This is a genomic window from Salmonella sp. SAL04162, assembly GCF_046551535.1.
Lineage (GTDB): Bacteria > Pseudomonadota > Gammaproteobacteria > Enterobacterales > Enterobacteriaceae > Salmonella > Salmonella enterica.
The window spans coordinates 1-112,464 of sequence record NZ_JBGDVX010000003.1; the positions used below are offsets into that span (position 1 = coordinate 1).

A 112,464-nucleotide genomic window follows, 5' to 3' on the forward strand; every position below is an offset into this window, starting at 1 on the left:
ATTTTTCTCTTCAACCGACCGGCTGTTTGTGTGAAGTGATTCACATCCGCCGTGTCGATGGAGGCGCATTATAGGGATCCCATTTTTTTGCACAAGCGTTTTTTGGATCTTTTTTTCTGTTTGTTGATTTTTCATCCCTTTCGCTCCATTCCTGCGCAAAGTGGCGATTTTTTGATGCTATCTCCCCTTGCACAACGCCGTTAAAGCAACCAAAGTCTTCATGACTATTCATTTATGATGAGGTAGACATGTCTGACACATTACGTCCTTATAAGGATCTTTTTCCTGAAATCGGTCAGCGCGTAATGATCGATACCAGCAGCGTGGTTATTGGCGATGTCCGTCTGGCAGATGATGTCGGGATCTGGCCGCTTGTGGTGATTCGCGGCGATGTGAATTACGTTGCGATAGGGGCTCGTACGAACATTCAGGATGGCAGCGTTCTTCACGTAACCCACAAGTCTCCATCCAATCCACACGGCAACCCATTAATCATTGGCGAAGATGTTACCGTTGGCCATAAAGTTATGCTGCACGGCTGTACCATCGGTAACCGCGTACTGGTCGGTATGGGCTCCATTGTGCTGGATGGCGCGATAATAGAAGATGACGTAATGATTGGCGCGGGAAGCCTGGTGCCGCAGCACAAACGGCTGGAAAGCGGCTATTTATATCTTGGCAGTCCGGTAAAACAGATCCGCCCCCTAAGCGATGCTGAGAGATCGGGCCTGCAGTACTCCGCCAATAACTATGTAAAATGGAAAGACGACTATCTTTCTCAGGATAACCATATCCAACCGTGATCGTCTTCCTGCTGGGCCAGGATTAATGCTTCCGCCTCTTCTTCCAGGTCCCAGCGATACTCACGAAAAATGGCCAGCCATTGCTCCGCTGTTTCTCCACCAAAGCGATACGCCAGTACATCTTTTTTTATTGCACACGTGAGTTGCATCCCATTGACCATGGCGGGAAAGATGACAGCGCTGGCGGCAGTATCCCATTCTTCGCGGTCAGGAAATTGTATGGCCTGGTTCACGCTAATAATTCCTGCTGTAGCAGCTCAATCACTGGCTCGACCTGCGGTAATACACCGTGCCAAAGCAAAACGGCATGTGCAGCCTGCCCCACCAGCATTCCCAGCCCATCTGCGTAGCGTTTTGCGCCCTGTTGTACACACCAGGAGAGAAATGGCGTATTCCCTTTTTGATAGAACATGTCATAGCAACAGAGGGAAGGGTGAATAAGTGACGCCGGAATCGCCGGGATTTCGCCCCGTATGCCGCTGGAGGTCGCATTAATAATCAGGTCAAACTCACAACCATCCAGCTTGTCCATATCCGTGGCATGAACGCTGCCGGTATGAGCAAAGATTTTCGCCAACGCTTCGGCACGTGAAGCTGTACGGTTAGTGATAGTGACCGCGCAATCCAAAGAAAGCAGAGGTAACAGCACGCCCCGGGATGCGCCGCCCGCGCCAATCAGCAAAATACGCCATCCTGGGCGGATAAAATTTAACCGTTTGAGATCGCTTAATAAACCGATACCGTCAGTATTGTCGCCAAGCAAACGACCATCTTCCAGCCGCTTTAATGTATTGACTGCTCCCGCCAGCGATGCTCGTTCCGTTAACTCATCCGATCGCGCAAACGCCTCCTCTTTAAAAGGTACTGTGATGTTTGCGCCTTTTCCCCCTGCCGCGAAAAAGGCATCAAGCGTATTAATGAAATTATTAATAGGGGCCAGCACGCGACCATAGGGGTGAACAATATCTAGCTGCTGAGCAAATTGCTGATGAATAAATGGCGATTTGCTGTGAGCAATCGGATTTCCAAAAACAGCATAGGTTTCCATCATATTACCCCTGTCGAAACAGTTCGCCCGTCAGAGCATCGCGAATTTCTGAAGGATTTAAACGCCCACCCGTTGCGCCTTCAACCACCGGAAAATCATCGCCAAATTGCGCACGTACCTCTTCAACGGTACGACATGGCGGTAATCCGCTCAGATTGGCGCTGGTGGAAACCAGCGGTTTGCCATACGCATTGCATAGCGCGACCACCAGCGGGTGGTTGGTAACACGAACGGCCAGGGAATCAAAACGTCCCGTGAGCCAACGCGGCGTTGTCGCGGGCGCAGGAAAAACAAACGTTACCGGCCCGGGCCAGCAATCAAATACCGCTTTACGCTGTGCGGCGGTAAGTATGCTGTCATCAATATAAGGTTTTAACTGCTCAAAGCTGGCGGCAATCAAAATGAGTCCCTTATCGACGGGCCGTTGTTTTAACGCCAGCAGGCGCGTAACGGCTGTTTCACTATCGGGATCGCAGCCGACGCCGAAAACGGCTTCTGTTGGATAAGCGATGACATTTTCTTTATTCAGGAGATCTACCGCTGCGACGATAGATCCTGTTGGCAGGTTATTATTCACTTGTTTATTCCACCGGAACCGGCTTTCCACATTGTTTACTGGCGCAAAAGCGCTTCACGCCCTGCGCGGTTTTCTTTTCGATGAGTAGCGGATAATGGCACTCGGGGCATTCCCCCGCAACCGGTGTGAAGTTAATGACGAACTGACATTCCGGGTAGCGATCGCAGGAATGAAAGATTTTACCGTAACGAGAACGGCGCTGGACCAAATGTCCTTGCTGGCAGGCTGGACAGGCAATCGCCGTTTCATCCGGTTTATCAATAACCACTGTATGTTCACATTGCGGATACTGACTGCATCCGATGAACATGCCAAAGCGCCCCTGACGCAGCACCAGTACGGCGCCACACTCAGGACACAGTTGCCCCTCCAGAATTTTAACGATATGTCCGTCCGCCTGACTTTTCAGCGGACGAACATAATCGCATTCCGGATAGCGAGAACAGCCGAGAAACGGACCATGTTTCCCGGAACGAATTACCAGTTCGGCCCCGCACTGCGGGCAGGGCTCATTTTTACGCACCGAAAACAGTGCTGATTTAGCCATATTCACTCATGCAGCATTAACACCTATCAATGCAGCATACCTTCATTTACCTCAAAGAGTAATTCTTCCATTTGCTGATAGGCGTTTTCACAGCCCGGAATGTTGAATAACACCATCAAAATAACCCATTTCAAGTCTTCCAGGTCAAACTCTGCGGTATCCAGCGCCAGCACACGCTCAATCACCATTTCTCGTGTTTCGAGGTTTAGCACCTGAATCTGCTCAAGGAATAACAGGAACCCCCGGCAACTGGCATCAAGCCTTTCACACTCTTCAACCGTATAAATGCGCATTGAAAGAGGGTCGGAAGCAAGTTGCATGGGTTCCGCGAGGCCATCTTGATAGTCAGCGAGTTTTTCCAGCCACAGCAGCGCATTGTAGATGTCTTCGCGATCAAACCCGGCGTCGGTGAGATCACGCTCCAGTCTGTCCTGATCCACGCGCAGCTCGGCTTCGTTATGGATGTATGTTTCAAACAAATACATTAGTACGTCGAACATGGCTTGCCCTCCTTAATCGGACATAGCCGCCGGGTACAGCTGCGATCCATCCTGCTAACTCCAGTTCGAGTAGCTGAGCCACTACCGCTGGCACAGGTTGGCCGGCACGTTCAGCGACGACGTCAACAGGTGTTACCTCATCTCCTACGTTAGCCAGGAGCTCAGGAAATGGCAATGCCGCCTCATCCTGATTTAGTGAATAAAGTGAATTTTCCGCCGTAGTTGGCAACCAGTGTAAGCCGTATTGCAAATTTTCCAGAATATCCTCCGGCGTCGTCACAAGCGTGGCCCCTTGTTTAATTAACCAGTGCGTGCCTTCGCTTCCCGGACTACCGATAGGGCCTGGTAATGCAAAAACGTCCCGCCCCTGTTCAAGCGCGCAGCGCGCCGTCACCAACGAACCGCTGCGCAACGCCGCCTCAATCACCAGCACGCCTTTGCTCAGTCCGCTGATGATACGGTTTCTACGAGGAAAATTTTGCGGTAGCGGAGGCGTTGAAAGCGGAAATTCTGAGACCACTGCGCCGCCGGTGGCAATCAAGTTTTCAGCCAGCACGGCATGTCGGCGAGGATAAATCTTTGCCAAACCATTCCCTAACACCGCTACACTTTTTCCCCCCATACTCACCGCGGCGTTGTGTGCTACGCCATCAATTCCCCGGGCAAGGCCGCTGGTGATCGTCAAACCGCTTTTCGCAAGGCTTTCGCAAAGCAGACGTCCCCAGCGTTCTCCATACCAGGAGTGGCTCCGGCTTCCTACGACGGCAAGCTGGCAGGTATGCAGACAGGCAGGATCGCCGTCAATAAAAATAGCGCCGGGATAATCGTCAATAGCACGCAGTTGGGGAGGATAAATCTCACTATCCGCACACAGAAAATGGTGCTGCGGTAGTTCAAGCCAGCGTAATGTCTCATCAAGCACACCTGCTGGAAGCTGTAAAAAACGTTCAGCTTGCCGCGCGGTAAGACCAGCCTCCTGAAGGTGCGTGCGATTTATCTGAGGCTGGCGAATAAGCGAATTCGCCATGTTCAACATCGCCTCGCCATAAAGGTCGCCGACGTACATTAAACGTAACCAAATTTCGGTACGGGCCATCCTTTCCCTCCCCTGCCACAAGCAGTCTGAACAATCTTTGCGATTGGTCACTGATGCTGTCAATCAGGTGGGGATTTGTCTAGAATAGAGGTAATAATCTTTTCAACTCCTGAACACAACTCTGGATAATTATGTCAGTTTTGCAAGTGTTACATATTCCGGACGAGCGCCTTCGCAAAGTCGCAAAGCCGGTTGAAGAAGTGAATGCAGAAATTCAGCGTATCGTCGATGATATGTTCGAAACGATGTACGCCGAAGAAGGTATCGGTCTGGCTGCAACGCAGGTCGATATCCACCAGCGAATCATCGTGATTGACGTTTCGGAAAACCGCGACGAGCGCCTGGTACTCATTAACCCGGAATTGCTGGAGAAAAGTGGCGAAACGGGTATAGAAGAAGGCTGTCTGTCGATTCCGGAACAGCGCGCTTTAGTGCCGCGCGCCGAGAAAGTGAAAATCCGCGCGCTGGATCGCGACGGCAACCCGTTTGAGCTTGAAGCGGATGGTTTACTGGCAATCTGCATTCAGCATGAGATGGATCACCTGGTCGGTAAACTGTTTATCGATTATTTGTCGCCGCTGAAGCAACAACGTATTCGTCAGAAAGTAGAAAAACTCGACCGCCTGAACGCCCGGGCTTAAAGGACAAGAACCAACGTGTCAGATTCACTACGTATTATTTTTGCGGGTACACCTGACTTTGCAGCGCGTCATCTCGACGCGCTGTTAACTTCTGGACATAACGTTGTCGGCGTATTTACCCAACCCGATCGTCCAGCAGGTCGCGGCAAAAAGTTGATGCCCAGCCAGGTAAAAGTGCTGGCGGAAGAAAAAGGCCTGCCCGTTTTCCAGCCCGTGTCGCTTCGTCCTCAGGAAAACCAGCATCTGGTTGCTGACTTACATGCCGACGTCATGGTTGTCGTAGCATATGGTCTGATTCTCCCAAAGGCAGTGCTGGATATGCCCCGTCTCGGATGTATCAACGTTCACGGTTCGCTGCTTCCACGCTGGCGCGGCGCGGCGCCTATTCAGCGCTCACTCTGGGCAGGCGATGCGGAAACCGGCGTCACAATTATGCAGATGGATGTAGGGCTGGATACCGGCGACATGCTGTATAAACTTGCGTGCCCGATTACCGCAGAAGATACCAGTGGCTCACTGTATAATAAGTTGGCTGAACTTGGCCCGCAGGGGTTAATTACCACACTAAAACAACTGGCGGACGGCACAGCGACGCCTGAAGCGCAGAATGAAGCGCTGGTCACTCATGCGGAAAAGCTCAGTAAAGAAGAAGCGCGTATTGACTGGTCTCTCTCCGCAGCACAGCTGGAGCGTTGCATTCGCGCCTTTAATCCGTGGCCAATGAGCTGGCTGGAAATCGACGGTCAGCCGGTAAAAGTCTGGCAGGCGTCCGTCATTGAGGACGCCACGCAGTCGCTGCCGGGAACTATTCTGGCCGCGACGAAACAGGGCATTCAGGTTGCAACAGGCAAGGGGATATTAAATTTGCTTTCGCTTCAGCCTGCCGGCAAAAAAGCGATGAGCGCCCAGGATCTGTTAAATTCACGCCGGGAATGGTTTATTCCTGGTAACCGTCTTGCCTGACGGTCACGCCTTTATAAGCCCGGTGTTACCGGGCATTTTTATTTTATACATATGAAAAAACAAAACAATTTACGTAGTCTGGCAGCACAGGCCGTTGAACAGGTCGTCGAGCAGGGACAATCATTAAGTAATGTGCTCCCGCCGCTGCAACAAAAAGTCGCCGATAAAGACAAAGCGCTACTTCAGGAGCTGTGCTTTGGCGTCCTGCGCACCCTTTCACAGCTGGAATGGCTGATCAATAAGCTGATGTCTCGTCCAATGACCGGCAAGCAGCGTACTGTGCATTACTTAATTATGGTCGGCTTTTATCAGTTGCTGTACACCCGCGTCCCTCCCCATGCGGCGCTGGCTGAAACCGTTGAAGGCGCGGTCGCCATCAAACGTCCGCAGTTGAAAGGGTTAATTAACGGCGTCCTGCGCCAGTTCCAGCGCCAGCAGGAAACGTTGCTTAATGAGTTTGCGACCAGCGATGCGCGCTTTTTACATCCAGGTTGGCTGGTAAAGCGTTTGCAAAATGCCTACCCCACACAGTGGCAACGCATTATTGAAGCGAATAACCAGCGTCCACCGATGTGGCTACGTGTAAATCGTACACACCACACCCGCGACGGTTGGCTTGGCTTACTTGAAGACGCAGGCATGAAGGGATATCCGCATCCCGATTATCCCGACGCTGTACGTCTGGAAACGCCAGCTCCGGTACATGCTTTACCCGGTTTTGCTGAGGGTTGGGTAACTGTCCAGGATGCCTCTGCGCAGGGATGTGCGGTTTTTCTCGCTCCTCAGAACGGTGAGCACATTTTAGACTTGTGCGCCGCGCCCGGCGGTAAAACCACGCATATTCTCGAAGTGGCCCCCGAAGCAGACGTGTTGGCGGTTGATATTGATGAACAACGGCTCTCCCGCGTTTACGACAACCTAAAGCGTCTTGGGATGAAAGCGACAGTTAAACAAGGGGATGGACGTTATCCCGCCCAATGGTGCGGCGAGCAGCAGTTTGACCGTATTCTGCTGGATGCGCCCTGCTCCGCAACCGGCGTCATTCGCCGTCATCCAGATATCAAATGGCTGCGTCGCGATCGCGATATCGCGGAACTGGCGCAATTACAGGCGGAAATTCTTAATGCCGTCTGGCCGCGCCTGAAGCCCGGCGGGACGCTGGTTTACGCCACCTGCTCCGTACTGCCGGAAGAAAACCGCGAGCAGATCAAAGCCTTTTTGCAACGCACTCCCGATGCCGCACTCAGCAAAACGGGAACACCTGATCAGCCAGGACAGCAAAATCTGCCGGGCGGTGAAGAAGGTGATGGGTTCTTTTACGCTAAGCTAATCAAGAAGTGATGAGATAACGGGCCACGACTGATGAAAATTATCATACTGGGCGCAGGGCAAGTTGGCGGAACACTGGCGGAAAACCTGGTCGGCGAAAACAACGACATCACGGTGGTTGATACCAACGGCGAACGGTTACGCAGTTTGCAAGATAAGTTCGATCTACGCGTAGTTCAGGGGCATGGTTCGCATCCCCGCGTGTTGCGCGAAGCGGGCGCTGACGATGCGGATATGCTGGTCGCTGTCACCAGTTCAGATGAAACTAATATGGTTGCCTGTCAGGTAGCCTATTCACTCTTCAACACTCCAAACCGTATCGCCCGCATTCGCTCCCCGGACTATGTTCGCGATGCGGATAAACTCTTTCATTCTGAAGCGGTTCCGATTGATCATCTGATAGCGCCGGAGCAGTTGGTTATCGATAATATTTATCGTCTGATCGAGTATCCAGGAGCATTACAGGTTGTAAACTTTGCCGAAGGGAAAGTCAGTCTGGCAGTAGTAAAAGCCTACTATGGCGGTCCACTAATAGGTAACGCGCTCTCGACAATGCGAGAGCATATGCCGCATATCGATACCCGCGTTGCCGCAATTTTCCGCCATGACAGACCAATCCGTCCTCAGGGCTCGACTATCGTGGAAGCAGGGGATGAAGTCTTCTTTATTGCGGCTTCACAGCATATCCGTGCAGTAATGAGCGAATTACAGCGTCTGGAAAAACCCTACAAGCGCATCATGCTGGTGGGCGGCGGCAATATCGGCGCCGGGCTGGCAAGGCGTCTGGAAAAAGACTATAGCGTTAAATTGATCGAACGCGATCAACAACGCGCCGCAGAACTGGCTGAGAAACTGCAAAACACGATCGTCTTTTTTGGCGACGCTTCCGATCAGGAATTGCTGGCGGAGGAGCATATTGATCAGGTCGATCTCTTTATCGCGGTCACTAACGATGATGAAGCCAATATCATGTCCGCGATGTTGGCTAAGCGGATGGGTGCCAAAAAAGTGATGGTGCTGATTCAGCGTCGAGCTTATGTCGATCTTGTGCAGGGTAGCGTTATAGATATTGCGATTTCTCCGCAGCAGGCCACCATCTCTGCATTACTGAGCCATGTGCGTAAAGCAGATATCGTCGGCGTTTCCTCACTACGTCGCGGGGTTGCCGAAGCCATCGAAGCCGTCGCGCACGGCGATGAAAGCACTTCCCGCGTGGTTGGCCGCGTCATTGACGAAATTAAACTGCCGCCAGGCACCATTATTGGCGCGGTCGTTCGCGGTAATGATGTCATGATTGCTAATGACAATTTGCGCATTGAACAAGGCGATCACGTCATTATGTTTTTGACCGATAAAAAGTTTATTACCGACGTCGAACGTCTGTTCCAGCCAAGTCCTTTCTTCCTCTAATTTAAGGGGCGCTCATTCAGCGCCCTTTTTAATTCCCTTTATTTATCAAGGTTTAATTTATTTCGCTAAACAGAAGCCGTAAATGGAAAATGCCTTAGCATTTGTTAAACTTATAACGTCAGCTGCATAGGGAGAATAAAAATGAGTTTTATTAAAGAATTTCGCGAATTCGCGATGCGCGGGAATGTTGTGGATTTGGCAGTGGGTGTCATTATTGGCGCGGCATTCGGTAAGATTGTTTCTTCACTGGTTGCCGATATCATTATGCCGCCGTTGGGATTGTTAATCGGCGGGATCGACTTTAAACAATTTGCTTTTACGTTACGCGAAGCGCAGGGAGATATTCCGGCGGTCGTCATGCATTACGGCGTGTTTATCCAGAACGTATTTGATTTTGTGATTGTGGCCTTTGCTATCTTTGTTGCCATTAAGCTTATCAACAGACTCAACCGTAAAAAAGCAGAAGAGCCGGCAGCTCCGCCAGCGCCTTCTAAAGAGGAAGTGTTATTGGGCGAAATCCGCGATCTGCTGAAAGAACAAAATAACCGTTCTTAATAAGCAGAAGGCCAGTGGTAAAAAAGTCACTTACTTTCTTGCCACTGGCCTCCCAGTTCCCTCGATTACCGTGTTTACCTTTACGCAGATAACTTCCTTTGCCTTTCTTATTTTTTTCAACGCGTTGCCTGAACAGTGGATCATGCAGTAATGCCTCAATGGCATTGTCCTTTATCTGCCCTTTCTTATGTTGATAACGACTCATAATGTCTCCCGATTGTATAAATTAACGGCGCGAGTGTAGCCCCGCCGGTTCAATAAATCAACATCCTGATTTCGCTCCACTGGCCCCCTGCTCCAGGGCTTCCAGAATGGAACAATAGACGCTACTGTGGGCCGTTCCGCAACAAGCATCATTAAGCCTTTGTAACGAACGCTGCATCGTTTGCAGTTCCGCAATCCTGGCTTCAACCTCCTGCAATCGCTCTTGCACAATACTTTTTGACTCCTGACAGGTATGGTGCTCAGGATCAATTCGGATCGATAAAAGTTCGCGGATCGAGTCGAGCGTGAAACCCAACTGTCGCGCATAACGAATAAATTTGAGACGCTGCAGATCGTTTTCGGTATACAGACGAAACCCGCCTTCAGTACGTACCTCATGATCCATCATCTGCTGTTTTTCATAGTAGCGAATGGTATCAGGCGTTACGTCTGCCAGCTTTGCCAGCTCACCAATGCGATACATACAAGCTCCGTTAATTATCGTTGATTTTATGCAGCAGTTTTTCTGCATACTCACCGTGTAAAAAGTCGGTACTCAACCCAGCCTGCCGAAGTTTTAGTTCAAGCAGCGAGAGCTGGCGACTAACCTGATGGTATCGAGGGTCATCTTCCCGGATACTGTTGAGGATATCAAGTAACTGAATAGCGTCTCTGCGCTGCTCCAGTTCAGGGGGAAGACAGCCCGCATTCTTGAGTAAGCGATAACCCGCACGAAGTTCCGCCGGCACATGAGAATCATCATCCAGAATAAGCGGCTCGCCGCGGCCAGGCAGATTATCAAACTCGCCTTTACGCTGTGCCTCGATAATATGACGCTCTGCCCACTGGTCAAGTAACCACATACGTCGCTCCAGGGATTGAACGAAAAGAATACAATTATTGTAGATACATGGGGTTCAGGAGGGTATAAAAAAACCCGCCGAAGCGGGTTTTTTTACGTTACTACAGATTACTCTGCAGCAGCTTCTGTTTTCTCTGAACGATCAACCAGCTCGATGTATGCCATCGGCGCGTTGTCGCCTGCACGGAAGCCACACTTCAGAATGCGAGTGTAACCACCGGCGCGGCTCGCGAAACGCGGGCCCAGCTCGTTAAACAGTTTTGCCACGATCTCGTTATCACGAGTACGGGCGAATGCCAGACGACGATTAGCAACGCTATCAGTCTTGGCAAGAGTAATCAGCGGCTCAACTACGCGACGCAGCTCTTTCGCTTTAGGCAGGGTCGTCTTGATGATTTCATGACGAACCAGTGAACCTGCCATGTTGCGGAACATAGCCTGGCGATGGCTGCTGTTGCGGTTCAGTTGACGACCACTCTTACGATGGCGCATGACCTTATCCTTCTCAGTAAAACCTTAACCTGTGATCCGGTTACTCGTCAGCGATGCTTGCCGGTGGCCAGTTTTCCAGGCGCATACCCAGAGACAGTCCACGGGAAGCCAGCACGTCTTTAATCTCGGTAAGAGATTTTTTACCCAGGTTAGGCGTCTTAAGAAGCTCAACCTCGGTACGCTGTACCAGATCACCGATATAGTGGATAGCTTCTGCCTTGAGGCAGTTAGCAGAGCGGACAGTCAATTCCAGATCGTCAACAGGGCGCAGCAGGATCGGATCGAATTCTGGTTTCTCTTCTTTCACTTCCGGTTGACGTACATCACGTAAATCAACGAAAGCTTCCAGTTGTTCAGCCAGGATGGTTGCCGCACGACGAATCGCCTCTTCAGGATCGATTGTGCCGTTGGTTTCCATTTCGATGACCAGCTTGTCCAGGTCGGTACGCTGTTCTACACGCGCTGCTTCAACATTGTAGGCAATACGCTCTACAGGGCTGTAGCAGGCGTCGACCAGCAGACGGCCGATTGGGCGCTCATCTTCTTCCGAATGAATTCGGGTAGAAGCCGGCACATAACCACGACCGCGCTGAACTTTGATACGCATACTAATAGACGCGTTTTCATCGGTCAGGTGGCAGATCACGTGCTGCGGCTTGACGATTTCGACATCCCCATCATGGGTGATATCGGCTGCAGTCACAGGGCCAATGCCAGATTTATTCAAGGTAAGAATAACTTCATCTTTACCCTGAACTCTCACCGCCAGCCCTTTCAGGTTGAGCAGGATTTCCAGGATGTCTTCCTGAACGCCTTCTTTGGTGCTGTACTCATGTAGTACACCATCAATCTCAACCTCGGTCACCGCGCAACCCGGCATCGATGAGAGCAGAATACGGCGCAGTGCGTTACCCAGAGTATGGCCGAAGCCACGCTCTAAAGGCTCAAGGGTCACCTTGGCGTGCGTCGAACTCACTTGCTCGATATCTACCAGGCGCGGTTTTAGAAACTCTGTCACAGAACCCTGCATTGTGTCCTCTCTTTGGTACTAAGCTTTACTTGGAGTAAAGCTCGACGATCAGGTGTTCGTTAATGTCCGCAGACAGATCAGAACGCTCAGGCTTACGCTTGTACGTACCTTCCATCTTGCCAGCATCAACTTCCAGCCAGGTTGGCTTTTCACGCTGCTCAGCCAGCTCCAGAGCGGCTTTCACGCGAGACTGCTTCTTCGCTTTCTCACGAATGCTAACAACGTCATTCGGACTAACCTGATAAGAAGCGATGTTAACAACACGACCGTTTACCATAATTGCTTTATGGCTAACCAGCTGACGTGCTTCTGCACGAGTGGCGCCGAAGCCCATACGGTATACAACGTTGTCCAGACGACCTTCCAGCAGAGCCAACAGGTTTTCACCGGTGTTGCCTTTCAGACGTGCTGCTTCTTTGTAGTAGTTACGGAACTGACGCTCCAGCACACCGTAAATGCGGCGAACTTTTTGCTTTTCACGCAACTGCACACCATAGTCAGACAGACGCGGCTTACGCGCACCGTGCTGGCCAGGAGCTTGTTCAATTTTACACTTGGTATCGATCGCGCGAACGCCAGACTTAAGGAATAAGTCGGTGCCCTCACGACGGCTCAGCTTGAGCTTAGGACCCAAATATCTTGCCATTTTCTTTCTCCAACTAACCTGGAAAACGAAGCGTTATACGCGACGTTTTTTCGGCGGACGACAACCGTTATGAGGGATCGGAGTCACATCAGTAATATTAGTGATGCGGAAACCAGCGGCGTTCAGAGCACGAATAGTAGATTCGCGGCCTGGACCCGGACCTTTAACCATAACTTCCAGATTCTTGATACCGTATTCTTTCACGGCGTCAGCGCAACGCTCTGCTGCAACCTGAGCTGCAAACGGAGTGGATTTGCGAGAACCACGGAAACCGGAACCACCGGCTGTTGCCCAACCCAGCGCATTACCCTGACGATCGGTAATAGTCACGATGGTGTTGTTGAAAGAAGCATGGATATGAGCCACGCCGTCAGAGACTTGTTTTCTTACACGTTTACGTGCGCGAACTGGTGCCTTTGCCATTATTCAATCACCCCGATTATTTCTTGATCGGTTTGCGCGGACCCTTACGGGTACGAGCGTTGGTCTTGGTACGCTGACCGCGAACCGGGAGACCACGACGATGACGCAAACCGCGATAGCAACCAAGATCCATCAGGCGCTTGATGCTCATGCTGATTTCACGGCGCAGATCACCTTCAACGACAAATTTGGCAACTTCGTCACGCAGCGTGTCGATTTGTTCTTCAGACAGCTCACTGATCTTAACATTTTCAGCGATACCCGCTGCAGCCAGGATGGCTTTAGAACGGGTCTTGCCGACACCGTAGATCGAAGTTAACGCGATCACGGCGTGTTTCTGATCAGGAATGTTAATGCCTGCTATACGGGCCACTATGCACTCCTACTATTTAATATGTACGTACCATGCTGAAAAGCCCGTTTTCAGGATACTCAAATGGAAACGTACAGACATACAAAAGATTGGCTGGCTAATCTAGCCAGCTCAACCCAACTTTGCAAGAAAAATATGCGAAAAAATCAGCCTTGGCGCTGTTTATGCTTCGGCTCGGCACTGCAAATCACACGGATGACACCATCACGCTTAACGATTTTGCAGTTACGGCATAATTTCTTGACGGAAGCACGAACTTTCATTTTTACTCTCCGTAACTTCTCAGGCGACCAATTAACGGCCGTAGCCTTTCAGGTTCGCCTTCTTCAATGCAGACTCATACTGACTGGACATCATCAGAGTTTGCACTTGAGCCATAAAGTCCATAATCACGACAACAACGATAAGCAGTGAGGTCCCACCGAAGTAGAACGGCACTTTCATTGCATCACGCATGAACTCCGGGATCAGGCAGATAAAGGTAATATACAGCGCACCAACCAGGGTCAGGCGGGTCATTACTTTATCGATATACTTCGCCGTTTGCTCTCCCGGACGAATTCCTGGTACAAATGCACCGGACTTCTTCAGGTTATCTGCTGTTTCACGCGGGTTGAAAACCAACGCCGTGTAGAAGAAACAGAAGAAGATGATTGCAGACGCATAGAGTAACACATAAAGCGGTTGCCCAGGCTGCAAATACAGCGAAATTGTTGTCAGCCAGTTCCAACCAGTACCGCCCCCGAACCATGACGCGATGGTCGCCGGGAACAGAATAATACTGGAAGCGAAGATTGCCGGGATTACCCCCGCCATATTCACTTTCAGCGGTAAATGTGTGCTCTGTGCAGCATAGACACGACGACCTTGCTGACGTTTGGCGTAGTTTACCACAATACGGCGTTGACCACGTTCAACGAATACTACAAAGAACGTCACTGCAAATACTAATACTGCAACCAACAGCAACACGAGGAAGTGCAGGTCGCCTTGACGCGCTTGCTCGATAGTATGGGCAATGGCTGGCGGGAGTCCCGCAACGATACCAGCGAAGATGATGATTGAGATACCGTTACCGATACCGCGCTCAGTAATCTGTTCGCCGAGCCACATCAGGAACATGGTTCCTGTAACCAGACTTACAACAGCGGTGAAATAGAATGCAAAGCCTGGATTCATCACCAGGCCCTGCATACCAGGCATATTCGGCAAACCGGTAGCAATACCGATCGACTGGAATATCGCCAGCACCAGAGTACCGTAACGGGTGTACTGGCTGATCTTACGACGACCAGACTCCCCTTCTTTCTTAATTTCTGCCAGCGTTGGATGAACCACCGTCAACAGCTGGATAATGATCGACGCCGAAATATACGGCATGATCCCCAGGGCAAAGATAGAAGCACGGCTGAGAGCACCACCAGAGAACATGTTGAACATTTCAATGATGGTGCCTCGCTGTTGCTCAAGCAGTTTGGCAAGTACAGCGGCATCAATACCAGGGATCGGAATAAAAGAGCCAATACGGAACACAATCAGCGCGCCGATAACAAACAGCAGTCTGCGTTTCAGCTCACCTAAGCCACCTTTGGCACTTTGAAAATCTAATCCCGGTTGTTTAGCCATCTGCTACTTATTCCTCGATTTTACCGCCAGCAGCTTCGATAGCAGCACGAGCGCCTTTAGTAACACGCAGGCCACGAACAGTTACCGGAGTAGTGACTTCGCCAGCCAGGATCACTTTCGCGAACTCGATCTGGATACCGATAATGTTTGCCGCTTTCAGCGTGTTCAGGTCTACAACGCCGCCTTCTACTTTCGCCAGGTCAGACAGACGAACTTCGGCTGTAATCGCTGCTTTGCGAGAAGTGAAGCCGAATTTCGGCAGACGACGGTACAGAGGCATCTGACCACCCTCAAAACCGCGACGTACGCCACCGCCAGAACGAGACTTCTGACCTTTGTGACCACGACCACCGGTTTTACCGAGGCCAGAACCGATACCACGACCCAGGCGTTTACCCGCCTTTTTGGAGCCTTCGGCCGGAGACAGAGTATTTAAACGCATCTCTTACTCCTCAACTTTAACCATGAAGGAAACCGCGTTGACCATACCACGAACAGCAGGAGTATCCTCGCGCTCTACGGTGTGGCCAATACGACGCAGACCCAGGCCAAGCAGCGTTGCCTTGTGTTTCGGCAGACGACCGATTGCACTGCGGGTTTGAGTAATTTTAATAGTCTTTGCCATGGTTTATTTCCCCAGAATTTCTTCAACGGATTTACCACGCTTGGCAGCGACCATTTCTGGAGAATTCATATTTTCCAGGCCATCAATAGTTGCACGAACCACGTTGATCGGGTTGGTGGAACCGTATGCTTTAGCCAGAACGTTATGAACCCCAGCAACTTCCAGAACGGCGCGCATTGCACCACCGGCGATGATACCGGTACCTTCGGAAGCTGGCTGCATGAATACACGAGACCCCGTGTGAACACCTTTAACCGGGTGCTGCAGGGTGCCGTTGTTCAGCGCGACGTTAATCATATTGCGACGGGCTTTTTCCATCGCTTTCTGGATCGCTGCTGGAACTTCACGCGCTTTACCGTAACCAAAACCTACGCGACCGTTACCATCGCCTACTACAGTCAGAGCTGTGAAGGAGAAAATACGACCACCTTTAACGGTTTTAGATACGCGGTTTACCGCGATCAGCTTTTCCTGCAGTTCGCCAGCTTGTTTTTCGATGTGAGCCATCTTACACCTCTACCTTAGAACTGAAGGCCAGCTTCACGGGCAGCATCTGCCAGTGCCTGGACACGACCATGATATTGGAACCCGGAACGGTCAAAGGACACATCTTTGATGCCTTTTTCCAGAGCGCGTTCAGCGACAGCTTTACCCACAGCTGCAGCCGCGTCTTTGTTACCGGTGTACTTCAGTTGTTCAGCGATAGCTTTTTCTACAGTAGAAGCAGCTACCAGAACTTCAGAACCGTTCGGTGCAATTACCTGTGCGTAAATATGACGCGGGGTACGATGTACCACCAGGCGAGTTGCGCCCAGCTCTTTGAGCTTGCGGCGTGCGCGGGTCGCACGACGGATACGAGCAGATTTCTTATCCATAGTGTTACCTTACTTCTTCTTAGCCTCTTTGGTACGCACGACTTCGTCGGCGTAACGAACACCCTTGCCTTTGTAAGGCTCAGGACGACGGTAGGCGCGCAGATCTGCTGCAACCTGGCCGATCACCTGCTTATCAGCGCCTTTCAGCACGATTTCAGTTTGAGTCGGACATTCAGCAGTGATACCTGCCGGCAGCTGATGGTCAACCGGGTGAGAGAAACCTAAAGACAGGTTTACTACATTCCCTTTAACCGCTGCACGATAACCTACACCAACCAGCTGCAGCTTCTTAGTGAAGCCTTCGGTAACACCGATAACCATTGAGTTCAGCAGGGCACGCGCGGTACCAGCCTGTGCCCAACCGTCTGCGTAACCATCACGCGGACCGAAGGTCAGTGCATTATCTGCATGTTTAACTTCAACAGCATCGTTGAGAGTACGAGTCAGCTCGCCGTTTTTACCTTTGATCGTAATAACCTGACCGTTGATTTTGACATCAACGCCGGCAGGAACAACGACCGGTGCTTTAGCAACACGAGACATTTTTTCCTCCGATTAGGCTACGTAGCAGATAATTTCGCCACCAAGACCAGCCTGGCGCGCTGCACGATCAGTCATAACACCTTTAGAGGTAGAAACAACTGCGATACCCAGACCGGCCATAACTTTCGGCAGCTCATCTTTACGTTTGTAGATGCGCAGACCTGGGCGGCTGACACGCTGAATGCTTTCTACAACAGCTTTACCCTGGAAATACTTAAGAGTCAGTTCCAGTTCCGGCTTGGTGTCGCCTTCAACTTTAAAATCTTCAATAAAACCTTCTTCCTTCAGCACGTTGGCAATTGCCACTTTCAGCTTGGAGGAAGGCATGGTGACCGCAGCTTTGTTCGCGGCCTGACCGTTACGGATACGGGTCAGCATATCCGCGATCGGATCTTGCATGCTCATCTGTCTTTACTCCCGTGATTCAATTGGTGACAATTACCAGCTAGCCTTTTTCAGACCCGGAATTTCACCGCGCATAGCGGCTTCACGGACCTTAATACGGCTCAACCCGAACTTCCGCAGGAAAGCGTGCGGACGACCAGTTTGACGGCAGCGGTTACGCTGACGTGACGGGCTGGAATCACGCGGCAGAGTCTGCAGCTTAAGAACCGCATTCCAACGATCTTCGTCGGTTGCGTTCACATCAGAGATGATCGCTTTCAGTTCAGCGCGTTTCGCGAAGTATTTATCAGCTAAAGCTACGCGTTTTACTTCGCGTGCTTTCATTGATTGCTTAGCCATTTAGTAACCCTACCTTACTTGCGGAACGGGAAGTCAAAGGCAGCCAGCAGAGCACGGCCTTCTTCGTCAGATTTCGCAGTAGTGGTAATGGTAATATCCAAACCACGAACGCGGTCGACTTTATCGTAGTCGATTTCTGGGAAGATGATCTGCTCACGGACACCCATGCTGTAGTTACCACGACCGTCGAATGACTTAGCGGACAAGCCACGGAAGTCACGGATACGAGGAACAGCAATAGTGATCAGGCGCTCAAAGAACTCCCACATGCGTTCGCCACGCAGAGTTACTTTACAGCCGATCGGATAGCCCTGACGGATTTTGAAGCCTGCAACAGATTTGCGTGCTTTGGTGATCAACGGTTTTTGACCGGAGATTGCTGTCAGGTCTGCTGCTGCGTTATCCAGCAGTTTCTTGTCAGCGATCGCTTCACCAACACCCATGTTCAGGGTGATCTTCTCGACCCGAGGGACTTGCATGACAGAATTGTAGTTAAACTCAGTCATGAGTTTGTTAACTACTTCGTCTTTGTAGTAATCATGCAGTTTCGCCATCGTACTACTCCAAATTACTTGATAGTTTCGCTGTTAGACTTGAAGAAACGGACTTTTTTGCCGTCTTCGAATCTAAAGCCTACACGGTCAGCCTTGCCGGTTGCCGCATTGAAGATTGCAACGTTAGAAACCTGAATTGCAGCTTCTTTTTCAACGATGCCGCCCGGTTGGTTCAGAGCCGGAACCGGCTTCTGGTGTTTCTTAACCAGGTTGATACCTTCAACAATGACCTTGCCGGAAGACAGGACATTCTTAACTTTACCGCGTTTACCTTTATCTTTACCGGTTAACACGATAACTTCGTCATCACGACGGATTTTCGCTGCCATGATTCGCTCCTTAGAGTACTTCTGGTGCCAGAGAGATAATTTTCATGAACTTCTCGTTACGAAGTTCACGAGTTACCGGCCCAAAAATACGCGTACCGATAGGCTGCTCGCTGTTATTGTTTAAAATAACGCATGCATTACCATCGAAGCGAATGACAGAACCGTCCGGGCGACGAACACCCTTCTTGGTGCGCACCACTACCGCCTTCAGCACATCACCTTTTTTGACCTTACCACGCGGAATCGCTTCTTTGATGGTGATCTTAATGATGTCGCCTACGCCTGCGTAGCGACGGTGCGAGCCACCCAGAACCTTGATACACATTACGCGACGTGCACCGGAGTTGTCGGCGACGTTCAGCATAGTCTGTTCTTGGATCATTTTAGTGCTCCGCTAATGTCAACTACTACTGAGACCCGAAAATCAGGTCGTTAAAAAAACCCCATATCGAGGGCGCGGCATTATAACACCGCAAATCAGATATGGGTAGAAAAAATAAACGGCCCATCGCTGAGCCGTTTATTCGTTGAGAATGCGTACTGTATTACAGAACCGCTTTCTCTACAACGCGAACCAGAGTCCAGGATTTGGTCTTGGACAGCGGACGGCATTCGCGGATTTCAACCACGTCGCCGATACCGCATTCGTTGTTCTCGTCATGTACGTGCATTTTGGTCGTACGCTTGATGAATTTACCGTAGATCGGGTGTTTCACAAAACGTTCGATAGCAACAACAATGGATTTCTCCATTTTGTCGCTAACCACGCGACCTTGCAGAGTACGGATTTTATCGGTCATTACGCACCCGCCTTCTCAGTCAGTAAAGTCTTAACGCGTGCGACATCACGACGCACTTGCTTCAACAGGTGAGACTGTTGCAGCTGGCCACTTGCAGCCTGCATACGCAGGTTGAACTGCTCACGCAGCAGGTTCAGTAGCTCGGTGTTCAGCTCTTCAACGCTCTTCTCACGCAGCTCTTTTGCTTTCATTACATCACCGTCTTAGTTACAAAGGTGGTTTTAATCGGCAGTTTCGCTGCTGCCAGCTTGAATGCTTCACGGGCCAGCTCTTCCGGTACGCCGTCCATTTCATACAGGACTTTACCCGGCTGAATCAAGGCAACCCAATACTCCACGTTACCTTTACCTTTACCCATACGCACTGCCAGCGGCTTTTCAGTGATCGGTTTGTCCGGGAATACACGGATCCAGATCTTACCTTGACGCTTAACTGCACGGGTCATAGCACGACGTGCTGCTTCGATCTGACGGGCAGTCAGACGACCACGGCCAACAGCTTTCAGGCCGAAGCTGCCGAAGCTAACATCCGCGCCTGCAGCCAGACCACGGTTGCGGCCTTTGTGCATTTTACGGAATTTTGTACGCTTTGGTTGTAACATCAGCGACGCTCCTTATTTACGGCCTTTACGCTGCTGCTTTTTCGGTTGAGCAGCCGGTTTTTCCGGTTGTTCAACAGCAGCCATACCACCCAGGATCTCGCCTTTGAAGATCCACACTTTAACGCCGATTACACCATAAGTGGTGTGCGCTTCAGAGGTGTTGTAGTCGATGTCAGCACGCAGAGTGTGCAGCGGTACGCGACCTTCGCGGTACCATTCGGTACGTGCGATTTCCGCGCCGCCCAGACGGCCGCTAACTTCAACTTTGATACCTTTAGCGCCCAGACGCATGGCGTTCTGTACAGCACGCTTCATCGCACGACGGAACATAACGCGACGTTCCAGCTGAGAAGTGATGCTGTCAGCAACCAGTTTAGCGTCCAGTTCAGGTTTACGAACTTCGGCGATGTTGATCTGTGCAGGAACGCCAGCGATATCCGCTACGACCTTACGCAGTTTTTCTACGTCTTCACCTTTTTTACCGATAACGATACCCGGGCGAGCGGTGTGAATAGTCACACGGATGCTCTTAGCCGGACGCTCGATAACGATACGAGATACAGACGCTTTAGCCAGTTCCTTCGTCAGGTACTGACGTACTTTAAAATCGCTGTCCAGGTTGTCAGCGAATTCTTTGGTGTTCGCAAACCAGGTAGAGTTCCATGGTTTTACAATACCCAGGCGAATACCATTAGGATGTACTTTCTGACCCATTGCTAGTCTCCAGAGTCTCAGCGATCGGACACAACCACAGTGATGTGGCTGGTGCGCTTCAGGATGCGATCTGCACGACCTTTTGCACGCGGCATAATGCGCTTCATGCTCGGGCCTTCGTCTACGAAAATTTTCGTAACTTTCAGATCGTCAATGTCAGCGCCATCGTTGTGTTCAGCGTTAGCAATGGCAGATTCCAGAACTTTCTTGACCAGTACAGCCGCTTTCTTGTTGGTGTAGGTCAGAATATCCAGAGCCTGCGACACTTTCTTACCGCGAATCAGGTCAGCAACAAGGCGAACCTTCTGAGCAGAAGAACGAGCATGGCGATGTTTAGCGATAGTTTCCATCTCTTCCTCCTACCTTATTTCTTCTTCGCTTTTTTATCAGCAGCGTGGCCGCGATAAGTACGAGTCGGTGCGAATTCACCCAGTTTGTGACCGACCATTTCGTCGGAAACAAATACCGGAACGTGCTGACGACCATTATGGACAGCGATGGTCAAACCGATCATGTTAGGAAAGATCGTTGAACGACGGGACCAAGTGCGCAGGGGCTTCTTGTCTCCGCTTTCCACCGCTTTCTCTACCTTCTTCAGCAAGTGCAGGTCAATAAAAGGACCTTTCTTGAGAGAACGTGGCATGGCTTATCCTCTAAAATTATTTGCTACGGCGACGTACGATGAATTTATCAGTACGCTTGTTGCTGCGGGTCTTCTTACCTTTGGTCTGAACGCCCCACGGAGTTACCGGGTGCTTACCAAAGTTACGACCTTCACCACCACCATGTGGGTGGTCTACTGGGTTCATCGCAGTACCGCGAACGGTAGGACGAACGCCACGCCAGCGTGCAGCACCTGCTTTACCCAGAACGCGCAGCATATGCTCAGCATTGCCAACTTCGCCCAGGGTTGCACGGCAGTCTGCTTCGACTTTACGCATTTCACCAGGACGCAGACGCAGGGTGACATAAGCGCCATCGCGAGCAACGATCTGAACGTAAGTACCAGCGGAACGCGCCAGCTGACCGCCTTTACCTGGTTTCATTTCTACGTTATGAACGGTAGAACCAACCGGGATATTGCGCATCGGCAGGGTGTTGCCTGCTTTGATTGCAGCATCAACGCCAGACTGAATCTGGTCGCCAGCTTTCAGGCCTTTCGGGGCCAGGATGTAACGGCGTTCGCCGTCTTTGTACAGAACCAGCGCGATGTTCGCGGAACGGTTCGGATCGTACTCAAGACGTTCAACAACTGCCGGGATACCGTCTTTGTTGCGTTTGAAGTCAACAATACGATAAGCCTGTTTGTGACCACCACCGATATGACGAGTGGTGATACGGCCATTGTTGTTACGACCACCGGATTTGCTGTTTTTTTCAACCAGCGGAGCAAAAGGTTTGCCCTTGTGCAGCTCTGGGTTGACCACTTTAACGACGTGGCGACGACCCGGAGATGTCGGTTTACATTTAACAACTGCCATTGTATTACTCCTCCGACTTACTCAGCGCCGCCGACGAAGTCCAGATTCTGGCCTTCTTTCAGGGTGACGTAAGCTTTTTTCCAGTCGCTACGACGACCGATACGCTGTCCGTGACGTTTAACTTTCCCTTTAACAACCAGGGTGTTAACGACTTCGACTTCGACTTCAAACAGTTTCTGCACAGCAGCTTTGATTTCTGCTTTGGTCGCGTCTTTAGCAACTTTGAGAACGATGGTGTTAGTTTTTTCCATCGCAGTAGACGCTTTTTCAGAAACGTGCGGTGCGCGCAGCACCTTCAGCAGACGTTCTTCACGAATCATGCCAGCATCTCCTCAACTTGCTTAACAGCATCAGCAGTCATTACGACTTTGTCGAAGGCGATCAGGCTAACCGGGTCGATACCAGTCGCATCGCGTACGTCAACCTTGTGCAGGTTACGTGCGGCCAGGAACAGGTTTTCGTCCAGCTCACCGGTGATGATCAGCACATCTTCCAGAGCCATGTCTTTCAGTTTCTGTGCCAGCAGCTTAGTTTTCGGCGCTTCTACAGAGAACTTCTCGACAACGATCAGACGATCCTGACGTACCAGTTCGGACAGGATGCTTTTCAGCGCGCCGCGGTACATCTTCTTGTTAACTTTTTGACTGTGGTCCTGCGGACGAGCAGCGAAGGTCACGCCACCGGAACGCCAGATCGGGCTCTTGATAGAACCTGAACGCGCACGGCCAGTGCCTTTCTGGCGCCACGGTTTTTTACCGGAACCAGTTACTTCAGCACGAGTCTTCTGAGCACGAGTACCCTGACGAGCACCAGCTGCATAAGCAACAACAACCTGGTGAACCAGCGCTTCGTTGAAATCACGACCGAAGGTAGTTTCGGAAACAGTCAGCGCGCTCTGCGCGTCTTTCAATACTAATTCCATTGCTATCCCCTTACGCCTTCACAGCTGGTTTAACGATCAGGTCGCAACCGGTTGCACCCGGAACACCACCCTTAACCAGCAGCAGGTTGCGCTCAGCGTCAACGCGTACTACGTCAAGGCTCTGAACGGTTACGCGCTCATTACCCATCTGACCTGCCATTTTCTTGCCTTTGAACACTTTGCCCGGAGTCTGGTTCTGACCGATAGAACCCGGAACGCGGTGAGACAAGGAGTTACCGTGAGTAGCGTCCTGGGTACGGAAGTTCCAGCGCTTAACGGTACCAGCGAAACCTTTACCTTTAGAGGTACCGGTTACGTCAACTTTTTTAACGTCAGCAAACAGTTCAACGCTGATGCTCTGACCTACGGTGTATTCTTCGCCTTCAGCCAGACGGAATTCCCACAGACCACGGCCAGCTTCTACGCCAGCTTTAGCAAAGTGACCCGCTTCCGGCTTGGTGACACGGTTAGCTTTTTTAGCACCCGTAGTAACCTGAACAGCGCGGTAGCCATCGTTAGCCAGGTCTTTAACCTGAGTAACACGGTTTGCTTCAACTTCGATTACGGTTACTGGGATAGAGACGCCATCTTCAGTGAAGATGCGGGTCATACCCACTTTTTTACCGACTAAACCAATCATTGTATCAACCTCTCAATCGCTCGATGACCTGATTAACCCAGGCTGATCTGCACGTCTACACCGGCAGCCAGGTCCAGACGCATCAGAGCATCAACGGTTTTCTCGGTTGGCTCAACGATGTCAACCAGACGCTTGTGAGTGCGAATTTCGTACTGATCGCGCGCATCTTTGTTAACGTGCGGAGAGATCAGAACGGTAAAGCGCTCTTTGCGGGTCGGCAGCGGGATCGGACCGCGAACCTGCGCACCAGTGCGCTTGGCAGTCTCGACGATTTCCGCGGTTGATTGATCGATCAGACGATGATCAAACGCTTTCAGGCGGATACGGATTCTTTGGTTCTGCATGAGACCAGAGCTCCAATTATTTTATAAACGAAAATGATTACTCCTCACACCCATTACGATTGATGGGAGAGTGTAACCGTTCTTACGTAGCTCCCCGATTGGGAGCATTGTTAAATAGCCAAATCGGCTATTCGAGGTTCAAATCGAACCTGCCGTCAATTACGACAAGCCCGCGCATTATACGTAAATCTCAGCCTGACGCAAGTGTCGGATAGAAATTAAGCGCTTTATTCTTATGCGAGCATGATTCCAGATGGTACGCATGGGATGGCAACGCGCATCTTTTCTTTGGAAGGCATCAGGCAAACCTGGCAATACGTCGTTGTCGCTGTCGCATAAATCTATAAAGGTGAGCACAAGCCTTGACGAGGATTTGCTTATGTTTGTTGCCCTCCCCTTTCTCATTTTTTATGCGTCGTTCTCTTTATTACTTGGCATATACGACGCGCGTACCGGTCTGTTGCCTGACCGGTTTACCTGTCCATTACTGTGGGGTGGTCTGCTTTATCACCAGATTTGCCTGCCGGAGCGTTTACCGGATGCGCTTTGGGGTGCTATCGCCGGCTATGGCGGATTCGCGTTAATTTACTGGGGCTATCGCCTGCGTTATCAGAAAGAGGGGCTTGGATATGGCGACGTCAAGTACCTTGCAGCCTTAGGAGCGTGGCATTGTTGGGAAACACTGCCGTTACTGGTTTTCCTTGCCGCCATGTTGGCCTGTGGCGGGTTTGGCGTCGTGCTACTGGTGAGAGGTAAATCGGCATTAATAAACCCGCTACCTTTTGGGCCATGGCTGGCGGTGGCGGGTTTCATAACAGGTTGGAAAGCTTTCTTTCCAGACGGTTAATCGGTAACCTTAATTTGTGATTGCAGATAATTTTGCATACCAAGTTTGGCAATCAAATCCAGCTCAGTTTCCAGCCAGTCGATGTGGCCTTCCTCGTCGGCAAGAATTTCAATCATCATATCCCGGCTGACATAATCATGAACGCTATCGGCATAGGCTATTGCCTCACGTAGATCTTTTGCGCCTTCCAGTTCGAGCCGGAGATCCGATCGTAGCATCTCTTCAACATCTTCACCGATGCCCAGCTTGCCCAGATCCTGTAGGTTCGGTATGCCTTCCAGAAATAAAATACGCTCAATATACTTATCGGCGTGTTTCATCTCATCAATGGATTCATGGTACTCAACATCATTAAGCCGGGTCAGCCCCCAGTTTTTGAACATACGGGCATGAAGAAAATACTGATTAATTGCGACAAGCTCATTTCCCAATAGTTTATTGAGATAATTTATGATTTTAACATCACCTTTCATTTTATAGTCCCTCCGCTTCCACTCTCTAGAGCGTAGATGGGGCTACAGGGATGTCAAAAAAAAGAGTGTGACTCAGGCGATCTCTTTAAATTCCGGCATTTGCGTTAACTCATCCTGCATCACTTCTCGCGCGGCGCGAATACACTTACCACATTGATTTCCCACAGGAATAAATTTACGCAACTGTTGAAATGACTGTGGATGAAATTGTCGTACAGCCTGGCGGATTTTTTTATCGCTTATACCATTACACAAACAAACGTACATGATCGCTCCCGTTCAATTTCCGCACAAAGTGTAAATGAGAATGGTTATGATTACAATAGCACAAAGCGATTTACGCCATGGGAGAAGCGTTAAAAAGGGTGAATAAATATAACAGCGGCTAAATAGCAGGCAACAAAAAGGGCGCCGAAGCGCCCTCTTCAATTCAAAACTAATTAACGAGTAATTAGCCCAGAACTTTAGCAACAACGCCCGCGCCAACGGTACGACCGCCTTCACGGATTGCGAAACGCAGACCGTCGTCCATTGCGATCGGGTGGATCAGGGTAACAACCATTTTGATGTTGTCGCCCGGCATTACCATCTCTACGCCTTCCGGCAGTTCAATGGTACCAGTCACGTCAGTAGTACGGAAGTAGAACTGCGGACGGTAGCCTTTGAAGAACGGAGTATGACGGCCGCCTTCATCTTTGGACAGAATGTACACTTCAGATTCGAACTTGGTGTGCGGCTTGATGGTGCCCGGCTTAGCCAGTACCTGACCACGTTCGATTTCTTCACGTTTGATACCACGCAGCAGAACACCTACGTTCTCACCGGCACGGCCTTCGTCCAGCAGTTTGCGGAACATTTCAACGCCAGTACAGGTAGACTTCTGAGTCTCTTTGATACCAACGATTTCAACTTCTTCGCCCACTTTGATGATACCGCGTTCTACACGACCAGTAACAACGGTACCACGACCGGAGATGGAGAATACGTCTTCGATCGGCAGCAGGAACGGCTTGTCAATCGCACGCTCTGGTTCCGGAATGTAAGAATCCAGGAAGCCAGCCAGTTCGATAATTTTCGCTTCCCACTCTGCGTCGCCTTCCAGCGCTTTCAGAGCAGAACCACGAACGATCGGAGTGTCGTCGCCCGGGAAGTCGTACTGAGACAGAAGTTCACGAACTTCCATTTCAACCAGTTCCAGCAGCTCTTCGTCATCAACCATGTCGCATTTGTTCAGGAACACGATGATGTACGGAACGCCTACCTGACGACCCAGCAGGATGTGCTCACGGGTCTGCGGCATCGGGCCGTCAGTCGCAGCAACAACCAGGATCGCGCCGTCCATCTGAGCAGCACCGGTGATCATGTTTTTAACATAGTCGGCGTGCCCCGGGCAGTCTACGTGTGCGTAGTGGCGGGTCGGGGTATCGTATTCAACGTGAGAAGTGTTGATGGTGATACCACGCGCTTTTTCTTCCGGAGCGTTATCGATCTGGTCGAATGCACGAGCAGCACCGCCGTAGGTTTTAGCCAGTACGGTGGTGATTGCAGCGGTCAGGGTAGTTTTACCGTGGTCAACGTGGCCGATGGTGCCGACGTTAACGTGCGGTTTTGTACGTTCAAATTTTTCTTTAGACACGGCTATATTCCTTACTATAGCGCTCTCCCCTTCAGGAGAGAGCACGGGATTTTGGTTTTTAACCCTGCGGCTTATTTACCACGGGCTTCGATTACGGCCTGAGCAACGTTGTTCGGCGCATCATCATACTTCAGGAATTCCATAGTGTACGATGCGCGACCTTTGGTCAGAGAACGCAGCTGAGTTGCATATCCGAACATTTCAGACAGCGGTACTTCAGCGTGGATCTTAACGCCTGTAACTTCAGATTCCTGACCTTTGAGCATACCACGACGGCGGCTAAGGTCGCCGATAACGTCACCGGTATTCTCTTCAGGTGTTTCTACTTCAACCTTCATGATCGGCTCAAGCAGAACTGGTTTTGCTTTCTTAAAGCCTTCTTTAAAGGCGATAGACGCAGCCAGTTTAAACGCCAGCTCAGAGGAGTCAACGTCATGGTAAGAACCGAAGTGCAGACGCACGCCGAGATCAACTACCGGATAACCCGCCAGCGGGCCAGACTTCAGCTGCTCCTGGATGCCTTTATCAACGGCCGGGATGTATTCGCCAGGAATTACACCACCTTTGATGTCGTTGATGAACTCGTAACCTTTCGGGTTAGAGCCCGGCTCCAGCGGGTACATGTCGATAACAACATGACCATACTGACCGCGACCACCAGACTGTTTCGCGTGTTTACCTTCGATGTCGGTAACTTTCGCGCGAATCGCTTCGCGGTAAGCAACCTGAGGTTTACCCACGTTAGCTTCAACGTTGAATTCACGCTTCATACGGTCAACGATGATATCCAGGTGAAGTTCACCCATACCAGCGATGATGGTCTGGTTAGATTCTTCATCAGTCCATACGCGGAATGACGGGTCTTCTTTCGCCAGACGGCCCAGAGCCAGACCCATTTTTTCCTGGTCAGCTTTGGTTTTCGGTTCTACCGCGATGGAGATTACCGGCTCAGGGAATTCCATACGTTCCAGAATGATCGGGTTTTCCGGATCACACAGGGTGTCACCGGTAGTCACGTCTTTCAGGCCGATAGCAGCCGCGATGTCGCCCGCGCGAACTTCTTTGATCTCTTCACGTTTGTTGGCGTGCATCTGAACGATACGACCGAAACGCTCACGTGCAGTTTTCACGGAGTTCAGTACGGTATCACCAGAGTTAACCACACCGGAGTACACACGGAAGAAGGTCAGGTTACCCACAAACGGGTCGGTAGCGATTTTGAACGCCAGCGCAGAGAACGGCTCGTCGTCGCTTGCATGACGCTCAGCCGGAGTATCTTTACCGTCGTCCAGAATACCGTTGATCGCAGGTACGTCTACCGGGGATGGCAGGTAATCAATTACCGCATCCAGCATCGCCTGAACACCTTTGTTCTTAAATGCAGAACCACAGGTTACCAGGATGATTTCGTTGTTCAGAACGCGCTGACGCAGAGCTTGTTTGATCTCTTCTTCAGTCAGTTCTTCACCACCCAGGTATTTTTCCATCAGCTCTTCAGAAGCTTCTGCGGCGGACTCGATCAGGTTCTGGTGCCATTCGTTAGCCAGGTCCTGCATGTCAGCCGGGATATCTTCGTATTCGAAGGTAACGCCCTGGTCGGCATCGTTCCAGTTGATGGCTTTCATTTTCACCAGGTCAACAACGCCGGTGAAACCTTCTTCAGCACCAATTGCCAGCTGCAGCGGAACCGGGTTCGCGCCCAGACGGGTTTTGATCTGACCAACAACTTTCAGGAAGTTCGCGCCCATGCGGTCCATTTTGTTAACGAACGCAATACGCGGAACTTTGTATTTGTTTGCCTGACGCCATACGGTTTCAGACTGCGGCTGAACACCACCAACTGCGCAGTAAACCATTACCGCACCATCGAGAACACGCATGGAACGTTCTACTTCGATAGTGAAGTCAACGTGCCCCGGGGTGTCGATGATGTTGATGCGATGCGGTTCATACTGCTTAGCCATACCAGACCAGAATGCAGTAGTCGCTGCGGAGGTGATAGTAATACCACGCTCTTGCTCCTGCTCCATCCAGTCCATGGTAGCTGCGCCGTCATGAACTTCACCGATTTTGTGGTTTACACCGGTGTAGAACAGAATACGTTCGGTAGTAGTGGTTTTACCGGCGTCGATGTGCGCACTGATACCGATATTACGGTAGCGTGCGATGGGTGTTGTACGAGCCATTTGATTCCTCGTTGATATCTTTAGGCGTTCAGTTAAGTTATCCAAAACGGGCGACTTACCTGAAGCGCCCGCCTGGTGACTATGACTCCGAAGGGATTACCAACGGTAGTGTGCGAACGCCTTGTTGGCTTCTGCCATACGGTGAACGTCTTCACGTTTCTTAACTGCAGTACCTTTGTTGTCTGCAGCATCAGAAAGTTCGTTCGCCAGGCGCAGAGCCATGGATTTATCACCGCGTTTACGAGCAGCTTCTACGATCCAACGCATTGCCAGAGCATTACGACGGACCGGACGGACTTCAACTGGTACCTGATAAGTAGAACCACCTACACGGCGGGATTTAACTTCTACAGTCGGGCGAACGTTTTCGAGAGCGACTTCGAAAGCTTCCAGTTCAGATTTACCAGAACGCTGAGCCAGGGTCTCCAGCGCGCTGTATACGATTGATTCTGCAGTAGATTTTTTACCATCTACCATCAGGATATTGACAAATTTAGCCAGCAGTTCTGATCCGAACTTCGGATCCGGCAGAATTTTACGCTGACCAATGACGCGACGACGTGGCATGGAAATACTCCGTTGTTAATTCAGGATTGTCCAAAACTCTACGAGTTTAGTTTGACATTAATTTAAAACGTTTGGCCTTACTTAACGGAGAACCATTAAGCCTTAGGACGCTTCACGCCGTACTTAGAACGAGCTTGCTTACGGTCTTTAACGCCGGAACAGTCAAGCGCGCCACGAACGGTGTGGTAACGAACACCCGGGAGGTCTTTAACACGACCGCCACGGATCAGGATCACGGAGTGCTCCTGCAGGTTGTGACCTTCACCACCAATGTAGGAAGTCACTTCAAAACCGTTAGTCAGACGAACACGGCAAACTTTACGCAGTGCGGAGTTCGGTTTTTTAGGAGTGGTAGTATATACACGAGTACATACGCCACGTTTTTGCGGGCATGCTTCCAGCGCAGGCACGTTGCTTTTCGCAACTTTGCGAGCACGTGGTTTGCGTACCAGCTGGTTAACTGTTGCCATTAAATAGCTCCTGGTTTTAGCTTTTGCTTCGTAAACACGTAATAAAACGCCCTCACACAATATGAGGACGCCGAATTTTAGGGCGGTGTCGAAAAGGTGTCAAGAAATATACAACGATCCCGCCATCACCAGGCCATCTGGTTGGCATACTTAACCGTGAGTCTGACAAACTCAGTATAGTCAACCCTGACGACACTGTCTGAAATTTGACCACCCAGGCCGCGGGCGTCAATGTCTTCTTTCAAGGCATAGACCGTTATGGGGGCATCACGCAGACTTTCAAGGAAGCGGTTACCTTCAATCGCGACGGTAACGCCATCCTGGAGCAGCAAAAGCGCATCGCCCTCTTTTAGCAGGCGCAGCAAAGCGGGAAAATCAACGCCCGAGGCGCAATGAGGTAAGGTATGCAGCATAAACGCCTCAGAATCTCAGGATAACATCATAGTTGCCAAGCTCGCGGCGTAACGCTACGGGTTCCAGCGGCGTGGCGTCTACCACAAAATTAACGTTCTCCAGACCACGCTCGCGCAGCGATGCCGCGCAGATCCAGCATTGATCAATATCGTACAAATCAAAGAGCTTGAAAGTAGCAATATAGTCACGCGCCAGCACAGCGTCTGGTTTTTGTCCTGGTAATAACTGAAAGACGCCGTCGCTGATAAAAAAGACGCCCAGCGCTTCCGTTAGCGCTGACGTCGCCAGCAGCGCATCCAGCCCTTCACGACCTGAAGCGCTACCGTGCGGCGCGGTGGAAAAGACAAATGCAATACGTTTCATTAAAACTGCACCACCCGATCGCAGGTGAGAGATGCCTCCGCCAGCGCACCCAGGCCGCTTAGCGTAAAGCCCGGCTGAAGATTGGCGGACGGCAACGCCAGTCTGCCAGCTTCAGTTTCATCAATAATACCGCGACGAAGCGCCGCCGCGACACAGATGTTCAGCGCTACGCCATGCTGCGTATTCAATTTCTGCCAGGCGCGTACCAGATCATATTCATCGCTCGCCGGCGAGGTCAGGAGATTGGCGTTATAGACACCTTCCCGATAGAAAAAGACGCTGGCTAACTCATGCCCCTCATTGAGCAGCGCGTGGGCGAACTGCAATGCGCTGCTGGCCTGCTGGGTGCCATATGCCGGCCCGGTGACCATAATGGCATAACGCATTATTTATCCTGCCCCTGAAAATCGCCGCTTTTGAACTGGCGAATATAGAGGTAAACCGTGTGTTTTGAGATATTCAGACGATCGGCTACCTGGTTAATGGCGTCTTTAATATCGAAAATGCCTTTTTCGTACAGGTTAAGGACGATCTGACGATTTTTCGCGTTGTTAGAGACATTACGATCGGCATTCACTTCTTCGATCGTGAACTCCAGCGTCTGGGTGACTAAATCTTCGACTGAGGAGGCAAAATTAACCGCTGAGCCGACTTCCGGCGTTTCCGGCGGAATAAAGGTATTCATAATCTGTGAAAATGGCACATCAAGGTTCATGTTGATGCACAGTAGACCAATGACGCGCTGCTCGCGGTTGCGAATGGCAATCGTCAACGACTTCATCAAGACACCGCTTTTCGCGCGCGTGAAATAGCATTTCGACACGCTACTGTCCGCCCCTGTCATGTCGTGCAACATGCGCAACGCCAGGTCGGTAATCGGCGAGCCAATTTTACGGCCCGTATGTTCGCCATTGGCAATACGAATGGCTGAACATTTTAGATCCTGCAAAGAGTGCAATACGATTTCACAATGGGAACCTATAAGCATCGCTAACCCGTCCACTACCGCTTCGTAGGATTTCAGAATATCGAAGTCGGTTTGCTCGAAGGGACGCTGATCCAGCAAATCAAGTTCACTGGTTTCGTTGGTTAAAAGCGACCTGGACATGAAAAAAAACACTCCTTTTCAGGAGCCTGTCGTTATGTTTTCAGGGCAGGCTCATTATTTACGCGGATGATTAAATTAATACAGTGAGGGTTCATCTTTCCAGTACTAATTTGTTCGTCTATTTCAGGCTACGTGTGCGTTGGCGGTCATTCAGCCTACGGTCTCGCCCTTAACGACCAGCGCAAGCGCCGTTATCCGCAAATCAAATTATGGTGAGTAATATATCCGGCCTGCATAAAAAAAACCGCCGCTATTACAAGCGGCGGCTCTCAGTTTTTATTTTTTAGCAGCATCTGCGGCTTTAGCGTCAGCCGCATCGGCAGGTTTAGCATCCGCTTTCGGCGCTGGTTTGATATCCAGCAGCTCTACGTCGAATACCAGGGTGGAGTTCGCCGGGATACCCGGAACGCCCGTTTTACCGTAGGCCAGCGCCGGTGGGATAACCAGCTTGATCTTGCCGCCTTTCTTAATATTTTTCAGGCCTTCAGTCCAGCCAGGGATAACGCCGTCCAGACGGAAGGAGAGCGGTTCGCCGCGCGTGTAAGAGTTATCAAACTCTTTACCGTCGATCAGCGTACCTTTGTAGTTCACCACAACGGTATCGCTATCTTTCGGCGCCTCGCCTGTGCCTTCTTTCTCTACTTTGTAAAGCAGACCGGTAGAGGAGGTTTTCACGCCTTTCTCTTTAGCAAAAGCGTCGCGGAACGTTTTACCTTTTGCTTCGTTATCGGCAGCGTCTTTTTCCATCTTCGCCTGAGCAGCGCTCTTCACGCGTGCTTCAAACGTCTGCAGCGTTTGCTCAATTTCCTGATCGGACAGTTTGCTCTTATCGGCAAAGGCATCCTGAACGCCGGCAATCAACTGATCTTTATCCAGTTTGATGCCCAACTTTTCCTGCTCTTTAAGCGAATTGTCCATGTAACGACCCAGCGAGGCGCCCAGCGCATAAGCCGCTTTTTGATCGTCGTTTTTAAATGCTGCTTTGCTATCAGCGGTAGCTGCCGGTTTCGCCGCATCAGCAGCAAAAGTGATCGGTGCGTGCATAGCAACGGCCATCGTAGTTGCCAGCAGCGTGGCTTTAAACAGTGATTTCATCCATATCTCCAGGGCCGGGGCATCTCGCCCCATGTTAACTTACGTAAGAAGCGTACTATAAATCGTTGCAGAACAAATCAACATACGAACACGCCCTATTATCACTTCTTTTCAGACTCTTTTTGTTTAAATTAGTTTCGTAGGGCGCGTAATGGTTGCTGTGAAAGCCGGTAAAGTTAAGTAGAATCCGCCGACGGAGACAACATAAAGAGGTACATCATGCAGGATATCACGATGGAAGCTCGTCTGGCTGAACTGGAAAGCCGTCTGGCGTTCCAGGAGATTACCATAGAAGAACTAAACCTGACGGTAACCGCACATGAAATGGAGATGGCGAAGCTGCGCGATCATCTGCGTTTGCTCACGGAAAAGTTAAAAGCCAGTCAGCCGTCAAATATCGCCTCTCAGGCAGAAGAAACGCCGCCGCCGCATTATTGAGACGAAAAAAAAGCGGGGTTAACCCGCTTTTTTTGTGCCCGATGATTTATCGAACCAATGATAATACCCTAAGGATTTCGAGTCACAGCAAGGCGGCAAGCTTGAAAATTCCCCGGGAGCATAGATAACTATGTGACCGGGGTTTGAAAGCGTAGCCAACACCACGGTGGCTTGAAAGACGACGGGGATTAGTGGCAACCGCAGCCGCCTTTACCACCGCCACCGCAGCAGCCTTCGCCGCCGTGCTCGTGACCATGATCATGACCATGACCGCCACAGCAGCCGTCTTCACCGTGATCGTGGTGGTGATCGTGCGCGCCGTGAACATGACCGTGAGCCAGTTCTTCTTCAGTCGCTTCACGAATCGCAACAACTTCGACGTTAAATTTCAGATTCTGGCCCGCCAGCATGTGGTTACCATCAACCACAACGTGATCGTCTTCCACTTCGGTAATCTCTACCGGTACCGGGCCCTGGTCGGTTTCCGCCAGGAAACGCATCCCTACCTGCAGTTCATCAACGCCCATAAAGACGTCTTTAGGCACACGCTGCACCAGATTTTCGTCATACTGGCCGTAAGCGTCGTTCGCGCCAACAGCGACATCAAATTTGTCGCCAACTTCATGGCCTTCCAGCGCGGTTTCCAGACCAGAGATCAGGGAGCCGTGACCGTGCAGGTAATCCAGCGGCGCACTCACCGGAGACTCATCAACCAACACACCGTCTTCTGTACGTACCTGATAGGCCAGGCTGACCACCAGGTCTTTTGCTACTTTCATGATATCTCCTGAGCATGGGAAGAATAGTGGCGCAGATTGTAGCGGAATTCTGCAGCCGTGTACCCCTTAGCTTAAAAAAACCTGCGGCATATCGCTAGTCCGGATGAAAAATCCCGATCACTTGCTCTTCTTTGCGAACATGCTCGCGAACGTCTTTATCCGCTTCCCGCATTTGATGCCCGCACTTAACGCATTCAACAATATCGACATTATTTTCACGCCACATCGCCATTGTATCCTGCGCCTGACAGGCCGGACATTTCGCGCCTGCAATAAAACGTTTACGGATTGCCATTGTTCACCTCTACTCAAATTCATCCCAGCCATCCAACTGGCGCCGTTCCTGTTGCATTTCGCGCTGAAAAATCTCCTCCAGTTCGCGTCGGGCCTCTCTGGCGCGCGAAATCTGTACCATGTCGCTATGCTCCGGGATCAGCTCCCGCAACATTCGCATATCCAGCCGACGAAAATGCAACTGCGCGCGTTGCGCCTGATGCGGATGCATACCTAACGACACCAGAGTTTTACGTCCCAATTCCAGCGCGCTGGAAAACGTTTCACGGGAAAACTGCGTGACGCCAGCCTGTAATAACTCATGGGCCTCCACACGTCCACGCGCTCGCGCAAGAATATGCAGATGAGGAAAATGCTGCTGACACAGCGCCACCAGCTTCATCGTGTCTTCCGGTTCATTACACGTGATGACTATCGACTCCGCCGCCTCCGCGCCCGCAGAACGCAGCAGCTCGACTTGTGCAGCGTCGCCGTAATACACTTTATAACCATATTTGCGCATCAGATTAACGGCGCCGATATCGCGTTCCAGCACGGTGATACGCATCTTATTCGCCATCAATAAGCGAGCGATCACCTGACCAAAACGGCCAAAGCCGACGACAATCACCTGGGGCTTATCATCCTCAACCCACGGCTTTTCATCATTCTCTTCCGGGCCATTAAGGCGGCGCGATAACCACTTATCAATCCCTTTCATCAGTAGCGGCGTGGTCATCATTGATAATGTGACAGTCACCAATAATAACGCCATCTGATCGCCCTGAAACAGGCGCTGAGAAGAGGCGGTAGAAAAGAGCACAAAAGCGAACTCGCCCCCCTGACTCAGCACGCTGGCAAACTGCATCCGTTCAGAACTTCTTATTCCATATAACCGCGCCAGCAGATACAGCGTCAGCATTTTTATGGCGACCAGAATAACAACGCTCGCCGCCACCCACAGTAAATGGGTATAAAGTACGCCGAGATTTAGCGACATACCGACGGAGATAAAGAACAGCCCAAGCAGTAAACCTTTAAAGGGATCGATAGCGTTTTCCAGCTCATGCCGGTATTCGCTCTCTGCCAGTAAAACGCCGGCAATGAAGGTTCCCAGGGCCATCGACAGTCCCAGCGCGTCCATAAATAAGGCGGCGCTCAACACCAGCAACAACGTCGCGGCAGTGAAGACCTCCCGCACGCCGGACGCAGCAATAAAACGAAATACCGGGCGCAACAGGTAACGACCGCCAATCAGCATTACCGCGAAGGCCAATACCTTCATTGCCACTTTAAACCAGTCGAAATGCTCGTCGGCCGATCCCGCCAATAAAGGTACCAACGCCAGCGCGGGGATCACCGCTAAATCCTGAAACAGTAAGACGGAAAACCCTAACTGCCCGGACTCGCTACGGTTCATGCCTTTCTCGCGCATCAGTTGTAGCGCCATCGCCGTCGAAGACATCGCCAGGCCAATCCCGCCGACGACCGCCGCCTGCCATAAGAAATCAGCAAGCATCAATAACCCCGCCAGCACCGCCGCGCTTAACAGCACCTGAGCAGCGCCGACGCCGAAGATAGAGCGCCGTAGTTGCCAAAGCCGGGACGGATTGAGTTCGAGACCAATGATAAACATCAGAAACACGACGCCCAGTTCGGAAAAGTGCAGGATCTCGTCAACGTCGCTGATAAATCCCAGCCCCCACGGACCGATGGCGATTCCCGCCAGCAAATACCCTAGCACCGCGCCGATGCCCAGCCTGGCGGCTAACGGCACCGCCGCCACCGCCGCGAAGAGGAACAACACTCCCGCGGTCAATAAATCAGCACCTTCCATCAATAGCCTCCCGCGCTCACAGGATTCGCCAGCCACTCGCCATAGGCTTTCGCATGACTGGCCAGCGTCTGCGGCGACTGGCGGCGCGCCCAGTACACAATAATGGGCGGCATCCAGTGCATCCGGCACATGGCCGCGGTCAGTTCAAAAGGGCGGAGTACATCGCTCATTGGATAGCGGTTTAGCGCGTCATACCGGTAAGCGCTCTCCGGCTCGCCGGTCGTAATCACGCTACGCCAGTACTTTCCCACCAGTTGGTTTCCCCCTGGTCCGCTGGCGAACCCCCGACTCAACACGCGATCAAGCCATTCTTTCAGTAAAGCCGGACAGCTATAGGTGTAAAGGGGATGCTGAAAAACAATGACGTCGTGCTCACGTAACAGGGCTTGTTCATAGGGCGTGTCGATAAAAAAATCAGGATAGCGCGCATAAAGATCGTGCACGGTTACGTTATTGTGCTGTATGGCCGGTTTAAGCAGTACCCGGTTAGCAACCGAGTCCTGAGATTCCGGATGGGCATACAACAGCAAGACTTTCGCTGGCTGAGACATCAATCCCCCTCCCGGTTGTTTTGGGTCGATACATGCCATTCTTCAGGCCGCTTCTACGTTGACAGCGTTTGTTCAACTCAGAAACGTACTCTATGTCCGCCGCTGGGGATTAATGAGAGATATTCTTGTCCCTCACCAAAGGCGGCCTGAATGATTTTGTGTATCGTTGTTGTTTTGAGCTACCATTGCGCTCCAGCGCGGCGGTACGCCCGAATATTACATTATCATAATGATAAATTAACATAGTCTGAACATACGGCGCCTTATGATTGTTTTCTCCTCGTTACAAATTCGTCGCGGCGTGCGCGTCCTACTGGACAATGCCTCGGCTACCATTAATCCAGGCCAGAAAGTCGGCCTGGTGGGTAAAAACGGCTGCGGTAAATCTACCCTGCTGGCATTGCTAAAAAATGAAATCAGCGCCGATGCCGGGAGTTTTACCCTGCCCGGAACCTGGCAATTAGCGTGGGTGAATCAGGAAACACCTGCGTTGCCTCAGCCAGCGATTGAGTATGTCATTGACGGCGACCGTGAATACCGGCATCTGGAGGCGCAGCTTAACGACGCCAACGAACGTAACGACGGACATGCTATCGCCTCCATACACGGCAAGCTGGACGCCATCGATGCATGGACCGTTCGCTCGCGCGCCGCCAGCCTGCTACACGGCCTCGGCTTCTCTAACGATCAGCTGGAACGTCCGGTCAGCGACTTTTCCGGCGGCTGGCGGATGCGCCTTAACCTGGCTCAGGCGCTGATTTGCCGCTCCGATTTACTGCTGCTCGACGAACCGACCAACCACCTCGATCTGGATGCCGTTATCTGGCTGGAAAAATGGCTGAAGAGCTATCCGGGCACCCTGATTCTGATCTCCCACGATCGCGATTTTCTTGACCCGATAGTGGATAAAATTATCCATATCGAACAGCAGACTCTGTTCGAGTACACCGGCAACTACAGCGCGTTTGAAGTTCAGCGCGCCACGCGCCTGGCGCAGCAGCAGGCGATGTATGAGAGCCAGCAGGAGCGTGTGGCGCATCTGCAAAGCTACATCGACCGTTTCCGCGCCAAAGCGACCAAGGCCAAGCAGGCGCAAAGCCGTATCAAGATGCTGGAGCGTATGGAGCTGATTGCGCCGGCTCATGTCGACAACCCGTTCCATTTCAGCTTCCGCGCGCCGGAAAGCCTGCCGAACCCGCTGCTGAAGATGGAAAAAGTCAGCGCAGGTTATGGCGATCGCATCATTCTGGAATCCATCAAGCTGAACCTGGTGCCCGGCTCGCGTATCGGCCTGCTGGGCCGCAACGGTGCGGGGAAATCGACGCTGATCAAGCTGCTGGCGGGCGAACTGGAACCGTTGCACGGTGAAATTGGCCTCGCCAAAGGCATTAAGCTCGGCTACTTCGCCCAGCACCAACTGGAGTTCCTGCGCGCGGATGAATCCCCGTTGCAGCATATGGCGCGTCTGGCGCCGCAGGAACTGGAGCAGAAGCTGCGCGACTATCTCGGCGGCTTCGGTTTCCAGGGCGACAAAGTAACGGAAGAGACGCAACGTTTCTCCGGCGGCGAGAAAGCGCGCCTGGTACTGGCGCTGATCGTCTGGCAGCGTCCAAATCTGCTGCTGCTCGATGAACCGACCAACCACCTGGATCTCGACATGCGTCAGGCGCTCACCGAAGCGCTGATTGATTTTGAAGGCGCATTGGTCGTCGTGTCGCACGACCGCCACCTGATTCGCTCCACCACTGACGACCTCTATCTGGTGCACGACAAAAAGGTCGAACCGTTCGACGGCGACCTGGAAGATTATCAGCAGTGGCTGAGCGACGTGCAGAAGCAGGAAAACCAGGCCGACGACGCGCCGAAGGAAAACAACGCCAACAGCGCCCAGTCACGCAAAGATCAGAAGCGTCGCGAAGCCGAGCTACGCACTCTGACGCAGCCGCTGCGTAAAGAGATTACCCGTCTGGAAAAAGAGATGGAAAAGCTCAACGCCCAACTGGCGCAGGCGGAAGAGAAACTCGGCGACAGCAGCCTGTATGACCCAAGCCGTAAAGCGGAGATGACCGAGTGTCTGCAACTGCAGGCCAGCGCCAAATCCGGGCTGGAAGAGTGTGAAATGGCATGGCTTGAGGCGCAGGAGCAGCTTGAGCAAATGATGCAGAACGACTAACGCGCGGGGCGGACGATGAACCTGTCAATCACCGATGACATTACCTTCCGCAAGCTCACCATCTTCATGATGTTTGTGGAGAAAGGTAACATCGCCCGCACCGCCGAGGCGCTGAACACGCTGGAAGAGAACGTTCGTTGTCCGCTGTTCGTCCATAAAGGCCTCTTCGGTACTCGTCCCGATATAAAGGTTACCGTTGCGGTCGGCAGCACCGGAACAGAAGCCTGCGTTATGTGATTTAGCGGCAAAGGTTGCCGTGATTTATTTTCGTCAGCGCGTCGTTCACGCCAAATAATTTAAACGTCACCTCATCAACGCCAAGATTTTTCAGACGCGCAGTGTGTTTTTTAATATAAGCCTGCGCCGTTTCTTCGGATTCAAACAAGTAAATGCCGCCAGCTTGCTGGTTTTTCTCGCTTTCTGTCCAGATTTTCCAGATGAAGCCCGGCTCCTCATTGATAGACTCCGCCAGCCCGACCAGTTGCTGAGTCATCTCCTCGCCAAAAGGGCCGCTAAAGTTAAAATGGATCTGTAAAAGTGTTTTCGACATGCCTTCTCCTTGAGTCACATAACTATCGTGTTGCCACACTACCACGATTAATTCGGCTGATGCAGAGGTTCACGCGATTTCTGTGGGGTATTGCGCGCGCCTTGCATACCGCCCCCTCTGGCGAAATGAGGCGCAATTTTATTTCGCCAGACGACCAATTGAACGTAAAATCACATATTGACTAATCTGTGAACCTTATGCGCGGTATAGTATTGTTTCCAATTATCAATTGTTCTGGTGCTATGGTTGAGATCACGTCCACAGAAATGACCCCGCCTGTCAATGACTCGCATGAATTTATTCCCATGCGTGGCATTCGTAATCGCCATTTACAAACTATGCTGCCGCGCTTAATCCGCCGCAAAGTGAAGTTCAACGCCCACTGGCAGCGGCTGGAGCTACCGGACGGCGATTTTGTCGATCTGGCATGGAGCGAAGAACCGCAACAGGCAAAGCATAAACCGCGGCTGGTGGTCTTTCACGGTCTGGAAGGCAGCCTGAACAGCCCCTATGCCCACGGGCTGATTGAGGCGGCGCAAAAGCGCGGCTGGCTGGGCGTGGTGATGCACTTTCGCGGCTGTAGCGGCGAACCCAACCGTCTGAATCGTATTTACCACTCCGGTGAAACGGAGGACGGAGCCTGGTTTTTACGCTGGCTACAGCGGGAGTTCGGTGCCGTTCCGACAGCCGCCGTGGGCTATTCGCTCGGCGGTAATATGCTGGCGTGCCTGCTGGCGAAAGAAGGCCGCGATATTCCCATAGAGGCGGCGGTGATTGTTTCTGCGCCTTTCGTTCTCGAAGCCTGTAGCTACCACATGGACAAAGGGTTTTCCCGCGTCTATCAGCGTTATTTGCTTAATCTGTTAAAAGCGAATGCGTCACGCAAGCTGGCGGCGTATCCCGGGTCGCTGCCGGTGAATCTGGCGCAACTGAAATCAATGCGCCGAATTCGCGAGTTTGACGACCTGATCACCGCGAAAATTCACGGCTTTGCCGACGCCATCGACTACTATCGTCAGTGTAGCGCCATGCCGTTGCTTAACCAGATTGCTAAACCGACGCTGATTATTCACGCTAAAGACGATCCGTTTATGGATCATCATGTGATCCCTAAAGCGGAAGATCTGCCCCCGCAGGTGGAGTATCAGCTGACTGAGCATGGCGGACACGTAGGATTTATCGGCGGTACGCCGCTGCGCCCTGAAATGTGGCTGGAACGCCGAATTCCTGACTGGCTGACAACATACCTGGAGGCGTCATCATGATCATTCCCTGGCAGGGGCTGGCCCCCGACACGCTGGACAACCTGATCGAAAGCTTTGTGTTGCGCGAAGGCACCGATTATGGTGAACATGAACGTTCGCTTGAACAAAAAGTCGCTGACGTAAAACGCCAACTGCAATCCGGCGAGGCCGTGCTGGTATGGTCTGAATTACATGAAACGGTCAATATTATGCCGAAAAAGCAGTTTCGCGAATAAAACGCCTTTGCCGACAATACATTATTACTAAAGCTCAATCATGGAGTTGCCATGTCAGCCAAACATCCGGTGATAGCAGTAACAGGGTCAAGCGGCGCGGGGACCACCACCACCAGCCTCGCGTTTCGTAAAATTTTCGCGCAGTTAAATCTGCATGCCGCCGAGGTGGAAGGCGACAGTTTTCATCGTTACACCCGCCCGGAAATGGACATGGCGATCCGCAAAGCGCGTGACGCCGGGCGGCATATCAGCTATTTCGGGCCTGAAGCCAATGACTTCAGCCTACTGGAACATACCTTTATTGAGTACGGGCAGACGGGTAAAGGCCAGTCGCGTAAATATCTGCATACCTATGATGAAGCCGTACCGTGGAATCAGGTTCCCGGCACGTTTACCCCCTGGCAGCCGCTTCCCGAACCGACCGATGTGCTGTTTTATGAAGGACTGCACGGCGGCGTCGTCACCCCGCAACATGATGTCGCGCGTCATGTTGATCTGTTGGTTGGCGTGGTGCCTATCGTCAACCTCGAGTGGATTCAGAAACTAATCCGCGACACCAGCGAGCGCGGACACTCCCGTGAAGCGGTGATGGATTCCGTGGTGCGTTCCATGGACGACTACATCAATTACATTACGCCGCAGTTCTCGCGTACCCATATTAACTTCCAGCGCGTGCCGACCGTCGACACGTCCAATCCGTTCGCCGCAAAGGGTATTCCCTCGCTGGATGAGAGTTTTGTGGTGATCCATTTCCGCAATCTGGAAGGGATCGATTTTCCCTGGCTCCTGGCGATGCTCCAGGGCTCGTTTATTTCTCACATTAATACATTAGTGGTGCCGGGCGGCAAAATGGGACTGGCGATGGAGCTGATTATGTTGCCGCTGGTGCAGCGATTAATGGAAGGCAAAAAAATCGAATAACCGCGGTGAAATGCCCGATGGCGCTACGCTTATCGGGCCTACGAGATAAAAACGGGTAGGCCGGATAAGGCCACGCCGCCATCCGGCATCACGTGTTACGCCGCAATCACTTCATACGAATGGGTAATATTGACCGCTTTTTCCAGCATTAGCGCCACCGAGCAATATTTTTCCGCGGAGAGATCGACAGCGCGCGCAACGGCAGCCTCTTTCAGATCGCTGCCGGTAACGATAAAATGCAAATTAATGTGCGTAAACAGGCGCGGCGCGTCTTCCCGGCGCTCGGATGTCAGCTTCACTTCGCAGTTGGTGACATTCTGACGGCCCTTTTGCAGGATTGATACCACATCAATAGCGCTACATCCGCCAGCCGCCATTAATACCATCTCCATCGGACTCGGCGCTTTGTCACCGGAGCTACCATCCATTAAAATCTGGTGGCCGGAGGAGGACTCTCCGAGGAACGTGAGCCCTTCAACCCACTTTACACGCGCTTGCATATTTCGTAACTCCAATGTTTCAATTTTCCTGAAAGATTACGCGCATACAACAAAAGTCGCAATGGAAGGCGACCTGGGTCATGCTGAAGCGAGACACCAGGAGACACACGGCGAAAGCTATGCTAAAACAGACAAGATGCTACAGTAATACATTGACGTACTGCATGTATGCAGAGGACATCACATTACAGGCTACAATCTATTTTCGTAGCCCCCTTCCCAGGTAGCGGGAAGTATATTTTTGCAACCCCAGAGACAGTGCCGTTTTCTGGCTCTGGAGACAGCTTATAACAGAGGATAACCGCGCATGGTGCTTGGCAAACCGCAAACAGACCCGACTCTTGAATGGTTCTTGTCTCATTGCCACATTCATAAGTACCCGTCAAAGAGCACGCTGATTCACCAGGGTGAAAAAGCAGAAACGCTGTACTACATCGTTAAAGGCTCCGTGGCAGTGCTGATCAAAGATGAAGAAGGGAAAGAAATGATCCTTTCTTATCTGAATCAGGGTGATTTTATTGGTGAATTGGGCCTGTTTGAAGAAGGCCAGGAACGCAGCGCCTGGGTACGTGCGAAAACCGCATGTGAGGTCGCTGAAATTTCCTACAAAAAATTTCGCCAATTAATCCAGGTCAACCCGGATATTCTGATGCGTCTCTCTTCCCAGATGGCTCGTCGCTTACAAGTCACCTCTGAAAAAGTAGGTAACCTCGCCTTCCTTGACGTCACCGGGCGTATCGCTCAGACGCTGCTGAATCTGGCGAAACAGCCCGATGCCATGACGCACCCGGATGGGATGCAGATCAAAATCACCCGTCAGGAAATTGGCCAAATCGTCGGCTGCTCCCGCGAAACCGTTGGTCGTATTTTGAAAATGCTGGAAGATCAAAACCTGATCTCCGCGCATGGCAAGACCATCGTCGTCTACGGCACCCGTTAATTCCGTCAGAATGGCGCGTTTTATCATGCGCCATTTTTGTTTGCATCGATGTGGCGAAGACTGATTTATCACCCAGAGATTAATTACGCACTACGGCAAACGCTGGTGCTGTGCCTGCCTGTGGCTGTCGGTTTATTGATAGGCCAACTACACCTGGGCTTGCTTTTCTCTCTCGTTCCCGCCTGCTGCAACATTGCAGGTCTGGATACCCCGCACAAACGTTTTTTTAAACGCCTGATCATCGGCGCGTCGCTGTTCGCCGGATGCAGTCTGGTAACGCAACTTCTGCTGGCGGAATCCATCCCCCTGCCGTTGATCCTGACCGGGCTCACGCTGGTGCTTGGCGTGACGGCGGAAATTAGCCCGCTTCACGCGCGGCTACTGCCAGCGTCGCTGATTGCCGCCATCTTTACCCTGAGTCTTGCGGGATACATGCCCGTCTGGGAGCCGCTGCTCATTTATGCGCTGGGCACGCTATGGTACGGCGTGTTTAACTGGTTTTGGTTCTGGCTATGGCGCGAACAGCCGCTGCGCGAGTCATTGAGTTTGTTATACCGTGAACTGGCCGATTATTGCGAAGCGAAATACAGCCTGCTCACCCAACATATCGATCCGGAAAAAGCGCTGCCTCCCCTGCTGATACGCCAGCAAAAAGCGGTCGATCTCATTACCCAGTGTTACCAACAGATGCATATGCTTTCGGCGCACAACAATAATGATTACAAGCGCCTGTTGCGGGCTTTTCAGGAAGCGATGGATTTGCAGGAGCACATCTCCGTCAGCTTGCATCAGCCGGAAGAGGTACAGAAACTGGTAGAACGCAGCCATGCGGAAGAGGTGATTCGCTGGAATGCGCAAACGGTCGCCGCCCGCCTGCGCGTGCTGGCGGATGACATTCTTTATCATCGTCTGCCGACGCGCTTCTCCATGGAAAAACAGATTGGCGCTCTGGAGAAGATCGCCAATCAGCATCCTGAAAATCCGGTAGGCCAGTTCTGCTATTGGCACTTCAGTCGAATCGCCCGTGTGCTGCGTACTCAGCGGCCGCTGTACGCCCGCGACCTGATGGCCGATAAACAGCGTCGCCTGCCGCTACTTCCGGCGCTGAAAAATTATATGTCTCTTAAATCGCCGGCGCTACGCAATGCCGGACGCATCAGCGTGATGATGAGCATCGCCAGTCTGATGGGCAGCGCGTTGCACCTGCCTAAACCGTACTGGATCCTCATGACAGTGCTGTTTGTCACCCAAAACGGCTATGGCGCGACGCGCGTACGTATTCTGCATCGTTCGGTCGGAACGCTGGTCGGCCTGGTGATTGCCGGCGTCACGCTGCACTTACATATTCCCGAAAGCATTACGCTGGCGGTCATGCTGGTACTAACGCTGGCAAGTTATCTGATTATTCGTAAAAACTACGGCTGGGCGACGGTCGGCTTTACGGTGACGGCGGTATACACCATCCAGTTACTGACGTTAAACGGAGAGCAGTTTATTGTGCCGAGGCTGATCGATACGCTGATTGGCTGTTTAATTGCCTTTGGCGGCATGGTCTGGCTGTGGCCGCAATGGCAAAGCGGGCTATTACGTAAAAACGCCCATGATGCGCTGGAAGCCGATCAAGAAGCTATCCGACTGATCCTCAGTAACGATCCGCAAGCCACCCCGCTCGCTTATCAAAGAATGCGGGTCAACCAGGCGCATAACACGTTATTCAACTCGTTAAATCAGGCAATGCAGGAACCCGGGTTCAATACCCACTATCTGTCGGATATGAAACTGTGGGTCACGCACAGCCAGTTTATTGTCGAGCATATCAACGCCATGACGACGCTGGCGCGGGAACACACCATGCTGACGCCGGATCTGGCGCAGCGCTATCTGGAATCTTGCGAGATTGCGATTCAGCGCTGCCAGCAGCGCCTGGAGTACGACAGGCCAGGCGGCTCCGGCGATGTCAATATTCTGGAGTCGCCGGACATGCCGTCACATGGCTTATTGAGCACTCTGGAACAACATTTACAGCGCATCATTGGCCATCTGAACACCATGCACACCATTTCGTCGATGGCCTGGCGTCAGCGTCCGCATCACGGTATCTGGCTGAGTAAGCGGCTACGGGATACAAAAGGTTAAGACCGGCTGCCGGATACGCTACGCTTATCCGGCAATCCGCCATCAGGCCACCACCTTCCCTACCGCCTGCGCAAAGCGCTGCATTCCTTCATTGATATCCGCCTCTTCCACCACCAGCGATGGGGCAAAACGCATCACGTCGGCTCCGGCATTGAGCACCATCACGCCAGCCTCCGCGCCTGCGTACAGAAAATCGCGCGCCCGACCTTTGTACTTCGGCTTCAGTTCCGCGCCAATCAGCAGCCCCATGCCGCGAATATCGCTGAAAATGTCAAATTGCTCGTCAATCGCCTGCAAATGTTGCACAAACTGTTGCCGCTTAGTGTGAATGCCTTGTAGTACCTCTGGCGTATTAATAATATCGAATGCCGCGCCAGCCACCGCACAGGCTAGCGGATTGCCGCCATAGGTTGAACCGTGCGAACCGACATGGAAGGCCGAGGCGATTTCCTGCGTGGTCAGCATGGCGCTCACCGGAAAACCGCCGCCTAACGCTTTGGCGCTGGTGAGGATATCCGGCGTGACGCCGTAGTGCATATAGGCAAACAGGTCTCCGGTGCGCCCCATCCCGCACTGTACTTCATCAAACACCAGCAACGCCTGATGCTCGTCACACAGGTCGCGTAACCCTTTGAGGAATTCCGGTGTAGCCGCCTGCACGCCGCCTTCACCCTGAATCGGCTCGACCACCACCGCGCAGGTGTGGTCATCCATTACCGCTTTCACCGCATGGAGATCGTTGAAGGGAACGTGAACAATATCGGCGGGTTTCGGCCCAAAGCCGTCGGAATATTTTGGCTGCCCGCCGACAGAGACGGTAAACAAGGAACGGCCATGAAAGGCGTTATGGAAGGCAATGATTTTCGTTTTGAACGGGCTATGGCGCACGCAGGCATAATGACGCGCCAGTTTAAAAGCGGTTTCGTTCGCTTCGGTGCCGGAATTCATAAACAGCACGCGCTCGGCAAACGTGGCGTCGATCAGTTTACGTCCCAGACGCAACGCCGGTTCATTGGTAAAAACGTTACTGGTATGCCACAAGGTTTCCCCCTGGGATTTCAGCGCCTCGACCAGTGCCGGATGGCAATGGCCCAGCGCAGTCACTGCAATCCCGCCGGCGAAATCGATATACTCTTTGCCCTGCTGATCCCATACGCGGCTGCCTTTACCTTTGACCGGAATAAAGTCCGCCGGTGCATAAACAGGCAGAATCACCTCATCAAAAGTTGCGCGCGTAATAGCCGTTTGTTCAGTTGCCATATCATTACCACCCGGTTAAGTAGAAATGCCAGTGAAATTATAATCACAAAATATGAATAAAAAATCACTCAATAGCAACCACAAATCAACGCCGGAGGAAATTTTCCAGCAGAGCGTGTCCTTGTTCGCTGAGAATACTTTCCGGGTGGAACTGCACGCCTTCCAGATCCCACTCGCGGTGGCGAATGCCCATAATCTCCTGCGTTTCACTCCAGGCGGTGATCTCAAAACACTCTGGCAACGTGGCAGGGTCGACAATCAGCGAGTGGTAACGTGTCACGGTTAACGGGCTGGGCAATCCCCGAAACACGCCCTGTCCATTATGCGTAACAGGTGACGTTTTACCGTGCATCACTTTCGCTGCCCGCACCACCGACGCGCCAAAGGCCTGCGCCATCGCCTGATGACCCAGGCAAACGCCCAGCATCGGAATACGTCCGGCATAATGGCGGATAACCGCCAGTGAAATGCCAGCGTCATTTGGCGTACAGGGGCCAGGAGAGATAACGATTTTTTGCGGGTTCAAAGCGTCAATGTGCGCCAGCGTCAGCGCATCATTGCGCCGGACCTGCACTTCCGCGCCCAGTTCACAAAAATACTGGTAGAGGTTCCAGGTAAAGGAATCATAGTTATCGATAAGCAGGATCATGGCGGCTCCGGGTCAGTAGAACCGCACTATTTTACTCAGTTTCGCGAGCTTCGCTTATCGCTTTCTGAAAAATCGCCTGCAAAGCGGAGAGATCGCCCATCGCGCCGCTCTGGTTCGCCTGCTTCCATGTTTCAACCGCAATACCTTGCCAACTCAGCGCGTAGCCTGCATGTAGCGCCAGCTGTTCAAAGAAGATGCGCTGCGCCAGCCCGCTCCCCAAACGAAACGGATGAAGCACGTTAATTTCACAGTAGTAATGCGCCAGCCGCTCGACAAACTTCTCGTGCGCCAGACCGACCAGATAGCCCTCTTCTTCCAGATCCTGCATCAGAGCGTTGCCCTCTTTTTCGATATAGGCAAAGTGGCAAAAACGGGTATCGCCCTGGTAAATATCGACCTCCCGCAATTGCCCTGCCCAGTCGAAAATATCCTGATAGAGCTGGCGATGAATCGCGCACAGATGAGGCAAGCCGCGTACCAGCGGCCCCAGTTCAATCGTGGCGGCGCGGAGCGCGGTCATTTCATATGCCGCTTGCGCCAGTCGCTGGGCCTGATGAATCCCCAGCCGATTACGCATCACATTCAGCCCCGGATAGAGGTACGGATCGCGCCCTTCGCCAAATTTATCGCTCATAGTGCCTCCGAAGCTCGTCAAGACGTGCCAGCGCTTCATCGGCGGTTAGGGTTACTAAGGGGATCTCAATACCTTCGAGACGGCGGCTTTGCTGGAAGTTAACGTTGCGCCGCTGTTCCCAAAAGCGTGACTTTTGTTTATCGGTAAGTTTCTTCACCTGGCCTCCCTGAATATGTCTGTGCTTGACCACAAGTATAAGCAGCAATTTCAGGTTACGCTGAGACAGGGAGAAAACGCGGGCGGCTCGCACCCGCGCAGTCATATTTTATTTTATGGCAGGACTTTCGCGGAAAGGATAACGACTGGTTTTGTCGGCACATTCTGATAAGGCCCGACATCGTGCGTCGGTACCTGTGAGATTTTATCGGCGACATCCATACCTTTTACCACTTTTCCAAATACCGCATAGCCAAAGTCGCGCTGGCCGTGGTCGAGAAAAGCGTTATCCGCGACGTTAATAAAGAACTGGCTGGTGGCGCTGTCTTTATCTGCGGTGCGCGCCATCGCGATCGTGCCGCGAGTATTACGCAGACCGTTGTCGGCTTCATTCTTAATCGGCGGATTCGGTTTCTTCTGCTGCATCTGCTCGTTAAAACCACCGCCCTGAATCATGAAGCCAGGAATAACGCGGTGAAACGTAGTGTTGTTATAGAAACCACTGTTGACGTAATCGACAAAGTTTTTCACAGAAACCGGCGCTTTCTGGCTGTTCAGCTCCAGCTCAATATTCCCGGCGGAGGTGGTTAACAGCACATGAGGATCGCCTTTTGCTGCCAACGCTGCGGGAGAAAGAGCAGAAAGAGCGAAAACAGCTGCGACAGCCGCCAGAGTCGATTTGAGCATGAGATTTCCTTAAAGAGAGCAGAAATAAAGCAAGTGGAATGATTTTAAAGAGCCTTCCTGGGCCAGGCCAGCCCTTTACCTAATTTTACGTATATGAAACAAATGTAACGTTACGACGCAACGCCGTATTCTTGCAATATGATGTGACAAACATCACATTAAAAAATGTAATGAACATTACTATCACTAATAATTATTTAAATTCATCACAAAAGCGCCTAAAATCTGCCCGCTTAACGCGCCCTCCACGCGCTTCACTTCTCTTCAAGGCCAGACATGACTAACAGCAACCGCATCAAGCTCACATGGATCAGCTTTCTTTCCTACGCCCTGACCGGGGCGCTGGTGATTGTCACCGGGATGGTGATGGGAAATATCGCAGACTATTTTCAGCTGCCCGTTTCCAGCATGAGTAATACCTTTACTTTCCTGAACGCCGGGATTTTGATCTCGATCTTCCTCAATGCGTGGCTGATGGAAATCATCCCGCTGAAAACACAGCTACGCTTTGGTTTTATCCTGATGGTACTGGCGGTGGCCGGGCTGATGTTCAGCCACAGCCTGGCGTTGTTCTCAGCGGCGATGTTTGTGCTGGGGCTGGTCAGCGGGATCACCATGTCGATTGGCACCTTCCTGATTACGCAACTGTATGAAGGGCGTCAGCGCGGTTCCCGACTGCTGTTTACCGACTCCTTCTTCAGCATGGCGGGGATGATTTTTCCTATGGTCGCCGCCTTCCTGCTGGCGCGTAGTATTGAGTGGTACTGGGTCTACGCCTGCATCGGCCTGGTCTACCTGGCGATTTTCATCCTGACCTTCGGCTGTGAATTTCCGGCGCTGGGTAAACATGCGCAGCACTCTCAGGCGCCTGTCGTCAAAGAAAAATGGGGCATTGGCGTACTGTTTCTCGCCGTCGCCGCGCTGTGCTATATCCTCGGTCAATTGGGCTTTATCTCCTGGGTGCCGGAATACGCCAAAGGCCTCGGCATGAGCCTGAATGACGCCGGGGCGCTGGTGAGTGATTTCTGGATGTCCTATATGTTCGGCATGTGGGCGTTCAGCTTTATCCTGCGCTTTTTCGATCTGCAACGCATCCTGACCGTACTGGCGGGTATAGCGGCGGTCCTGATGTATCTGTTTATTACCGGCACGCAGGCGCATATGCCGTGGTTTATTCTGACGCTGGGCTTCTTCTCCAGCGCCATTTATACCTCCATCATTACGCTGGGATCGCAGCAAACGAAAGTGGCCTCGCCTAAGCTGGTTAACTTTATTCTGACCTGCGGCACCATCGGAACGATGCTGACCTTCGTCGTCACCGGCCCGATTGTGGCGCACAGCGGTCCACAGGCGGCGTTACTCACCGCGAATGGTCTGTATGCGGTGGTCTTTGTGATGTGCTTTGCGCTCGGCTTTGTATCCCGTCATCGTCAGCATAGTTCGCCAGCGGCGCATTGATAATGATTGCCGGATGGCGACGCGATGCGTCTTATCCGGCCTACAGCGTAAGCTGTTGGTAGGCCGGATAAGGCGACGTCGCCCTCCGGCACTCTATCCCCCCCTCCTGACGAGGTAGGCCTGTTGGTCTAAAAACCCCTCATTTTGTATTTTATTTGTACAAACCTGAAAAGCCTGACAATTCCGCCACTTATAAAAATCCAGACAAATCAGCCATATACCCATTAAGAGGTATATAAAGGTGAATTTGATTTACATCAATAAGCGGGGTTGCTGAATCGTTAAGGTAGGCGGTAATAGAAAAGAAATCGAGGCAAAAATGAGCAAAGTCAGACTCGCTATTATCGGTAATGGTATGGTCGGCCACCGCTTTATTGAGGATCTCCTTGATAAATCCGACGCTAGCCTGTTCGACATTACCGTGTTCTGTGAAGAACCCCGTAAAGCCTATGACCGTGTCCACTTATCATCCTACTTCTCTCACCACACCGCGGAAGAGCTCTCTCTGGTGCGTGAAGGATTTTACGAGAAGCACGGCGTGAAGGTACTGGTTGGCGAACGCGCAATTACCATTAACCGTCAGGAGAAAGTGATTCACTCCAGCGCGGGTCGTACCGTTTATTATGACAAGCTGATCATGGCGACCGGTTCATATCCGTGGATTCCGCCGATTAAAGGCTCCGAAACCCAGGATTGCTTCGTTTACCGTACCATTGAAGACCTCAACGCTATCGAAGCCTGCGCCCGTCGCAGCAAGCGCGGGGCGGTGGTCGGCGGCGGTCTGCTGGGACTGGAAGCCGCTGGCGCGCTGAAAAACCTCGGCGTGGAAACGCACGTCATTGAATTTGCGCCAATGCTGATGGCGGAACAGCTCGATCAGATGGGCGGCGAGCAGCTACGTCGCAAGATCGAAAGCATGGGCGTGCGTGTACACACCAGTAAAAACACGCAAGAGATTGTTCAGCAGGGTAACGAAGCGCGTAAGACTATGCGTTTTGCCGACGGCAGCGAGCTGGAAGTCGATTTTATCGTCTTCTCTACCGGTATTCGCCCACGCGACAAGCTGGCTACCCAGTGCGGTCTGGCCGTCGCGCAGCGCGGCGGGATCGTGATTAACGACACCTGCCAGACGTCCGACCCGGATATCTACGCTATCGGCGAGTGCGCCAGTTGGAACAACCGCGTTTACGGTCTGGTAGCACCGGGCTATAAAATGGCCCAGGTCGCCGTTGACCATATCCTCGGCAGTGAAAACGCCTTTGAAGGGGCGGATCTCAGCGCCAAGCTGAAGCTGCTGGGCGTGGACGTCGGCGGCATCGGCGACGCGCATGGCCGCACGCCGGGCGCGCGTAGCTACGTTTACCTCGATGAAAGCAAAGAAGTCTACAAACGTCTTATTGTCAGCGAAGATAACAAAACGCTGCTCGGCGCAGTACTGGTCGGCGACACCAGCGATTACGGCAATTTGCTGCAACTGGTACTGAACGCCATCGAACTGCCGGAAAACCCGGATTCGCTGATCCTGCCGTCGCACGCGGGTAGTGGTAAACCCTCTATCGGCGTGGATAAACTGCCGGACAGCGCGCAGATCTGCTCCTGCTTCGATGTGACTAAAGGCGATCTGATCGCCGCTATCAATAAAGGCTGTCATACCGTGGCGGCGCTGAAAGCGGAAACCAAAGCCGGAACCGGCTGCGGCGGCTGCATCCCGCTGGTGACGCAGGTACTGAACGCCGAACTGGCGAAACAGGGTATTGAAGTCAACAACAACCTGTGCGAGCACTTTGCTTATTCTCGTCAGGAACTGTTCCACTTAATCCGCGTGGAAGGCATTAAAACCTTTGAAGAACTGCTGGCGAAACACGGTAAAGGCTACGGCTGCGAAGTGTGTAAGCCGACCGTCGGTTCGCTGCTGGCGTCGTGCTGGAACGAATACATCCTCAAGCCGCAGCACACGCCGCTACAGGATACTAACGACAACTTCCTGGCGAATATCCAGAAAGACGGTACTTACTCGGTGATCCCGCGCTCCGCTGGCGGTGAAATCACCCCGGAAGGTCTGGTGGCCGTGGGTCGTATCGCCCGCGAGTTTAACCTCTATACCAAAATTACCGGTTCTCAGCGTATCGGTCTGTTTGGCGCGCAAAAAGACGATCTGCCGGAAATCTGGCGTCAACTGATTGAAGCGGGCTTCGAAACCGGTCACGCGTACGCCAAAGCGCTGCGGATGGCGAAAACCTGCGTCGGCAGCACCTGGTGCCGCTACGGCGTGGGCGACAGCGTCGGTTTCGGCGTGGAGCTGGAAAACCGCTACAAAGGCATTCGTACCCCGCACAAGATGAAGTTCGGCGTCTCCGGCTGTACCCGTGAATGTGCGGAAGCGCAGGGTAAAGATGTGGGTATCATCGCCACTGAGAAAGGCTGGAACCTGTACGTTTGCGGTAACGGCGGCATGAAACCTCGTCATGCGGATCTGCTGGCAGCCGATCTCGATCGCAACACGCTGCTCAAGTATCTCGACCGCTTTATGATGTTCTACATCCGTACCGCCGACAAACTGACCCGTACCGCGCCGTGGTTAGACAACCTGGAAGGCGGCATCGACTATCTGAAATCGGTCATCATCGACGACAAGCTGGGCCTGAACGAACATCTGGAAGAAGAGATGGCGCGCCTGCGTGCAGCGGTGGTCTGCGAGTGGACGGAGACCGTCAACACCCCATCCGCACAGGTTCGTTTCAAACACTTTATCAACAGCGACAAGCGCGACCCAAATGTTCAGGTTGTGCCGGAACGCGAACAGCATCGTCCGGCCACGCCGTATGAACGTATCCCGGTCACTCTGGTGGAGGAAAACGCATGAGCCAGTGGCAAAACATCTGCAAAATCGATGACATTCTGCCGGGAACCGGCGTCTGCGCGCTGTCAGGCACTGAACAAGTCGCGATTTTCCGTCCTTACCATAGCGATCAGGTATTCGCGATCAGCAACATCGACCCGTTCTTTGAGGCCAGTGTGCTGTCTCGTGGACTGATTGCGGAACACCAGGGCGAACTGTGGGTCGCCAGCCCGTTGAAGAAACAGCGCTTTCGCCTGAGCGATGGTTTGTGCATGGAAGACGAACAGTTTTCTGTGAAACATTACGACGCGCGGGTAAAAGACGGCGTGGTGCAGTTGCGCGGTTAATTATTTTTGGGAGGCGCAACGCCTCCCCTTTTTTGTATTTTTTTCATTTTAATTGTTATCACAAAATCATTTGTACTGCATCGCGGCGGCAACTGAGCAACAAATTCGTCAGGAACGAATTTGAACAGCCGCTGGCTGCCTTCGGTGAGGGACAAGGATGTCCCTCATTAATCCCCAGGAGCATAGTTCACTATGTGACTGGGGTGAGCGAGGGCAGCCAACAAAGAGGCAGTGCAAAGGATGAAGTGAGAAAAGGATAATCAAATGTTTACAGACACTATCAATAAGTGTGCGGCTAACGCTGCGCGCATCGCACGCCTGTCGGCGAATAATCCGCTCGGCTTCTGGGTCAGTTCGGCAATGGCCGGGGCTTATGTCGGTCTCGGCATCATTCTTATTTTCACCCTCGGCAATCTGCTCGACCCGTCAGTGCGTCCTTTGGTGATGGGAGCGACCTTTGGTATCGCCTTAACGCTGGTCATCATCGCCGGTTCCGAACTGTTTACCGGCCACACCATGTTCCTGACGCTGGGCGTCAAAGCTGGCACCATCAGCCACGGTCAAATGTGGGCTATCCTGCCGCAAACCTGGCTTGGCAACCTGGTCGGCTCCGTCTTTGTCGCCCTGCTTTACAGCTGGGGCGGCGGCAGTTTGTTGCCGGTCGATACCAGCATCGTTCACTCAGTCGCGCTGGCGAAAACCACCGCGCCCGCCACGGTACTGTTCTTCAAAGGCGCGCTGTGTAACTGGCTGGTTTGTCTGGCAATCTGGATGGCGATCCGCACCGAAGGCACGGCGAAATTTCTTGCTATCTGGTGGTGCCTGCTGGCGTTTATCGCTTCCGGCTACGAGCACTCCGTCGCGAATATGACGCTGTTCGCCCTCTCCTGGTTTGGTCATCACAGCGACGCTTATACCCTGTCCGGAATCGGACACAATCTGTTGTGGGTCACTCTGGGTAATACTTTGTCCGGCGTCGTGTTCATGGGATTGGGTTATTGGTATGCTACGCCGAAATCGGAGCGTCCGGCTCCGGCAAAAATCAATCAGCCAGAGGCTGCTGCCAATAATTAAGGGGTAATGTCGTGGACCATTTGCCTATATTTTGTCAATTACGCGACCGCGACTGTCTGATCGTCGGCGGTGGCGATGTCGCAGAACGCAAAGCACGGTTATTGCTGGAAGCAGGCGCACGTTTAACGGTCAATGCGCTCACCTTTATTCCACAGTTCACCGTATGGGCAAATGAAGGCATGTTGACTCTGGTTGAGGGACCGTTCGACGAAACGCTTCTCGACTCGTGTTGGCTGGCGATCGCGGCCACCGACGACGATACCGTCAACCAGCGCGTCAGCGAAGCGGCGGAGTCACGCCGCATCTTCTGCAACGTGGTGGATGCGCCGAAAGCCGCCAGCTTTATCATGCCCTCCATTATTGACCGCTCGCCGCTCATGGTCGCCGTCTCCTCGGGCGGCACTTCCCCGGTGCTGGCGCGTCTGCTGCGCGAGAAACTGGAGTCGCTGCTGCCGCAGCATCTGGGGCAGGTCGCGCGCTACGCCGGGCAACTCCGCGCCCGAGTGAAAAAGCAGTTTGCCACGATGGGCGAACGTCGTCGCTTCTGGGAAAAATTTTTCGTCAATGACCGGCTGGCGCAGTCGCTGGCGAATGCCGATGAGAAAGCGGTTAACGCGACAACCGAACACCTGTTTAGCGAACCGCTGGATCACCGTGGCGAAGTCGTGCTGGTTGGCGCCGGGCCGGGCGATGCCGGACTGCTGACGCTGAAAGGATTACAACAAATCCAACAGGCGGATATCGTGGTTTACGATCGCCTCGTCTCCGACGACATTATGAACCTGGTACGCCGCGATGCCGATCGGGTCTTTGTGGGGAAACGCGCGGGTTACCACTGCGTCCCACAGGAGGAAATCAACCAGATCCTGCTGCGTGAAGCGCAAAAAGGTAAACGCGTGGTACGCCTGAAAGGCGGCGATCCCTTTATCTTTGGTCGCGGCGGCGAAGAGCTGGAAACGCTGTGCCATGCCGGTATTCCTTTCTCGGTCGTGCCGGGGATTACCGCGGCTTCCGGCTGCTCCGCCTACTCCGGTATTCCGCTAACCCATCGCGATTACGCCCAGAGCGTACGTCTGGTCACGGGTCACCTGAAAACCGGCGGCGAGCTGGACTGGGAAAACCTGGCGGCAGAAAAACAGACGCTGGTGTTCTACATGGGGCTTAATCAGGCAGCAACTATCCAGGAAAAACTGATCGCATTCGGTATGCAGGCCGATATGCCGGTTGCGCTGGTAGAAAACGGCACCTCCGTGAAGCAACGCGTCGTCCACGGTGTGCTGACGCAGCTCGGGGAATTAGCGCAACAGGTTGAAAGCCCGGCGCTGATTATCGTTGGCCGGGTCGTTGGTTTACGCGATAAATTAAATTGGTTCTCTAATCATTAATTAAAATAAGGCCCTGTTATTCAGGGCTTTATTTTACAACTATTCGTAACCCCAAATTATTTTTACTTAAAATTAAATTAAGCAATCCATTTTAAATACACCACGTGAATTTAAATATTAATAATATTGCGTAAAAACCCTTTTATTCGTCAAATTCCCCCATCATTCATTCACCTAATAAATAACACCGTTAAGCACTCAATTTGACCTGACCTGGTTATCGGGTGATAAAATAAACACTAAAGCATAATTTTCTTCTGGCCATTTCATCATTGCCTGTATCGCTCTCTGCATATGTTTAGTACGCAAGGAAAATATTAATTAAGGATGAACCCTATGCAAAAGAAAAAACTTATTTCTATCGCGATCGCTTTAACGCTACAAAGTTATTACATTCCGGCCATCGCCGCAGAAAATAACGATGATGAAAAAGAATGTCCCAGTAATATCTCCTCCCTGCCTAAAGAAAAACGCGCAAAACTCTCACCGACCTGCCTTGCTACATTACCTGAAAATGATAATCACTGGGGCTGGGTTGCTGGCGGCGTTGCTGCCCTGGTCGCAGGTGTGGCTATTGGCGTTGAAAATAACGGTGGCGGAGATTCTACTCATTCTTATACCCCCCCTACGCCCGATAATGGCGGCGACGTCACTCCGCCCGACGATGGCGGCAGCGTCACCCCGCCCGACGATGGCGGCAGCGTCACCCCGCCCGATGATGGCGGCAGCGTCACCCCGCCCGATGATGGCGGCGATGACGATGTCACCCCGCCCGATGATAGCGGCGATGATGATGTAACCCCGCCCGATGATAGCGGCGATGATGATGTAACCCCGCCCGATGATAGTGGCGATGACGATGTGACCCCGCCTGACGATAGCGGCGATGACGATGTGACCCCGCCCGATGATAGCGGCGATGACGATGTGACCCCGCCTGACGATAGCGGCGATGATGATGTGACCCCGCCCGATGATAGCGGCGATGACGATGTGACCCCGCCCGACGATAGCGGCGATGATGATGTGACCCCGCCCGATGATAGCGGCGATGACGATGTGACCCCGCCTGACGATAGCGGCGATGACGACGACACGCCCACAGATAATTCTGTTACTACCTTCAGCAACGGCGTCACCATCGATAAAGGCAAAGACACCCTGGCCTTCGATAGCTTCAAACTGGATAACGGCAGCGTTCTCGAGGGCGCCGTGTGGAATTATTCAGAACAGGATGACCAGTGGCAGTTGACCACCGAAGACGGCAAAACGCTGAACGTCACTGGCTGGGACGTGACTGACGCCAATGCCGCCGTGATTGAAGGCACCCAGGAAAACGGTCTCTACTGGAAGTACGACAGCCGGGGCTATCTGATTATTGCCGACGATAACACCACGGTTATCACCGGCGACGGCGAATCGCATACCTCCGATCGCGGCATGGATATCAGCGGCCAGGATCGCACCGGCGTGATTATTTCCGGCGATCGAACCGTCAACACGCTCACCGGGGACTCCAGTGTGACCGACGGTGCCACCGGCATGGTGATCTCCGGCGACGGCACCACCAACACCATTTCGGGCCATTCAACGGTAGACAACGCCATCGGCGCGCTGATTTCCGGTAATAATACCACCACCGATTTCTCCGGCGACATTACCGTGAGCGGCGGCGGCACCGCCATCATCATCGACGGCGACAACGCCACGGTTCAGAATACTGGTACCTCCAGTATCAGCGGCGCAGGTTCCACCGGCACCACCATTGACGGCAATAACGCGCGCGTCAGCAACGACGGCGATATGACCATCACCGACGGTGCCACCGGCGGCCATATTATCGGCGACAACGCGGTTATCGATAATGTCGGGGACACCACCGTCAGCGGCGCGGGGTCCGCTGCGTTGTATGTCGATGGCGATAACACGCTCATTATCAATGAAGGCGATCAGACCATCTCCGGCGGCGCGACCGGTACGCGAATTGACGGCAGTAAGGCCCGTATCGCCAATACCGGCGATATCGCAGTGGATGGCGCAGGCTCTGCCGCTGTAGTTATCAATGGCGACAACGGCAGTCTGACCCAGGCGGGCGATCTGCTGGTCACCGACGGCGCGATGGGTATCATCACCTACGGCACCGGAAATGAAGCAAAAAATACCGGTAACGCCACCGTCCGCGATCAGGACTCGGTGGGTTTTGTGGTCGCTGGCGAACAAAACGCCTTCCGCAACAAAGGGAATATTAACGTCAGCCTCAACGGCACCGGCGCGCTGGTGAGCGGCAATACGTCACAGGTTACGTTGGATGGCGATATTAACGTTATTTCCGTGCAGGACAGCGATGGCGTATTCCGCGGCGCGACGGGCGTAAACGTGAGCGGCGACAGCAACACCGTCAATATCGCTGGCAACGTGAATATGAGCGCTGAGTTCGAGCAAAATTCTTTGATCGCCGGCGATACCCCGCTAACCGGCGTCACCGTTAACGGCGCCAACAACGATATCACCCTTGATGGCACATTTGACATCAACGTCGGCGATCTGTCGACAGTCAGTGGACAAGCGTTGAGCGTTATCGGTCTGAACGTTACGGGCGAGGGTAACAACGTAGATATCCGCGGCGGTATTAGCATTACCCATAGCCAGAATACGGATGGCTCGGTCAGCATCGTCACAGGCATCAATCTCAACGGCGACAGCGAAGTTACGCTAAGCGGTCAGTCCACAATAGATACAGCCACCATGATAGGAGGCGCTGTCACACTGGCCAAGGTCAGCAACGGCGGTTCTCTGATTCTGGATGACAATTCAATCATTGATATTAATGTCAATTATATAGATGTTAGCGCTTCCATTAACAATGCGCTATTAGTCGCTAACGGAGAAAATTCATCAATTGCGAACCAGGGCGATATCACAAGCCACGGCGTCTATTCCATTATGCGCGTCGACAATGGCGCAACTATCGGCAACAGCGGTGAGATCCTGGTTTACGCAACCAGTAACGGCGGCGGCGACGATCGTACTGCCGTTGCCCGCGCCGACGACGCAGGTTCAGTAATTCATAACCAATCTGGCGGTGATATCACCATCATATCTGACCAGCAACCTGTAAAATATAAAGGTTTTTCCTTTTTCCCGCTGAAATGGTACAACCATACCTTCTATGCAATGCTCGCCTCTGGATATGGCGATGTTGTCAATGATAAAGACGCCGCCATCCATTTGCAGGGCGCAGGCGTATATGGCGTTAGCGCCATCAAAGGAGCGGCGCTAAACGCAGGCGATATTTATCTGGATGGTTTTGTCCCGACGCTGGACGATGAAGGTGATATTACCAGCACAAGCTACTGGCATCCGTCATCGCTCTATCTCACCAGTGCAGGTATGGTCGCAGGCTCAACTGATGGCGGTGACGGCGACGCCACAGCCACCAATACCGGCACCATTAACGTTAATAACGCCGGGTTCGGCATGATGGCGCTCAATGGCGGCACCGCCATTAACCAGGGCACCATTAATCTCACCGCCGATGAGGGCGTCACCAAAATTGATGATAACCAGCTGGTCGGCATGGCGGCGCTCAACGGCGGGACCGTCATCAACGATACCACTGGCACCATCAATATCGATGCCAGCTATGGCAAGCCATTTTATGCTGATGACAGCAGCGTTGTCGTTAACTACGGCACAATCTGTGTTGCTGACTCTTGCCAAAACAGTAGTCAGTATAATCCCACGGACCCGATGGTTTCTTTCGCTTATAACGATGGGCTTCTCTCCGCTTATGGAGAGAATATTAAATTAAACAACAATATACTCATTCTCGGTGATGTGGGTAATGAAGGCGCAGTAGCAACCGAGAAAGTTAACGTCACTGACAGTGGATACCTCACCAACAGCGCCAGTGGCGAAATTACCAGCTTCGTCGTCGCGGAGAATGGAGGGAAAATTGATAACCGCGGCAAAATTACCTCTGTTGACGTTGAAGAGGGCGGGACGTTAACCAACAGTGGCGACATTAGCGACACGTTAACCGTGGGAGGTGGCGCAAGCGCCATCAACAGCGCCACGGGTTCTGTCAATCACATCGATATGTGGAAAGGCTCGCTGGATAACCAAGGATATATTGGCACTCTGATACTGCAAAACACCTCCGGGGCGGTAAGCAATACAGGTGTTATTGATGTTGTGAATTTTAAAGCCGCGACCGTATTCAATAATAATGGCACAGTGAACGATCTGGCTGTCGCCAGCGGTGCAACTGTGAATAACCTGAGCGGCGGTGTGGTCAGCATACCCGAACAAATGTGGAAAGGGACGCTGAATAACTGGGGCGAAGTAAACGGCACGATGGATATCGCCAACGGTACCTTTACCTTCTATAACGCCGGGACATTCAATGGCAACATCAAGACCGCCAGCGCCAAGGGAGGAATGGTAGAAAACGATGGCGTGATTAACGTAACCGGTAATAATGTCGTCGCCATGTCAGCCTCCGGCAGCGCCAAAATGGTGAATAACGGGGAAATTAACCTGGGAACAAAGGGTACGACCGACACTGGCATGATCGGAATGCAGCTTGAGTCCAATGCCAGCAGTTCCGCCGTCATTGAAAACAACGGCACCATCAATATCTACGCCAGTAATTCGTATGCATTCAGCCAGTTGGGCAGCAATGGCCATATCGTCAACAACGGTACGGTCTATATTGATGACAGCGTAACCGGCTCCGGCTTTATCAAGCAGAGCGGTAAAACCATCGAAGGCAGCGGTGAAAACGGCGACGGTACGGAAGTGCATTATGTTGACTTCATTGCGCCAACGGAACCGACCATTAACGATGGCATGGCGACCGTGACAACCGGCGACAGCGCAGGCTCATCCACCACCAACAACCTGTCCGGCTACGTGGTCGGCACCAGCGCCGACGGCAGCGCCGGTAAGCTCAAGGTCAGCAACGCCAGCATGAACGGCGTGGAAATCAACACCGGCTTTGCCGCAGGTACCGCCGACACCACCGTCAGCTTCGACAACGTGGTCGAAGGCAGCAACCTGTCTGACGCCGGCGCTATCCAGTCCACCACCGTGGTGTGGAACGCACAGGGAAGCCAGGACAGCGACGGCAACGTTGACGTCACGATGACCAAAAACGCCTATGCCGATGTGGCGACCGACGCCAGCGTCTCCGGCGTGGCGAGTGCGCTCGACGCCGGTTACACCAACAACGAGCTGTATACCAGCCTCAACGTTGGCACCACCGCCGAACTGAACAACGCCCTGAAACAGGTCAGCGGCGCTCAGGCCACCACCGTGTTCCGCGAAGCGCGCATCCTCAGTAACCGCTTTAACATGCTGGCCGACGCGGCCCCGCAGATTAAAGACGGCCTGGCGTTTAACGTAGTGGCGAAAGGCGACCCGCGCGCTGAACTGGGCAACGACACTCAGTACGACATGCTGGCGCTGCGCCAGAAGCTGGATTTGACCACAAGCCAGAATCTGACGCTGGAGTACGGTATTGCGCGTCTGGATGGCGACGGTTCGAAAACCGCGGGCGATAACGGCCTGACCGGCGGCTACAGTCAGTTCTTCGGCCTGAAGCACAGCATGGCGTTTGATGAAGGTCTGGCGTGGAATAACAGCCTGCGTTATGACGTGCATAACCTGGACAGCAGTCGCTCCGTCTCGTATGGCGACACCAACAAGGTGGCGGATTCCGACGTACGTCAGCAGTACCTTGAGTTCCGCAGCGAAGGGGCAAAAACCTTCACTCTGATGAGTGATACGCTGAAAGTCACGCCGTATGCCGGGGTGAAATTCCGTCACACCAAGGAAGATGGCTACAAAGAGCGCAGCGCCGGAGATTTTAACCTGTCCATGAATTCTGGCAACGAAACGGCGGTAGACTCTCTTGTCGGCCTGAAGCTGGATTACGCCGGGAAAGACGGCTGGAGCGCCACCGCTACCCTGGAAGGCGGCCCGAACCTGAGCTACAGCAAGAGCCAGCGTACAGCGTCATTACAGGGTGCGGCGGGTCAATCGTTCGGCATAGATGACGGTCAAAAAGGCGGCGGCGTTAATGGCCTGGCAACCATCGGCGTGAAATATAGCAGCAATGATACCGCGCTACATCTGGATGCGTACCAGTGGAAAGAAGACAGTATCAGCGATAAAGGCTTTATGCTTAACGTTAAGAAAACATTTCGTTAAATAAACAACATTATATAACACTAATACAGGCCGCTTATTATTAAGCGGCCTTTTTTAAATCAGATTTCCAGGTAAAGATGAAGTCCTTATTTGGACTACCTGCATGGTTTATTAATTGCTATCGTACTATACGCTAAATAGATCTTATATTTATTCCACCATTAGTGTTCGTTTTATCAACAAGGATTTTGACATGTTCAAATTTGTAAAAATTGCCGTTGTGGCAGGGGTTCTGGCAACGCTCACCGCCTGTACTGGTCATATCGAAAACAAAAAAAACAACTGCAGCTACGATTATTTGCTGCACCCTGCAATTTCTATTTCTAAAATTATTGGTGGTTGCGGCCCGGCTGCCGATCAATAATAGAAACGACTGCGCAGATACAAAAAAACCGGGATTTTCCCGGTTTTTTTACAGGTCTGATAAACGGTACGGCGCAGATGCCTTGTCCAACTTACGCTCGTTTGCAGGCCCGATAAGCTCGCGCCATCGGGCACGCAATACCCCTTACGGTTTCGCCACAAAGCCAATGGCTTCGTAAACGGCTTTCAGCGTTTCGGCCGCACGTGCGCTGGCTTTTTCCGCCCCGTCTTTCATCACCTTCTGCAAGAACGCTTCGTCGTTGCGGAAACGATGATAGCGCTCCTGCAACTCAGACAACATTCCGGAAACCGCCTCCGCTACTTCGCCTTTCAAATGGCCATACATTTTACCTTCAAACTGTTTTTCCAGTTCAGGAATGCTCTGACCGGTCACGGCGGAAAGAATATCCAGCAGGTTAGAGACACCCGCTTTCTCTTTCACATCATAACGCACTACCGGCGGCTCGTCGGAGTCAGTGACCGCTCGTTTGATTTTCTTCACTACCGATTTCGGATCTTCCAGCAGGCCGATCACGTTATTACGGTTATCGTCCGATTTGGACATTTTCTTTGTCGGCTCCAGCAGCGACATCACGCGCGCGCCGGATTTTGGAATAAACGGTTCCGGTACTTTGAAAATATCGCCATACAGCCCGTTGAAACGCTGGGCGATATCGCGGCTCAGTTCCAGATGCTGCTTCTGATCTTCGCCTACCGGCACCAGATTGGTTTGGTACAACAGGATGTCTGCCGCCATCAGCACCGGGTAATCAAACAGGCCGGCGTTAATGTTTTCCGCATAGCGCGCAGATTTATCTTTAAACTGCGTCATACGGCTCAGCTCGCCGAAATAGGTATAGCAGTTCAGCGCCCAGCCAAGCTGCGCATGTTCCGGCACATGGGACTGAACGAAAATAGTGCTCTTTTCAGGATCAATACCACATGCCAGGTACAGCGCCAGCGTATCCAGCGTCGCTTTACGTAGCTGCTGCGCGTCCTGACGCACGGTAATAGCATGTTGGTCTACGATGCAGTAGATGCAATGATAGTCATCCTGCATGTTTACCCACTGACGCAATGCCCCCATATAGTTGCCAATGGTCAATTCACCTGAGGGCTGTGCGCCACTAAAAACGATGGGCTTAGTCATTTTTTATTTCCTGGTTATCGCTATGCGGAAGCCCAAGTGCGGGCAAAAGATCGTTAAAACTGTCATAAATGACGTCCGGCTCGCTAAGAGCGATCGCTTCGCCATAATTGTAGCCGTATGTCAGGCCAACCGAAGGGCAGCCCGCCGCTTTTGCGGCCTGAATATCATTACGCGAATCGCCGACAAAAAGCATCTGCTCCGGCATCATGCCCAGCCGGCTTGCCACCAGCAACAGCGGCTCCGGATGCGGCTTCTTATTTTGCACATCATCGCCGCCGATAACCACACTAAAGTATTTGGCGATATCAAGCGATTCCAGCAACGGCGCGACGAACGGCGTCGGTTTGTTGGTCACCAAACCTAATGACAATCCGCTGGCGTGCAGCGCGCCCAGCGTGTCGGCGACATGCGGAAATAAAAAGGTGCCTTCTTCCGCCACTTCGCCATAATACCTGTCGAACAATTTACGCAGAATGCGTACCTGTTCCTCGGCAGGAATATCTTCATCAACGGGCGGTTTCCCCATCGTCTTACGCAGCGTGGCGCGCTCCTCGCGAGCCCAGGTCAGCGCGCGTTCCATCAATACGTCTGCGCCGTTACCAATCCAGGTAATCACGCGCTCCTCGCCCGCGACCGGCAGTTCCAGCGCATACAGCGCCATATCCACCGCCGCGGCAAGACCCGGCGCGCTATCCACCAGCGTGCCGTCAAGATCAAAGGCGACGCCCCGAATATTCTGCAACTTATCCATGACTTACCTTTGCCAGCTCACTGCGCATTTCATCAATCACTTTTTTGTAGTCGGGCTTATCGAAAATTGCCGACCCCGCAACAAACATGTCCGCGCCTGCTGCGGCGATCTCGCCGATATTGTTCACCTTCACGCCGCCATCCACTTCCAGGCGAATGTCGTAACCGGACGCATCAATGCGGCGACGCACTTCGCGCAGTTTATCCAGCGTCTGCGGAATAAAAGACTGGCCGCCGAAGCCTGGGTTCACGGACATCAGCAGGATCACATCCAGTTTGTCCATGACGTAATCGAGATAACTGAGCGGCGTTGCCGGGTTGAATACCAGCCCCGCTTTACAGCCGTGCTCTTTAATCAGCTGTAGCGTACGGTCAACATGTTCGGAGGCTTCCGGGTGAAAGGTAATGATGCTCGCGCCAGCGGCGGCAAAGTCGGGCACGATACGGTCGACTGGCTTGACCATCAGGTGGACATCAATAGGCGCGGTAATACCGTACTGACGCAGGGATTTCAGCACCATCGGGCCGATAGTCAGGTTCGGCACATAGTGATTATCCATGACGTCAAAGTGTACAACATCAGCACCGGCAGCCAGCGCTTTGGCGGTGTCTTCACCCAGGCGAGCAAAATCAGCCGACAGAATTGAGGGGGCAATCAAATACTGTTTCATCCGCTTCTCCTTGAGAATTATTTTCTTGCAGGCGTGGCGACTCCTGGTTGGTACAGAGCCAGCAGTTCGTCCACCTTTTTACGTGTGCCGCCGTTGCTGCTTATACTGCGTCTAACTTTGACGACATGCAATTTTGCGAGTTGATACCACTCGCGTGTGAGCGCCGTATCATGGTTGGAAATGAGCACCGGTATCCGGTTACTGACCAGATTCTCAGCGATTTCCGCCAGATGCGCTTGTTGCGTCAGGCTAAAACTATTGGTGTGATACGCTGTGAAGTTAGCCGTGGCGGACAACGGCGCATAAGGCGGATCGCAATAGACCACCGACGACTTGTCCGCACGCGCCATACTGTCTGCGTATGACTCACAGTAAAAGAACGCATTCTGCGCTTTTTCTGCAAAGTGGTACAACTCCGCTTCCGGGAAGTAAGGTCTTTTATAACGACCAAACGGTACATTAAATTCCCCGCGCAAGTTATAGCGACAGAGTCCGTTATAACCGTAGCGGTTCAGATATAAAAACAGTACCGCCCGACGAAAGGGGTCCTGGCAGGTGTTGAACTCCTCACGGAGTTGGTAATAGACCTCAGCCTGGTTAGTTTCAGGCATAAACAGCTCGCGCGAAGCCTGTACGTACTCGTCAGTACGTAACTTCACGATGTTATAGAGGCTAATAAGGTCGCTGTTGATATCGGCGAGGATATAACGAGAAAAGTCGGTGTTAAGAAACACCGATCCGGCACCCACAAAAGGTTCGACAAGGCACTCGCCTTTTGGCAAATGTCGTTTGATATCATCAAGCAGAGGGTATTTTCCCCCTGCCCACTTCAAAAAAGCGCGATTTTTTTTCATGCTGACTAACTAATTACACCTTCTCCGGCTGTGGAGAAAGCTCCGACAGCATCCTGCGCTTTAGGCTGTGCCGCGTTGCTTTACGGCGCATTTGACGGTAGCAAATGCGCCCCTCGCGCCTGTCCTGAACAAAAATAGCTGTCAGCGACACTCACAGGCAATTGCAGGACACAGCCTGGATTATTTCAGATCGGCCTGAACCTGATGCAACGGTTTTGCCCACGGGTTTTTCGCCTGCACATCGGCAGGTAAGGTGGACACCGCACGTTTAGCATCCTCTTTCGAAGCATACATCCCCGTTACCAGCACATACCACGGTTGTCCATTACGCGTCGTCTCGTATACCACATAATTTTTCAGGTTCTCTTTCTTCGCCCAACCGTTCAGGTTGTCGTAATTTGAAGAACTACTGAGCTGCAATGTGTAGTGGCTGGATGGCGCGCTCTTTAACGCGCCAACGTTGCCGGCGCTTTTCCCGCCGCCTGCGACAGGCGTCGTGGAGGCTTGCGCTGGTTTCGCGGTTTGTACCGGCGCAGCGCTTGCCGTCGCTGTCGGAGCAGCCGTCGTGGTGGTCGCTTTCGGCGTCGCGGCTGGCGCTGCCGGTTCCGTGCGTTTCACTGGCGCGACCGGTTTCTTCGGTTCCGCAGTCGTGGTTTTCGCCGTGGTCTGCGGTTTCTTAGGTTCAATGACGGCCTGTTTACGTTCCGGACGCGTGGTATGACGCTCGGCAGGTTCGCTAACCGCCGCCTGACGCGTCGTGCTGCCATTGCGAACTGGCGCGACGGTTGCAGGCTCTGTCGGCAACGTAGAGTTCACCGCAACATTGTTCATCTGCTCTGGATTCTGCGTCAGCGCATTATTCAGATCGCCCTGCACTTCCACGCGCTGCTGACCGTCAGCGACCACAGGCGACTGTCCCTGCGTCGGCGTTGAAGAAATCGGCGGCAAAGAAATATCCTGCGACGTATTGCCCGCGGTTTGTTCTGCGGAGGTGGCGCCCGGCGCAGGCTGGGTCGCATTCGCCTGATCGGCGGCATTACCGGAAAGATCAATACTCTTTTCGCCAGAGGCCGACGGCTCGCTGGAAGACGTTGAGGGGGCTTTCAGCGCGGAGCCGATACCGATAATCAATAGCAGCAGCACCAGTACGCCAACGCCCATCATCATGTACTGACGAGAGGCTGGCTTATGGGCCGCTTTTTTACGCTTACGTGGACGGCGTTCAACACGCTCTTCGTCCACCGTATCGTCTTCATCGGATTCGTACTCTTCTTCAACTTCAGGTTCTTCACTACGCGCTTTACGCGTACGCGTCGGACGGCGATCGTCGGCATCCAGATCAACGTCATCAAAGTTGATCTGTGGCTCATTATCGCGTTCTGAAGATTGACGAGAACGACCAGTACGACGATCGCTGGGATCGGGTTTCAGCTCGTCTTCTGGTTTGAATTCATCCATTTAACACCCCACTCAAAGGTTAATGCTTACGACATTGCACATAACCTGAAGCTAAAAGACTGACATCTACGCAATATCAGTCTGACCTTTCTTGTTGTTACGCCTGCTGACAGTCAGCAATCGCGCTAAGAACGACTTCGTGCGACACTCCGCCGCGCACTTCACTTTTCCCTATGGCCAGCGGAAGCACTAAACGCAGCTCCCCCGCTAACACTTTTTTATCTCGCAGCATGTGCGGCAAATAGTCCTGCGCGGACATCTCGCAAGGGCCATTGACTGGCAACCCGGCCCGTTCGAGTAGAGCGATGATGCGCTGCGTATCAGCAGAACTGAACTGCCCCAAACGCTCGGATGCGCGCGCAGCCATCACTATACCTGCGGCAACGGCTTCACCATGTAACCAATTGCCATATCCCATTTCCGCTTCAATGGCGTGGCCAAAGGTATGTCCAAGATTCAGTAAAGCACGTAAGCCCGCTTCACGCTCGTCGGCGGCAACAACTTCGGCTTTCAGCTCGCAACAACGACGAATACAGTACGCCATCGCCGGACCGTCCAGACGCAATAGCGCATCCAGATTATCCTCAAGCCAGGTGAAGAAGTCTGCGTCGAGTATAATGCCGTATTTGATCACCTCTGCCAGTCCCGATGCCAGTTCGCGTGCGGGAAGCGTTTTCAGGCAATCAAGATCGACAACCACAGAAGCGGGTTGGTAAAACGCGCCAATCATGTTTTTGCCAAGGGGATGGTTGACGGCGGTTTTCCCGCCCACGGAAGAATCAACCTGCGACAGTAAGGTAGTTGGCACCTGGATGAAACGTACGCCTCGCTGGTAGCTGGCCGCCGCAAAACCGGTGAGATCGCCAATCACGCCGCCGCCAAGCGCGACCAGCGTGGTATCACGACCATGCGGTTTTTTCAGTAACGCCGTAAACACCGTATCCAGCACCGTCAGGCTCTTATACTGCTCGCCGTCAGGAAGAATCACGCTGTCTACGTTAACGCCCGCCCGTTCGAGTACGCCGCGAACCTTGTCCAGATAAAGCGGCGCCAGGGTTTCGTTGGTCACTAACATGACCTGATCGCCTGATTTCAGCGGCAAGAATGAAGCTGGTTCGTTAAACAAACCAGCCGCGATGGTGATCGGGTAACTACGTTCCCCGAGAGTGACTGTAATCCTCTCCATGACGCGACATCCACCTTAGTTACTTGTGCCCGCTTACCCAGCGTATTCTGCTTGAATTAGTTGCTTTCCAGCATATGAATAATCTGGTTTGCCACAACCTTAGCGCTTTGATCGTCGGTGCGAATGGTGACGTCGGCAATCTCTTCGTACAGCGGATTGCGTTCGTTAGCCAGCGCTTCCAGAACTTCGCGAGGCGGTGCTTCAACCTGCAACAGCGGGCGTTTTTTATCACGCTGCGTGCGCGCCAGTTGTTTTTCGATGGTCGTTTCAAGGTAGACCACGACGCCACGCGCGGAGAGACGGTTACGCGTTTCACGCGATTTTACAGAGCCACCGCCGGTTGCCAGCACAATACCCTGTTTTTCCGTCAATTCGTTGATAACTTTTTCTTCACGATTACGGAAGCCGTCTTCACCTTCAACATCGAAGACCCAGCCCACATCAGCTCCGGTTCGTTTCTCAATCTCTTGATCAGAATCGTAAAATTCCATATTGAGTTGTTGAGCTAACTGGCGCCCAATAGTGCTTTTTCCGGCACCCATAGGCCCAACCAGAAAGATATTGCGTTTCTCTGCCATTTTTTCGGTACTACTAAGACTATTCGTTAATGGTAAACCCGCTTCACAGACACCCAGCGCAGCAGGACATGAACTGAAACCTCATAAGATATTGCGAGAGTCAGACTGAAAATTATCTCAATACTCAAGCGGGTTTGGCAACTGAATAAATCACCAAGCCTGATTGTTGCAAAACCCGAGTTAGCGTTGCCGGATGGCGACCAGAACAACATATCCGGCCTACAAATTGCTCTACTTTCAAACAATTGTGCGCAATCCGCAGAACCAATACGTCTGCATCAGCGGACATTCAGCCGTTTATCATCGGTCTTATGCACACCTTCGGCAAGGCAAAGCGCATTAATCAATGCGTCAGCAACGAAAAGCACGACTCTCAAATCGGTACTCCTTGTATGCTAAATACATCCGCACGTCAAATCCCGCAGATGCGTTCAGTGCAAAAACAGCGCTTTTTTATGCATAAATTATTCTGTCGCCACCAGTCTGGGGGTGATAAACACCACTAATTCGCGTCGCTCGTCCTCTTTGCCGTCATGGCGGAAGAGCTGACCAAGCCAGGGAATATCCCCCAGCAGCGGCACGCTATCGCTACCCGATTTATTTTTTCGCGAAAAAATACCGCCCAGCGCCAGCGTCTCGCCGCTTTTTACCTCTACCTGCGTTTCAATTTCCTGTTTATCTATCGCCAGCACTTCACCATCAGCCTGTTGTAGTATCTGACCGGGGACATTCTGGCTGATATGTAACTTCAGGCGGATGCGCCCTTTTTGCAAAACGGTGGGCGTCACCTCCATTCCCAGCACCGCTTCTTTAAATTCCACGGAGGTCGCGCCGCTTTCGCCGCTGGAAACCTGATAAGGAATTTCGCTGCCTTGCTTGATACTGGCTGGCTGCAGATGGGAAGCCAGCAGCCGGGGGCTGGCGATAATATCCAACTGCTGCTTTTGCTCCAGCGCTGACAGCTCCAGATCCAGCAAGCGTCCGTTAATGCGCCCGATGTTAAACCCGACGCGTGAGGTGGCGGCGGCGACGGATAAATCACTGGAAAGCGTCGTCACGTCACCCACCGAGCCCGCTTGCGTCGCGTCAGCCAGCGTCCACTTTACGCCCAGTTCCCGTAGACTCTTTTCGTTAATGGTGACGATATGCGCCGCCAGCTCCACCTGCGCCACCGGCAGATCCATTTGCGATACCCATTTTTCCAGCTCCGCCAGGGCCGCGCGGTTATCGCGCAACAGCAGGCGGTTGGTGCGCTTATCTACCATGATGGTTCCCTTCGCGCTCAGGAGTTTCTCGCCCGCTTTCGCCAGTTCGGCGGCATCGGCGTATTGCAGGCTAATGCTGCGGTTTTCCAGCGGTAAATTAGCCTGAAGCCTTAACCGCTCGGCATCCTGCCGCGCACTGTGTTCTTTCTGCCAGGCCTGTGAATGAACATGAAGAATATTCCCCTCCTGACGCAGCACCAACCCCGCGCTATTGACCACCGTCTGTAGCGCCTGTTTCCACGGCACATCCGTCAGATGTAGCGATAATGTCCCGCTGACGTCCGGCGACACCACCAGATTCTGCCGATCCTGCTCGGCTAAAGTCTGCAAAACCTGCACCACAGGGACGTCGTCAACCACCAGCGTCACTTTCGCCGCTTTTCCCGCCTGTGCGGCGGGCATCAAGACTATCAGTATTATGGCTATCCATCGCTTCATTGCCCGCTCCCTGACGTAGCCACCGCCACTGCGGCGGCGCACAATTTTTACCGGTCGTTAACGTTAAGGCTTCCGCCGTCAGGCGGACAATCGTCCAACCGTTTTCCAGCGTCTGCCCTTCTTCCACTCGCCGCCATTTTTGCTGGCTGTCTTTAAGAATGCCTGTCCATCGCTCGCCTTTACGTACCGCGCCCTGATACCGCCACTGCGAGAGTTCGGCTATCCGGCAGCGATCTTCCGGCGGGCGGAAGGGATCGCGCATTCCTGTCAACGTCAGCAAACAAAAACAGAGCAATACACTACGGCTAGCCTTCATTCGCCAGGCGCTCCAGTTGCAGCGTTATCAATAATTCCGCCCCCTCTCTACGCAATGAAAACCGACTTACGCTCATCTCGCTTTCGGCCAACCGGACAAACAGTGACGGCACCGCATCCCAGGACGTTTTCAGCGCCATTTCTCCCCCCTGCGCCGATGGCTGCCAGTGCAGCAAACGCAGGGGAGGAGCCTGGAAATCTAACGGCGAAAAAGGACGCGGATTTTCCACGGTGCGCCCGAAAAGCGGTTCAGCCGCGACGCTCAGACGGCGCAGATGACGCCACTGTTGCCGGGCGGCCTCGCGCTTCTGGCTTAACCGCATTTGTTGCGTATCCAGCGTTTTCCAGCCGGGATAGCCCACAGATAACGCGACCATCAGCGTCAGGCACAGCACGCCTGCACACCAACAAAAAACCCGACCACGGCGCGACATCCCGTACCAGATATCAAAGAGCGCGTTCACGGGCGGCGCTCCTCGTTAACTGATAATGGAACTGCCAGCGCCCTTGCGCATCCTGCCGCGTGGTGCCCGTGCGGTTTAGCGGAAAACTGACATAGTGACGAAGCGATGTCTCAAGCGTGAGCAGGGCGTCAAACGTTCTCGCCAGCCCTTCCAGCTCTAGCGTCTCTTGCTGATAATTGAGGCTTGTCAGCCATGCCTGATCTGGCAACAGGTTGGCAAGGTCAGTCAAGATAGATTGCCAGGCTTGCGTCAGTTCACGCTGCGCCTGACGTTGTAATCGCGCCTGTTGCTGCCGCTGACGTTGCTGCAACTGCGGTATGTTCGCCGCAAGCGCCGTCGTGCGTCCGTTTTCCGCCGTCAGTAGCAGTTCATTAATCCTCCCCTCCTGCCAAAAAACCAACCGGGCAATCGTCGCGAGGCTTGCTATCAGCAGCAGGGACGCGCCCCATACCACGCACCACAGCCGCAGACGCGCTACGTAATGTTGGCGCCGCCAGGGGAGCAAATTGACAGAATGCGCCATCAGCGTATCTCCCCTATGGCTAAACCCAGCGCAATCGCAAAGCGATAACCGTCCGGCGGAACCGGCGGTTGGCGGACGGTAACGACGCGCCAGGGGTCGAATTCGCCTTCGGCGCATAACGAAATATGTTCCGGCACGACGGATAACGTCGCGGCAAGATCATGCAGCGTCGTCGCCTCGCGCGCCGATTTACGCCCCCACGCATAGCGCGTCGCCCACAGCCACTGGCTCTCATCGCGCCAGACCAGACATTGCCGCCCCGAAGGTATAAACGGCAGCAAGCGCTGTAACGCGCAGGCATCGGGAGTTACAGCAGCGATGCGCACATTGAGCGTTTGCGCCAGCGTTAACAGCTCTGAAATTTCTTTGCTTTGCACGGCGGTAACGTTGAACGCGGGGCTCAGCGCATCGTCCTGAAAGTCGAAACGCAATAAGTCCGGATCCATATCCAGCTCACGCGCCATCGTTTGTGAGAGCCATGCGACTTGCTCACGTTCCCGCAGACGCATCGGCGGATGTGGAAAAGCGCGTTGCAATGTCCGATTTGCGGGAAAAGAGAGATAAATACGGTGACGTAGCGGCAGCTCACGGCTCCAGGGTCGCAGTACGTGAGCCAGCGATTGCGGGTCAAGAATCGTACCCTCTGCCGTGGAGGCGTTCATCAGCGGCAGTCGCCACCAACGTTGCAGGGACCAGCCCGATGCGCCGCGAATAACGGCGATGGCCAGCGCTTCATGCTGCTGAATATGCAATCCTATTTGCCAGGTTTTAAAAGCCATAACGGTCGATCTCCTTATCACCCGTCGCGTTAACGGGTATATCAATGCGTCTGGCTTGCCTTTATACTACCGCGCGTTTGTTTATAAACTGCCCAAATGACACTAAATGGGAAATCTCCAGTGAAGTTCGTAAAGTATTTATTGATCCTTGCAGTATGTTGCATCCTGCTGGGAGCAGGCTCGATTTATGGCCTTTATCGCTATATTGAGCCGCAGCTACCTGACGTCGCGACATTGAAAGATGTGCGTTTGCAAATTCCGATGCAGGTTTACAGCGCGGATGGCGAACTTATCGCGCAATATGGCGAAAAACGCCGTATTCCCGTTACGCTCGATCAAATTCCGCCGGAAATGATCAACGCCTTTATCGCCACCGAAGATAGCCGCTTTTATGAGCATCACGGCATTGACCCGGTAGGTATTTTCCGTGCGGCCAGCGTCGCGCTCTTCTCCGGTCACGCATCGCAGGGAGCAAGTACCATTACCCAGCAACTGGCGCGAAACTTCTTCCTTAGCCCCGAACGCACGCTGATGCGCAAGATCAAGGAAGCGTTTCTGGCGATTCGTATTGAGCAGTTGCTGAATAAAAATGAGATCCTCGAACTCTATCTGAACAAGATCTATCTCGGCTACCGCGCCTATGGCGTTGGCGCGGCGGCACAGGTCTACTTTGGTAAGACGGTCGACCAGCTTAGCCTAAGCGAAATGGCGGTTATCGCCGGGCTACCTAAAGCGCCTTCTACCTTTAACCCGCTCTACTCGATGGATCGGGCGATAGCGCGCCGTAACGTAGTGCTTTCGCGAATGTTAAGCGAGGGATATATCACTCAGGCGCAGTACGATCAGGCCCGTAGCGAACCTATCGACGCAAATTATCACGCGCCGGAAATCGCCTTCTCCGCACCTTATCTGTCGGAAATGGTGCGCCAGGAAATGTATAACCGTTATGGCGAAAGCGCCTACGAAGATGGTTATCGTATTTACACGACCATCACCCGCAAAGTGCAGCAGGCCGCGCAACAGGCGGTGCGTAATAACGTGCTGGACTATGACATGCGCCACGGTTATCGCGGCCCGGCGAATGTGCTATGGAAAGTGGGCGAAACGGCGTGGGACAGTAAAAAAATTACCGATACGTTGAAAGCGTTGCCGACCTACGGACCGCTGCTTCCCGCCGTGGTCACCAGCGCTAATCCGCAAGAGGCGACCGCTGCGCTTGCCGACGGTACGTCCGTTTCGCTACATATGGAAGGAATGCGTTGGGCGCGGCCTTACCGCTCGGATACACAGCAGGGGCCGACGCCGCGTAAAGTTACCGATGTCGTCCAGACAGGTCAGCAAATCTGGGTTCGTCAGGTGGATAACGACTGGTGGCTGGCGCAGGTACCGGAAGTGAACTCCGCGCTGGTTTCGCTTAACCCGCAAACTGGCGCGGTACTGGCGCTGGTCGGCGGTTTCGATTTTAATCAGAGTAAATTTAACCGCGCGACGCAAGCTTTGCGTCAGGTGGGGTCGAACATCAAACCGTTCCTCTACACCGCCGCAATGGATAAAGGGCTGACGCTTGCCAGTATGCTCAACGATGTGCCGATTTCCCGCTGGGACGCCGGGGCAGGTTCAGACTGGCGTCCGAAAAACTCCCCACCGCAGTACGCCGGACCGATTCGTTTACGCCAGGGGCTGGGGCAGTCGAAAAACGTGGTGATGGTACGTGCCATGCGCGCCATGGGCGTCGACTATGCGGCGGAGTATCTGCAACGCTTCGGCTTCCCGGCGCAGAATATCGTGCATACCGAATCGCTGGCGCTGGGCTCCGCCTCCTTCACGCCGATGCAGGTTGCGCGCGGTTATGCGGTGATGGCGAACGGCGGTTTCCTGATCGACCCGTATTTCATCAGCAAGATTGAGAACGATCAGGGCGGCGTGCTCTTCGAAGCGAAACCGAAAATCGCCTGCCCGGAGTGCGATATCCCGGTCATTTACGGCAATACGCAGAAATCCGACGTGCTGGAAAACACCAATGTGGAAGAGGTCGCGGTTTCGCAAGAGCAGCAAAACAGCGCCGTACCGATGCCTGAGCTGGAACAGGCAAACCAGGCGCTGGTCGCGCAAAACGGCACGCAGGAGTACGCGCCGCATGTGATCAATACGCCGCTGGCGTTTCTGATCAAAAGCGCGCTGAACACCAATATCTTCGGCGAACCCGGCTGGATGGGTACCGGCTGGCGTGCGGCGCGCGACCTTAAACGTCGCGATATCGGCGGCAAAACCGGTACGACCAACAGCTCGAAAGACGCATGGTTCTCCGGCTATGGTCCTGGCGTCGTCACTTCCGTATGGATCGGCTTTGACGATCACCGCCGTGATTTAGGCCGCACTACCGCTTCCGGCGCGATCAAAGATCAAATCTCCGGCTATGAGGGCGGCGCGAAGAGCGCGCAACCTGCATGGGACGCCTATATGAAAGCCGTGCTGGAAGGCGTGCCGGAACAGCCGCTAACGCCGCCGCCGGGCATTGTCACGGTGAATATCGACCGCAGTACCGGACAACTGGCGAGCGGCGGTAACAGCCGTGAAGAGTATTTCATCGAAGGCACGCAGCCGACACAACAGGCGGTACACGAGGTGGGAACCACCATTATTGATAATGGTGAAACACACGAACTGTTCTGATCAAAAAAGGCGCTCCGGCGCCTTTTTTATTGTGTTTAGCGGATGACGGCGAACGGGGAGACGAACCTCCCGTTGGCTTGATCAACGCCGCGCCATCAGGCAATTCGGCCCTGCGCTTTCAACCACTCGCGTACCAGAAACAGCGCGCTGACGTTGCGGGCCTCGTTAAAATCGGGGTCTTCCAGCAGATCCATTAAATGCGCCAGCGGCCAGCGTACCTGCGGCAATGGCTCAGGCTCGTCGCCTTCCAGCGACTCCGGATAGAGATCTTCCGCCACCACGATATTCATTTTGCTGGAAAAATAAGAGGGCGCCATGCTGAGTTTTTTTAAGAAGGTCAGGTTATGCGCGCCAAACCCGACCTCTTCTTTGAGCTCCCGGTTCGCCGCTTCAAAAACGGTCTCGCCCGGGTCGATCAATCCTTTCGAGAAGCCCAGCTCATAGGATTCGGTTCCCACCGCATACTCACGAATAAGAATCAGATGCTCATCAACGATCGGCACAATCATTACCGCCTCACGGGTTGATGGTCGCATACGTTCATACACGCGACGCACGCCGTTGCTGAACTCCAGATCCACGCTTTCTACGTTAAACAGTCGGGATTGTGCGACGGTTTCCACTTTCAGAATGGTGGGTTTTTGTAATGATTTGCTCATTGTGAGAATCTTTGCAGTGTAATCTGTGGTCATTGTGCGACATACCGCACGGTTTCGGCAATGCGAATTGCCGTTTATTTACATTTATGTAACGTAATAAAAATTAATTCTTATTTCAAATTAAAAGTCAATAGGTTGAAATAACTCCAGGAATTTGCTGATATTCCGTTTTTGGTGGTACTGCTATGATTTGCCTTCACTGGGATGCGCTTTACAATGCTCAAGTTCAACTCCACGCTTGCCGATAGCCAACCACAGAAAAATGTTTATTGGACAGGGTGCGACTGACCACGCCTGACAGACTTAGTAAGATGGGGAAAGCATGAGCACCATTCTGATTTTTATAGCTGCTTTGCTGGCCTGCTCTCTACTGGCAATATGGCGGTTCCGGGTAAAGTCCAGACGAGGGAGTTTACCGTGGATCAGCGCCTTTCAGGACGCGCAAACGCGTAAACTGTTGCCCGAAGAGCGCAGCGCGGTAGAAAACTATCTCGATAACCTTAGCCAGATTCAGCAAGTTCCGGGGCCGACAGGCGCCAGTACTGCGCCCATCTCACTGACGCTGAATGCGGAAAGCAACAGTGTCGTGATACTGACTCACTCCATCACCCGCTACGGCATTACCACTGACGATCCTAATAAATGGCGCTACTACCTCGACTCCGTCGAAGTCCATCTGCCGCCTTTCTGGGAACAGTACATCAATGATGAAAACAACGTTGAGCTAATCCTCACGGATACGCTGCCGCTGGTGATCTCTTTAAACGGCCATACGCTGCAAGAGTATATGCAGGAGTCGCGTGGCTACGCGCTACAGAATACGGCCTCTACGCAGGCGTCGATTCGCGGCGAAGAGAGCGAGCAGATTGAGCTGTTGAATATCCGTCAGGAGACCCACGAAGAATATGCGCTCAGCCGCCCGGCTGGCTTGCGCGAAGCGTTGTTAATCGTCGCCTCCTTTTTGTTATTCTTTTTCTGTCTGATAACGCCAGACGTTTTTGTACCGTGGATGATAGGCGGCGCTATCCTGCTGCTGGCAGCCGGACTTTGGGGGCTTTTTGCGCCGCCGTCGAAAAGCGCGCTGCGGGAAATTCACTGTCTGCGGGGAACGCCCCGCCGCTGGGGACTGTTTGGGGAGAATAATCAGGAGCAGATTAACAATATCTCCCTGGGCATCATCGACCTTATTTACCCTGCCCACTGGCAACCTTACATTACGCAGGATCTTGGGCAACAAACGGATATTGATATTTACCTTGATCGCCATGTCGCCCGCCAGGGCCGTTTTTTATCCCTGCATGATGAAGTGAAAAACTTCCCGTTGCAGCACTGGTTACGCAGCACTGTTATTGCTATCGGTTCGCTGCTGGTGTTGTTTATGCTGCTGTTCTGGATCCCGCTGGATATGCCAATCAAGTTCACGCTATCGTGGATGAAAGGCGCGCAAACCATTGAAGCGACAACGGTAAAACAGCTTGAAAAGGCTGGCGTACGGGTGGGCGATACGCTGCACCTGAGCGGCAAAGGAATGTGTAATATTCATTCCGGGGCGACCTGGAGCGGGCAGTCTAACTCACCGTTTATGCCGTTCGATTGCTCGCAAATCATCTGGAATGACGCGCCTGCGCTACCGCTGCCGGAATCAGACCTGGTGAATAAAGCGATGGCGCTAAGCCAGGCGGTAAATCGTCAGCTCCATCCAAAACCCGAAGACGACTCGCGCGTCAGCGCATCTTTACGCTCCGCGATACAAAAATCGGGCATGGTATTATTAGATGACTTTGGCGATATTGTTCTGAAAACCGCTGATTTGTGCGCGGCGGAAGACGAGTGCGTGCGTCTGAAAAATGCGCTGGTTAATCTCGGTAACAGTAAGGACTGGAACGCGCTGGTGAAACGCGCGAACGCTGGCAAACTGGACGGCGTCAACGTGCTGCTACGCCCCGTAAGCGCAGAGTCGCTGGAAAATCTGGTCACGACCTCAACGGCGCCGTTTATTTCTCGCGAGACCGCGCGTGCCGCCCAGTCGCTGAATAGCCCCGCTCCCGGCGGATTCCTGATCGCCAGCGATGAAGGCAGCGAACTGGTTGATCAGGCCTGGCCGTCAACGCCGCTGTATGACTATCCCGCGCAGGAACAGTGGAGCGCCTTCCAGCGTCTGGCGCAAACGCTCATGCAGACGCCATTTAGCGCCGAGGGCATTGTCACCAGCGTGTATACCGATGCCAACGGCACGCAGCATATCAGCCTGCATCGTATCCCCGATAAATCCGGCTGGTGGCGTTACCTCGGTACCACGCTGCTGATGCTGGCAATGATAGTGAGCGCGGTCTACAACGGCATTCAGGCGTTCAGACGTTATCAACGCCACCGTACCCGTATGGCGGACATCCAGGAATACTATGAAAGCTGCCTCAATCCCAGGTTAACCGTCTCTCCGGAAAATCTCATCTGATAGCGCCGCCGTGCGACAGGGTATGCTACCCTGTCGCGCAAATTGCGTTACCCTGGAGTTCCCCATGCATATTGATATTGACTGGCAAAACGTGGATACCGTTTTGCTGGATATGGACGGCACGCTGCTCGATCTCGCGTTCGATAACTATTTCTGGCAAAAGCTGGTACCGGAAACCTACGGCGCGCAGCAGGGTATTTCGCCGCAGGACGCGCAGGAATATATTCGTCAGCAGTATCATGCCGTACAGCATACGCTAAACTGGTACTGTCTGGATTACTGGAGCGAGCGTCTGGGTCTGGATATTTGCGCCATGACGACGGCGCAAGGGCCGCGCGCCGTTTTGCGCGACGATACCGTACCGTTTCTGAATGCGTTAAAAGCCAGCGGAAAACGTCGGATTCTGCTCACCAATGCGCATCCACATAACCTGGCGGTGAAGCTGGAGCATACCGGTCTGGCCTCACACCTTGATTTATTACTTTCCACCCACACATTTGGTTATCCCAAAGAGGATCAGCGGTTATGGCGCGCTGTCACTGAGGAAACGGGAATAAGCGCAGAGAAAACGCTGTTTATCGATGACAGCGAACCGATTCTCGACGCCGCCGCCCGGTTTGGTATTCGCTACTGTCTTGGCGTGACGAATCCCGATTCCGGCCTGGCGGAAAAGCACTATACGCGCCATCCGTCCCTGAACGACTACCGCCGTCTGATCCCCTCGCTGATGTGAAGGAGACGCCATGAAAGAAAAGTCCTCCGTTGAGGTCAGACTGGATAAATGGCTGTGGGCCGCGCGTTTTTATAAAACCCGCGCGCTGGCCCGCGAGATGATTGAAGGCGGTAAGGTGCATTACAACGGCCAGCGCAGTAAGCCGAGCAAAATCGTCGAGCTGAACGCTACCCTTACCCTGCGTCAGGGAAATGACGAACGGACGGTGATCGTTAAAGCCATCACCGAACAGCGCCGTCCGGCCAGCGAAGCCGTCGCTCTGTATGAAGAGACGGCGGAAAGCGTGGAAAAACGCGAAAAAATGGCGCAGGCGCGCAAGCTTAACGCCCTGACCATGCCGCATCCGGACAGGCGACCGGACAAGAAAGAGCGCCGCGACCTGTTACGATTTAAACACGGCGACAGCGAATAACTGTCACCCGCAAGAGAGATGATTATGCCGCAACATGACCAATTACATCGTTATCTGTTTGAAAACTTTGCCGTTCGCGGCGAGCTGGTGACCGTTTCGGAAACCTTGCAACAGATCCTCGACAATCATACCTACCCGCAGCCGGTGAAAACCGTACTGGCCGAACTGCTGGTCGCCACTAGCCTGCTGACCGCAACGCTGAAGTTTGCCGGTGACATTACGGTACAGCTCCAGGGCGACGGGCCGTTAAGCCTGGCGGTGATCAATGGCAATAATCAGCAGCAGATGCGCGGCGTGGCTCGCGTTCAGGGCGACATCCCTGACAATGCGGATCTCAAAACGCTGGTTGGCAACGGCTATCTGGTGATCACCATTACGCCGGAAGAGGGTGAACGCTATCAGGGCGTGGTGGGTCTGGAAGGCGATACTCTGGCGGCGTGCCTGGAAGATTACTTCCTGCGCTCCGAGCAGTTGCCGACGCGCCTGTTTATTCGTACCGGCGATGTCGACGGTAAACCGGCGGCAGGTGGAATGTTGCTCCAGGTGATGCCAGCACAGAACGCGCAGGCGGAGGATTTCGACCATCTGGCTATGTTGACGGAAACCATTAAAAGCGAAGAGCTGCTGACGTTACCGGCAAATGACGTGCTGTGGCGTTTGTATCACGAAGAAGAAGTCACGCTCTACGATCCGCAAGATGTTGAATTCAAATGCACCTGTTCACGCGAACGTTGCGCGGGCGCGCTGAAAACATTGCCGGATGAAGAAGTGGACAGCATTCTGGCGGAAGAAGGCGAAATCGATATGCACTGCGATTACTGCGGCAATCATTATCTGTTCAATGCGATGGATATCGCGGAGATCCGTAACAACGCCTCTCCTGCCGATCCACAGGTTCATTAATCGCCTTTCAGTCGACAACATCATTGCCTGATGGCGCTGCGCTTATCTGGCCTACAGCATCCCGCTCCGTAGGCCGGATAAGGCATTTATGCCGCCATCCGGCAAAAAACTTACTCGTTGTAGTAATCCACATCCAACCGCTGACCATCAACAATGATATCGCGCCAGGCTTTGGGGGCTGAGTCTAACTGATGCCCGGCAATCGCGTGCAACAGTTGCGTCTTAGAAAACCCGTCCGGCAGTCGGGCGAACGCTTTCTGCGTCCATTTCCCCTCTTTTAAGCCGTAGACCTGGCTCTCGGCAACAATAAAGTTATACAGCACCTGCTCAGGCTGACCGTCACCGTTAAGATCCTGACTCACCAGCACGCAGGCATCCGGTTCAAGGCAGGAAGCGCCCGAATAACTCTGCTCTTTGACAAACGCCCAAAATGCGGCATCCGGCTTCTGACTACCGGGCGCAATCATCACCACCCGCGCTAAATCGTCCGCCGTCGGAGAGACCTTATTTCTCTGCAAAAACGTCATCAGTTCACGATTGCGCTTTCTGTTCTGCGTAAACGCCTCGTCATCCCGCAACGATTTCAGCGCTTCCTGGCCAGGTTTGCCGCTGTGATCCAGCATATACAGACTGATCTGATCCGCAGTAATTTTACCGCTATGGTAACGCGCCATATGGCTGTTGACGCTAATACGCCAGACATCAAGTACAGGCGAGGCCAGCAGCAGCAATATCACCAGCGTCAACAAAGAGACGCTCAGTATCACCTTGCCTTGCCACTCACCAGGGTCGCGTCCGCGGCGTAACAGACCGATCAGATAACCGAAGGACCATACCAGCAAGACAGACACCGTCAGCGCGCCATACAGACGATCCGGCGTCCAGCCGTATTGCTGAATGCGTACCCATAACGCCCAGCCCGCCAGCAGCATATATATCGGGGCAACGCACAGCGAGACGCTAATCATGCCGCGTAGTACGCGCGGATAGGGTAATACGCGCTTTTGCGGTTCGTTGACAATCGCCACGAGGAGCAGCAGCATCAGCGTCAGCGTGGATAGCAGCCCCGCAGCGGAAACACGCGCAGAAATCGCCTCCAGTCCGGTAAAGGGTAACGTCACAATAAACAGCAATGCCAGCAGCGACACCACTGGCAGTAAACCCGTCGCGATCAGCGTCAGCAGCTTTTGCACCGCCGCCACAAGGCGCGACTGCGTGCGGGCGAGAATGACCGCCAGCGCCGTAATTAAGCCGATGGTCACATAAATAAAGGCTTCAGTTTCAAAGAAAAGGGTGCTGAAAAAGCGGATGCCCACCAGCCTGAATAGCGCGCTCCAGAGCAGAAGCACCAGCCAGAACAGTCCGTTAGCGACCAGGACGATAAACAATGTCAGTACGTTATGCCATAACCGCATATAAAACTGGGGATAACGCGCCGAACCGGTTTGCGAATGTAGCTGATATTGCATCCAGGGTAATACCAGCACCGCCATCAACACAAGCCGGAGACCATACAGCCAGAGGAGCTCGGCCAGGCGCCATTTCTCCACCGTCTCAACCTGCCATTTCAGCCAGCCGCTCATTGCCAGCACGACCACAAAGATCAGCCCCAGCCAGCCCCACAGCGCGCGCTGTTTAAAAGAGACCACGGTAAGCAATAGCATTGACGACAACGCTATCGTCGCAGGCATACCATAGAACAGCCAGTCGCTATTTTGTGGTACCAGCCAGGCCATCAGCAGGTAGCACAAGACGCCCTGCAGCAAACCGGTGAGCAACATACCCCAGCGAGTAGTACGTGAAAGCGCTACACTTTCCATGTCGTTATCCAGAATGATGAGAAAGTCGCATTATTGCATCATCTGTTCACCGCCAGGCGTCGTCATGCATAATTCAGAAAAAAACGCAGAGAGGTGAATCGATATTGTTAATGTTGGCGTTACGTAACTTTCTTACATGAATGCGATTACAGTCACATTATGTCGGTCAAAAACACTTCCTTTTAACGTTTTCAGAACATTTTCCACAACAAAAGTAGGTTTCCTGCCATAATAACCGCCGCTGCGTGACAGGAGTCACAGTGTTTTTCGTCAATCGTGATTTTGTCCAGATACGTAAATCTATGAGCCTTGTCGCGGTTAACCAACCTCAAAAAACCTTACTATTTTCGGTAATATATATTGGCTAAGGAGCAGTGATATGCGCGTTAACAATTTAACCCCGCAAGATCTCAAGGCTTATGGTATCAACGACGTCCAGGATATCGTTTACAATCCCAGCTACGACACCCTTTATCAGGAAGAACTTAATCCTGGTCTGGAAGGGTATGAGCGTGGCGTGTTAACTAACCTGGGCGCTGTTGCCGTTGATACCGGTATTTTTACCGGTCGTTCGCCTAAGGATAAGTATATTGTTCGCGACGACACCACGCGTGATACGCTGTGGTGGTCCGATAAGGGTAAAGGTAAAAACGATAATAAGCCGCTTTCCCAGGAAACCTGGCAACACCTGAAAGATCTGGTGACGCATCAGCTTTCCGGTAAACGCTTATTCATTGTTGATGCGTTCTGCGGCGCAAATGCCGACACGCGTCTTTCCGTGCGCTTTATTACGGAAGTCGCCTGGCAGGCCCACTTCGTTAAAAATATGTTCATTCGCCCAACGGACGAAGAGCTGGTAGGCTTCAAACCTGACTTTATTGTCATGAACGGCGCGAAGTGCACCAACCCGCAGTGGAAAGAGCAAGGGCTGAACTCGGAAAACTTCGTGGCGTTCAACCTGACTGAACGTATTCAGCTTATTGGCGGCACCTGGTACGGCGGCGAAATGAAAAAAGGGATGTTCTCGGTAATGAACTACCTGCTGCCGCTCAAAGGTATCGCCTCAATGCACTGTTCCGCCAACGTGGGTGAAAAAGGCGATGTCGCGGTCTTCTTCGGCCTTTCCGGTACCGGAAAAACCACTCTGTCCACCGACCCGAAACGTCGTCTGATTGGCGATGATGAGCACGGTTGGGATGACGACGGCGTGTTCAACTTTGAAGGCGGCTGCTACGCCAAAACCATCAAACTGTCGAAAGAAGCGGAGCCAGAAATTTATCATGCGATTCGCCGTGATGCGCTGCTGGAAAACGTCACCGTGCGCGAAGACGGCACCGTAGATTTCGACGATGGTTCCAAAACCGAAAACACCCGCGTCTCTTACCCGATCTATCATATCGATAACATCGTTAAGCCCGTATCCAAAGCAGGTCACGCCACTAAGGTTATCTTCCTGACGGCGGATGCTTTCGGCGTGTTGCCGCCGGTTTCCCGTTTAACCGCTAACCAGACGCAGTACCACTTCCTGTCGGGTTTCACCGCTAAACTGGCCGGCACCGAACGCGGCGTCACCGAACCGACCCCCACCTTCTCCGCCTGCTTCGGCGCCGCGTTCCTGACGCTGCACCCGACGCAGTATGCTGAGGTGCTGGTGAAACGTATGCAGGCAGCAGGCGCGCAGGCTTATCTGGTTAACACCGGCTGGAATGGCACCGGCAAACGTATCTCCATCAAAGATACGCGCGCAATTATCGACGCCATTCTGAACGGTTCTCTTGATAACGCGGAAACCTTCCGTCTGCCGCTGTTCGATCTGGCGATCCCGACTGAACTGCCAGGCGTGGATACCCACATTCTCGACCCGCGTAACACCTACGCGTCGCCGGAACAATGGCAGGAAAAAGCCACCGCGCTGGCGAAACTGTTCATTGAGAACTTCGAGAAGTATACGGATACCCCGGCAGGCGAAGCGCTGGTTAGCGCCGGACCGAAGCTGTAAGGAACAGGCCGGATGGCGGCTTTGAACTGCGTCATCCAGCGTTAAGAAGAAAGGGAGGGTAATACCTCCCTTTCTTATGCCTCTTTTGTCGTCCCCTGGACGCGAGCCACAGGAACCGGTAGCCAGGCGCGAATCGACAATCCGCCACGCTCGCTGGTGCCAATCTCCAGCATCCCGTTATGGTTATCGATAATGCGCTGCACAATCGCCAGCCCCAGCCCTGTGCCGCTGGTGCTACGGGCGCTGTCGCCACGCACAAAAGGCTGGAACAGATGTTTACGCTGCTCCGGCTTAATGCCCGGCCCGTCATCTTCTACCTGGAACCAGGCGCGATGCGACTCAGTGCCGCTGCTGACCTTAATCCAACCGTTGCCATAACGGGCAGCATTGACCACCATATTCGCCACCGCGCGCTTAATCGAGAGCGGGTGCATTTTCACCTGGATACTGCCTGCCTGAAGCGCAGTGTTAATCTCACGCTCATAGCCGCTTTCCGCCGCAATCACCTCGCCCAGCACGGAATTGAGATCCGCCATCTCCATTGGCATTTCCTGACCGGTACGCAGATAGTCAATAAACTGTTCGATAATGGCGTTACACTCTTCGATGTCTTTATTGATCGACTCCGCGAGATAACCGTCTTCCTCGCCCATCATCTCCGTCGCCAGACGAATACGGGTCAGCGGCGTGCGCAAGTCGTGGCTGACGCCCGCCATCAATAGCGTACGGTCATCGGCCAATTGTTTCACGCCGGCGGCCATATGGTTAAACGCCCGGGTCACAGAGCGCACCTCAGAGGCGCCATATTCACGCAGCGGCGGCGGAATAATTCCCTTCCCTACCTGCAAAGCGGCATGTTCAAGATCCACTAACGGTCGGTTCTGTATACGAATAAATAGCCACGCGCCGCCTATCGCCAGGAGCATGATCGCCAGCGTGTAACGGAAAAGCGGAGAAAAATCGCCCTGATGAATCTCGGTCAGCGGCACGCGCACCCAGATATTGGGCGACAGCCAGGTTTTGAGCCACACGACAGGCGAGCTTTTGTTGACCTCAACGCGCACTTCCGTCGGGCCGCCTAATTGCTGCGCCATCTGGTGGCTTAAGAATTCGTAGTGTTGCGCCCAACGCAGCCCGGCCTCTTCGGCGGCTTCGTTGGTGTAGAGAGAGATCCCCAGCTCGCGATAGATTTCCCGACGAAACGCAGGCGGCACGACTAACTGCGTGCCGTCCTCCAGTTGCAGCTTATCGGTCATCAGCATACGGACTTCGTAAGCCAGAACCTTATTAAACTGCTGGAGGCTCGGCAAAATCGCGAAGTTCAGCACCACCAGGTAGGTCGTCACCAGGCTGACGAACAGCAAGGTGACGATGAGCAACAGCGTGCGGGCAAATGAACTTCGCGGCGAGAAGCGCATTCGCCTCATGCTTTAGAACCGTCCGGTACAAAGACGTAGCCCAGGCCCCATACGGTTTGAATATAACGCGGATGCGCCGGATCTTCTTCCACCATACGGCGCAGGCGGGAGATCTGGACGTCGATGGAGCGTTCCATCGCGGAATACTCGCGGCCACGGGCCAGATTCATCAGCTTATCGCGAGAGAGCGGCTCGCGCGGGTGGCTTACCAGCGCTTTCAGTACCGCAAACTCCCCGCTGGTCAGCGGCATCGGTTCATCTTCACGGAACATCTCGCGCGTACCGAGGTTCAGTTTAAACTTACCAAACGCGATAACGGCCTCTTCCTGCGACGGCGCGCCGGGCAGTTCGTTTGCCTGACGACGTAGCACGGCGCGGATACGCGCCAACAGCTCGCGCGGGTTAAACGGTTTAGGAATGTAGTCATCGGCGCCGATTTCCAGCCCGACGATACGGTCAACCTCTTCACCCTTCGCCGTGACCATAATGATCGGCATTGGATTACTTTGACTACGCAGGCGACGACAAATCGACAGACCATCTTCACCTGGCAGCATTAAATCCAGTACCATGAGATGGAAAGATTCACGGGTCAGCAGACGATCCATCTGCTCGGCGTTAGCGACGCTTCGAACCTGGAAGCCCTGCTCGGTCAGATAACGTTCCAGTAGCGCCCGCAGACGCATATCGTCATCAACCACCAGAATCTTATAATTCTCTTGCATTGTCTGTACTCCCAAAGGTTCGCAACAAATGTAAGTGTGTATTCTTAAAAAAGCTCACGTGAGTCACCAGCAAATTCTGGTATGAATTTCAGGCTAAATTGTTACAAAGCATATTTAACAGCAGCTTAAATATACAATTAATCGGCAACTCCATTATTTATTCTGTCGGGACGATCACGTTATACCCCGTGTGCGCAATATCGACAGCAAAGGTAAATCAACGAGATGAAAACGCCCCTGATCACCCGCGAAGGGTACGAAACACTCAAACAAGAGCTCAATTATCTCTGGCGTGAAGAGCGCCCGGAGGTCACCAAAAAAGTGACCTGGGCTGCGAGTCTGGGCGACCGCAGCGAGAATGCCGACTATCAGTATAATAAAAAGCGCCTGCGTGAGATCGACAGACGCGTCAGATATCTGACCAAATGCATGGAAAATCTCAAAATCGTGGATTATTCCCCGCAGCAGGAGGGCAAAGTCTTCTTCGGCGCCTGGGTGGAAATTGAAAATGATGACGGCGATACGCTGAAGTTCCGCATTGTCGGCTACGATGAAATTTTCGGACGTAAGGATTACATCTCTATCGACTCGCCGATGGCGCGGGCGCTACTGAAAAAAGAAGTGGGCGATCTGGCGGTGGTTAACACCCCTGTCGGCGAAGCAAACTGGTACGTCAATGCGATCGAATACGTCAAATAAGACAAGAAGAATCCTAAGCCCCCGCTGATGGCTGGCATTTTTGCCAGCCAATCCGTATAACTATCCCCTGATTTTTATCCTGAAGACGAAGCTAACCCATGATGAATGATTCTTTCTGCCGCATTATTGCGGGTGAAATCCAGGCAAATGCCGGACAGGTTGAAGCTGCCGTTCGCCTGCTTGACGAAGGGAACACCGTGCCGTTTATCGCACGTTATCGTAAAGAAATCACCGGCGGTCTGGATGACACGCAGTTGCGTAACCTGGAAACGCGTCTGGGCTATCTGCGTGAGCTGGAAGACAGACGTCAGGCCATCCTCAAGTCCATTTCCGAACAAGGCAAACTGACCGATGAGCTGGCTGGCGCCATCAACGCTACGTTAAGTAAGACCGAGCTCGAAGACCTCTACCTGCCCTATAAACCTAAACGCCGCACCCGTGGACAAATCGCCATTGAAGCCGGCCTTGAGCCGCTGGCCGATCTGCTCTGGAACGAGCCGTCCCACGATCCTGACGTGGAAGCGGCAAAGTACATTGATGGAGACAAAGGCGTGGCGGACACGAAAGCCGCGCTCGACGGCGCACGCTACATTCTGATGGAGCGCTTTGCCGAAGACGCCGCATTGCTGGCGAAAGTGCGTGATTACCTGTGGAAGAACGCCCATCTGGTCGCCACGGTCGTGAGCGGCAAAGAGGAAGAAGGGGCAAAATTCCGCGACTATTTCGACCATCATGAGCCCATTGCTAACGTCCCGTCTCACCGTGCGCTGGCCATGTTCCGTGGTCGTAACGAAGGCATTCTGCAACTTTCGCTCAATGCCGACCCACAGTTTGATGAGCCGCCGAAAGAAAGCTACTGCGAGCAAATCATCATGGACCATCTCGGCCTGCGGCTAAATAACGCCCCGGCGGATAGCTGGCGCAAAGGCGTAGTGAGCTGGACGTGGCGTATCAAAGTCTTAATGCACCTCGAAACCGAACTGATGGGCACCGTGCGCGAACGTGCGGAAGATGAAGCGATTAACGTGTTTGCCCGTAACCTGCACGACCTGCTGATGGCAGCCCCCGCTGGCCTGCGCGCCACGATGGGCCTTGATCCTGGCCTGCGTACCGGCGTAAAAGTCGCTGTCGTTGACGGCACCGGCAAGCTGGTGGCGACGGATACCATTTATCCGCATACCGGTCAGGCGGCCAAAGCGGCTACCGTGATCGCCGCGCTGTGCGAAAAATACCACGTCGAACTGGTCGCGATTGGCAACGGTACGGCCTCACGTGAAACCGAACGCTTCTATCTCGACGTACAGAAACAGTTCCCGAACGTGACGGCGCAGAAAGTGATCGTCAGCGAAGCGGGGGCGTCCGTATATTCCGCTTCTGAGCTGGCGGCGCAGGAGTTTCCGGATCTCGACGTCTCCCTGCGCGGCGCGGTCTCTATCGCGCGTCGCCTGCAGGATCCGCTGGCGGAACTGGTGAAAATCGATCCGAAATCCATCGGCGTCGGCCAATATCAACACGATGTCAGCCAGACCCAGTTGGCGCGTAAGCTGGATGCGGTGGTCGAAGACTGCGTAAACGCCGTCGGCGTCGATTTGAATACCGCCTCCGTACCGCTGCTGACCCGCGTCGCGGGCTTAACGCGCATGATGGCGCAAAACATCGTCGCCTGGCGCGATGAGAACGGTCAGTTTCAGAACCGCCAGCAACTGTTGAAGGTGAGCCGTCTGGGGCCGAAAGCGTTTGAGCAGTGCGCGGGCTTCCTGCGTATTAACCACGGCGATAACCCGCTGGATGCCTCCACCGTCCACCCGGAAGCCTATCCGGTTGTCGAACGCATTCTGGCGGCGACGCAGCAAGCGCTAAAAGATCTGATGGGCAACAGCAACGAATTGCGTCACCTCAAGGCCGCTGATTTTACCGACGATAAATTCGGCGTGCCGACCGTGAGCGATATCATCAAAGAGCTGGAAAAACCGGGCCGCGACCCGCGTCCTGAATTTAAAACCGCGCAATTCGCCGATGGCGTCGAAACCATGAACGACCTGCTGCCGGGAATGATTCTGGAAGGGGCGGTCACTAACGTCACTAACTTCGGCGCGTTTGTCGATATCGGCGTTCATCAGGATGGCCTGGTGCATATCTCCTCGCTCTCGAATAAGTTCGTTGAAGATCCGCACACCGTGGTGAAAGCGGGCGACATCGTGAAGGTGAAAGTGCTGGAAGTGGATCTGCAACGTAAGCGTATTGCGCTGACGATGCGTCTGGACGAACAGCCCGGCGAAACCGCCGCTCGCCGCGGCGGCGGCGCCGATCGCGCTCAGGGCAACCGCCCGGCATCTAAAGCGGCGAAACCGCGCGGTCGTGACGCTCAGCCAGCCGGTAACAGCGCCATGATGGACGCGCTGGCAGCCGCAATGGGAAAAAAACGCTAATCGGGTAATACGCAGGCCGGGTTACTTCTTATCCGGCCTGCGATTTTGCAATACGTCCAACCCTTTCTTTTTTAATTAACAATTAAATCTTACCCATTAGAACCTGTTAATTAATTTTCTTCTGCTATCCGCACTATTAATTATCACTTTATTAACAGATGAAACCTTAATTAAACATTAAAAACGGTGAATATTTGCACATTAGGGGTATTTGCAAAAAGACAAATAAATGTTGAGCCATATCAACATCGGCGCAAATTATCGCTTATTTGTACATTCCGTCACATTTTAATCGTTGAAGATAGAAACCATTCTCATTATCATTGTGTTGTTGATTATTTACTCTTTCCTTCGTTGGCTAAACATCGGGTCTCCTGCCGCCCCCCTGAGCGCCGCATGAGGTATACATCCAGTTAGTAAGAAACAAGTAGGTCGTATGCAATTCACTCCTGACACTGCGTGGAAAATCACCGGCTTTGCGCGTGAAATCAGCCCGGCGTATCGTCAAAAACTGCTTTCGCTCGGCATGTTGCCCGGCTCTTCATTTAATGTCGTCCGCGTCGCGCCCTTAGGCGATCCGATCCATATCGAAACACGACGCGTGAGTCTGGTTTTGCGTAAAAAGGATTTGGCGTTAATAGAAGTGGAAGCGGTTTCCTGTTAATACAGTGAGTCTATAAAAATGAAAAAATTAACCATTGGTTTAATTGGTAATCCTAATTCCGGCAAGACCACCTTATTTAACCAACTCACCGGCGCGCGTCAGCGCGTGGGGAACTGGGCGGGCGTCACCGTCGAGCGTAAAGAGGGCCAGTTCGCGACAACTGACCACCAGGTCACGCTGGTAGATTTACCCGGCACCTATTCTCTGACGACCATCTCGTCACAAACCTCTCTCGACGAACAGATCGCCTGCCACTACATCCTGAGCGGCGACGCCGACCTGTTGATAAACGTTGTAGACGCCTCCAATCTGGAGCGCAACCTCTATTTGACGCTGCAACTGCTGGAGCTGGGTATCCCCTGTATTGTCGCGCTCAATATGCTGGATATCGCTGAAAAACAGCAGGTTCGTATTGATGTCGACGCTCTGTCCACGCGTCTGGGTTGCCCTGTCGTACCGCTGGTATCGACTCGCGGTCGCGGTATCGAGGCGCTGAAACTGGCCATTGACCGTCACAACGCTAACGACAACGTCGAACTGGTGCATTATGCCCAGCCGCTGCTGCGCGAAGCGGATTTCCTGGCCGACGCGATGGCCCAGGAGATGCCTTTACAACAGCGCCGCTGGCTGGGTCTGCAAATGCTGGAGGGCGATATCTACAGCCGGGCTTACGCAGGCGAGGCGGCGCAAAACCTGGACACCTCCCTAGCCCGTCTGAAGGACGAAATGGACGACCCGGCGCTGCATATCGCCGACGCCCGTTATCAGTGTATCGCCGCTATTTGCGACGTGGTCAGCAATACCCTGACAGCCGAACCCAGCCGCTTCACCAGGGCGGTCGATAAAATTATCCTGAACCGCTTCCTCGGCTTACCGATTTTTTTGTTCGTGATGTACCTGATGTTCCTGCTCGCCATTAACATCGGCGGCGCGTTGCAACCCCTGTTTGATGCCGGTTCCGTCGCCATCTTTATTCATGGCATTCAATGGATTGGCTACACGCTGCACTTCCCGGATTGGTTAACCATCTTCCTGGCGCAAGGTCTTGGCGGCGGGATCAATACCGTCCTGCCGCTGGTGCCGCAAATCGGGATGATGTACCTGTTCCTCTCCTTCCTTGAAGACTCCGGTTATATGGCGCGCGCGGCCTTCGTCATGGATCGCCTGATGCAGGCGCTGGGACTACCGGGTAAATCCTTCGTGCCGCTGATTGTCGGCTTCGGCTGTAACGTACCTTCCGTGATGGGCGCCCGCACGCTTGACGCTCCGCGCGAACGCCTGATGACCATCATGATGGCGCCGTTTATGTCCTGTGGCGCGCGCCTGGCGATTTTCGCCGTCTTTGCCGCCGCCTTCTTCGGGCAAAACGGCGCGCTGGCGGTCTTCTCGCTGTACGTGCTGGGTATTGTCATGGCGGTATTAACCGGCCTGATGCTGAAGCATACCATTATGCGCGGCGAAGCCTCTCCGTTTGTGATGGAGCTGCCGGTTTACCACGTCCCGCATATCAAGAGCCTGATCATCCAGACCTGGCAACGCCTGAAAGGTTTTGTACTACGCGCCGGTAAAGTCATTATCATCGTGAGTATTTTCCTGAGCGCGTTTAACAGTTTCTCGCTGAGCGGCAAAATCGTCGATAACATTAATGACTCCGCCCTCGCCTCCGTAAGCCGCATCATCACGCCAGTCTTTAAACCGATCGGCGTCCATGAGGATAACTGGCAAGCGACCGTGGGTCTGTTTACGGGCGCCATGGCGAAAGAGGTTGTCGTCGGTACGCTGAACACGCTCTACACCGCCGAAAATATTCAGGACGAAGCGTTTAATCCTGCCGACTTCCACCTCGGCGATGAACTGCTGGGCGCGGTTGACGATACCTGGCAAAGCCTGAAAGACACCTTTAGCCTGAGCGTACTGGCTAACCCGATCGAAGCGAGTAAAGGCGACGGCGAAATGGCGACCGGCGCGATGGGCGTGATGGGTCAAAAATTCGGCAGCGCCGCAGCGGCGTACAGTTACCTGATTTTCGTCCTGCTTTACGTACCGTGTATCTCGGTAATGGGCGCTATCGCCCGCGAGTCCAGCCGCGGCTGGATGGGCTTCTCCATCCTGTGGGGGCTGAATATCGCCTATTCGCTCGCCACGCTGTTCTACCAGGTTACCAGCTTCAGTCAACACCCGACATACAGCCTGATCTGTATTCTGGCAGTGATCGTCTTTAACGTTGTGGTGTTAAGCCTGTTGCGCCGCGCCCGCAGCCGTGTAGACATTGAACTGCTGGCAACCCGCAAAAACGTCAGTTCCTGTTGTTCGGGCACTGCGGGCAATTGTCACTAAGGGATATAAAAAATGGCTTCATTGATACAGGTTCGCGATCTACTGGCGCTACGGGGGCGTATGGAGGCAACGCAAATCAGCCATACGCTGCACGCTCCGCAGCCCATGATCGACGCCATGCTGAATCAACTGGAGATCATGGGTAAAGCGGTACGTATCCCGGAAGAACCGGACGGCTGCCTTTCAGGCAGCTGTAAAAGTTGTCCGGAAGGTAAAGCCTGCCTGCGCGAATGGTGGGCCTTGCGTTAGCCTTCGCCGGGTAGCGACGTAACGCGTCTTATCCGGCCTTTATCCCGCGTTATGTTGCCCGGTACACGTCACGCTGCCGGGCAATTTTGCGTCATGTCTTCCACAAAGATGAAAGCGTTACCGCCGTGCGCATTTATCTCCCCATGCGCCTCGCAAGCGCACTAATCCCCTACTGCAATCAGCCCGGTCTGCGCGTAGTGTCACGCCATTGAACTTCACCGATGACGGATCGATATGGCGACCTCAACAACATCCACGCCGCATGACGCGGTATTCAAACAGTTTTTATGCCACCCCGATACTGCACGGGATTTTTTGGAAATTCATCTCCCGACGACATTACGTCAAATCTGTAATCTGAATACGTTACGGCTGGAGTCCGGTAGCTTTATTGAAGAGGATTTACGCCCCCATTATTCCGATATTCTTTGGTCGCTGGAAACAAGTGAAGGTGAAGGTTACATTTACGTGGTTATTGAACATCAGAGTACGCCGGACGCGCATATGGCATTTCGGCTGATGCGTTACGCGATGGCTGCAATGCAACGGCACCTGGAGGCCGGGCATAAGACGTTGCCGTTAGTGGTGCCAATGCTGTTTTACCACGGAAACCGAAGCCCGTATCCGTTCTCATTATGCTGGCTGGATGAATTTGCCGACCCGGTGATGGCGCGTAAGCTATACGCCACCGCCTTTCCTCTGGTCGATATTACGGTCGTGCCGGACGACGAGATTATGCGGCACCGACGGGTCGCGCTGCTGGAACTCATACAAAAACACATCCGCCAGCGTGATCTAATGGGGCTTGTCGAACAGCTGGTCGCCCTGCTGGTTAAGGGATACGCTAATGACACCCAGCTTCAAAGTTTGTTTAATTACATGATGCACACTGGCGACGCCGCGCGCTTCAATACGTTTATCCGCCAGGTGGCTATGCGTATCCCACAGCATAAGGAGAAGATCATGACTATCGCAGAAAGATTACGTCAGGAAGGACATCGTAACGGGCTACAGCAAGGCAAACAGGAAGGCCAACGGCTCGCCGCATTGCGCATTGCCCGCTCCATGCTAAACGATGGTTTCGATCGCGATACCGTGCTTAGGGTTACCGGGCTGGCGCCTGCCGATCTGGCATCTGAAAACCATTAATCTGGCAGAATGGTCCGGGCCCGGCAACGCCCTGGTTACAGCGATGATTTTAGCGTCATCAGCGCCTGACAAAACGCCGCCGAATGCGAGATAAACGGCGCATGGGCCGCCTTCGCCATTATCTGTGATGTACTGTGCGGCCATAACGTATCGAGCAAAGGCACAATTTTACGCGGCACCAGACCGTCCAGATAACCATACAAACGCAAAAACGGCATGTTCACATTTTTAAGCGCTTCTCGTAGATCAACCGTTTTTAAGATTTCCAGTCCGCCATTGAGCACGTCTACATCCGGCATAGGCTGCGCCAGCACCACGCTTTTTAAGGTGCGGGCATCCTGACGCGCCGTCTCCGTCCCTAACGTTTGCAGCGCCAGAAAACGCTCCACCGTGCGCTGAAAATCGTCGCTAAGCTGCTGCTGGAATCCACCGAGGATTTCCGGTTTTATTCCCGGCCACCCCTCACGCGCGCTAAAGCATGGCGAAGAGGCGACTGTCACCAGCGCCTGAACGCGTTCAGGGTGGGTGAGCGCCATCTGACTCGCCACCAGGCCGCCCAGGCTCCAGCCAAGCCAGATAGCCTGGTCCGGCGCGTTTTTCGCTACCTGCGCCGTCATCTCTTCAAACGTCATAGCGCCAAACCCCGAACTACGGCCATAGCCCGGCAAATCGACCAGATGCAGCGTAAAATGCGAGCCGAGTTCCTCGCGAATGCAATGCCATACCTCCGCGTTCAATCCCCATCCGTGCAGCAGCACAAGATGACAATTTCCCTCGCCGTAGGTCTGCCACCAGATGTCATTCATCAGTTACTGTTCTCTTTTGTCTAACAAGGATGCACCTATGCTAACAGTACCGGGATTATGCTGGCTATGCCGAATGCCGCTGGCGTTAAGCCACTGGGGGATTTGTTCCGTATGCGCGCGCGCCGTTCGTCAGCGCGTCAGCCTGTGTCCGCAATGCGGATTACCTGCCGCGCATCCTTCGCTCCCCTGCGGTCGCTGCCTGCAAAAACCACCGCCCTGGCAGCGTCTGGTGAGCGTCAGTGACTATACGCCGCCCTTGAGTTTACTGGTGCATCAGCTTAAATTTACCCGCCGCAGCGAAATTGCCGCCGCTCTGGCGCGTCTACTGTTGCAGGAAGTACTCATGGCGCGCCGCAGCACTGGCTTGCAGCTTCCCGACAGAATCGTCAGCGTTCCGCTCTGGTCGCGCCGACACTGGCGGCGGGGATTTAACCAAAGCGATCTGTTATGTCAACCGTTAGCGCGCTGGCTTGGCTGCGCGTGGGACAGCCAGACCATCACGCGGGTACGGGCGACCGCAACACAACATCATCTCAGCGCCAGGTTACGCAAACGCAATTTGAAAAACGCGTTTCGCCTTGAATTGCCGGTACAGGGTCTCCATATGGTTATTGTGGATGATGTCGTCACTACCGGAAGTACCGTCGCGGAAATCGCGCAACTGCTTTTGCGCAACGGCGCAGCGACTGTCCAGGTATGGTGCCTGTGTCGAACCTTGTAGAGCCTCGATGATGGGCGTATTATAACCAACTAAAATAGTCAACTATTAGGCCATTACTATGATCCGTATTTCCGATGCTGCACAAGCGCACTTTGCCAAACTGCTGGCAAATCAGGAAGAAGGGACGCAAATCCGCGTATTTGTCATTAATCCCGGCACTCCTAACGCAGAGTGCGGCGTTTCTTATTGTCCGCCCGACGCCGTAGAAGCCACCGATACTGCACTGAAATTTGACCTGTTGACCGCTTATGTCGACGAGCTGAGCGCGCCCTATCTGGAAGACGCGGAAATTGATTTCGTGACCGACCAGCTAGGTTCTCAACTCACATTGAAAGCGCCAAACGCGAAGATGCGCAAAGTGGCCGATGACGCGCCGCTGATGGAGCGCGTGGAATATGCTCTGCAATCGCAGATTAACCCGCAGTTGGCGGGCCACGGCGGTCGCGTCTCGCTGATGGAAATTACCGATGAAGGCTATGCAATTCTGCAGTTTGGCGGCGGTTGTAACGGTTGCTCGATGGTTGACGTCACGCTGAAAGAAGGAATCGAGAAACAGTTGCTGAATGAATTCCCGGAACTGAAAGGGGTTCGAGATCTGACCGAACACCAGCGCGGCGAGCACTCATACTACTAAGATTTTCCCCGCATCCATGCCCGATGGCGCTTGCGCCTGTCGGGCCTTGTCTGCCCCACCGTAGGCCGAATAAGGCGTCTACGCCGCAATCCTGCGCCATCAGCCACATCTCAGAGCAATGGTCCTTCTTCTTGCGCCGATAACATGACCTGTGTCTCATAATTTAAATTTTGCCTGCCAGGGTCATTTTCAACACCCATATGTTACCCGTATCATTCTTATGGGCACCTAACATCCATATAACATCTGACTACGCTCATTCGTTTCAACGGTAATCAGTATTGGTGCTATTGCGACTCTGTTCCCGTCGGGAACAACAGGAATTTGTCGTCGAAACAATGACGTTACCCATAACAAAGTAAAGGCCAGGTAAATCATGCCATTAGTCATCGTTGCTATCGGTGTTATCTTGTTACTTCTTCTGATGATCCGCTTCAAAATGAACGGATTTATCGCCCTTGTCCTGGTAGCGCTCGCTGTCGGATTGATGCAGGGAATGCCGCTGGATAAAGTCATCGGCTCCATCAAAGCCGGTGTCGGCGGTACGCTTGGCAGTCTGGCCCTGATTATGGGGTTCGGCGCCATGCTGGGCAAAATGCTTGCCGACTGCGGCGGCGCTCAACGTATCGCCACTACCCTGATCGCGAAATTTGGTAAAAAACATATTCAGTGGGCCGTAGTGTTAACCGGCTTTACCGTCGGCTTCGCTCTGTTCTATGAAGTGGGCTTTGTTCTGATGCTGCCGCTGGTATTCACCATTGCCGCAGCGGCGAATATCCCGTTACTGTACGTCGGCGTGCCGATGGCCGCGGCGCTCTCCGTCACACACGGCTTCCTACCGCCGCACCCGGGCCCAACCGCGATTGCCACGATTTTCCATGCTGATATGGGTAAAACGTTGCTGTTTGGTACGATTCTGGCGATCCCGACCGTGATCCTTGCCGGCCCGGTTTACGCCCGTTTTCTGAAAGGCATCGATAAGCCGATCCCGGAAGGCCTGTACAGCGCGAAAACTTTTACGGAAGAAGAGATGCCGGGCTTTGGCGTCAGCGTCTGGACGTCGCTGGTTCCGGTGATTCTGATGGCGATGCGTGCGATTGCCGAGATGATTCTGCCAAAAGGCCACGCTTTCCTGCCCGTTGCCGAGTTCCTGGGCGACCCGGTAATGGCTACGTTAATTGCCGTACTGATTGCGATGTTCACCTTTGGCCTGAACCGCGGGCGTTCCATGGATCAGATTAACGATACGCTGGTCTCTTCCATCAAAATTATCGCCATGATGCTGCTGATCATCGGCGGCGGCGGCGCGTTCAAGCAGGTGCTGGTCGATAGCGGCGTGGATAAATACATCGCTTCAATGATGCATGAAACCAATGTCTCTCCGCTGTTGATGGCGTGGTCTATCGCGGCGGTGCTGCGTATCGCGCTGGGCTCTGCGACTGTCGCGGCGATTACCGCAGGCGGCATTGCGGCGCCGCTGATCGCCACTACCGGCGTTAGCCCTGAACTGATGGTTATCGCAGTCGGTTCCGGGAGCGTGATTTTCTCTCACGTCAACGACCCGGGCTTCTGGCTGTTCAAAGAGTATTTCAATTTGACTATCGGCGAGACCATTAAATCCTGGTCGATGCTGGAAACAATCATCTCCGTCTGCGGCCTGATCGGCTGTCTGCTACTGGGTATGGTGGTTTAAGCGAGGCGGCTTGTAGGCCGGATAAGGCAGCAATGTGCGCCAGGATTGCCTGATGGCGCTGCGCTTATCAGGCCTACGTGCTCTCACCATCATAAAGCCGGGGAAATCCCCGGCTTTATTACTTCTTCTTCGCGGCCGCTTTTCGGCGCTTATCCAAATCCTTAATTAGCTTGTTTACGCCCTCATCGGCAAACATGGCCTCAAGAGATACAGACAATTTCCGCCGCCAGTTTTTATACTGATCGCTGGTGCCCGGTACGTTAACCGGATCGGCCATATCCAGCCAGTCCTCCGGCTGAAGCCCCAACAGACCGCTGTTACTGTCGGCGATATAGCGCTGAAGTCCGCGATTTAGCGTTGGCGTCATCGACATTAACGATGCCTTATGCCCGGCGCGTTTTGGCAGACAGCCATATTTATGCAGCGCGTCCAATAGCCCCTGTTTCGCCCGCTCGCGATCCTCATACAGCCCGCGCAGAATCACTTCATCCGGATAAAGCCCCAGAGCTTTACCCAACGTCAGGTCACCGCATTCCCAATAGCCGCGCAGCGTGGGGAGATCGTGCGTCGAGGCGACAGCCATCGATTGTTGCGGATATGCGCCTGGCGCGCGGAAGTTTTTCTCAAGGTCATTTTCAAACCACAGCACTTTATAAGAATAGACCCCGCTATCGCGCAGCTTGCCGACAATCTCAACTGGCACAGTCCCCAGATCTTCGCCTATCACCATACAGCGGTGACGTTGGCTCTCCAGCGCCAGAATAGCCAACAGATCGTCAACCGGATACTGAACATATGCCCCGCGATCCGCGGTTTCGCCATACGGTATCCACCACAGACGCAGCAACGACATGACATGGTCAATGCGCAACGCGCCGCAGTTTTGCATATTGGCGCGCAGCAGGTCGATAAAGGGCTCATACGCCCGGGCGACAATGATATGCGGGTCCATCGGCGGCAGCCCCCAGTTCTGACCGAGCGGGCCGAGGATATCCGGCGGCGCGCCGACAGATGCTTTCAGGCAGTACAGCTCCCGGTCGCACCAGGTTTCCGCGCCGCCTTCCGCTACGCCAACCGCCAGATCGCGGTACAGACCAATCGGTAGTTTAAAACTCTGGCAGGTATCCCAGCAGGCAGCGAATTGGCGCCAGGCCAGCCACTGAAGCCAGAGGTAAAACTCCACCTCTTCGCGGTGCGCTTCACAGAATTGTTTTACAGCGGGAGACTCTACCGACTGGTACGCCTCCGGCCAGGCTGGCCAGCCCCAGCGCTGCTCATCCTCTTTTACCTGATACGCATGCAGCGCGTCGAATGCCGCCTGCCAGTAAAGGCTCTCGCCTTCACGGGCGATAAAGTGACGAAACTCCGCCATTTGCGCATCGTCGCGAGCGGCAAAGCGCGTCCACGCCATCCGCAGCGCCGTGATTTTCAGCGCGGTAACGGTAGCGTAATCCACCCATTGCGCATCGCGCGCCTGTCGCAGCTTTTGCTGTGTGGCGGGCATTTGCCACCATGCCTGCGCCTCTTCGCTCAGGCGGAAATCTTCGACGGCATTGACGTCGATATATATCACGTTCAGCCAGCGACGAGACGAGGGGCTGTAGGGACTGGCGCTCTCCGGATTCGCCGGATAAAGCGCGTGGATCGGGTTCAGGCCGATAAACGCGCCGCCGCGTGTCGCCACATCGACCAGCATCGACTTTAAATCGCCGAAATCGCCAATACCCCAGTTTTTTTCTGAACGCAGAGTATAAAGCTGGACGCAGACCCCCCACAGTTTTTTCCCTTCCAGTAGCGCCTGCGGCTCATAGCATCGCGGCGGGGCGACGATAATACGGCAGTGCGTACGCTGTTCATCCTGGGTCAACGTCAGGGTGTGGTAGCCCTCCGGCAATGTAGCCGGAAGGTTAAGTTTTTTACCGCCCGTCACGCGCCCTTTGTAATGCACGCCCTCTTCCGTAGTCAGCAGCCAGGCAAACTCACCGTGCCCCTCTACCGGCAACGCCATTTTTTTACCCGTGGTATAAACCTTCACATTCGGCACGACCGCCTGTGGTCCTGTTGTCGTGCCGTGCATCGCCGCCAGCAAACGTCTCTTGGTTTCAGCGCCAATAGACTGCGGTTTGCCATGAGCATTGATGTAACTGGGGCTGATCCCCGCCGCCAGCGCGGCACTATCGAGACGTTTATTTTCCATCGCGCTCCCTTAACGTTTGGCCTGCCAGATACGGGCCTGATAATCGCGAATAGAGCGATCGGAACTGAACATACCGCAGCGCGCGGTATTGAGGATCGCGGCGCGCGTCCACGCTTCCTGGTCGCGATACAGTGCATCCACCTGCTTTTGCGCCTCGACATAAGCGGCGAAGTCCGCCATGACCAGGTACGGATCGCCCCCCTGTTTGCCGAGGCTATGCAGCATCTGGTCAAAGGCATGTTTATCGCCATCGCTGTATTGACCGCTTTCCAGCTCTTTTAGCACCGCATCCAGCACTTTGTCTTTTTTACGCCATTTCACCGGATCGTAGCCTTTGGCTTTGAGCGCCTTGACCTCTTCCACAGTATGGCCAAAGATAAAGATATTCTCTTCACCCACCTTCTCAGCGATTTCAACGTTAGCGCCGTCCAGCGTTCCCACTGTCAACGCCCCGTTCAGCGCCAGTTTCATGTTGCCGGTGCCGGACGCCTCTTTCCCGGCAGTGGAAATTTGCTCGGAAATATCCGCCGCCGGAATGAGCATTTCCGCCGCCGAGACGCAGTAATCCGGCAGGAAAACCACCTTCAGCTTATCACCCACCGCCGGGTCGTTATTAATGGCTTCCGCAACCTTATTGATAGCAAAAATGATGTTCTTCGCCAGGTAATAGCCCGGCGCCGCCTTCGCGCCAAACAGGAATACGCGCGGTACGCGGTCGGCCAGCGGGTTTTCGCGGATCTCTTTGTACAGCGCCAGAATATGCAACAGATTCAGATGCTGACGCTTGTACTCATGCAGGCGTTTGATCTGAATATCAAAAATCGCATGGCTCGAAATCTCAATCCCGGTACGGGCCTTGATGAATTTCACCAGCCGTTCTTTGTTCGCCCGTTTGATGTCGCGATACTGCTGACGGAACTTCGCATCGTCAGCGTATTTTTCGAGGTTGATCAACTGGTCGAGATCGTTAGCCCACTCTTTTTTCAGCGTTTTATCCAGCAACGCCGCAAGCTGCGGATTGCACTGTTTGATCCAGCGACGCGGCGTAATGCCGTTGGTGACATTGTGGAATTTGTTCGGCCAAAGTTGGTGATATTCCGGGAACAGATCTTTCACCACCAGATCGGAGTGCAGCGCCGCCACACCGTTGACCGCAAAGCCGCTGACCACGCACATATTGGCCATGCGCACCTGACGGTCATGCACCACCGCCAGTTTTGCCCATACCTGCTTATCACCAGGCCAGGTGTTATCGACCAGCGTCTTAAAGCGATCGTTAATCTGCTTGATAATCTGCATATGACGCGGCAACAGCGCTTTGATTAACCTCTCGTCCCAGCACTCCAGCGCTTCCGGCATCAGGGTATGGTTGGTGTAGGCGAAGGTTTTGCTGGTGATAGCCCAGGCGTCATCCCAGCTCAGCTGGTGCTCGTCAATCAGCACGCGCAGCAGTTCCGGAATGGCAATAGTCGGGTGGGTATCATTTAGCTGAATGACCTCATAATCCGCCAGCTCATGCAGTTTGCGTCCGGCCAGATGATGGCGACGCAGAATATCCGCTACCGAGCAGGCGCACTGGAAGTATTGCTGCATCAGGCGCAGTTTTTTGCCCGCCGTGTGGTTATCGTTGGGATAAAGCACCTTCGTCAATTTTTCCGCATCGATACCCTGCTGTTCCGCCCGCAGGAAAGCGCCGTCGTTGAATTTGGTCAGATCAAACGGATGCGCGTGGGTCGCCTGCCACAAACGCAGCGGTTGCGCGACACCGTTACGATAGCCTAACACCGGCAGATCCCAGGCCTGGCCTGTAATCACAAAACCTGGCTCCCAGCTCCCTTCTTTGGTGACTTTACCGCCGATCCCAACCTGGACGTCCAGCGCCTCGTTGTGGCGGAACCACGGATAGCTGCCGCGATGCCAGTCATCCGGCGCTTCCATCTGCTTGCCTTCAACAAATGACTGACGGAACAGCCCATACTGGTAGTTCAGACCATAGCCCATAGCGGGCTGCCCGACGGTGGCCATCGAATCGAGGAAACAGGCGGCCAGACGACCCAAACCACCGTTGCCGAGCGCCGGATCGACTTCCTCTTCCAGCAGATCGGTCAGATTAATATCGTGCGCTTTCAGCACATCGCTAACGTCCTGGTACCACCCCAGATTTAACAGGTTATTTCCCGTCAGGCGGCCAATCAAAAACTCCATCGAAATGTAGTTCACATGACGCTGGCCTTTCGTCGGCTGCGCTACCGGTTGCGCGCTCAGTAATTCCGCCAGCGCGCCGCTAACGGCCTGCCACCACTGACGAGGCGTCATGTCGGACGCCGACAGTAAACCGAAACGCTGCCACTGACGCGTCAGGGCGGCCTGGAATTGATCTTTATTGAAGGTTGGCTGTGACATAGGAAATCCGTCCTCGGGTAATAAAACAACGTTATCGCTAGTTTGCCAGGCTCGATGTTGACCTTCCTCCTCCCGGCAATGATTAGGGAGGGAGGAGGAGCGGGGATGAGCATAAAAGTGTGATCGCCGCCACTTACCCCTGTATAAACGCGCCGATTCCTGTCAACGACACCCAGTGTTACGCATAATCAAATGAATAAACAGAAATAACAGTAAATCGCGAAGGGGTATTTTCGAAAGATTATATGAACGCCAAAATAGTTTCTTACCTGAAATATTCAGCGGCGGGAGATTCACTCACTAAACATAATTAATTAAACGCCTGGTATCGCCATTGTGTTAAATCCGCATCATGTCCAGGACATTATTTATAACAACGGAAATATGTCCTCAGCCCAGCTCTGACGCTCGTTTCAACCGCGCCGAATACTTTTTTAATACCGTTATTTAGAATTGTGACAGAGTGCAAATTCAGACACATAAAAAGTCTGCTTAGCTTGCATTAAAATGCTTTCTGGCCGACCTTATATCTATTAATTACGAAGCGCAAAAAAAATCGCAGTTCCCCCCATTTCCCACAGTGAAGTGATTGCTATGTTGATTCCGTCTAAATTAAGTCGTCCGGTTCGTCTCGACCATACCGTGGTTCGTGAGCGGCTGTTGGCTAAACTTTCCGGCGCGAACAATTTCAGGCTCGCCCTGGTAACCAGTCCTGCTGGCTATGGGAAAACCACGCTTGTCTCACAGTGGGCGGCGGGCAAAAATGAATTAGGCTGGTACTCTCTCGACGAAGGCGATAACCAGCAAGAGCGATTCGCCAGTTACTTAATTGCCGCTATCCAACAGGCCACCGGCGGACACTGCTCTACCAGCGAAGCGATGGCGCAAAAACGTCAGTATGCCAGCCTGACGTCTCTCTTCGCACAGCTCTTTATTGAACTGGCGCAGTGGCATCGCCCGCTTTATCTGGTGATTGACGACTACCATTTGATTACCAATCCGGTGATTCACGACGCGATGCGCTTTTTCTTACGGCATCAGCCGGAAAATTTCACCCTGGTGGTGTTATCGCGTAATTTGCCGCAACTGGGCATCGCTAACCTGCGCGTGCGCGATCAGCTGTTGGAAATCGGTAGCCAGCAGTTGGCTTTTAACCATCAGGAAGCAAAGCAATTTTTTGACCGTCGTCTTTCGTCGCCCATTGAAGCCGCTGAGAGCAGCCGCATGTGCGATGATGTGGCCGGTTGGGCCACTGCGCTACAGTTGATCGCCCTCTCCGCGCGCCAGAACCATACCTCTGCGCATCACTCCGCCCGCCGTCTTGCCGGGATTAATGCCAGCCACCTTTCTGATTATCTGGTGGACGAAGTACTGGATAATGTGGATGTCAGCACCCGACATTTCTTACTTAAAAGCGCGATCTTACGCTCAATGAATGACGCGTTGATCGTGCGTGTGACCGGCGAAGAAAACGGCCAGATGCGGCTGGAGGAGATTGAGCGTCAGGGGTTATTCCTACAACGCATGGACGACACGGGCGAGTGGTTTAGCTATCACCCGTTGTTTGGTAGCTTTCTGCGCCAGCGTTGCCAGTGGGAACTGGCGGCGGAACTGCCGGAGATCCACCGCGCGGCCGCGGAAAGCTGGATGGAACAAGGTTTTCCCAGCGAAGCTATACATCATGCGCTGGCGGCGGGTGACGCGCAAATGCTGCGCGATATCCTGCTTAATCATGCGTGGGGGCTGTTTAATCACAGTGAACTGGCGCTGCTGGAAGAGTCATTAAAAGCGCTGCCGTGGGAAAGCCTGCTGGAAAATCCGCGGCTGGTGTTGTTACAGGCCTGGCTGATGCAAAGCCAACACCGCTACAGCGAAGTGAATACGTTGCTGGCGCGCGCCGAGCAAGAGATCAAAGGGGTCATGGACGGCACGCTGCATGCTGAATTTAACGCGCTGCGCGCCCAGGTCGCCATCAACGACGGCAATCCAGAAGAGGCAGAGCGGCTGGCGAAACTGGCGCTGGATGAGCTTCCTCTCGCCTGGTTTTATAGCCGTATTGTCGCGACCTCCGTTCACGGAGAAGTGCTGCACTGTAAAGGCGATCTCAGCCAGTCTTTATCGCTGATGCAGCAAACCGAACAAATGGCGCGCCATCATGACGTCTGGCATTACGCGCTGTGGAGCTTAATTCAACAAAGCGAAATTCAGTTCGCCCAGGGATTCCTGCAGGCCGCATGGGAAACGCAGGAGCGAGCCTTCCAGTTGATCAAAGAGCAACATCTGGAACAACTGCCGATGCATGAGTTTCTGGTACGTATCCGCGCGCAATTGCTGTGGGCGTGGGCGCGCCTTGACGAAGCGGAAGCCTCGGCGCGCAGCGGTATCGCTGTGCTGTCCACCTTCCAGCCGCAACAACAGTTGCAGTGCCTGACGTTACTGGTGCAGTGCTCGCTGGCGCGCGGCGATCTGGATAATGCCCGTAGTCAGCTTAACCGACTGGAAAATTTATTAGGCAATGGTCGTTATCACTGCGACTGGATCTCTAACGCCGATAAGGTGCGTGTCATTTACTGGCAGTTAACCGGCGACAAAAAATCCGCCGCCAACTGGTTACGTCATACGCCCAAACCGGCGTTTGCCAATAACCATTTTCTGCAAGGGCAATGGCGGAATATCGCCCGCGCGCAGATCCTGCTGGGCGAATTCGAGCCTGCGGAAATCGTGCTGGAAGAGTTAAATGAGAATGCCCGTAGCCTGCGCTTAATGAGCGATTTAAACCGCAATCTGCTGTTACTCAATCAGCTTTACTGGCAATCCGGGCGGAAAAACGACGCCCAGCGCGTATTGCTTGATGCCTTACAGCTCGCCAACCGGACCGGATTTATCAGCCATTTTGTGATTGAAGGCGAAGCCATGGCGCAACAATTGCGTCAGCTTATCCAGCTCAATACGCTGCCGGAGATGGAGCAGCATCGCGCGCAGCGCATCCTGCGAGAGATTAACCAACATCACCGGCATAAATTCGCCCATTTTGACGAAGGCTTCGTCGAGCGCCTGCTTAACCATCCGGATGTCCCGGAGCTTATTCGCACCAGCCCGCTCACCCAGCGTGAATGGCAGGTGTTAGGGCTTATCTATTCCGGTTACAGCAACGAACAGATTGCTGGCGAACTGGCGGTGGCCGCGACCACCATTAAGACGCATATCCGCAACCTCTACCAGAAACTCGGCGTCGCGCACCGTCAGGACGCGGTACAGCACGCGCAGCAGTTGCTGAAGATGATGGGGTATGGGGTTTAACGTGTGCCTGATGAGCTTATCAGGCCTACGATCACGCGCAGAGTGTAGGCCTGATAAGACAGTCTCTTTAGCACAGCTCTAATTGAATATGGTGGTCGGCAATCACCTGCATCACGCCCGGCGGCGGCAGGGTATCGGTGTAGACCGCATCGACCATACTAATGCTGCCCATGTTTACCATCGCATTACGACCAAATTTAGAGTGATCCACCACCAGCATCACATGGCGCGAATTTTCGATAATTGCGCGCTTGGTGCGTACCTCATGGTAGTCAAATTCCAGCAATGAGCCGTCACTATCAATACCGCTAATACCGAGAATGCCGAAATCGAGACGGAACTGGGCGATAAAGTCCTGCGTCGCTTCGCCAATAATGCCGCCGTCGCGGCTGCGGAGTTCGCCGCCGGCGAGGATAATACGAAAATCCTCTTTCGCCATTAGCGTGTTCGCTACGTTCAAATTGTTGGTCACGATCCGCAAATTACTGTGCCCTAACAGGGCGTGCGCTACGGCTTCCGGCGTCGTGCCGATATCAATAAACAGCGTTGAACCATTGGGGATCTGGGCCGCGACTTTGCGAGCGATGCGCTCTTTTTCTTCCGTTTGCGTCGCCTTACGATCGTGCCACGGCGTGTTCACCGAGCTGGAGGGCAACGCCGCGCCGCCGTGGTGGCGCAAAATCATATTCTGTTCCGCCAGATCGTTAAGATCCCGACGAATGGTTTGCGGGCTGACAGAAAAATGCTCCACCAGCTCTTCCGTACTGACGTACCCCTGTTTTTTCACCAGTTCAATGATCGCGTCATGCCGTTGTGTTTGTTTCATGAATAATCTCTGAAAGTAACCAACCTTGCGCCGGATAGCGGCATTCGCCCTACCCGGCCTGGAAAAATATCTCGACCACAGGCCGGATACGCCTCACGTTCGTTTTCGCGCATTCAGCGTATCAACAAAGGCCATCGCTAAACCGACGATAAGCCCGGCGATGTGCGCGCCGTTCGCCATAGACATGCCAAACCAGTCAAACCAACCAGCGACTATCCACAATAATGCAAAAATAATTAAGCCGCGCTGGAGGTAAATTCCGCTTTGCGGATCGCGCTCTCCGCGCAGCCACACGTAACCCATCAGCGCATAGACGACGCCAGACAGCCCGCCAAACCACGGGCCGCTAAATTTCTGCTGTACATAGCCGCTTAGTAGCGCGCTTATCACCGTAATGACGATTAATTTACCGCTGCCCAGGCGCTTCTCTACCGCCCCGCCGAGATACCACCACCACAGCAGGTTAAAAAGAATATGCATCAGTGAAAAGTGCATAAAGATATGGGTGAAGTAGCGCCAGAATTCAAATTTTAAAACCGGATCGAACGGCCACGCCAGCCACACCATCACCGTCTGATCGCCGATGAGACTCATCGCGATATAGACCAGCACGCAGGCGAGCATCACGATCCAGGTAACAGGGCCGGCTCGTTCACGCAGCGTGGCGAGAAAGGGAAAACGGCGATAGCGTAGTCCGCTGTTCGTCTGCCCGGACTGCCAGCTAGCCGCCAGATAACGCGGATCGCCGGGATTTTCTATAAACCGCGCCAGCTCGACCCGCACACGTTCGGCCTGCGATTCATCCGCCAACCAGATATCGCTTTGATTATGTTGCTGAATAGTAAGAATGACGCCCTGGGTGGCCATGTAATCAACAAATGCCTGCGCCACGCGAGGATTCGCAAAGGAAGTAATCATCAACATTATTGCTGTCGCTTAGTCCATACAAAAGAAGACAGTATATATACCCTTCTCGTCGGAGGCTGCATCTTTATGGGATTACGCGCCATTTGCGACATCGGCAGGGAAACGGCGATGCCAGGCCTCAAACCCGCCGTCAATGCTGTAAACCGCATCATAGCCTTGCTGGAGCAGATACTGCGCGGCGCCTTTACTACTGTTGCCGTGATAGCACATTACCATCACGGCGGTATCGAAACCATGCTCACGCATAAACGCGCCCAGCGTATCGTTAGTCAAGTGAAACGCCTGCGGCGCATGACCCATGGCATAACTTTGCGGATCGCGAATATCGACCAGCACCGCCGCGCCCTGGTGCAGTTTCTGATACGCCTCTTCTACAGTGATACATTCAAATTGTTCCATGAATCGCTCTTTCATTATTGCCGGTGAAGCCAATTAAGGCATTTTATCGCCCAGTGTACGTTGACGGAGTAGCTTAACGCCATAATGTTATACATATCACTCTAAAATGTTTTTTCGATGTTACCAATAGCGCGTTTCTTTGCTATTATGTTCGATAACGAACATTTTTGAACTTTAACGAAAGTGCAAGAGGGCAGCATGGAAACCAAAGATCTGATCGTGATAGGCGGGGGCATTAACGGTGCAGGCATCGCGGCTGATGCCGCCGGACGCGGTTTGTCCGTACTCATGCTGGAAGCGCAGGATTTGGCCTGCGCAACCTCTTCCGCCAGTTCGAAACTTATCCACGGCGGCTTACGCTACCTTGAACACTACGAGTTCCGTCTGGTCAGCGAAGCGCTGGCAGAACGTGAAGTGCTGTTGAAAATGGCGCCGCACATCGCCTTCCCGATGCGTTTTCGTCTGCCGCACCGCCCGCATTTACGTCCGGCCTGGATGATCCGTATCGGTCTGTTTATGTACGATCACCTCGGAAAACGTACCAGTTTACCCGGTTCCACCGGTGTGCGGTTTGGCGCAGATTCGGTACTCAAACCTGAAATCGTGCGCGGATTCGAATACTCCGACTGTTGGGTAGACGATGCGCGTCTGGTGCTGGCTAACGCACAGATGGTGGTGCGTAAAGGCGGCGAAGTCCTTACCCGTACTCGCGCAACCGCCGCTCGTCGGGAAAATGGCCTGTGGATTGTCGAAGCGGAAGATATCGACACCGGTAAAAAATATGTCTGGCAGGCGCGCGGACTGGTTAACGCCACCGGACCGTGGGTCAAACAGTTCTTCGACGAAGGGATGCATCTGCCGTCACCGTATGGCATCCGCCTGATCAAAGGCAGCCATATCGTCGTGCCGCGCGTCCATAATCAGAAGCAGGCGTATATTCTGCAAAACGAAGATAAACGTATCGTCTTTGTCATTCCGTGGATGGAGGAGTTTTCGATCATTGGCACAACCGATGTCGAATATAAAGGCGATCCGAAAGCGGTAAAAATCGAAGAGAGCGAAATTAATTACCTGTTGAAGGTCTATAACGCGCACTTCCAGAAACAACTGGGGCGCGATGACATCGTCTGGACGTACTCCGGCGTCCGTCCGCTGTGCGATGATGAGTCCGACTCACCGCAGGCGATCACTCGCGATTATACCCTGGATATCCATGATGAAAACGGCAAAGCGCCGCTGCTTTCCGTGTTTGGCGGTAAGCTCACGACCTACCGTAAGCTGGCCGAACACGCGATGGAAAAACTGGCGTCTTATTATCCAGGCATCGGGCCGGCATGGACCAAAACGTGCGTACTGCCCGGCGGCGACATCGACGGCAGCCGCGAAGATTACGCGGCGAAGCTGCGTCGTCGTTATCCGTTCCTGACGGAATCGCTGGCGCGCCACTATTCGCGCACTTACGGTAGCAACACGGAGTGGATTCTCGGCGAAGCTACGTCACTGCTTGATTTAGGCGAAGATTTCGGTCATGAGTTTTACGAAGCGGAACTCAAGTACCTGGTGGATCACGAATGGGTGCGCCGTACTGAAGACGCTATCTGGCGTCGCACCAAAGAAGGCATGTGGCTGACCGCCGAGCAGCAATCCCGCATCACCCAGTGGCTGGCGGCGTATGTTGAGAAACACCAGCTTTCACTGGCGTCCTGAGAAAAATGCCGGATGGCGGCTAACGCCTGATCCGGCCTACAAGGATACATAAACGTAGGCCGGGCAAGCGAAGCGCCGCCGGCATCGGGATTTACAACCGCACCGGATCAATATGCCAGATATTTTCGGCATACTCTTTGATGGTTCTGTCCGATGAGAAGTAGCCCATATTGGCAATGTTGAGCATCGCTTTCGTCGTCCACTCTTCCGGGCGACGATACAACTCATCCACCTTATCCTGGCAGTCCACGTAGCTGCGGTAGTCCGCCAGCACCTGATAGTGATCGCCAAAGTTAATCAGCGAATCTACCAGATCGCGGTAACGACCTGGCTCTTCCGGATTAAAGACGCCGCTACCAATCTGCGTCAGTACCTGATGTAGCTCTTCATCTTTTTCATAATAGTCGCGAGGCTTATAACCCTGCCTGCGCAACGCTTCCACCTCTTCGGCAGTATTACCGAAGATAAAGATATTCTCCTCGCCGACATGCTCCTGCATCTCAACGTTCGCGCCATCCAGCGTACCAATGGTGAGCGCGCCGTTCAGGGCAAATTTCATATTACTGGTGCCGGAAGCTTCTGTCCCTGCCAGCGAAATCTGCTCAGACAGGTCAGCAGCGGGAATGATTACCTGCGCCAGGCTGACGCTGTAGTTCGGGATAAACACTACTTTCAGCTTGTCGCCAATCTGCGGATCGTTGTTAATCACTTTCGCTACGTCGTTGATCAGATGAATAATGTGTTTTGCCATGTAATAGGCGGAAGCCGCCTTACCGGCAAAAATATTCACCCGCGGCACCCAGTCGGCCTCCGGATTTTCTTTAATGCGGTTATAGCGGGTAATGACATGCAGTACGTTCATCAACTGCCGCTTGTATTCGTGAATACGCTTAATCTGCACGTCAAATAACGCTTTAGGGTTTACCACCACATTCAGTTGTTGCGCTATCACTACCGCCAGCCGTTTTTTATTTTCCAGCTTCGCCTGACGCACCGCATGATTGACCAGCGGATAATCACAATGCTGTTTCAGCTCGCTGAGCTGACTAAGATCGGTACGCCAGGTACGACCAATATTCTCATCCAGCACGTCAGACAGCGGCGGGTTTGCCAACGCCAGCCAGCGGCGCGGCGTAACGCCGTTAGTGACGTTACAAAAACGGGTCGGGAAAATCTTCGCAAAATCCGCGAACAGCGACTGCACCATCAGGTTGGAATGGAGTTCAGAAACGCCGTTGACTTTATGGCTGACCACCACCGCCAGCCAGGCCATCCGTACCCGGCGACCGTTCGACTCATCAATAATCGACGCGCGACCAAGCAGGCTGGTATCGTTGGGATATTGCTCCTGCAACGTTTTCAGGAAATAGTCGTTAATCTCGAAGATAATCTGCAGGTGACGGGGCAGAATTTTCCCCAGCATATCGACAGGCCAGGTTTCCAGCGCCTCGCTCATCAGCGTATGGTTGGTATAAGAGAAGACCTGACAGCACACCTCAAACGCGTCGTCCCAGCTAAATTTATGTTCATCGATCAGCAGACGCATCAGCTCCGGAATTGACAGCACCGGATGGGTATCGTTGAGGTGAATGGCGATTTTATCCGCCAGATTCTCATAGGTTTTATGCAGTTGATAATGACGGTGCAGGATATCCTGCACTGTCGCCGAGACCAGAAAATACTCCTGACGCAGGCGTAGCTCTCGTCCGGAATAGGTGGAATCGTCCGGGTAGAGCACCCGTGAAACGTTCTCAGAGTGGTTTTTATCTTCCACCGCCGCAAAGTAGTCGCCCTGGTTGAATTTACCGAGGTTGATTTCACTACTGGCCTGCGCATTCCACAGCCGCAGTGTGTTAGTGGCGTCGGTGTCGTAACCGGGGATGATCTGATCATACGCGACGGCCAGAATCTCTTCCGTCTCAATCCAGCGCGCTTTTTTACCTTCCTGCTGAATGCGCCCGCCAAAAAGCACTTTATAGCGTGTATTGTGGCGCTTG

The 112,464-nt window shown here is 53.2% G+C and carries 120 protein-coding genes and 1 pseudogene (1 of these 121 only partly in view); 39 read left to right on the forward strand and 82 right to left on the reverse strand.

Annotation, left to right across the window (positions count from 1 at the left end; translation table 11 throughout):
* Positions 1-248: 248 nt before the first annotated feature.
* Positions 249-803, forward strand: coding sequence for a gamma carbonic anhydrase family protein (locus ACLJRH_RS06855; RefSeq protein ID WP_001285635.1), 555 nt, complete (start codon positions 249-251; stop codon positions 801-803).
* Here ACLJRH_RS06855 and ACLJRH_RS06860 read toward each other — a convergent pair.
* From ACLJRH_RS06860 to dprA, 6 genes are read right to left on the reverse strand one after another with little or no spacing between them, the layout of a single operon-like run.
* Entirely contained in the window at positions 779-1,036 is a 258-nt protein-coding gene (locus ACLJRH_RS06860) for a DUF1488 domain-containing protein (protein WP_001070577.1), read from the reverse strand. The genes ACLJRH_RS06855 and ACLJRH_RS06860 overlap by 25 nt on opposite strands.
* Positions 1,033-1,851, reverse strand: coding sequence for a shikimate dehydrogenase (aroE, locus tag ACLJRH_RS06865; protein ID WP_000451205.1), 819 nt, complete (start codon positions 1,849-1,851; stop codon positions 1,033-1,035). Before aroE ends, ACLJRH_RS06860 begins: the two co-directional genes overlap by 4 nt.
* Before the next feature lie 4 nt (positions 1,852-1,855).
* On the reverse strand, positions 1,856-2,428 hold the full coding sequence (gene tsaC, locus ACLJRH_RS06870; RefSeq protein ID WP_001063621.1) for an L-threonylcarbamoyladenylate synthase type 1 TsaC: 573 nt from the start codon (positions 2,426-2,428) through the stop codon (positions 1,856-1,858).
* Positions 2,429-2,432: 4 nt separating this feature from the next.
* Positions 2,433-2,975 (reverse strand): type I DNA topoisomerase, encoded by a 543-nt coding sequence (locus tag ACLJRH_RS06875; RefSeq protein ID WP_001129708.1) that lies wholly within the window; start codon positions 2,973-2,975, stop codon positions 2,433-2,435.
* 26 nt (positions 2,976-3,001) lie between these two features.
* On the reverse strand, positions 3,002-3,475 hold the full coding sequence (smg, locus tag ACLJRH_RS06880) for a DUF494 family protein Smg (RefSeq protein ID WP_000460663.1): 474 nt from the start codon (positions 3,473-3,475) through the stop codon (positions 3,002-3,004).
* Positions 3,447-4,571 carry a DNA-protecting protein DprA gene (gene dprA / locus ACLJRH_RS06885; protein ID WP_000124533.1) on the reverse strand — a complete coding sequence of 375 codons (1,125 nt, stop codon included), beginning with the start codon at positions 4,569-4,571 and terminating at the stop codon, positions 3,447-3,449. The genes smg and dprA overlap by 29 nt, the downstream gene beginning before the upstream one ends.
* A gap of 131 nt (positions 4,572-4,702) precedes the next feature.
* Here dprA and def point away from each other — a divergent pair, with 131 nt between their 5' ends.
* The 5 genes from def (at position 4,703) to mscL (ending at position 9,469) form a co-directional block, all read left to right on the forward strand.
* A complete protein-coding gene (gene def, locus ACLJRH_RS06890) occupies positions 4,703-5,212 on the forward strand; it encodes a peptide deformylase (protein WP_000114987.1) in 510 nt (169 codons plus the stop codon).
* A 15-nt stretch (positions 5,213-5,227) separates the two neighbouring features.
* Positions 5,228-6,175 (forward strand): methionyl-tRNA formyltransferase, encoded by a 948-nt coding sequence (gene fmt / locus ACLJRH_RS06895; protein WP_001285176.1) that lies wholly within the window; start codon positions 5,228-5,230, stop codon positions 6,173-6,175.
* A gap of 51 nt (positions 6,176-6,226) precedes the next feature.
* Positions 6,227-7,516 (forward strand): 16S rRNA (cytosine(967)-C(5))-methyltransferase RsmB, encoded by a 1,290-nt coding sequence (rsmB, locus tag ACLJRH_RS06900; protein WP_023136403.1) that lies wholly within the window; start codon positions 6,227-6,229, stop codon positions 7,514-7,516.
* Positions 7,517-7,537: 21 nt separating this feature from the next.
* The gene (gene trkA / locus ACLJRH_RS06905) at positions 7,538-8,914 is read left to right on the forward strand and encodes a Trk system potassium transporter TrkA (RefSeq protein WP_000691374.1); all 1,377 of its coding nucleotides are present in this window, start codon (positions 7,538-7,540) and stop codon (positions 8,912-8,914) included.
* A gap of 141 nt (positions 8,915-9,055) precedes the next feature.
* The gene (gene mscL, locus ACLJRH_RS06910) at positions 9,056-9,469 is read left to right on the forward strand and encodes a large-conductance mechanosensitive channel protein MscL (protein WP_000008119.1); all 414 of its coding nucleotides are present in this window, start codon (positions 9,056-9,058) and stop codon (positions 9,467-9,469) included.
* Position 9,470: 1 nt separating this feature from the next.
* Here mscL and ACLJRH_RS06915 read toward each other — a convergent pair.
* The 31 genes and pseudogenes from ACLJRH_RS06915 to rpsJ form a co-directional block, all read right to left on the reverse strand.
* Positions 9,471-9,674 (reverse strand): annotated as a pseudogene (locus ACLJRH_RS06915) (alternative ribosome-rescue factor A); the annotation flags it as partial.
* Between the two features lie 57 nt (positions 9,675-9,731).
* Positions 9,732-10,157 (reverse strand): Zn(2+)-responsive transcriptional regulator, encoded by a 426-nt coding sequence (gene zntR, locus ACLJRH_RS06920; protein WP_000285585.1) that lies wholly within the window; start codon positions 10,155-10,157, stop codon positions 9,732-9,734.
* A gap of 10 nt (positions 10,158-10,167) precedes the next feature.
* A complete protein-coding gene (locus ACLJRH_RS06925) occupies positions 10,168-10,536 on the reverse strand; it encodes a DUF1992 domain-containing protein (protein ID WP_000266515.1) in 369 nt (122 codons plus the stop codon).
* Positions 10,537-10,643: 107 nt separating this feature from the next.
* Entirely contained in the window at positions 10,644-11,027 is a 384-nt protein-coding gene (rplQ, locus tag ACLJRH_RS06930) for a 50S ribosomal protein L17 (RefSeq protein ID WP_001216370.1), read from the reverse strand.
* A 40-nt stretch (positions 11,028-11,067) separates the two neighbouring features.
* Entirely contained in the window at positions 11,068-12,057 is a 990-nt protein-coding gene (locus ACLJRH_RS06935) for a DNA-directed RNA polymerase subunit alpha (RefSeq protein WP_001162094.1), read from the reverse strand.
* Between the two features lie 25 nt (positions 12,058-12,082).
* Entirely contained in the window at positions 12,083-12,703 is a 621-nt protein-coding gene (gene rpsD, locus ACLJRH_RS06940; protein ID WP_000135226.1) for a 30S ribosomal protein S4, read from the reverse strand.
* A 33-nt stretch (positions 12,704-12,736) separates the two neighbouring features.
* The gene (gene rpsK / locus ACLJRH_RS06945) at positions 12,737-13,126 is read right to left on the reverse strand and encodes a 30S ribosomal protein S11 (RefSeq protein WP_001029758.1); all 390 of its coding nucleotides are present in this window, start codon (positions 13,124-13,126) and stop codon (positions 12,737-12,739) included.
* Positions 13,127-13,142: 16 nt separating this feature from the next.
* The gene (rpsM, locus tag ACLJRH_RS06950) at positions 13,143-13,499 is read right to left on the reverse strand and encodes a 30S ribosomal protein S13 (protein ID WP_000090780.1); all 357 of its coding nucleotides are present in this window, start codon (positions 13,497-13,499) and stop codon (positions 13,143-13,145) included.
* A 146-nt stretch (positions 13,500-13,645) separates the two neighbouring features.
* Positions 13,646-13,762, reverse strand: coding sequence for a 50S ribosomal protein L36 (gene rpmJ, locus ACLJRH_RS06955; RefSeq protein WP_000868187.1), 117 nt, complete (start codon positions 13,760-13,762; stop codon positions 13,646-13,648).
* Between the two features lie 31 nt (positions 13,763-13,793).
* Positions 13,794-15,125 (reverse strand): preprotein translocase subunit SecY, encoded by a 1,332-nt coding sequence (gene secY / locus ACLJRH_RS06960; RefSeq protein WP_001118864.1) that lies wholly within the window; start codon positions 15,123-15,125, stop codon positions 13,794-13,796.
* A gap of 7 nt (positions 15,126-15,132) precedes the next feature.
* Positions 15,133-15,567, reverse strand: a complete 435-nt coding sequence (gene rplO, locus ACLJRH_RS06965; protein WP_001238917.1) for a 50S ribosomal protein L15 — start codon at positions 15,565-15,567, stop codon at positions 15,133-15,135.
* A 3-nt stretch (positions 15,568-15,570) separates the two neighbouring features.
* The gene (gene rpmD, locus ACLJRH_RS06970; protein ID WP_001140434.1) at positions 15,571-15,750 is read right to left on the reverse strand and encodes a 50S ribosomal protein L30; all 180 of its coding nucleotides are present in this window, start codon (positions 15,748-15,750) and stop codon (positions 15,571-15,573) included.
* 3 nt (positions 15,751-15,753) lie between these two features.
* On the reverse strand, positions 15,754-16,257 hold the full coding sequence (gene rpsE / locus ACLJRH_RS06975) for a 30S ribosomal protein S5 (protein ID WP_000940121.1): 504 nt from the start codon (positions 16,255-16,257) through the stop codon (positions 15,754-15,756).
* Between the two features lie 14 nt (positions 16,258-16,271).
* Entirely contained in the window at positions 16,272-16,625 is a 354-nt protein-coding gene (gene rplR / locus ACLJRH_RS06980; protein WP_000358956.1) for a 50S ribosomal protein L18, read from the reverse strand.
* 9 nt (positions 16,626-16,634) lie between these two features.
* Positions 16,635-17,168: a 50S ribosomal protein L6 gene (gene rplF / locus ACLJRH_RS06985; protein ID WP_000091939.1), complete on the reverse strand. Its 534-nt coding sequence runs from the start codon at positions 17,166-17,168 to the stop codon at positions 16,635-16,637.
* Positions 17,169-17,180: 12 nt separating this feature from the next.
* Positions 17,181-17,573: a 30S ribosomal protein S8 gene (gene rpsH, locus ACLJRH_RS06990; protein WP_000062611.1), complete on the reverse strand. Its 393-nt coding sequence runs from the start codon at positions 17,571-17,573 to the stop codon at positions 17,181-17,183.
* Positions 17,574-17,606: 33 nt separating this feature from the next.
* Positions 17,607-17,912: a 30S ribosomal protein S14 gene (gene rpsN, locus ACLJRH_RS06995; protein ID WP_001118932.1), complete on the reverse strand. Its 306-nt coding sequence runs from the start codon at positions 17,910-17,912 to the stop codon at positions 17,607-17,609.
* Between the two features lie 14 nt (positions 17,913-17,926).
* Positions 17,927-18,466, reverse strand: coding sequence for a 50S ribosomal protein L5 (rplE, locus tag ACLJRH_RS07000; RefSeq protein WP_001096206.1), 540 nt, complete (start codon positions 18,464-18,466; stop codon positions 17,927-17,929).
* 14 nt (positions 18,467-18,480) lie between these two features.
* Positions 18,481-18,795 carry a 50S ribosomal protein L24 gene (gene rplX, locus ACLJRH_RS07005; RefSeq protein WP_000729185.1) on the reverse strand — a complete coding sequence of 105 codons (315 nt, stop codon included), beginning with the start codon at positions 18,793-18,795 and terminating at the stop codon, positions 18,481-18,483.
* Between the two features lie 10 nt (positions 18,796-18,805).
* Positions 18,806-19,177 (reverse strand): 50S ribosomal protein L14, encoded by a 372-nt coding sequence (gene rplN, locus ACLJRH_RS07010; RefSeq protein ID WP_000613954.1) that lies wholly within the window; start codon positions 19,175-19,177, stop codon positions 18,806-18,808.
* A gap of 163 nt (positions 19,178-19,340) precedes the next feature.
* The gene (gene rpsQ, locus ACLJRH_RS07015; protein ID WP_000130101.1) at positions 19,341-19,595 is read right to left on the reverse strand and encodes a 30S ribosomal protein S17; all 255 of its coding nucleotides are present in this window, start codon (positions 19,593-19,595) and stop codon (positions 19,341-19,343) included.
* Entirely contained in the window at positions 19,595-19,786 is a 192-nt protein-coding gene (gene rpmC / locus ACLJRH_RS07020; RefSeq protein WP_000644742.1) for a 50S ribosomal protein L29, read from the reverse strand. Before rpmC ends, rpsQ begins: the two co-directional genes overlap by 1 nt.
* Positions 19,786-20,196: a 50S ribosomal protein L16 gene (rplP, locus tag ACLJRH_RS07025; RefSeq protein WP_000941208.1), complete on the reverse strand. Its 411-nt coding sequence runs from the start codon at positions 20,194-20,196 to the stop codon at positions 19,786-19,788. The genes rpmC and rplP overlap by 1 nt, the downstream gene beginning before the upstream one ends.
* A 12-nt stretch (positions 20,197-20,208) precedes the next feature.
* Positions 20,209-20,910, reverse strand: coding sequence for a 30S ribosomal protein S3 (gene rpsC / locus ACLJRH_RS07030; RefSeq protein ID WP_000529945.1), 702 nt, complete (start codon positions 20,908-20,910; stop codon positions 20,209-20,211).
* Positions 20,911-20,927: 17 nt separating this feature from the next.
* Positions 20,928-21,260: a 50S ribosomal protein L22 gene (rplV, locus tag ACLJRH_RS07035; protein ID WP_000447529.1), complete on the reverse strand. Its 333-nt coding sequence runs from the start codon at positions 21,258-21,260 to the stop codon at positions 20,928-20,930.
* 14 nt (positions 21,261-21,274) lie between these two features.
* Positions 21,275-21,553: a 30S ribosomal protein S19 gene (rpsS, locus tag ACLJRH_RS07040; RefSeq protein ID WP_001138115.1), complete on the reverse strand. Its 279-nt coding sequence runs from the start codon at positions 21,551-21,553 to the stop codon at positions 21,275-21,277.
* Positions 21,554-21,569: 16 nt separating this feature from the next.
* Positions 21,570-22,391, reverse strand: coding sequence for a 50S ribosomal protein L2 (gene rplB / locus ACLJRH_RS07045; RefSeq protein WP_410958008.1), 822 nt, complete (start codon positions 22,389-22,391; stop codon positions 21,570-21,572).
* A 17-nt stretch (positions 22,392-22,408) separates the two neighbouring features.
* Positions 22,409-22,711 carry a 50S ribosomal protein L23 gene (gene rplW, locus ACLJRH_RS07050; protein ID WP_000617546.1) on the reverse strand — a complete coding sequence of 101 codons (303 nt, stop codon included), beginning with the start codon at positions 22,709-22,711 and terminating at the stop codon, positions 22,409-22,411.
* On the reverse strand, positions 22,708-23,313 hold the full coding sequence (gene rplD, locus ACLJRH_RS07055) for a 50S ribosomal protein L4 (protein ID WP_000424395.1): 606 nt from the start codon (positions 23,311-23,313) through the stop codon (positions 22,708-22,710). The genes rplW and rplD overlap by 4 nt, the downstream gene beginning before the upstream one ends.
* 10 nt (positions 23,314-23,323) lie before the next feature.
* Positions 23,324-23,953 (reverse strand): 50S ribosomal protein L3, encoded by a 630-nt coding sequence (gene rplC / locus ACLJRH_RS07060; RefSeq protein WP_000579838.1) that lies wholly within the window; start codon positions 23,951-23,953, stop codon positions 23,324-23,326.
* A 32-nt stretch (positions 23,954-23,985) separates the two neighbouring features.
* Complete coding sequence (gene rpsJ, locus ACLJRH_RS07065; protein ID WP_001181005.1) at positions 23,986-24,297, reverse strand: 30S ribosomal protein S10; 312 nt, start codon at positions 24,295-24,297, stop codon at positions 23,986-23,988.
* Between the two features lie 379 nt (positions 24,298-24,676).
* Between rpsJ and hopD the strand changes: the two genes are divergently transcribed.
* A complete protein-coding gene (gene hopD, locus ACLJRH_RS07070) occupies positions 24,677-25,144 on the forward strand; it encodes a prepilin peptidase (RefSeq protein ID WP_023136404.1) in 468 nt (155 codons plus the stop codon).
* On the opposite strand, the gene bfr is transcribed toward hopD, so the two are convergent.
* The 11 genes from bfr to fkpA form a co-directional block, all read right to left on the reverse strand.
* A complete protein-coding gene (gene bfr, locus ACLJRH_RS07075) occupies positions 25,141-25,617 on the reverse strand; it encodes a bacterioferritin (protein WP_000675530.1) in 477 nt (158 codons plus the stop codon). The two genes, hopD and bfr, sit on opposite strands and share 4 nt — an antisense overlap.
* Positions 25,618-25,689: 72 nt before the next feature.
* Positions 25,690-25,884, reverse strand: a complete 195-nt coding sequence (gene bfd, locus ACLJRH_RS07080; protein WP_000289082.1) for a bacterioferritin-associated ferredoxin — start codon at positions 25,882-25,884, stop codon at positions 25,690-25,692.
* A 184-nt stretch (positions 25,885-26,068) separates the two neighbouring features.
* Positions 26,069-27,253, reverse strand: a complete 1,185-nt coding sequence (tuf, locus tag ACLJRH_RS07085) for an elongation factor Tu (RefSeq protein ID WP_000031748.1) — start codon at positions 27,251-27,253, stop codon at positions 26,069-26,071.
* A gap of 71 nt (positions 27,254-27,324) precedes the next feature.
* Positions 27,325-29,439, reverse strand: a complete 2,115-nt coding sequence (gene fusA / locus ACLJRH_RS07090) for an elongation factor G (protein WP_000124693.1) — start codon at positions 29,437-29,439, stop codon at positions 27,325-27,327.
* A gap of 96 nt (positions 29,440-29,535) precedes the next feature.
* Complete coding sequence (rpsG, locus tag ACLJRH_RS07095) at positions 29,536-30,006, reverse strand: 30S ribosomal protein S7 (protein ID WP_001138042.1); 471 nt, start codon at positions 30,004-30,006, stop codon at positions 29,536-29,538.
* A gap of 95 nt (positions 30,007-30,101) precedes the next feature.
* Complete coding sequence (rpsL, locus tag ACLJRH_RS07100; RefSeq protein ID WP_000246815.1) at positions 30,102-30,476, reverse strand: 30S ribosomal protein S12; 375 nt, start codon at positions 30,474-30,476, stop codon at positions 30,102-30,104.
* Positions 30,477-30,601: 125 nt separating this feature from the next.
* Positions 30,602-30,889, reverse strand: coding sequence for a sulfurtransferase complex subunit TusB (gene tusB, locus ACLJRH_RS07105; protein ID WP_000903398.1), 288 nt, complete (start codon positions 30,887-30,889; stop codon positions 30,602-30,604).
* 7 nt (positions 30,890-30,896) lie between these two features.
* Positions 30,897-31,253, reverse strand: a complete 357-nt coding sequence (gene tusC, locus ACLJRH_RS07110) for a sulfurtransferase complex subunit TusC (protein WP_000820705.1) — start codon at positions 31,251-31,253, stop codon at positions 30,897-30,899.
* Positions 31,253-31,639 (reverse strand): sulfurtransferase complex subunit TusD, encoded by a 387-nt coding sequence (tusD, locus tag ACLJRH_RS07115; RefSeq protein WP_001268010.1) that lies wholly within the window; start codon positions 31,637-31,639, stop codon positions 31,253-31,255. Before tusD ends, tusC begins: the two co-directional genes overlap by 1 nt.
* Positions 31,639-32,361, reverse strand: a complete 723-nt coding sequence (locus tag ACLJRH_RS07120) for a transcriptional regulator (protein ID WP_000091471.1) — start codon at positions 32,359-32,361, stop codon at positions 31,639-31,641. The genes tusD and ACLJRH_RS07120 overlap by 1 nt, the downstream gene beginning before the upstream one ends.
* A gap of 276 nt (positions 32,362-32,637) precedes the next feature.
* Entirely contained in the window at positions 32,638-33,456 is an 819-nt protein-coding gene (gene fkpA, locus ACLJRH_RS07125) for an FKBP-type peptidyl-prolyl cis-trans isomerase (protein ID WP_000838221.1), read from the reverse strand.
* A gap of 219 nt (positions 33,457-33,675) precedes the next feature.
* Between fkpA and ACLJRH_RS07130 the strand changes: the two genes are divergently transcribed.
* On the forward strand, positions 33,676-33,894 hold the full coding sequence (locus tag ACLJRH_RS07130) for a protein SlyX (protein WP_001152701.1): 219 nt from the start codon (positions 33,676-33,678) through the stop codon (positions 33,892-33,894).
* Between the two features lie 188 nt (positions 33,895-34,082).
* On the opposite strand, the gene slyD is transcribed toward ACLJRH_RS07130, so the two are convergent.
* The 4 genes from slyD to kefG form a co-directional block, all read right to left on the reverse strand.
* Positions 34,083-34,673 (reverse strand): peptidylprolyl isomerase, encoded by a 591-nt coding sequence (gene slyD / locus ACLJRH_RS07135; RefSeq protein ID WP_000861341.1) that lies wholly within the window; start codon positions 34,671-34,673, stop codon positions 34,083-34,085.
* 94 nt (positions 34,674-34,767) lie between these two features.
* Complete coding sequence (locus ACLJRH_RS07140; RefSeq protein ID WP_001007735.1) at positions 34,768-34,968, reverse strand: YheV family putative zinc ribbon protein; 201 nt, start codon at positions 34,966-34,968, stop codon at positions 34,768-34,770.
* A 9-nt stretch (positions 34,969-34,977) separates the two neighbouring features.
* Complete coding sequence (gene kefB, locus ACLJRH_RS07145) at positions 34,978-36,783, reverse strand: glutathione-regulated potassium-efflux system protein KefB (RefSeq protein ID WP_023136948.1); 1,806 nt, start codon at positions 36,781-36,783, stop codon at positions 34,978-34,980.
* Positions 36,783-37,334 (reverse strand): glutathione-regulated potassium-efflux system ancillary protein KefG, encoded by a 552-nt coding sequence (kefG, locus tag ACLJRH_RS07150; RefSeq protein ID WP_000081820.1) that lies wholly within the window; start codon positions 37,332-37,334, stop codon positions 36,783-36,785. Before kefG ends, kefB begins: the two co-directional genes overlap by 1 nt.
* Before the next feature lie 265 nt (positions 37,335-37,599).
* On the opposite strand from kefG, the gene ACLJRH_RS07155 reads away from it, so the two are divergent.
* Positions 37,600-39,507: an ABC transporter ATP-binding protein gene (locus tag ACLJRH_RS07155; protein WP_000634756.1), complete on the forward strand. Its 1,908-nt coding sequence runs from the start codon at positions 37,600-37,602 to the stop codon at positions 39,505-39,507.
* Between the two features lie 15 nt (positions 39,508-39,522).
* Positions 39,523-39,744 (forward strand): LysR family transcriptional regulator, encoded by a 222-nt coding sequence (locus ACLJRH_RS07160; RefSeq protein WP_001054030.1) that lies wholly within the window; start codon positions 39,523-39,525, stop codon positions 39,742-39,744.
* 1 nt (position 39,745) lies between these two features.
* Here the strand turns inward: ACLJRH_RS07160 and ACLJRH_RS07165 are convergent, their stop codons facing one another.
* A complete protein-coding gene (locus ACLJRH_RS07165) occupies positions 39,746-40,057 on the reverse strand; it encodes a monooxygenase (RefSeq protein ID WP_000047689.1) in 312 nt (103 codons plus the stop codon).
* 197 nt (positions 40,058-40,254) lie between these two features.
* Between ACLJRH_RS07165 and ACLJRH_RS07170 the strand changes: the two genes are divergently transcribed.
* The 3 genes from ACLJRH_RS07170 to ACLJRH_RS07180 are packed head-to-tail and all read left to right on the forward strand — an operon-like array spanning position 40,255 to position 42,458.
* Positions 40,255-41,322, forward strand: a complete 1,068-nt coding sequence (locus ACLJRH_RS07170) for a hydrolase (RefSeq protein WP_001214115.1) — start codon at positions 40,255-40,257, stop codon at positions 41,320-41,322.
* Positions 41,319-41,537 carry a YheU family protein gene (locus tag ACLJRH_RS07175; protein ID WP_000586568.1) on the forward strand — a complete coding sequence of 73 codons (219 nt, stop codon included), beginning with the start codon at positions 41,319-41,321 and terminating at the stop codon, positions 41,535-41,537. The genes ACLJRH_RS07170 and ACLJRH_RS07175 overlap by 4 nt, the downstream gene beginning before the upstream one ends.
* Before the next feature lie 51 nt (positions 41,538-41,588).
* On the forward strand, positions 41,589-42,458 hold the full coding sequence (locus ACLJRH_RS07180; RefSeq protein WP_001274690.1) for a phosphoribulokinase: 870 nt from the start codon (positions 41,589-41,591) through the stop codon (positions 42,456-42,458).
* Between the two features lie 95 nt (positions 42,459-42,553).
* Here ACLJRH_RS07180 and ACLJRH_RS07185 read toward each other — a convergent pair whose 3' ends face one another.
* A complete protein-coding gene (locus tag ACLJRH_RS07185) occupies positions 42,554-42,958 on the reverse strand; it encodes an OsmC family protein (RefSeq protein WP_023136946.1) in 405 nt (134 codons plus the stop codon).
* A 307-nt stretch (positions 42,959-43,265) separates the two neighbouring features.
* On the opposite strand from ACLJRH_RS07185, the gene crp reads away from it, so the two are divergent.
* The gene (gene crp / locus ACLJRH_RS07190; protein WP_000242758.1) at positions 43,266-43,898 is read left to right on the forward strand and encodes a cAMP-activated global transcriptional regulator CRP; all 633 of its coding nucleotides are present in this window, start codon (positions 43,266-43,268) and stop codon (positions 43,896-43,898) included.
* 48 nt (positions 43,899-43,946) lie between these two features.
* Entirely contained in the window at positions 43,947-46,034 is a 2,088-nt protein-coding gene (locus ACLJRH_RS07195; RefSeq protein WP_000269311.1) for a YccS/YhfK family putative transporter, read from the forward strand.
* Positions 46,035-46,076: 42 nt separating this feature from the next.
* On the opposite strand, the gene ACLJRH_RS07200 is transcribed toward ACLJRH_RS07195, so the two are convergent.
* The 5 genes from ACLJRH_RS07200 to ppiA form a co-directional block, all read right to left on the reverse strand.
* A complete protein-coding gene (locus ACLJRH_RS07200) occupies positions 46,077-47,294 on the reverse strand; it encodes an aspartate aminotransferase family protein (RefSeq protein ID WP_001582879.1) in 1,218 nt (405 codons plus the stop codon).
* A gap of 85 nt (positions 47,295-47,379) precedes the next feature.
* Positions 47,380-47,943, reverse strand: a complete 564-nt coding sequence (gene pabA / locus ACLJRH_RS07205) for an aminodeoxychorismate synthase component 2 (protein WP_000601879.1) — start codon at positions 47,941-47,943, stop codon at positions 47,380-47,382.
* A 31-nt stretch (positions 47,944-47,974) separates the two neighbouring features.
* Positions 47,975-48,577, reverse strand: a complete 603-nt coding sequence (locus ACLJRH_RS07210; protein ID WP_001280675.1) for a putative adenosine monophosphate-protein transferase Fic — start codon at positions 48,575-48,577, stop codon at positions 47,975-47,977.
* Complete coding sequence (locus ACLJRH_RS07215; protein ID WP_001519136.1) at positions 48,567-48,734, reverse strand: YhfG family protein; 168 nt, start codon at positions 48,732-48,734, stop codon at positions 48,567-48,569. Before ACLJRH_RS07215 ends, ACLJRH_RS07210 begins: the two co-directional genes overlap by 11 nt.
* Before the next feature lie 113 nt (positions 48,735-48,847).
* Positions 48,848-49,420, reverse strand: a complete 573-nt coding sequence (gene ppiA / locus ACLJRH_RS07220) for a peptidylprolyl isomerase A (RefSeq protein WP_000920478.1) — start codon at positions 49,418-49,420, stop codon at positions 48,848-48,850.
* A gap of 276 nt (positions 49,421-49,696) precedes the next feature.
* Between ppiA and tsgA the strand changes: the two genes are divergently transcribed.
* From tsgA to ACLJRH_RS07255, 7 genes are all read left to right on the forward strand, one after another.
* Positions 49,697-50,878 carry an MFS transporter TsgA gene (gene tsgA / locus ACLJRH_RS07225; protein WP_023136945.1) on the forward strand — a complete coding sequence of 394 codons (1,182 nt, stop codon included), beginning with the start codon at positions 49,697-49,699 and terminating at the stop codon, positions 50,876-50,878.
* A gap of 319 nt (positions 50,879-51,197) precedes the next feature.
* Positions 51,198-53,741: an NADPH-nitrite reductase large subunit gene (nirB, locus tag ACLJRH_RS07230; RefSeq protein WP_023136944.1), complete on the forward strand. Its 2,544-nt coding sequence runs from the start codon at positions 51,198-51,200 to the stop codon at positions 53,739-53,741.
* On the forward strand, positions 53,738-54,064 hold the full coding sequence (gene nirD, locus ACLJRH_RS07235) for a nitrite reductase small subunit NirD (RefSeq protein WP_000084819.1): 327 nt from the start codon (positions 53,738-53,740) through the stop codon (positions 54,062-54,064). The genes nirB and nirD overlap by 4 nt, the downstream gene beginning before the upstream one ends.
* Positions 54,065-54,328: 264 nt before the next feature.
* Positions 54,329-55,138: a nitrite transporter NirC gene (gene nirC, locus ACLJRH_RS07240; protein ID WP_000493571.1), complete on the forward strand. Its 810-nt coding sequence runs from the start codon at positions 54,329-54,331 to the stop codon at positions 55,136-55,138.
* An 11-nt stretch (positions 55,139-55,149) separates the two neighbouring features.
* Complete coding sequence (cysG, locus tag ACLJRH_RS07245) at positions 55,150-56,523, forward strand: siroheme synthase CysG (protein ID WP_000349904.1); 1,374 nt, start codon at positions 55,150-55,152, stop codon at positions 56,521-56,523.
* Positions 56,524-56,850: 327 nt separating this feature from the next.
* Positions 56,851-62,736, forward strand: a complete 5,886-nt coding sequence (locus ACLJRH_RS07250) for an autotransporter adhesin BigA (protein ID WP_371063583.1) — start codon at positions 56,851-56,853, stop codon at positions 62,734-62,736.
* Positions 62,737-62,929: 193 nt separating this feature from the next.
* A complete protein-coding gene (locus ACLJRH_RS07255) occupies positions 62,930-63,100 on the forward strand; it encodes a YhfL family protein (protein ID WP_000472323.1) in 171 nt (56 codons plus the stop codon).
* A 144-nt stretch (positions 63,101-63,244) separates the two neighbouring features.
* Here ACLJRH_RS07255 and trpS read toward each other — a convergent pair whose 3' ends face one another.
* From trpS to ACLJRH_RS07315, 12 genes are all read right to left on the reverse strand, one after another.
* A complete protein-coding gene (gene trpS / locus ACLJRH_RS07260; RefSeq protein WP_000165562.1) occupies positions 63,245-64,249 on the reverse strand; it encodes a tryptophan--tRNA ligase in 1,005 nt (334 codons plus the stop codon).
* Entirely contained in the window at positions 64,242-65,000 is a 759-nt protein-coding gene (gene gph / locus ACLJRH_RS07265) for a phosphoglycolate phosphatase (RefSeq protein WP_000359652.1), read from the reverse strand. The genes trpS and gph overlap by 8 nt, the downstream gene beginning before the upstream one ends.
* Entirely contained in the window at positions 64,993-65,670 is a 678-nt protein-coding gene (gene rpe / locus ACLJRH_RS07270) for a ribulose-phosphate 3-epimerase (RefSeq protein ID WP_000816283.1), read from the reverse strand. Before rpe ends, gph begins: the two co-directional genes overlap by 8 nt.
* A gap of 17 nt (positions 65,671-65,687) precedes the next feature.
* Entirely contained in the window at positions 65,688-66,524 is an 837-nt protein-coding gene (dam, locus tag ACLJRH_RS07275; protein WP_000742132.1) for an adenine-specific DNA-methyltransferase, read from the reverse strand.
* Between the two features lie 180 nt (positions 66,525-66,704).
* A complete protein-coding gene (damX, locus tag ACLJRH_RS07280; protein ID WP_000343142.1) occupies positions 66,705-67,982 on the reverse strand; it encodes a cell division protein DamX in 1,278 nt (425 codons plus the stop codon).
* Between the two features lie 97 nt (positions 67,983-68,079).
* On the reverse strand, positions 68,080-69,168 hold the full coding sequence (gene aroB / locus ACLJRH_RS07285; RefSeq protein WP_000439820.1) for a 3-dehydroquinate synthase: 1,089 nt from the start codon (positions 69,166-69,168) through the stop codon (positions 68,080-68,082).
* A gap of 56 nt (positions 69,169-69,224) precedes the next feature.
* Complete coding sequence (aroK, locus tag ACLJRH_RS07290; protein ID WP_000818621.1) at positions 69,225-69,746, reverse strand: shikimate kinase AroK; 522 nt, start codon at positions 69,744-69,746, stop codon at positions 69,225-69,227.
* A 464-nt stretch (positions 69,747-70,210) separates the two neighbouring features.
* Positions 70,211-71,449, reverse strand: coding sequence for a DNA uptake porin HofQ (gene hofQ / locus ACLJRH_RS07295; protein ID WP_015406255.1), 1,239 nt, complete (start codon positions 71,447-71,449; stop codon positions 70,211-70,213).
* Positions 71,364-71,765, reverse strand: a complete 402-nt coding sequence (locus tag ACLJRH_RS07300) for a HofP DNA utilization family protein (RefSeq protein ID WP_000648142.1) — start codon at positions 71,763-71,765, stop codon at positions 71,364-71,366. Before ACLJRH_RS07300 ends, hofQ begins: the two co-directional genes overlap by 86 nt.
* Positions 71,755-72,228, reverse strand: a complete 474-nt coding sequence (locus ACLJRH_RS07305) for a hypothetical protein (protein WP_000992473.1) — start codon at positions 72,226-72,228, stop codon at positions 71,755-71,757. The genes ACLJRH_RS07300 and ACLJRH_RS07305 overlap by 11 nt, the downstream gene beginning before the upstream one ends.
* Positions 72,212-72,751 carry a PilN domain-containing protein gene (locus tag ACLJRH_RS07310; RefSeq protein WP_001528195.1) on the reverse strand — a complete coding sequence of 180 codons (540 nt, stop codon included), beginning with the start codon at positions 72,749-72,751 and terminating at the stop codon, positions 72,212-72,214. Before ACLJRH_RS07310 ends, ACLJRH_RS07305 begins: the two co-directional genes overlap by 17 nt.
* The gene (locus ACLJRH_RS07315; RefSeq protein WP_023136940.1) at positions 72,751-73,530 is read right to left on the reverse strand and encodes a hypothetical protein; all 780 of its coding nucleotides are present in this window, start codon (positions 73,528-73,530) and stop codon (positions 72,751-72,753) included. The genes ACLJRH_RS07310 and ACLJRH_RS07315 overlap by 1 nt, the downstream gene beginning before the upstream one ends.
* Positions 73,531-73,650: 120 nt before the next feature.
* On the opposite strand from ACLJRH_RS07315, the gene mrcA reads away from it, so the two are divergent.
* The gene (mrcA, locus tag ACLJRH_RS07320; protein WP_000673812.1) at positions 73,651-76,203 is read left to right on the forward strand and encodes a peptidoglycan glycosyltransferase/peptidoglycan DD-transpeptidase MrcA; all 2,553 of its coding nucleotides are present in this window, start codon (positions 73,651-73,653) and stop codon (positions 76,201-76,203) included.
* Positions 76,204-76,298: 95 nt separating this feature from the next.
* Here mrcA and nudE read toward each other — a convergent pair whose 3' ends face one another.
* Positions 76,299-76,862: an ADP compounds hydrolase NudE gene (gene nudE, locus ACLJRH_RS07325; protein WP_000045725.1), complete on the reverse strand. Its 564-nt coding sequence runs from the start codon at positions 76,860-76,862 to the stop codon at positions 76,299-76,301.
* A 322-nt stretch (positions 76,863-77,184) separates the two neighbouring features.
* On the opposite strand from nudE, the gene igaA reads away from it, so the two are divergent.
* The 4 genes from igaA to hslO all read left to right on the forward strand — a co-directional run bounded on the left by igaA (position 77,185) and on the right by hslO (position 81,365).
* Complete coding sequence (gene igaA / locus ACLJRH_RS07330; RefSeq protein ID WP_023136939.1) at positions 77,185-79,317, forward strand: intracellular growth attenuator protein IgaA; 2,133 nt, start codon at positions 77,185-77,187, stop codon at positions 79,315-79,317.
* A gap of 64 nt (positions 79,318-79,381) precedes the next feature.
* Positions 79,382-80,050 carry a GMP/IMP nucleotidase gene (yrfG, locus tag ACLJRH_RS07335; RefSeq protein WP_001520508.1) on the forward strand — a complete coding sequence of 223 codons (669 nt, stop codon included), beginning with the start codon at positions 79,382-79,384 and terminating at the stop codon, positions 80,048-80,050.
* Positions 80,051-80,060: 10 nt separating this feature from the next.
* The gene (gene hslR / locus ACLJRH_RS07340) at positions 80,061-80,462 is read left to right on the forward strand and encodes a ribosome-associated heat shock protein Hsp15 (protein ID WP_000660721.1); all 402 of its coding nucleotides are present in this window, start codon (positions 80,061-80,063) and stop codon (positions 80,460-80,462) included.
* A 24-nt stretch (positions 80,463-80,486) separates the two neighbouring features.
* Positions 80,487-81,365, forward strand: coding sequence for an Hsp33 family molecular chaperone HslO (gene hslO, locus ACLJRH_RS07345; protein ID WP_001135571.1), 879 nt, complete (start codon positions 80,487-80,489; stop codon positions 81,363-81,365).
* A 110-nt stretch (positions 81,366-81,475) separates the two neighbouring features.
* Here the strand turns inward: hslO and ACLJRH_RS07350 are convergent, their stop codons facing one another.
* Positions 81,476-83,185, reverse strand: coding sequence for a DUF4153 domain-containing protein (locus tag ACLJRH_RS07350; RefSeq protein WP_023136938.1), 1,710 nt, complete (start codon positions 83,183-83,185; stop codon positions 81,476-81,478).
* 379 nt (positions 83,186-83,564) lie between these two features.
* Between ACLJRH_RS07350 and pckA the strand changes: the two genes are divergently transcribed.
* Positions 83,565-85,184 (forward strand): phosphoenolpyruvate carboxykinase (ATP), encoded by a 1,620-nt coding sequence (pckA, locus tag ACLJRH_RS07355; protein ID WP_001265685.1) that lies wholly within the window; start codon positions 83,565-83,567, stop codon positions 85,182-85,184.
* 74 nt (positions 85,185-85,258) lie between these two features.
* Here pckA and envZ read toward each other — a convergent pair whose 3' ends face one another.
* Positions 85,259-86,611, reverse strand: coding sequence for a two-component system sensor histidine kinase EnvZ (gene envZ / locus ACLJRH_RS07360; protein ID WP_001253818.1), 1,353 nt, complete (start codon positions 86,609-86,611; stop codon positions 85,259-85,261).
* On the reverse strand, positions 86,608-87,327 hold the full coding sequence (gene ompR, locus ACLJRH_RS07365; protein ID WP_001157751.1) for a two-component system response regulator OmpR: 720 nt from the start codon (positions 87,325-87,327) through the stop codon (positions 86,608-86,610). Before ompR ends, envZ begins: the two co-directional genes overlap by 4 nt.
* A gap of 225 nt (positions 87,328-87,552) precedes the next feature.
* On the opposite strand from ompR, the gene greB reads away from it, so the two are divergent.
* The 6 genes from greB to ACLJRH_RS07395 all read left to right on the forward strand — a co-directional run bounded on the left by greB (position 87,553) and on the right by ACLJRH_RS07395 (position 94,854).
* Complete coding sequence (gene greB / locus ACLJRH_RS07370) at positions 87,553-88,026, forward strand: transcription elongation factor GreB (RefSeq protein ID WP_000856695.1); 474 nt, start codon at positions 87,553-87,555, stop codon at positions 88,024-88,026.
* A 98-nt stretch (positions 88,027-88,124) separates the two neighbouring features.
* Positions 88,125-90,455, forward strand: a complete 2,331-nt coding sequence (locus ACLJRH_RS07375; protein ID WP_000980661.1) for a Tex family protein — start codon at positions 88,125-88,127, stop codon at positions 90,453-90,455.
* 436 nt (positions 90,456-90,891) lie between these two features.
* Positions 90,892-91,119: a ferrous iron transporter A gene (gene feoA, locus ACLJRH_RS07380; RefSeq protein ID WP_001160955.1), complete on the forward strand. Its 228-nt coding sequence runs from the start codon at positions 90,892-90,894 to the stop codon at positions 91,117-91,119.
* An 18-nt stretch (positions 91,120-91,137) separates the two neighbouring features.
* The gene (feoB, locus tag ACLJRH_RS07385) at positions 91,138-93,456 is read left to right on the forward strand and encodes a Fe(2+) transporter permease subunit FeoB (RefSeq protein ID WP_000736971.1); all 2,319 of its coding nucleotides are present in this window, start codon (positions 91,138-91,140) and stop codon (positions 93,454-93,456) included.
* A gap of 12 nt (positions 93,457-93,468) precedes the next feature.
* The gene (gene feoC / locus ACLJRH_RS07390) at positions 93,469-93,705 is read left to right on the forward strand and encodes a [Fe-S]-dependent transcriptional repressor FeoC (RefSeq protein WP_000157589.1); all 237 of its coding nucleotides are present in this window, start codon (positions 93,469-93,471) and stop codon (positions 93,703-93,705) included.
* Positions 93,706-93,939: 234 nt separating this feature from the next.
* Positions 93,940-94,854 carry an Rpn family recombination-promoting nuclease/putative transposase gene (locus ACLJRH_RS07395; RefSeq protein WP_000235958.1) on the forward strand — a complete coding sequence of 305 codons (915 nt, stop codon included), beginning with the start codon at positions 93,940-93,942 and terminating at the stop codon, positions 94,852-94,854.
* A gap of 35 nt (positions 94,855-94,889) precedes the next feature.
* Here the strand turns inward: ACLJRH_RS07395 and bioH are convergent, their stop codons facing one another.
* Positions 94,890-95,660: a pimeloyl-ACP methyl ester esterase BioH gene (gene bioH, locus ACLJRH_RS07400; RefSeq protein ID WP_023136526.1), complete on the reverse strand. Its 771-nt coding sequence runs from the start codon at positions 95,658-95,660 to the stop codon at positions 94,890-94,892.
* 37 nt (positions 95,661-95,697) lie between these two features.
* On the opposite strand from bioH, the gene gntX reads away from it, so the two are divergent.
* The 3 genes from gntX to gntT all read left to right on the forward strand — a co-directional run bounded on the left by gntX (position 95,698) and on the right by gntT (position 98,708).
* Complete coding sequence (gene gntX / locus ACLJRH_RS07405; protein ID WP_000958733.1) at positions 95,698-96,381, forward strand: DNA utilization protein GntX; 684 nt, start codon at positions 95,698-95,700, stop codon at positions 96,379-96,381.
* 58 nt (positions 96,382-96,439) lie between these two features.
* Positions 96,440-97,015: a Fe-S biogenesis protein NfuA gene (gene nfuA, locus ACLJRH_RS07410; RefSeq protein ID WP_000619387.1), complete on the forward strand. Its 576-nt coding sequence runs from the start codon at positions 96,440-96,442 to the stop codon at positions 97,013-97,015.
* Between the two features lie 376 nt (positions 97,016-97,391).
* Positions 97,392-98,708 carry a gluconate transporter gene (gntT, locus tag ACLJRH_RS07415; protein WP_001131737.1) on the forward strand — a complete coding sequence of 439 codons (1,317 nt, stop codon included), beginning with the start codon at positions 97,392-97,394 and terminating at the stop codon, positions 98,706-98,708.
* Positions 98,709-98,826: 118 nt separating this feature from the next.
* On the opposite strand, the gene malQ is transcribed toward gntT, so the two are convergent.
* Both malQ and malP read right to left on the reverse strand, forming a co-directional pair.
* Positions 98,827-100,905 (reverse strand): 4-alpha-glucanotransferase, encoded by a 2,079-nt coding sequence (gene malQ / locus ACLJRH_RS07420; RefSeq protein WP_023223301.1) that lies wholly within the window; start codon positions 100,903-100,905, stop codon positions 98,827-98,829.
* 9 nt (positions 100,906-100,914) lie between these two features.
* Entirely contained in the window at positions 100,915-103,308 is a 2,394-nt protein-coding gene (malP, locus tag ACLJRH_RS07425; protein WP_023136528.1) for a maltodextrin phosphorylase, read from the reverse strand.
* A gap of 594 nt (positions 103,309-103,902) precedes the next feature.
* On the opposite strand from malP, the gene malT reads away from it, so the two are divergent.
* Positions 103,903-106,608 carry an HTH-type transcriptional regulator MalT gene (gene malT, locus ACLJRH_RS07430; protein ID WP_000907030.1) on the forward strand — a complete coding sequence of 902 codons (2,706 nt, stop codon included), beginning with the start codon at positions 103,903-103,905 and terminating at the stop codon, positions 106,606-106,608.
* Between the two features lie 67 nt (positions 106,609-106,675).
* Here the strand turns inward: malT and ACLJRH_RS07435 are convergent, their stop codons facing one another.
* The 3 genes from ACLJRH_RS07435 to glpE form a co-directional block, all read right to left on the reverse strand.
* The gene (locus tag ACLJRH_RS07435; RefSeq protein WP_000815084.1) at positions 106,676-107,434 is read right to left on the reverse strand and encodes a DeoR/GlpR family transcriptional regulator; all 759 of its coding nucleotides are present in this window, start codon (positions 107,432-107,434) and stop codon (positions 106,676-106,678) included.
* Between the two features lie 93 nt (positions 107,435-107,527).
* A complete protein-coding gene (gene glpG, locus ACLJRH_RS07440) occupies positions 107,528-108,358 on the reverse strand; it encodes a rhomboid family intramembrane serine protease GlpG (RefSeq protein ID WP_000928701.1) in 831 nt (276 codons plus the stop codon).
* Between the two features lie 75 nt (positions 108,359-108,433).
* Complete coding sequence (gene glpE, locus ACLJRH_RS07445; RefSeq protein ID WP_000434523.1) at positions 108,434-108,760, reverse strand: thiosulfate sulfurtransferase GlpE; 327 nt, start codon at positions 108,758-108,760, stop codon at positions 108,434-108,436.
* A gap of 198 nt (positions 108,761-108,958) precedes the next feature.
* Between glpE and glpD the strand changes: the two genes are divergently transcribed.
* Positions 108,959-110,467, forward strand: coding sequence for a glycerol-3-phosphate dehydrogenase (gene glpD, locus ACLJRH_RS07450; RefSeq protein ID WP_000448178.1), 1,509 nt, complete (start codon positions 108,959-108,961; stop codon positions 110,465-110,467).
* A 91-nt stretch (positions 110,468-110,558) separates the two neighbouring features.
* Here the strand turns inward: glpD and glgP are convergent, their stop codons facing one another.
* On the reverse strand, positions 110,559-112,464 hold the 3' portion of the coding sequence (gene glgP / locus ACLJRH_RS07455; RefSeq protein WP_000993424.1) for a glycogen phosphorylase. The gene runs 542 nt beyond the window's last position; the window shows 1,906 of its 2,448 coding nt (coding positions 543-2,448); its start codon lies beyond the right edge, outside the window; the stop codon is at positions 110,559-110,561.

What these genes read in the sequence shown, in the direction of transcription:
- ACLJRH_RS06855 (WP_001285635.1), top strand. Translation starts at nt 249, where the DNA reads ATGTCTGACACATTACGTCCTTATAAGGATCTTTTTCCTGAAATCGGT.
- aroE (WP_000451205.1), bottom strand. Translation starts at nt 1,851, where the DNA reads ATGGAAACCTATGCTGTTTTTGGAAATCCGATTGCTCACAGCAAATCG.
- ACLJRH_RS06875 (WP_001129708.1), bottom strand. Translation starts at nt 2,975, where the DNA reads ATGGCTAAATCAGCACTGTTTTCGGTGCGTAAAAATGAGCCCTGCCCG.
- smg (WP_000460663.1), bottom strand. Translation starts at nt 3,475, where the DNA reads ATGTTCGACGTACTAATGTATTTGTTTGAAACATACATCCATAACGAA.
- dprA (WP_000124533.1), bottom strand. Translation starts at nt 4,571, where the DNA reads ATGGCCCGTACCGAAATTTGGTTACGTTTAATGTACGTCGGCGACCTT.
- def (WP_000114987.1), top strand. Translation starts at nt 4,703, where the DNA reads ATGTCAGTTTTGCAAGTGTTACATATTCCGGACGAGCGCCTTCGCAAA.
- rsmB (WP_023136403.1), top strand. Translation starts at nt 6,227, where the DNA reads ATGAAAAAACAAAACAATTTACGTAGTCTGGCAGCACAGGCCGTTGAA.
- trkA (WP_000691374.1), top strand. Translation starts at nt 7,538, where the DNA reads ATGAAAATTATCATACTGGGCGCAGGGCAAGTTGGCGGAACACTGGCG.
- mscL (WP_000008119.1), top strand. Translation starts at nt 9,056, where the DNA reads ATGAGTTTTATTAAAGAATTTCGCGAATTCGCGATGCGCGGGAATGTT.
- zntR (WP_000285585.1), bottom strand. Translation starts at nt 10,157, where the DNA reads ATGTATCGCATTGGTGAGCTGGCAAAGCTGGCAGACGTAACGCCTGAT.
- ACLJRH_RS06925 (WP_000266515.1), bottom strand. Translation starts at nt 10,536, where the DNA reads ATGTGGTTACTTGACCAGTGGGCAGAGCGTCATATTATCGAGGCACAG.
- rplQ (WP_001216370.1), bottom strand. Translation starts at nt 11,027, where the DNA reads ATGCGCCATCGTAAGAGTGGTCGTCAACTGAACCGCAACAGCAGCCAT.
- ACLJRH_RS06935 (WP_001162094.1), bottom strand. Translation starts at nt 12,057, where the DNA reads ATGCAGGGTTCTGTGACAGAGTTTCTAAAACCGCGCCTGGTAGATATC.
- rpsD (WP_000135226.1), bottom strand. Translation starts at nt 12,703, where the DNA reads ATGGCAAGATATTTGGGTCCTAAGCTCAAGCTGAGCCGTCGTGAGGGC.
- rpsK (WP_001029758.1), bottom strand. Translation starts at nt 13,126, where the DNA reads ATGGCAAAGGCACCAGTTCGCGCACGTAAACGTGTAAGAAAACAAGTC.
- rpmJ (WP_000868187.1), bottom strand. Translation starts at nt 13,762, where the DNA reads ATGAAAGTTCGTGCTTCCGTCAAGAAATTATGCCGTAACTGCAAAATC.
- secY (WP_001118864.1), bottom strand. Translation starts at nt 15,125, where the DNA reads ATGGCTAAACAACCGGGATTAGATTTTCAAAGTGCCAAAGGTGGCTTA.
- rplO (WP_001238917.1), bottom strand. Translation starts at nt 15,567, where the DNA reads ATGCGTTTAAATACTCTGTCTCCGGCCGAAGGCTCCAAAAAGGCGGGT.
- rpmD (WP_001140434.1), bottom strand. Translation starts at nt 15,750, where the DNA reads ATGGCAAAGACTATTAAAATTACTCAAACCCGCAGTGCAATCGGTCGT.
- rpsE (WP_000940121.1), bottom strand. Translation starts at nt 16,257, where the DNA reads ATGGCTCACATCGAAAAACAAGCTGGCGAACTGCAGGAAAAGCTGATC.
- rplR (WP_000358956.1), bottom strand. Translation starts at nt 16,625, where the DNA reads ATGGATAAGAAATCTGCTCGTATCCGTCGTGCGACCCGCGCACGCCGC.
- rplF (WP_000091939.1), bottom strand. Translation starts at nt 17,168, where the DNA reads ATGTCTCGTGTTGCTAAAGCACCGGTCGTTGTTCCTGCCGGCGTTGAT.
- rpsH (WP_000062611.1), bottom strand. Translation starts at nt 17,573, where the DNA reads ATGAGCATGCAAGATCCGATCGCGGATATGCTGACCCGTATCCGTAAC.
- rpsN (WP_001118932.1), bottom strand. Translation starts at nt 17,912, where the DNA reads ATGGCTAAGCAATCAATGAAAGCACGCGAAGTAAAACGCGTAGCTTTA.
- rplE (WP_001096206.1), bottom strand. Translation starts at nt 18,466, where the DNA reads ATGGCGAAACTGCATGATTACTACAAAGACGAAGTAGTTAACAAACTC.
- rplX (WP_000729185.1), bottom strand. Translation starts at nt 18,795, where the DNA reads ATGGCAGCGAAAATCCGTCGTGATGACGAAGTTATCGTGTTAACCGGT.
- rplN (WP_000613954.1), bottom strand. Translation starts at nt 19,177, where the DNA reads ATGATCCAAGAACAGACTATGCTGAACGTCGCCGACAACTCCGGTGCA.
- rpsQ (WP_000130101.1), bottom strand. Translation starts at nt 19,595, where the DNA reads ATGACCGATAAAATCCGTACTCTGCAAGGTCGCGTGGTTAGCGACAAA.
- rpmC (WP_000644742.1), bottom strand. Translation starts at nt 19,786, where the DNA reads ATGAAAGCAAAAGAGCTGCGTGAGAAGAGCGTTGAAGAGCTGAACACC.
- rplP (WP_000941208.1), bottom strand. Translation starts at nt 20,196, where the DNA reads ATGTTACAACCAAAGCGTACAAAATTCCGTAAAATGCACAAAGGCCGC.
- rpsC (WP_000529945.1), bottom strand. Translation starts at nt 20,910, where the DNA reads ATGGGTCAGAAAGTACATCCTAATGGTATTCGCCTGGGTATTGTAAAA.
- rplV (WP_000447529.1), bottom strand. Translation starts at nt 21,260, where the DNA reads ATGGAAACTATCGCTAAACATCGCCATGCTCGTTCTTCTGCTCAGAAG.
- rpsS (WP_001138115.1), bottom strand. Translation starts at nt 21,553, where the DNA reads ATGCCACGTTCTCTCAAGAAAGGTCCTTTTATTGACCTGCACTTGCTG.
- rplB (WP_410958008.1), bottom strand. Translation starts at nt 22,391, where the DNA reads ATGGCAGTTGTTAAATGTAAACCGACATCTCCGGGTCGTCGCCACGTC.
- rplW (WP_000617546.1), bottom strand. Translation starts at nt 22,711, where the DNA reads ATGATTCGTGAAGAACGTCTGCTGAAGGTGCTGCGCGCACCGCACGTT.
- rplD (WP_000424395.1), bottom strand. Translation starts at nt 23,313, where the DNA reads ATGGAATTAGTATTGAAAGACGCGCAGAGCGCGCTGACTGTTTCCGAA.
- rplC (WP_000579838.1), bottom strand. Translation starts at nt 23,953, where the DNA reads ATGATTGGTTTAGTCGGTAAAAAAGTGGGTATGACCCGCATCTTCACT.
- rpsJ (WP_001181005.1), bottom strand. Translation starts at nt 24,297, where the DNA reads ATGCAGAACCAAAGAATCCGTATCCGCCTGAAAGCGTTTGATCATCGT.
- hopD (WP_023136404.1), top strand. Translation starts at nt 24,677, where the DNA reads ATGTTTGTTGCCCTCCCCTTTCTCATTTTTTATGCGTCGTTCTCTTTA.
- bfr (WP_000675530.1), bottom strand. Translation starts at nt 25,617, where the DNA reads ATGAAAGGTGATGTTAAAATCATAAATTATCTCAATAAACTATTGGGA.
- bfd (WP_000289082.1), bottom strand. Translation starts at nt 25,884, where the DNA reads ATGTACGTTTGTTTGTGTAATGGTATAAGCGATAAAAAAATCCGCCAG.
- fusA (WP_000124693.1), bottom strand. Translation starts at nt 29,439, where the DNA reads ATGGCTCGTACAACACCCATCGCACGCTACCGTAATATCGGTATCAGT.
- rpsG (WP_001138042.1), bottom strand. Translation starts at nt 30,006, where the DNA reads ATGCCACGTCGTCGCGTCATTGGTCAGCGTAAAATTCTGCCGGATCCG.
- rpsL (WP_000246815.1), bottom strand. Translation starts at nt 30,476, where the DNA reads ATGGCAACAGTTAACCAGCTGGTACGCAAACCACGTGCTCGCAAAGTT.
- tusB (WP_000903398.1), bottom strand. Translation starts at nt 30,889, where the DNA reads ATGCTGCATACCTTACCTCATTGCGCCTCGGGCGTTGATTTTCCCGCT.
- tusC (WP_000820705.1), bottom strand. Translation starts at nt 31,253, where the DNA reads ATGAAACGTATTGCATTTGTCTTTTCCACCGCGCCGCACGGTAGCGCT.
- tusD (WP_001268010.1), bottom strand. Translation starts at nt 31,639, where the DNA reads ATGCGTTATGCCATTATGGTCACCGGGCCGGCATATGGCACCCAGCAG.
- ACLJRH_RS07120 (WP_000091471.1), bottom strand. Translation starts at nt 32,361, where the DNA reads ATGTCCAGGTCGCTTTTAACCAACGAAACCAGTGAACTTGATTTGCTG.
- fkpA (WP_000838221.1), bottom strand. Translation starts at nt 33,456, where the DNA reads ATGAAATCACTGTTTAAAGCCACGCTGCTGGCAACTACGATGGCCGTT.
- ACLJRH_RS07130 (WP_001152701.1), top strand. Translation starts at nt 33,676, where the DNA reads ATGCAGGATATCACGATGGAAGCTCGTCTGGCTGAACTGGAAAGCCGT.
- slyD (WP_000861341.1), bottom strand. Translation starts at nt 34,673, where the DNA reads ATGAAAGTAGCAAAAGACCTGGTGGTCAGCCTGGCCTATCAGGTACGT.
- ACLJRH_RS07140 (WP_001007735.1), bottom strand. Translation starts at nt 34,968, where the DNA reads ATGGCAATCCGTAAACGTTTTATTGCAGGCGCGAAATGTCCGGCCTGT.
- kefB (WP_023136948.1), bottom strand. Translation starts at nt 36,783, where the DNA reads ATGGAAGGTGCTGATTTATTGACCGCGGGAGTGTTGTTCCTCTTCGCG.
- kefG (WP_000081820.1), bottom strand. Translation starts at nt 37,334, where the DNA reads ATGTCTCAGCCAGCGAAAGTCTTGCTGTTGTATGCCCATCCGGAATCT.
- ACLJRH_RS07155 (WP_000634756.1), top strand. Translation starts at nt 37,600, where the DNA reads ATGATTGTTTTCTCCTCGTTACAAATTCGTCGCGGCGTGCGCGTCCTA.
- ACLJRH_RS07160 (WP_001054030.1), top strand. Translation starts at nt 39,523, where the DNA reads ATGAACCTGTCAATCACCGATGACATTACCTTCCGCAAGCTCACCATC.
- ACLJRH_RS07165 (WP_000047689.1), bottom strand. Translation starts at nt 40,057, where the DNA reads ATGTCGAAAACACTTTTACAGATCCATTTTAACTTTAGCGGCCCTTTT.
- ACLJRH_RS07170 (WP_001214115.1), top strand. Translation starts at nt 40,255, where the DNA reads ATGCGCGGTATAGTATTGTTTCCAATTATCAATTGTTCTGGTGCTATG.
- ACLJRH_RS07175 (WP_000586568.1), top strand. Translation starts at nt 41,319, where the DNA reads ATGATCATTCCCTGGCAGGGGCTGGCCCCCGACACGCTGGACAACCTG.
- ACLJRH_RS07180 (WP_001274690.1), top strand. Translation starts at nt 41,589, where the DNA reads ATGTCAGCCAAACATCCGGTGATAGCAGTAACAGGGTCAAGCGGCGCG.
- ACLJRH_RS07185 (WP_023136946.1), bottom strand. Translation starts at nt 42,958, where the DNA reads ATGCAAGCGCGTGTAAAGTGGGTTGAAGGGCTCACGTTCCTCGGAGAG.
- crp (WP_000242758.1), top strand. Translation starts at nt 43,266, where the DNA reads ATGGTGCTTGGCAAACCGCAAACAGACCCGACTCTTGAATGGTTCTTG.
- ACLJRH_RS07195 (WP_000269311.1), top strand. Translation starts at nt 43,947, where the DNA reads ATGTGGCGAAGACTGATTTATCACCCAGAGATTAATTACGCACTACGG.
- ACLJRH_RS07200 (WP_001582879.1), bottom strand. Translation starts at nt 47,294, where the DNA reads ATGGCAACTGAACAAACGGCTATTACGCGCGCAACTTTTGATGAGGTG.
- pabA (WP_000601879.1), bottom strand. Translation starts at nt 47,943, where the DNA reads ATGATCCTGCTTATCGATAACTATGATTCCTTTACCTGGAACCTCTAC.
- ACLJRH_RS07210 (WP_001280675.1), bottom strand. Translation starts at nt 48,577, where the DNA reads ATGAGCGATAAATTTGGCGAAGGGCGCGATCCGTACCTCTATCCGGGG.
- ppiA (WP_000920478.1), bottom strand. Translation starts at nt 49,420, where the DNA reads ATGCTCAAATCGACTCTGGCGGCTGTCGCAGCTGTTTTCGCTCTTTCT.
- tsgA (WP_023136945.1), top strand. Translation starts at nt 49,697, where the DNA reads ATGACTAACAGCAACCGCATCAAGCTCACATGGATCAGCTTTCTTTCC.
- nirB (WP_023136944.1), top strand. Translation starts at nt 51,198, where the DNA reads ATGAGCAAAGTCAGACTCGCTATTATCGGTAATGGTATGGTCGGCCAC.
- nirD (WP_000084819.1), top strand. Translation starts at nt 53,738, where the DNA reads ATGAGCCAGTGGCAAAACATCTGCAAAATCGATGACATTCTGCCGGGA.
- nirC (WP_000493571.1), top strand. Translation starts at nt 54,329, where the DNA reads ATGTTTACAGACACTATCAATAAGTGTGCGGCTAACGCTGCGCGCATC.
- ACLJRH_RS07250 (WP_371063583.1), top strand. Translation starts at nt 56,851, where the DNA reads ATGAACCCTATGCAAAAGAAAAAACTTATTTCTATCGCGATCGCTTTA.
- ACLJRH_RS07255 (WP_000472323.1), top strand. Translation starts at nt 62,930, where the DNA reads ATGTTCAAATTTGTAAAAATTGCCGTTGTGGCAGGGGTTCTGGCAACG.
- trpS (WP_000165562.1), bottom strand. Translation starts at nt 64,249, where the DNA reads ATGACTAAGCCCATCGTTTTTAGTGGCGCACAGCCCTCAGGTGAATTG.
- gph (WP_000359652.1), bottom strand. Translation starts at nt 65,000, where the DNA reads ATGGATAAGTTGCAGAATATTCGGGGCGTCGCCTTTGATCTTGACGGC.
- rpe (WP_000816283.1), bottom strand. Translation starts at nt 65,670, where the DNA reads ATGAAACAGTATTTGATTGCCCCCTCAATTCTGTCGGCTGATTTTGCT.
- dam (WP_000742132.1), bottom strand. Translation starts at nt 66,524, where the DNA reads ATGAAAAAAAATCGCGCTTTTTTGAAGTGGGCAGGGGGAAAATACCCT.
- damX (WP_000343142.1), bottom strand. Translation starts at nt 67,982, where the DNA reads ATGGATGAATTCAAACCAGAAGACGAGCTGAAACCCGATCCCAGCGAT.
- aroB (WP_000439820.1), bottom strand. Translation starts at nt 69,168, where the DNA reads ATGGAGAGGATTACAGTCACTCTCGGGGAACGTAGTTACCCGATCACC.
- aroK (WP_000818621.1), bottom strand. Translation starts at nt 69,746, where the DNA reads ATGGCAGAGAAACGCAATATCTTTCTGGTTGGGCCTATGGGTGCCGGA.
- hofQ (WP_015406255.1), bottom strand. Translation starts at nt 71,449, where the DNA reads ATGAAGCGATGGATAGCCATAATACTGATAGTCTTGATGCCCGCCGCA.
- ACLJRH_RS07300 (WP_000648142.1), bottom strand. Translation starts at nt 71,765, where the DNA reads ATGAAGGCTAGCCGTAGTGTATTGCTCTGTTTTTGTTTGCTGACGTTG.
- ACLJRH_RS07310 (WP_001528195.1), bottom strand. Translation starts at nt 72,751, where the DNA reads ATGGCGCATTCTGTCAATTTGCTCCCCTGGCGGCGCCAACATTACGTA.
- ACLJRH_RS07315 (WP_023136940.1), bottom strand. Translation starts at nt 73,530, where the DNA reads ATGGCTTTTAAAACCTGGCAAATAGGATTGCATATTCAGCAGCATGAA.
- nudE (WP_000045725.1), bottom strand. Translation starts at nt 76,862, where the DNA reads ATGAGCAAATCATTACAAAAACCCACCATTCTGAAAGTGGAAACCGTC.
- igaA (WP_023136939.1), top strand. Translation starts at nt 77,185, where the DNA reads ATGAGCACCATTCTGATTTTTATAGCTGCTTTGCTGGCCTGCTCTCTA.
- yrfG (WP_001520508.1), top strand. Translation starts at nt 79,382, where the DNA reads ATGCATATTGATATTGACTGGCAAAACGTGGATACCGTTTTGCTGGAT.
- hslR (WP_000660721.1), top strand. Translation starts at nt 80,061, where the DNA reads ATGAAAGAAAAGTCCTCCGTTGAGGTCAGACTGGATAAATGGCTGTGG.
- hslO (WP_001135571.1), top strand. Translation starts at nt 80,487, where the DNA reads ATGCCGCAACATGACCAATTACATCGTTATCTGTTTGAAAACTTTGCC.
- ACLJRH_RS07350 (WP_023136938.1), bottom strand. Translation starts at nt 83,185, where the DNA reads ATGGAAAGTGTAGCGCTTTCACGTACTACTCGCTGGGGTATGTTGCTC.
- pckA (WP_001265685.1), top strand. Translation starts at nt 83,565, where the DNA reads ATGCGCGTTAACAATTTAACCCCGCAAGATCTCAAGGCTTATGGTATC.
- envZ (WP_001253818.1), bottom strand. Translation starts at nt 86,611, where the DNA reads ATGAGGCGAATGCGCTTCTCGCCGCGAAGTTCATTTGCCCGCACGCTG.
- ompR (WP_001157751.1), bottom strand. Translation starts at nt 87,327, where the DNA reads ATGCAAGAGAATTATAAGATTCTGGTGGTTGATGACGATATGCGTCTG.
- greB (WP_000856695.1), top strand. Translation starts at nt 87,553, where the DNA reads ATGAAAACGCCCCTGATCACCCGCGAAGGGTACGAAACACTCAAACAA.
- ACLJRH_RS07375 (WP_000980661.1), top strand. Translation starts at nt 88,125, where the DNA reads ATGATGAATGATTCTTTCTGCCGCATTATTGCGGGTGAAATCCAGGCA.
- feoA (WP_001160955.1), top strand. Translation starts at nt 90,892, where the DNA reads ATGCAATTCACTCCTGACACTGCGTGGAAAATCACCGGCTTTGCGCGT.
- feoB (WP_000736971.1), top strand. Translation starts at nt 91,138, where the DNA reads ATGAAAAAATTAACCATTGGTTTAATTGGTAATCCTAATTCCGGCAAG.
- feoC (WP_000157589.1), top strand. Translation starts at nt 93,469, where the DNA reads ATGGCTTCATTGATACAGGTTCGCGATCTACTGGCGCTACGGGGGCGT.
- ACLJRH_RS07395 (WP_000235958.1), top strand. Translation starts at nt 93,940, where the DNA reads ATGGCGACCTCAACAACATCCACGCCGCATGACGCGGTATTCAAACAG.
- bioH (WP_023136526.1), bottom strand. Translation starts at nt 95,660, where the DNA reads ATGAATGACATCTGGTGGCAGACCTACGGCGAGGGAAATTGTCATCTT.
- gntX (WP_000958733.1), top strand. Translation starts at nt 95,698, where the DNA reads ATGCTAACAGTACCGGGATTATGCTGGCTATGCCGAATGCCGCTGGCG.
- nfuA (WP_000619387.1), top strand. Translation starts at nt 96,440, where the DNA reads ATGATCCGTATTTCCGATGCTGCACAAGCGCACTTTGCCAAACTGCTG.
- gntT (WP_001131737.1), top strand. Translation starts at nt 97,392, where the DNA reads ATGCCATTAGTCATCGTTGCTATCGGTGTTATCTTGTTACTTCTTCTG.
- malQ (WP_023223301.1), bottom strand. Translation starts at nt 100,905, where the DNA reads ATGGAAAATAAACGTCTCGATAGTGCCGCGCTGGCGGCGGGGATCAGC.
- malP (WP_023136528.1), bottom strand. Translation starts at nt 103,308, where the DNA reads ATGTCACAGCCAACCTTCAATAAAGATCAATTCCAGGCCGCCCTGACG.
- malT (WP_000907030.1), top strand. Translation starts at nt 103,903, where the DNA reads ATGTTGATTCCGTCTAAATTAAGTCGTCCGGTTCGTCTCGACCATACC.
- ACLJRH_RS07435 (WP_000815084.1), bottom strand. Translation starts at nt 107,434, where the DNA reads ATGAAACAAACACAACGGCATGACGCGATCATTGAACTGGTGAAAAAA.
- glpG (WP_000928701.1), bottom strand. Translation starts at nt 108,358, where the DNA reads ATGTTGATGATTACTTCCTTTGCGAATCCTCGCGTGGCGCAGGCATTT.
- glpE (WP_000434523.1), bottom strand. Translation starts at nt 108,760, where the DNA reads ATGGAACAATTTGAATGTATCACTGTAGAAGAGGCGTATCAGAAACTG.
- glpD (WP_000448178.1), top strand. Translation starts at nt 108,959, where the DNA reads ATGGAAACCAAAGATCTGATCGTGATAGGCGGGGGCATTAACGGTGCA.